Origin of the sequence: Actinoplanes sp. NPDC049668 (genome assembly GCF_044465445.1) — a bacterium.
Classification (GTDB): Bacteria; Actinomycetota; Actinomycetes; order Mycobacteriales; family Micromonosporaceae; genus Actinoplanes.
Map to the genome: position 1 here is coordinate 255,161 of NZ_JBITLR010000004.1, position 115,343 is coordinate 370,503.

The 115,343-nt window shown below is 72.2% G+C and carries 87 protein-coding genes (1 of these 87 cut by a window edge); 51 read left to right on the forward strand and 36 right to left on the reverse strand.

From position 1 onward, the window contains the following. Window positions 1–206: 206 nt before the first annotated feature. From ACIBSW_RS18540 to ACIBSW_RS18550, 3 genes are all read left to right on the forward strand, one after another. Window positions 207–1,238: a Ppx/GppA phosphatase family protein gene (locus ACIBSW_RS18540; RefSeq protein ID WP_354730049.1), complete on the forward strand. Its 1,032-nt coding sequence runs from the start codon at window positions 207–209 to the stop codon at window positions 1,236–1,238. 65 nt (window positions 1,239–1,303) lie between these two features. Continuing rightward, a complete protein-coding gene (locus ACIBSW_RS18545; RefSeq protein WP_354730047.1) occupies window positions 1,304–1,783 on the forward strand; it encodes a hypothetical protein in 480 nt (159 codons plus the stop codon). Next, window positions 1,776–4,664, forward strand: a complete 2,889-nt coding sequence (locus ACIBSW_RS18550; RefSeq protein ID WP_354730045.1) for a hypothetical protein — start codon at window positions 1,776–1,778, stop codon at window positions 4,662–4,664. Before ACIBSW_RS18545 ends, ACIBSW_RS18550 begins: the two co-directional genes overlap by 8 nt. A gap of 12 nt (window positions 4,665–4,676) precedes the next feature. On the opposite strand, the gene pflA is transcribed toward ACIBSW_RS18550, so the two are convergent. From pflA to adhE, 3 genes are all read right to left on the reverse strand, one after another. Further along, window positions 4,677–5,498 (reverse strand): pyruvate formate-lyase-activating protein, encoded by an 822-nt coding sequence (gene pflA / locus ACIBSW_RS18555; RefSeq protein WP_354730044.1) that lies wholly within the window; start codon window positions 5,496–5,498, stop codon window positions 4,677–4,679. Then, window positions 5,495–7,753, reverse strand: a complete 2,259-nt coding sequence (gene pflB, locus ACIBSW_RS18560; RefSeq protein ID WP_354730042.1) for a formate C-acetyltransferase — start codon at window positions 7,751–7,753, stop codon at window positions 5,495–5,497. Before pflB ends, pflA begins: the two co-directional genes overlap by 4 nt. 80 nt (window positions 7,754–7,833) lie before the next feature. Then, window positions 7,834–10,503 (reverse strand): bifunctional acetaldehyde-CoA/alcohol dehydrogenase, encoded by a 2,670-nt coding sequence (gene adhE / locus ACIBSW_RS18565; RefSeq protein ID WP_354730040.1) that lies wholly within the window; start codon window positions 10,501–10,503, stop codon window positions 7,834–7,836. A gap of 292 nt (window positions 10,504–10,795) precedes the next feature. Here adhE and ACIBSW_RS18570 point away from each other — a divergent pair, with 292 nt between their 5' ends. Next, window positions 10,796–12,103, forward strand: coding sequence for a choice-of-anchor B family protein (locus ACIBSW_RS18570; protein ID WP_354730038.1), 1,308 nt, complete (start codon window positions 10,796–10,798; stop codon window positions 12,101–12,103). A gap of 38 nt (window positions 12,104–12,141) precedes the next feature. Further along, window positions 12,142–12,963, forward strand: coding sequence for a hypothetical protein (locus tag ACIBSW_RS18575; protein ID WP_404799378.1), 822 nt, complete (start codon window positions 12,142–12,144; stop codon window positions 12,961–12,963). Here ACIBSW_RS18575 and ACIBSW_RS18580 read toward each other — a convergent pair. Next, window positions 12,953–13,768: an aldo/keto reductase gene (locus ACIBSW_RS18580; RefSeq protein ID WP_354726452.1), complete on the reverse strand. Its 816-nt coding sequence runs from the start codon at window positions 13,766–13,768 to the stop codon at window positions 12,953–12,955. The genes ACIBSW_RS18575 and ACIBSW_RS18580 overlap by 11 nt on opposite strands. Before the next feature lie 77 nt (window positions 13,769–13,845). Between ACIBSW_RS18580 and ACIBSW_RS18585 the strand changes: the two genes are divergently transcribed. After that, window positions 13,846–14,883: a serine hydrolase domain-containing protein gene (locus tag ACIBSW_RS18585; RefSeq protein WP_354726454.1), complete on the forward strand. Its 1,038-nt coding sequence runs from the start codon at window positions 13,846–13,848 to the stop codon at window positions 14,881–14,883. On the opposite strand, the gene ACIBSW_RS18590 is transcribed toward ACIBSW_RS18585, so the two are convergent. Both ACIBSW_RS18590 and ACIBSW_RS18595 read right to left on the reverse strand, forming a co-directional pair. After that, the gene (locus tag ACIBSW_RS18590) at window positions 14,852–15,472 is read right to left on the reverse strand and encodes a vitamin K epoxide reductase family protein (protein WP_354726456.1); all 621 of its coding nucleotides are present in this window, start codon (window positions 15,470–15,472) and stop codon (window positions 14,852–14,854) included. The genes ACIBSW_RS18585 and ACIBSW_RS18590 overlap by 32 nt on opposite strands. Further along, window positions 15,472–16,170: a thioredoxin domain-containing protein gene (locus tag ACIBSW_RS18595; protein WP_354726458.1), complete on the reverse strand. Its 699-nt coding sequence runs from the start codon at window positions 16,168–16,170 to the stop codon at window positions 15,472–15,474. Before ACIBSW_RS18595 ends, ACIBSW_RS18590 begins: the two co-directional genes overlap by 1 nt. 131 nt (window positions 16,171–16,301) lie before the next feature. Between ACIBSW_RS18595 and ACIBSW_RS18600 the strand changes: the two genes are divergently transcribed. Together ACIBSW_RS18600 and ACIBSW_RS18605 are read left to right on the forward strand one after the other, a co-directional pair. Further along, complete coding sequence (locus tag ACIBSW_RS18600; RefSeq protein WP_354726460.1) at window positions 16,302–16,751, forward strand: DUF4396 domain-containing protein; 450 nt, start codon at window positions 16,302–16,304, stop codon at window positions 16,749–16,751. An 11-nt stretch (window positions 16,752–16,762) separates the two neighbouring features. After that, entirely contained in the window at window positions 16,763–17,881 is a 1,119-nt protein-coding gene (locus ACIBSW_RS18605) for a winged helix DNA-binding domain-containing protein (protein WP_354726462.1), read from the forward strand. On the opposite strand, the gene ACIBSW_RS18610 is transcribed toward ACIBSW_RS18605, so the two are convergent. From ACIBSW_RS18610 to ACIBSW_RS18620, 3 genes are all read right to left on the reverse strand, one after another. After that, a complete protein-coding gene (locus tag ACIBSW_RS18610; RefSeq protein ID WP_354726464.1) occupies window positions 17,878–18,750 on the reverse strand; it encodes a winged helix-turn-helix domain-containing protein in 873 nt (290 codons plus the stop codon). The two genes, ACIBSW_RS18605 and ACIBSW_RS18610, sit on opposite strands and share 4 nt — an antisense overlap. 215 nt (window positions 18,751–18,965) lie before the next feature. Then, a complete protein-coding gene (locus ACIBSW_RS18615; protein WP_354726466.1) occupies window positions 18,966–20,021 on the reverse strand; it encodes a hypothetical protein in 1,056 nt (351 codons plus the stop codon). After that, window positions 20,018–22,264: an AfsR/SARP family transcriptional regulator gene (locus ACIBSW_RS18620; protein ID WP_354726468.1), complete on the reverse strand. Its 2,247-nt coding sequence runs from the start codon at window positions 22,262–22,264 to the stop codon at window positions 20,018–20,020. Before ACIBSW_RS18620 ends, ACIBSW_RS18615 begins: the two co-directional genes overlap by 4 nt. A gap of 257 nt (window positions 22,265–22,521) precedes the next feature. On the opposite strand from ACIBSW_RS18620, the gene ACIBSW_RS18625 reads away from it, so the two are divergent. From ACIBSW_RS18625 to ACIBSW_RS18640, 4 genes are all read left to right on the forward strand, one after another. Then, window positions 22,522–23,532 (forward strand): hypothetical protein, encoded by a 1,011-nt coding sequence (locus ACIBSW_RS18625; protein WP_354726470.1) that lies wholly within the window; start codon window positions 22,522–22,524, stop codon window positions 23,530–23,532. A gap of 132 nt (window positions 23,533–23,664) precedes the next feature. After that, window positions 23,665–24,444, forward strand: coding sequence for an enoyl-CoA hydratase/isomerase family protein (locus ACIBSW_RS18630; RefSeq protein WP_354726472.1), 780 nt, complete (start codon window positions 23,665–23,667; stop codon window positions 24,442–24,444). A gap of 40 nt (window positions 24,445–24,484) precedes the next feature. Next, window positions 24,485–24,928: a hypothetical protein gene (locus ACIBSW_RS18635; RefSeq protein ID WP_354726474.1), complete on the forward strand. Its 444-nt coding sequence runs from the start codon at window positions 24,485–24,487 to the stop codon at window positions 24,926–24,928. Beyond that, entirely contained in the window at window positions 24,922–25,437 is a 516-nt protein-coding gene (locus ACIBSW_RS18640) for a DUF523 domain-containing protein (RefSeq protein ID WP_354726476.1), read from the forward strand. The genes ACIBSW_RS18635 and ACIBSW_RS18640 overlap by 7 nt, the downstream gene beginning before the upstream one ends. Here the strand turns inward: ACIBSW_RS18640 and ACIBSW_RS18645 are convergent. After that, window positions 25,368–25,904 (reverse strand): hypothetical protein, encoded by a 537-nt coding sequence (locus tag ACIBSW_RS18645; protein ID WP_354726478.1) that lies wholly within the window; start codon window positions 25,902–25,904, stop codon window positions 25,368–25,370. The two genes, ACIBSW_RS18640 and ACIBSW_RS18645, sit on opposite strands and share 70 nt — an antisense overlap. A 148-nt stretch (window positions 25,905–26,052) precedes the next feature. On the opposite strand from ACIBSW_RS18645, the gene ACIBSW_RS18650 reads away from it, so the two are divergent. Continuing rightward, complete coding sequence (locus tag ACIBSW_RS18650; protein ID WP_354726480.1) at window positions 26,053–26,826, forward strand: P-loop NTPase; 774 nt, start codon at window positions 26,053–26,055, stop codon at window positions 26,824–26,826. A gap of 205 nt (window positions 26,827–27,031) precedes the next feature. Then, a complete protein-coding gene (locus ACIBSW_RS18655) occupies window positions 27,032–27,310 on the forward strand; it encodes an excalibur calcium-binding domain-containing protein (RefSeq protein ID WP_354726482.1) in 279 nt (92 codons plus the stop codon). 51 nt (window positions 27,311–27,361) lie between these two features. Here the strand turns inward: ACIBSW_RS18655 and ACIBSW_RS18660 are convergent, their stop codons facing one another. Then, window positions 27,362–28,972 carry an acyl-CoA synthetase gene (locus tag ACIBSW_RS18660; RefSeq protein ID WP_354726484.1) on the reverse strand — a complete coding sequence of 537 codons (1,611 nt, stop codon included), beginning with the start codon at window positions 28,970–28,972 and terminating at the stop codon, window positions 27,362–27,364. A 36-nt stretch (window positions 28,973–29,008) separates the two neighbouring features. Further along, window positions 29,009–31,951, reverse strand: coding sequence for a crotonase/enoyl-CoA hydratase family protein (locus ACIBSW_RS18665; RefSeq protein ID WP_354726486.1), 2,943 nt, complete (start codon window positions 31,949–31,951; stop codon window positions 29,009–29,011). A 115-nt stretch (window positions 31,952–32,066) separates the two neighbouring features. Here ACIBSW_RS18665 and ACIBSW_RS18670 point away from each other — a divergent pair, with 115 nt between their 5' ends. Genes ACIBSW_RS18670 through ACIBSW_RS18685 form a run of 4 tightly spaced genes read left to right on the forward strand, consistent with a single transcriptional unit; the run spans window position 32,067 to window position 35,803 of the window. After that, entirely contained in the window at window positions 32,067–32,723 is a 657-nt protein-coding gene (locus ACIBSW_RS18670) for a TetR/AcrR family transcriptional regulator (RefSeq protein WP_354726526.1), read from the forward strand. A 2-nt stretch (window positions 32,724–32,725) separates the two neighbouring features. Next, window positions 32,726–33,874, forward strand: a complete 1,149-nt coding sequence (locus ACIBSW_RS18675) for an acyl-CoA dehydrogenase family protein (RefSeq protein WP_354726488.1) — start codon at window positions 32,726–32,728, stop codon at window positions 33,872–33,874. 53 nt (window positions 33,875–33,927) lie between these two features. Further along, window positions 33,928–35,298 (forward strand): B12-binding domain-containing radical SAM protein, encoded by a 1,371-nt coding sequence (locus ACIBSW_RS18680; protein ID WP_354726490.1) that lies wholly within the window; start codon window positions 33,928–33,930, stop codon window positions 35,296–35,298. 40 nt (window positions 35,299–35,338) lie between these two features. Then, entirely contained in the window at window positions 35,339–35,803 is a 465-nt protein-coding gene (locus ACIBSW_RS18685) for a VOC family protein (protein ID WP_354726492.1), read from the forward strand. A 49-nt stretch (window positions 35,804–35,852) separates the two neighbouring features. On the opposite strand, the gene ACIBSW_RS18690 is transcribed toward ACIBSW_RS18685, so the two are convergent. Next, entirely contained in the window at window positions 35,853–36,146 is a 294-nt protein-coding gene (locus ACIBSW_RS18690; protein ID WP_354726494.1) for a hypothetical protein, read from the reverse strand. A gap of 163 nt (window positions 36,147–36,309) precedes the next feature. Between ACIBSW_RS18690 and ACIBSW_RS18695 the strand changes: the two genes are divergently transcribed. Beyond that, window positions 36,310–36,549: a hypothetical protein gene (locus tag ACIBSW_RS18695; protein ID WP_354726496.1), complete on the forward strand. Its 240-nt coding sequence runs from the start codon at window positions 36,310–36,312 to the stop codon at window positions 36,547–36,549. Between the two features lie 16 nt (window positions 36,550–36,565). On the opposite strand, the gene ACIBSW_RS18700 is transcribed toward ACIBSW_RS18695, so the two are convergent. After that, window positions 36,566–37,240, reverse strand: coding sequence for a nitroreductase (locus tag ACIBSW_RS18700; RefSeq protein WP_354726498.1), 675 nt, complete (start codon window positions 37,238–37,240; stop codon window positions 36,566–36,568). A 98-nt stretch (window positions 37,241–37,338) separates the two neighbouring features. Further along, window positions 37,339–38,127, reverse strand: coding sequence for a hypothetical protein (locus ACIBSW_RS18705; RefSeq protein ID WP_354726500.1), 789 nt, complete (start codon window positions 38,125–38,127; stop codon window positions 37,339–37,341). Window positions 38,128–38,571: 444 nt separating this feature from the next. Between ACIBSW_RS18705 and ACIBSW_RS18710 the strand changes: the two genes are divergently transcribed. After that, the gene (locus tag ACIBSW_RS18710) at window positions 38,572–38,805 is read left to right on the forward strand and encodes a hypothetical protein (RefSeq protein ID WP_354726502.1); all 234 of its coding nucleotides are present in this window, start codon (window positions 38,572–38,574) and stop codon (window positions 38,803–38,805) included. Between the two features lie 45 nt (window positions 38,806–38,850). Here ACIBSW_RS18710 and ACIBSW_RS18715 read toward each other — a convergent pair whose 3' ends face one another. Continuing rightward, a complete protein-coding gene (locus tag ACIBSW_RS18715; RefSeq protein ID WP_354726504.1) occupies window positions 38,851–39,432 on the reverse strand; it encodes a DUF1707 domain-containing protein in 582 nt (193 codons plus the stop codon). A 179-nt stretch (window positions 39,433–39,611) separates the two neighbouring features. On the opposite strand from ACIBSW_RS18715, the gene ACIBSW_RS18720 reads away from it, so the two are divergent. Both ACIBSW_RS18720 and ACIBSW_RS18725 read left to right on the forward strand, forming a co-directional pair. After that, window positions 39,612–40,145: a hypothetical protein gene (locus ACIBSW_RS18720; protein WP_354726506.1), complete on the forward strand. Its 534-nt coding sequence runs from the start codon at window positions 39,612–39,614 to the stop codon at window positions 40,143–40,145. Window positions 40,146–40,149: 4 nt separating this feature from the next. After that, the gene (locus ACIBSW_RS18725; RefSeq protein ID WP_354726508.1) at window positions 40,150–40,812 is read left to right on the forward strand and encodes a hypothetical protein; all 663 of its coding nucleotides are present in this window, start codon (window positions 40,150–40,152) and stop codon (window positions 40,810–40,812) included. On the opposite strand, the gene ACIBSW_RS18730 is transcribed toward ACIBSW_RS18725, so the two are convergent. Beyond that, on the reverse strand, window positions 40,787–41,254 hold the full coding sequence (locus ACIBSW_RS18730; protein ID WP_354726510.1) for a hypothetical protein: 468 nt from the start codon (window positions 41,252–41,254) through the stop codon (window positions 40,787–40,789). The genes ACIBSW_RS18725 and ACIBSW_RS18730 overlap by 26 nt on opposite strands. Before the next feature lie 297 nt (window positions 41,255–41,551). On the opposite strand from ACIBSW_RS18730, the gene ACIBSW_RS18735 reads away from it, so the two are divergent. The 4 genes from ACIBSW_RS18735 (at window position 41,552) to ACIBSW_RS18750 (ending at window position 45,910) form a co-directional block, all read left to right on the forward strand. Beyond that, window positions 41,552–42,124 carry a hypothetical protein gene (locus tag ACIBSW_RS18735; protein ID WP_354726512.1) on the forward strand — a complete coding sequence of 191 codons (573 nt, stop codon included), beginning with the start codon at window positions 41,552–41,554 and terminating at the stop codon, window positions 42,122–42,124. A gap of 138 nt (window positions 42,125–42,262) precedes the next feature. Further along, a complete protein-coding gene (locus tag ACIBSW_RS18740; RefSeq protein ID WP_354726514.1) occupies window positions 42,263–42,883 on the forward strand; it encodes a thymidine kinase in 621 nt (206 codons plus the stop codon). A 73-nt stretch (window positions 42,884–42,956) separates the two neighbouring features. Beyond that, window positions 42,957–45,002, forward strand: coding sequence for an LLM class flavin-dependent oxidoreductase (locus tag ACIBSW_RS18745; RefSeq protein WP_354726516.1), 2,046 nt, complete (start codon window positions 42,957–42,959; stop codon window positions 45,000–45,002). Beyond that, a complete protein-coding gene (locus tag ACIBSW_RS18750) occupies window positions 44,999–45,910 on the forward strand; it encodes an LLM class flavin-dependent oxidoreductase (protein ID WP_354726518.1) in 912 nt (303 codons plus the stop codon). Before ACIBSW_RS18745 ends, ACIBSW_RS18750 begins: the two co-directional genes overlap by 4 nt. Window position 45,911: 1 nt before the next feature. Here ACIBSW_RS18750 and ACIBSW_RS18755 read toward each other — a convergent pair whose 3' ends face one another. Next, window positions 45,912–46,196, reverse strand: coding sequence for a hypothetical protein (locus ACIBSW_RS18755; protein ID WP_354726520.1), 285 nt, complete (start codon window positions 46,194–46,196; stop codon window positions 45,912–45,914). A 145-nt stretch (window positions 46,197–46,341) separates the two neighbouring features. Here ACIBSW_RS18755 and ACIBSW_RS18760 point away from each other — a divergent pair, with 145 nt between their 5' ends. The 3 genes from ACIBSW_RS18760 (at window position 46,342) to ACIBSW_RS18770 (ending at window position 53,712) form a co-directional block, all read left to right on the forward strand. After that, window positions 46,342–47,733 carry an AAA family ATPase gene (locus ACIBSW_RS18760; protein WP_354726522.1) on the forward strand — a complete coding sequence of 464 codons (1,392 nt, stop codon included), beginning with the start codon at window positions 46,342–46,344 and terminating at the stop codon, window positions 47,731–47,733. 192 nt (window positions 47,734–47,925) lie between these two features. Next, window positions 47,926–52,614, forward strand: a complete 4,689-nt coding sequence (locus ACIBSW_RS18765; protein ID WP_354726524.1) for a DUF6531 domain-containing protein — start codon at window positions 47,926–47,928, stop codon at window positions 52,612–52,614. A gap of 63 nt (window positions 52,615–52,677) precedes the next feature. After that, entirely contained in the window at window positions 52,678–53,712 is a 1,035-nt protein-coding gene (locus ACIBSW_RS18770) for a hypothetical protein (protein WP_404799379.1), read from the forward strand. A 78-nt stretch (window positions 53,713–53,790) separates the two neighbouring features. Here the strand turns inward: ACIBSW_RS18770 and ACIBSW_RS18775 are convergent, their stop codons facing one another. Next, complete coding sequence (locus ACIBSW_RS18775; RefSeq protein ID WP_354729459.1) at window positions 53,791–54,513, reverse strand: MBL fold metallo-hydrolase; 723 nt, start codon at window positions 54,511–54,513, stop codon at window positions 53,791–53,793. 70 nt (window positions 54,514–54,583) lie between these two features. Between ACIBSW_RS18775 and ACIBSW_RS18780 the strand changes: the two genes are divergently transcribed. Continuing rightward, window positions 54,584–55,543, forward strand: a complete 960-nt coding sequence (locus ACIBSW_RS18780; RefSeq protein WP_354729457.1) for a helix-turn-helix domain-containing protein — start codon at window positions 54,584–54,586, stop codon at window positions 55,541–55,543. Window positions 55,544–55,556: 13 nt separating this feature from the next. Here the strand turns inward: ACIBSW_RS18780 and ACIBSW_RS18785 are convergent, their stop codons facing one another. After that, window positions 55,557–56,930, reverse strand: a complete 1,374-nt coding sequence (locus ACIBSW_RS18785; RefSeq protein WP_354729455.1) for a TrpB-like pyridoxal phosphate-dependent enzyme — start codon at window positions 56,928–56,930, stop codon at window positions 55,557–55,559. A 189-nt stretch (window positions 56,931–57,119) separates the two neighbouring features. Between ACIBSW_RS18785 and ACIBSW_RS18790 the strand changes: the two genes are divergently transcribed. Then, window positions 57,120–59,171, forward strand: a complete 2,052-nt coding sequence (locus ACIBSW_RS18790) for a DUF4173 domain-containing protein (RefSeq protein WP_354729453.1) — start codon at window positions 57,120–57,122, stop codon at window positions 59,169–59,171. 4 nt (window positions 59,172–59,175) lie between these two features. Here the strand turns inward: ACIBSW_RS18790 and ACIBSW_RS18795 are convergent, their stop codons facing one another. From ACIBSW_RS18795 to ACIBSW_RS18805, 3 genes are all read right to left on the reverse strand, one after another. Next, window positions 59,176–59,967, reverse strand: coding sequence for an alpha/beta hydrolase (locus ACIBSW_RS18795; RefSeq protein ID WP_354729451.1), 792 nt, complete (start codon window positions 59,965–59,967; stop codon window positions 59,176–59,178). Window positions 59,968–59,976: 9 nt separating this feature from the next. After that, entirely contained in the window at window positions 59,977–60,777 is an 801-nt protein-coding gene (locus ACIBSW_RS18800; protein WP_354729449.1) for an NmrA family transcriptional regulator, read from the reverse strand. A 71-nt stretch (window positions 60,778–60,848) separates the two neighbouring features. After that, complete coding sequence (locus ACIBSW_RS18805; RefSeq protein WP_354729447.1) at window positions 60,849–61,322, reverse strand: anthrone oxygenase family protein; 474 nt, start codon at window positions 61,320–61,322, stop codon at window positions 60,849–60,851. Between the two features lie 86 nt (window positions 61,323–61,408). Between ACIBSW_RS18805 and ACIBSW_RS18810 the strand changes: the two genes are divergently transcribed. The 7 genes from ACIBSW_RS18810 to ACIBSW_RS18840 all read left to right on the forward strand — a co-directional run bounded on the left by ACIBSW_RS18810 (window position 61,409) and on the right by ACIBSW_RS18840 (window position 71,397). Continuing rightward, window positions 61,409–62,350, forward strand: a complete 942-nt coding sequence (locus ACIBSW_RS18810; protein WP_354729445.1) for an AraC family transcriptional regulator — start codon at window positions 61,409–61,411, stop codon at window positions 62,348–62,350. A gap of 27 nt (window positions 62,351–62,377) precedes the next feature. After that, on the forward strand, window positions 62,378–63,226 hold the full coding sequence (locus ACIBSW_RS18815; RefSeq protein ID WP_354729444.1) for a hypothetical protein: 849 nt from the start codon (window positions 62,378–62,380) through the stop codon (window positions 63,224–63,226). Between the two features lie 77 nt (window positions 63,227–63,303). Then, the gene (locus ACIBSW_RS18820) at window positions 63,304–63,846 is read left to right on the forward strand and encodes a hypothetical protein (RefSeq protein ID WP_354729442.1); all 543 of its coding nucleotides are present in this window, start codon (window positions 63,304–63,306) and stop codon (window positions 63,844–63,846) included. Between the two features lie 70 nt (window positions 63,847–63,916). Beyond that, window positions 63,917–65,428, forward strand: a complete 1,512-nt coding sequence (locus ACIBSW_RS18825; RefSeq protein WP_354729440.1) for a cellulose binding domain-containing protein — start codon at window positions 63,917–63,919, stop codon at window positions 65,426–65,428. A gap of 143 nt (window positions 65,429–65,571) precedes the next feature. Further along, window positions 65,572–68,511: an amidase domain-containing protein gene (locus ACIBSW_RS18830; RefSeq protein WP_354729438.1), complete on the forward strand. Its 2,940-nt coding sequence runs from the start codon at window positions 65,572–65,574 to the stop codon at window positions 68,509–68,511. 46 nt (window positions 68,512–68,557) lie between these two features. Further along, window positions 68,558–69,049: a hypothetical protein gene (locus ACIBSW_RS18835; protein ID WP_354729436.1), complete on the forward strand. Its 492-nt coding sequence runs from the start codon at window positions 68,558–68,560 to the stop codon at window positions 69,047–69,049. 215 nt (window positions 69,050–69,264) lie between these two features. Continuing rightward, window positions 69,265–71,397 carry a hypothetical protein gene (locus ACIBSW_RS18840; protein ID WP_354729883.1) on the forward strand — a complete coding sequence of 711 codons (2,133 nt, stop codon included), beginning with the start codon at window positions 69,265–69,267 and terminating at the stop codon, window positions 71,395–71,397. Between the two features lie 6 nt (window positions 71,398–71,403). Here the strand turns inward: ACIBSW_RS18840 and ACIBSW_RS18845 are convergent, their stop codons facing one another. After that, complete coding sequence (locus ACIBSW_RS18845) at window positions 71,404–72,525, reverse strand: 5-methyltetrahydropteroyltriglutamate--homocysteine S-methyltransferase (protein ID WP_354729881.1); 1,122 nt, start codon at window positions 72,523–72,525, stop codon at window positions 71,404–71,406. Window positions 72,526–72,667: 142 nt separating this feature from the next. On the opposite strand from ACIBSW_RS18845, the gene ACIBSW_RS18850 reads away from it, so the two are divergent. Both ACIBSW_RS18850 and ACIBSW_RS18855 read left to right on the forward strand, forming a co-directional pair. Then, entirely contained in the window at window positions 72,668–73,282 is a 615-nt protein-coding gene (locus tag ACIBSW_RS18850) for a permease-like cell division protein FtsX (protein ID WP_354729879.1), read from the forward strand. Continuing rightward, entirely contained in the window at window positions 73,279–73,848 is a 570-nt protein-coding gene (locus ACIBSW_RS18855) for a SigE family RNA polymerase sigma factor (protein ID WP_354729877.1), read from the forward strand. Before ACIBSW_RS18850 ends, ACIBSW_RS18855 begins: the two co-directional genes overlap by 4 nt. Window positions 73,849–73,882: 34 nt before the next feature. Here the strand turns inward: ACIBSW_RS18855 and ACIBSW_RS18860 are convergent, their stop codons facing one another. The 5 genes from ACIBSW_RS18860 to ACIBSW_RS18880 all read right to left on the reverse strand — a co-directional run bounded on the left by ACIBSW_RS18860 (window position 73,883) and on the right by ACIBSW_RS18880 (window position 92,178). Beyond that, complete coding sequence (locus tag ACIBSW_RS18860) at window positions 73,883–74,305, reverse strand: hypothetical protein (RefSeq protein WP_354729875.1); 423 nt, start codon at window positions 74,303–74,305, stop codon at window positions 73,883–73,885. A gap of 43 nt (window positions 74,306–74,348) precedes the next feature. Then, window positions 74,349–82,058: a SpvB/TcaC N-terminal domain-containing protein gene (locus ACIBSW_RS18865; protein ID WP_404799380.1), complete on the reverse strand. Its 7,710-nt coding sequence runs from the start codon at window positions 82,056–82,058 to the stop codon at window positions 74,349–74,351. Between the two features lie 2 nt (window positions 82,059–82,060). Then, window positions 82,061–90,850: a neuraminidase-like domain-containing protein gene (locus ACIBSW_RS18870; RefSeq protein WP_404799381.1), complete on the reverse strand. Its 8,790-nt coding sequence runs from the start codon at window positions 90,848–90,850 to the stop codon at window positions 82,061–82,063. Then, complete coding sequence (locus ACIBSW_RS18875; RefSeq protein ID WP_354723594.1) at window positions 90,847–91,779, reverse strand: hypothetical protein; 933 nt, start codon at window positions 91,777–91,779, stop codon at window positions 90,847–90,849. Before ACIBSW_RS18875 ends, ACIBSW_RS18870 begins: the two co-directional genes overlap by 4 nt. A 144-nt stretch (window positions 91,780–91,923) precedes the next feature. Continuing rightward, the gene (locus tag ACIBSW_RS18880; RefSeq protein ID WP_354723592.1) at window positions 91,924–92,178 is read right to left on the reverse strand and encodes a hypothetical protein; all 255 of its coding nucleotides are present in this window, start codon (window positions 92,176–92,178) and stop codon (window positions 91,924–91,926) included. A 31-nt stretch (window positions 92,179–92,209) separates the two neighbouring features. Between ACIBSW_RS18880 and ACIBSW_RS18885 the strand changes: the two genes are divergently transcribed. Together ACIBSW_RS18885 and ACIBSW_RS18890 are read left to right on the forward strand one after the other, a co-directional pair. Next, window positions 92,210–95,182 (forward strand): P-loop NTPase fold protein, encoded by a 2,973-nt coding sequence (locus ACIBSW_RS18885; RefSeq protein WP_354723590.1) that lies wholly within the window; start codon window positions 92,210–92,212, stop codon window positions 95,180–95,182. A gap of 66 nt (window positions 95,183–95,248) precedes the next feature. Further along, entirely contained in the window at window positions 95,249–95,671 is a 423-nt protein-coding gene (locus tag ACIBSW_RS18890) for a GNAT family N-acetyltransferase (protein ID WP_354723588.1), read from the forward strand. Here ACIBSW_RS18890 and ACIBSW_RS18895 read toward each other — a convergent pair. Next, window positions 95,661–96,677: an endonuclease/exonuclease/phosphatase family protein gene (locus ACIBSW_RS18895; protein ID WP_354723586.1), complete on the reverse strand. Its 1,017-nt coding sequence runs from the start codon at window positions 96,675–96,677 to the stop codon at window positions 95,661–95,663. The genes ACIBSW_RS18890 and ACIBSW_RS18895 overlap by 11 nt on opposite strands. An 87-nt stretch (window positions 96,678–96,764) precedes the next feature. Between ACIBSW_RS18895 and vanR-Sc the strand changes: the two genes are divergently transcribed. From vanR-Sc to ACIBSW_RS18915, 4 genes are all read left to right on the forward strand, one after another. After that, window positions 96,765–97,433 (forward strand): VanSc-type vancomycin resistance response regulator transcription factor VanR, encoded by a 669-nt coding sequence (gene vanR-Sc, locus ACIBSW_RS18900; protein ID WP_354723584.1) that lies wholly within the window; start codon window positions 96,765–96,767, stop codon window positions 97,431–97,433. After that, window positions 97,426–98,514, forward strand: coding sequence for a HAMP domain-containing sensor histidine kinase (locus ACIBSW_RS18905; RefSeq protein WP_354723582.1), 1,089 nt, complete (start codon window positions 97,426–97,428; stop codon window positions 98,512–98,514). Before vanR-Sc ends, ACIBSW_RS18905 begins: the two co-directional genes overlap by 8 nt. Before the next feature lie 108 nt (window positions 98,515–98,622). Further along, window positions 98,623–100,029, forward strand: a complete 1,407-nt coding sequence (locus tag ACIBSW_RS18910; protein WP_354723580.1) for a glycoside hydrolase family 43 protein — start codon at window positions 98,623–98,625, stop codon at window positions 100,027–100,029. Between the two features lie 32 nt (window positions 100,030–100,061). Continuing rightward, window positions 100,062–101,405: a family 43 glycosylhydrolase gene (locus ACIBSW_RS18915; RefSeq protein WP_354723598.1), complete on the forward strand. Its 1,344-nt coding sequence runs from the start codon at window positions 100,062–100,064 to the stop codon at window positions 101,403–101,405. Between the two features lie 45 nt (window positions 101,406–101,450). Here ACIBSW_RS18915 and ACIBSW_RS18920 read toward each other — a convergent pair whose 3' ends face one another. Continuing rightward, complete coding sequence (locus ACIBSW_RS18920; RefSeq protein ID WP_354723578.1) at window positions 101,451–102,944, reverse strand: non-reducing end alpha-L-arabinofuranosidase family hydrolase; 1,494 nt, start codon at window positions 102,942–102,944, stop codon at window positions 101,451–101,453. A gap of 311 nt (window positions 102,945–103,255) precedes the next feature. On the opposite strand from ACIBSW_RS18920, the gene ACIBSW_RS18925 reads away from it, so the two are divergent. Further along, window positions 103,256–104,557, forward strand: a complete 1,302-nt coding sequence (locus ACIBSW_RS18925) for a hypothetical protein (RefSeq protein ID WP_354723576.1) — start codon at window positions 103,256–103,258, stop codon at window positions 104,555–104,557. Here ACIBSW_RS18925 and ACIBSW_RS18930 read toward each other — a convergent pair. Continuing rightward, entirely contained in the window at window positions 104,491–107,454 is a 2,964-nt protein-coding gene (locus tag ACIBSW_RS18930) for a hypothetical protein (RefSeq protein ID WP_354723574.1), read from the reverse strand. The genes ACIBSW_RS18925 and ACIBSW_RS18930 overlap by 67 nt on opposite strands. A gap of 103 nt (window positions 107,455–107,557) precedes the next feature. Between ACIBSW_RS18930 and ACIBSW_RS18935 the strand changes: the two genes are divergently transcribed. Both ACIBSW_RS18935 and ACIBSW_RS18940 read left to right on the forward strand, forming a co-directional pair. Beyond that, window positions 107,558–108,364: an SDR family NAD(P)-dependent oxidoreductase gene (locus ACIBSW_RS18935; protein WP_354723572.1), complete on the forward strand. Its 807-nt coding sequence runs from the start codon at window positions 107,558–107,560 to the stop codon at window positions 108,362–108,364. Between the two features lie 10 nt (window positions 108,365–108,374). Next, window positions 108,375–110,420, forward strand: a complete 2,046-nt coding sequence (locus ACIBSW_RS18940; RefSeq protein WP_354723570.1) for a hypothetical protein — start codon at window positions 108,375–108,377, stop codon at window positions 110,418–110,420. On the opposite strand, the gene ACIBSW_RS18945 is transcribed toward ACIBSW_RS18940, so the two are convergent. From ACIBSW_RS18945 to ACIBSW_RS18955, 3 genes are all read right to left on the reverse strand, one after another. Continuing rightward, on the reverse strand, window positions 110,394–111,407 hold the full coding sequence (locus tag ACIBSW_RS18945; protein WP_354723568.1) for an NAD(P)-dependent oxidoreductase: 1,014 nt from the start codon (window positions 111,405–111,407) through the stop codon (window positions 110,394–110,396). The genes ACIBSW_RS18940 and ACIBSW_RS18945 overlap by 27 nt on opposite strands. Window positions 111,408–111,432: 25 nt before the next feature. After that, window positions 111,433–112,374 carry a hypothetical protein gene (locus ACIBSW_RS18950; RefSeq protein WP_354723566.1) on the reverse strand — a complete coding sequence of 314 codons (942 nt, stop codon included), beginning with the start codon at window positions 112,372–112,374 and terminating at the stop codon, window positions 111,433–111,435. 102 nt (window positions 112,375–112,476) lie between these two features. Further along, a complete protein-coding gene (locus ACIBSW_RS18955; RefSeq protein WP_354723564.1) occupies window positions 112,477–113,346 on the reverse strand; it encodes a helix-turn-helix transcriptional regulator in 870 nt (289 codons plus the stop codon). A 117-nt stretch (window positions 113,347–113,463) separates the two neighbouring features. On the opposite strand from ACIBSW_RS18955, the gene ACIBSW_RS18960 reads away from it, so the two are divergent. Together ACIBSW_RS18960 and ACIBSW_RS18965 are read left to right on the forward strand one after the other, a co-directional pair. Continuing rightward, window positions 113,464–114,447: an aldo/keto reductase gene (locus tag ACIBSW_RS18960; protein ID WP_354723562.1), complete on the forward strand. Its 984-nt coding sequence runs from the start codon at window positions 113,464–113,466 to the stop codon at window positions 114,445–114,447. Window positions 114,448–114,458: 11 nt separating this feature from the next. Further along, a complete protein-coding gene (locus ACIBSW_RS18965; protein WP_354723560.1) occupies window positions 114,459–115,121 on the forward strand; it encodes a flavodoxin in 663 nt (220 codons plus the stop codon). Here the strand turns inward: ACIBSW_RS18965 and ACIBSW_RS18970 are convergent. Continuing rightward, on the reverse strand, window positions 115,075–115,343 hold the final stretch of the coding sequence (locus ACIBSW_RS18970) for a carboxylesterase family protein (RefSeq protein ID WP_354723558.1). Its footprint extends 1,336 nt past the window's final position; 269 of the gene's 1,605 nt are visible here — the last part of the coding sequence; its start codon lies off the right edge, out of view — the gene reads right to left on this strand; it ends in the stop codon at window positions 115,075–115,077. The two genes, ACIBSW_RS18965 and ACIBSW_RS18970, sit on opposite strands and share 47 nt — an antisense overlap.

Below are 115,343 nucleotides of genomic sequence, written 5' to 3' on the forward strand. Positions count from 1 at the left end.
GGGCCCCCACCCTCCCCCCCCGGGCGCCACCGCGCCCCCCCCCCCGCCGCCCCCCCCCCGCCCCCCCCCCCGCCCCCCGGGGGGGGGGGGGGGGGGGCCCCCCCCCCCCCCCCCCACGCCGGCGAATCATGTTCCGCGAGTGAACGTCCGATGAAACCTAACGCTCGTTCATTCAGCCGGGCGGACCCCGCGGATACCGTCTCTACATGCGGCTCGGTGTGCTGGACGTCGGCTCGAACACCGTGCATCTGCTCGTCGTCGACGCGCACCGCGGCGGCCACCCGACACCCATGCACTCGGAGAAGACCCAGCTGCGGCTGGCCGAGCACGTCGAGGCGGGACGGCTGACCGAGGCCGGCGCCGACGGCCTGGTGCGTGCCGTCGCGCGGGCGCGGCTGGCCGCGATGAACGCGGGCTGCGAGGAGCTGCTCGCGTTCGCGACCTCGGCGCTGCGCGACGCGAGCAACTCGGCCGCCGTCCTGTCCCGGGTCCGGGCGGAGACCGGCATCGTCCTGCAACTGCTGTCCGGCGAGGACGAGGCCCGTTACACGTTCCTCGCCGTCCGCCGCTGGTTCGGCTGGTCGGCCGGTCGGCTGCTGGTGCTCGACATCGGCGGCGGATCGCTGGAGCTCGCCGTCGGCATCGACGAGGACCCCGAGGTGGCACTGTCGCTGCCGCTCGGCGCCGGCCGGCTCACCCGGCAGCGGCTCGCCGAGAACCCGCCCGCCCGCGGCGACCTCGACCAGCTCTCGGCGGACCTGGACGCCGCGCTCGCGCCGGTCGCCCGGCAGCTGCGCCGCGGCGGGCAGTACGACCTCGCCGTCGGCACCTCGAAGACGTTCCGCTCGCTGGCCCAGCTCGCCGGGGCGGCCCCGCCCGGCGCCGGGCTGCGGGCGCCGCGCACGCTGACCGACAGCGGACTGCATCAGCTGTTCGGATTCATCAGCCGGATGGCCTCGGCCGACCTGGCGGGCCTGGACGGGGTCAGCCCGGGCCGGGCGCACCAGCTGGTCGCCGGCGCGCTGGTGGCGGGCGCCGCGATGCGCGCGCTGAAGGTCAGCGAGCTGCACATCTGCCCCTGGGCGCTGCGCGAGGGCGCGATCCTGCACCGGCTGGACACCCTCGGCGTGCCCACCCCGGCACAGCGGCCGTGGCCGCTCACCGACCGGTACCCCGGGATACGCAATCAACCTCGCGCGGCGACGGTGCTGGGCCCGTCCGCGGCGAGACGAAGTTGACCCACGGCGGTGTCGGGCGCGTCTATCCTGTACGCACTGATCTCAATGCGTCACGAGGAGTTCATGTGCCGGAACGCACCACCGACAAGACGGTGACCGTCGAGTTGGGAGAGTTGGCGCGCGCGGCGGTGCTCACCGCCGCGCCGGATCAGATCGACCTGTACGCGGCGGCCACCGCGCGGTGGGACGCCGGCGCCGGGCGCCGCGGCCGGACCGGCGGATCGGTCGGCTCGGGGATCGAGCCGATGCTGCTCGCCGAGGTGATCGGCCCGGTACTGCTGGGTGCCGCGGCGGAGGTGCTGGGTGCCGCGACGGTCGCCGCGTGGGGCCGCCGGCGCCGGTGGTTCCGGCGCCGACGCGATGCCCGACCCGGACCGGCCACGCGGGTGACGCTCGACCCGGACCAGGTGGAGGCCCTGCGGGCGGCGTGCGTACGGCACGCGACGACGCTCGGGCTCGGCCCGGCCGAGGCGACGATGCTCGCCGACGCCGTGCACGGCGCCCTGAGCCAGGCTCTGGCGGAGGCCGACCCCGTCGATGAGTAGCCCGGCCGCCGTCGCCGGTTCGCCGGCGGTCGCCGCGCCGCGCCGCCTCATCTCGGCGTACGTCCTGGTGGCGGTGGCGTTGATGCTGCTCGGTGGCGGCGCCGCTGTGGCGATGCGCGACGCGTACAGCGCGCGGCAGCCGGCGGCCGCGATCCGCTGCCTGGACCAGCAGGGCATCGGCTGGCAGGCCCCGCAGGGGGTCGATTCGCCGTGGCAGCAGAGCCCCGAGATCCGGGAGCGGATCCAGGCGTGCGTCGCGCCGTGGGCGCGCGACCAGGGCCTTTTCCTGCTGGCCGGCGCCGTCCTGCTGCCGGCGGCCGCCATGCTGCTGATGATCGGCGGTGCGCTGCTGGTGCGGTGGCGGCTGTCGCGCGACGCGGTGACCGCGCCCCACACCGCCGCGGCCGGGCTCGCGGCGGAACGCTTCGAGGCCTGGTGCGACCTGCTCGGCCTCACCGGGCGGCGGCGCCCCCGGCTGGTCCTGACCGCGCCGTACGCGTCCGGGCGGCAGGCGTTCACCACCGGCCTGCCGTTCGCGGCGCCGCGGGTCGTGCTGCCGCTGGGCCACGCCTACCTGGAGCCGGCCCGGTTCGACGTGCTGGTGCTGCACGAACTCGCACACGTGCGGTCCCGCGACGTGTCCTGGGCCGCGGCGGTGTGGTGGACCGGCTGGCTGAGCGTGCCGGCGCTGCTCGTGGCGCTGAGCCCGCTGGCGCGGTGGCCCCGCCTGCGACCGGTGATTCTCGACCAGTACCTGCCCTCGCTCGCGCTGGCGGTCGCGCTCTCGGTGATCGTGCTCGGCCTGCGGGCGGCGCTGCTGCGTCGGCGTGAGCTCGCGGCGGACCGCTACGCGCGGGAGGTCCTCGGTGACCCGTACGCGATGAGCAGCGTGCTCGATCCGGCCGCCCGGCGGCATGCGGCGTGGTTCCGGCGGGTGTGGGAGGTGCATCCGTCGCCGGCGGTGCGGGCCGGCCTCGACCCGGCCGCGGCGGACCGCTGGGAGGGCGGGTTCGCCGTCAGCGCCGTCGCCGGCATGCTGGCGATGCTGACGATGCAGTCCGTCTTCACCGCCCTGTCGGGCCTCGGCCTGGGGTGGGACGCCCGGCTGCCGCTGAACCTCGCGACCGCCGCCGGGAGTCTGCTGTGGGCGGGCGTGATCGTCCCGGCGTGGTGCCGCCGGGCACGACAGGCCGGGGGCGCGGCGACCTGGCCGGGCCCCGTCGCCGGCGCGGTGCTCGGCATGCTCGCGGGCTTCCTGGTCCAGTTTCCGGGACAGGCGACGAGGTCGTCCCTCGGGCTCTGGCAGGGACTCTTCGCCGGCCATCTCACCGTCGCCGTAGCGACGATGGCAGTGGTCGCGGCCGGCGTGGCGGTCCTGACCGCCGGGCTCGCCGTGTCGGCCGACCGGGCCGGCCGGGCCGTCGGCGCGGTCCTCGCCGCCGCGGCCGCGTGGACCGTCGCGTTCACCACCTTGATCTGGGTCCTGATCGGACACCTGCAGGCCGCGGACCCGAACCATGGCCGGACCATGCTGATGGGCGCCGGGCTGTGGGAGTGGCGGTGGGCGCCGCCGCTCGTCCTGGTCGGCTGTGCGCTCGCCGCGCTGGGCCGCCGTGCCGTGCCGGCGTCCGTCGTGGCGTGGGCGATCGGTGTCGCGGCGCTGGTCGGCGGAGTCGCCGCCGGGCTGACCTGGCACCTGCGGATCGACTCCGCCGCCTCCGACGACCAGCTGTTCGTACTGGTCAGCCAGCGTTCCATGATCTGTGCCTGCGCCGGATGGGTGGTCCTGGTCGTCCTGCTGTCCGGCCGCCGGCGCGGTGCGGCGGTGCCCGCGATCCCCGGCGCGCTGGCCGGCGGGTTCGTCGCCGCGGCCCTGGCCGGTGCGGTGACGTTCGGCGTCGCCGCCGCCGGCGGCCGCGGGCGCAGCCTGGACGTGCTGCTCGACGCGGTCCGCTGGCCGATGTGGCAGCTCTTCGTCGCGGCCGTGCTGACCCTGCCGGCGCTGATGGCCGGCGTGCTGCTCGTGGACCGGTACCGGCGGCGGCAGGCCACCGGCCGCGTTTCCGCGATCGCCGCGGGCGTGCTCGCCGGGGTCCTCGGCGCGGCGCTGGCCGTCGGAGCCGTGCCACCGGTGGCCGTCGGCCCGCACGACTGGTCGGACTACCTGGCCTCCCTCGACACGGCGCCCGGCCGCGACCCGGGTCCCCTCCTCACGGTGCCGTCCCTGCCCGCCTCGGTGGGCGGCGGCGACCCCGGTCGTCCCGTCGACGCCGCCGCGGCCGACGCGGCGCTGGCCGTCGCCGACCCGCTGCTTCCGGCCGGGCACCGGCGCGTCGAGACTGACTCCCCGGACGACGGCACGGTCCCGGACGTCCGGCCCGAGGCCTGCCGCGCGGCGCTCGTCCGGCACGGGAAGGTGGAGCGCGCGCGGCCCCGCACCGCGGACGTCACGCGGAGGTACAAGATGCCCGTCGGCCCCCACCCGGAGGTGACCGTCACCGTCGGCATCACGTCGTACGTGACGCCGGTCCGCGACTTCCGGCTCGATCGGGAGCTGACCGACCGGTGTGGGCGGCTCACGCTCCCCTCGACGGTGAGCGACAACGGCCTGTTGGACGGCGGATACGCCGGCGCGAAGGCCCCGGCCGTGCCGTACCCGGCGTACCGCAGCGACTTCACGCTCACCGGTCCGGTCCGCACGGTGCCCGTGGTGACGACGATGTCGTCGCAGCGGGTACTCGTCGGGCACAACGTGGTGTCCGTCGAGATCCTGCTCAGCGCCTACGGCGGGCCGCCGTCGGCGGAGGTGCTCGGCTACCGCGAGCGGCTCGGCGAGGCGCTCCTGATCGCGATCGTCGACGGCCTCCGGGCCGGCCGGTGAGGGTTGCAAGGATCAGGACGTGGTGACGCGCAGGCCGCGGCGGGCGAAGTGCGCGGCGGCCGCGGCGATCTGCTCCGGCGTCGCCGCGGGGGTCTCCGCCAGCGGGTACGCCTGACCGAGCTCGCGGTACTTGGCGACGCCGAGCCGGTGGTAGCCGAGGATGTCGACCTGCTCGACGATGCCGCCGTCCGCGGCCGAGCCCCAGCCGGCGGCGATGTCGGCGACGCCGGCGACGTTGTCCGGGTCGTCGGTCAGGCCGGGCACGAGCACGTACCGGATGCGGATGCGGTTGCCCCGGGCCGCGAGCCGGTCGCCGAACGCGAGGGTCGGCTCAAGGCCGACGCCGGTGACCTTCCGGTACGTCTCCGGGTCGCTGGACTTGACGTCGAGCAGGACCAGGTCGGTGTCGTCGAGGAGCCCGTCGCTCGCCCGGGCGCCGAGGAATCCGGCGGTGTCCAGGGCGGTGTGCATGCCCTCCTGCTTGCAGCGGTGCAGGTACGCCTCGATGAAGGTGCTCTGCAGCAGCGGCTCGCCGCCGGAGACGGTCACCCCGCCGCCGGACGCCTGGATGAACGCCTTGAAGCCGAGCATCTTGCCGACCAGGTCGTCGAGGGTGACGCGCTGGCCGTTGCGGCCCTCCCAGGTGTCCGGGTTCTGGCAGTACAGGCAGCGCAGGGGGCAGCCGGCGAAGAAGGTGACGAACCGGGTGCCGGGCCCGTCGGCGGCGGTCACCACGTCCCACGAGTGCACCATCGCGACGAGTTCACCGCGCGGCGTGCGCGCATCGGCCAGAGTGATGCCCAGGTCGGGACGCTGGACCGCGGTGGCGTTCACAGTGCGCCGTGGAAGGTGCGGGAGACGACGTCGCGCTGCTGCTCCGGCGTCAGGCGCACGAAGTTGACCGCGTACCCGGAGACCCGGATGGTCAGCTGCGGATAGTTCTCCGGGTGCGCCATCGCGTCCTCGAGGGTGGCCCGGTTGAGCACGTTGACGTTCATGTGGAACCCGTAGGTCGAGGTGTAGCCGTCGAGGACGCCGACGAGGTTGCGGACCTGCTCGTCGCGGGTGCTGCCGAGGCCGTTCGGGGTGACCGTGGTGGTCAGCGAGATCCCGTCCAGGGCGTGCTCGTACGGCAGCTTCGCCACCGACAGCGCCGCGGCGACCATGCCGTGCTTGTCGCGGCCGTTCATCGGGTTCGCGCCCGGCGCGAACGGCTGCCCGGCCCGGCGGCCGTCCGGGGTGTTGCCGGTGTGCTTGCCGTAGACCACGTTCGAGGTGATCGTGAGCACCGACTGGGTGTGCACCGCCTGCCGGTACGTCGGGTGCGTGCGGATCTTGGCCATGAACGTCTCGACCAGCCCGACGGCGATGGAGTCGACGCGATCGTCGTTGTTGCCGTACGCCGGGAAGTAGCCGTCGACGATGTAGTCGACGACCAGGCCGTCCTTGCGGACCGGGTGGACCTCGGCGTACTTGATCGCCGACAGCGAGTCGGCGGCGACCGACAGGCCGGCGATGCCGCACGCCAGGGTGCGCAGGATGTCGGTGTCGTGCAGGGCCATCTCGATGCGCTCGTAGGCGTACTTGTCGTGCATGTAGTGGATGATGTCGAGGGCGTTGACGTAGGTGGCGGCCAGCCACTCCATCATCGTGTCGAACCGCTCGACGACCTGGTCGTAGTCGAGCACGTCGCCCTCCAGCGGCGGCAGCGCCGGGCCGACCTGTGCGCCGCTGTTCTCGTCGCGGCCGCCGTTGATCGCGTACAGCAGGGTCTTGGCGAGGTTGACCCGGGCGCCGAAGAACTGCATCTGCTTGCCGACGGCCATCGCGGACACGCAGCAGGCGATCGCGGTGTCGTCGCCGAAGCGGGGCCGCATCAGGTCGTCGGACTCGTACTGGATCGCGCTGGTGTCGATCGACACCTGCGCGCAGAAGTCCTTGAAGCCCCGCGGCAGCGCGGGCGACCAGAGCACGGTCAGGTTCGGCTCCGGCGCCGGGCCCAGGTTGTAGAGGGTCTGCAGGTACCGGAAGCTGCTGCGGGTGACCAGCGGGCGGCCGTCGGCGCCGATCCCGCCGATCGCCTCGGTGACCCAGGTCGGGTCGCCGGAGAACAGCTCGTCGTACTCCGGCGTGCGCAGGAACCGCACGATCCGCAGCTTGATCACGAAGTCGTCGACCAGCTCCTGCGCCTGCGACTCGGTTAGCCGGTGCTCGGCGATGTCGCGCTGCAGGTAGACGTCGATGAACGTGGACGTGCGGCCCAGCGACATCGCGGCGCCGTTCTGCTCCTTCACCGCGGCCAGGTAGGCGAAGTACAGCCACTGGATGGCCTGGCGGCCGGTGCGGGCCGGGCCGGAGATGTCGTACCCGTACGTCGCGGCCATCTGCTTGAGCTCGGCCAGGGCGCGGATCTGCTCGGACAGCTCCTCGCGGCGGCGTACGGTGTCCTCGGTCATCGGCTGCGCCGCGCAGGCGTCCTTGTCGGCCTGCTTCGCGGCGATCAGCGCGTCGACGCCGTACAGGGCGACGCGGCGGTAGTCGCCGATGATCCGGCCCCGGCCGTACGCGTCGGGCAGGCCGGTGATGATGTGCGACCGGCGGGCGGCGATGATGTCCGGGGTGTACGCGTCGAAGACGCCGTCGTTGTGGGTCTTGCGGTACTTGGTGAAGATCTCCGCGACGGCCGGGTCGGGCTCGTACCCGTACGCCCGGAGCCCGCCCTCGACCATCCGCCAGCCGCCGTTCGGGATGATCGCGCGGCGCAGCGGCGCGTCGGTCTGCAGCCCGACGATCAGCTCGCTGCCGCGGTCGATGTAGCCGGGCTCGTGGCTGGTGATGGTCGACGGGGTGTGCGCGTCGACGTCGTAGATGCCGCGTTCCCGCTCGACCGGGAACATCTTCGACAGCCTGTCCCAGATCCCGCGGGTACGGTCGGTCGGGCCGGCCAGGAACGACGAGTCCCCCGTGTACGGCTCGTAGTTGGCCTGGATGAAGTCGCGCACCGCGATGCCGGTCCGCCAGTCGTCACCGGCGAACCCGCGCCACGGGTCGAGTCCGGTGGTGGTCGTGTCGATAACGGTCGCGCTCATGTCGATCCCCCCGGTGGTGTCCCGCCTACCATCGTGGTCCAGTCGCCGCGGGATGTCCGTCGAACGCCATCGGTCAGACGTCACCGAGCGGCGGCCGCCGACTCCGCGGCGAGCTTCACCTTGGTACGCGCACCGCCCCGGCGCCCCGGCAGCTTCGGCGCGGTCCCGTGGTAGGCCGCGGCCATGAGCTTCTGCATGTCGTCGAGCATCGGCGCGCGCGGGTTGGCCGGCGCGCACTGGTCCTCGTACGCGTTGAGGGCCTGCTGCGGCAGCGCGGCCATGAACGTCTCCTCGTCGACGCCGAGCTCCGCGAACGACGACTCGATGCCGACCGCGGTCCGCAGCCGCTCCACCGCCGCGGCGAGCGACTCCACCGCCTCGTCCGGGCTGTCGGCCGGCAGGCCGAGCATGCCGGCGATGTCGGCGAAGCGCCGCGGCGCGGTGTAGCTCTCGTACTTCGGCCAGCCGGACAGCTTCGACGGCGCGCTGCCGTTGTAGCGGATCACGTGCGGCAGCAGCACGGCGTTGGTACGGCCGTGCGCGATGTGGTACGTGCCGCCGAGCGTGTGCGACATGGCGTGCACGATGCCGAGGAAGGCGCTGCCGAACGCCATCCCGGCGATCGTGCCGGCGTTGTGCATCCGTTCCCGGGCGTCGGCGTCGCCGTTGACCACCGACTCCTCGAGGTTGGCGAAGATCAGCCGGATGGCGTGCAGGGCGAGGCCGTCGGTGAAGTCGTTGGCGTAGACCGACACGTACGCCTCGATCGCGTGGGTGAGCGCGTCGAACCCGCTGTCGGCGGCGATCGCCCGGGGCATGCTCGCGGTCAGCGCCGGATCGATGATCGCGACCGTCGGGGTCAGCGCGTAGTCGGCGAGCGGGTACTTCTTGCCGGTGCGGTGATCGGTGATGACCGCGAACGGCGTCACCTCCGCGCCGGTGCCCGAGGTCGTCGGCACGCAGACCAGGCGGGCCCGCTCGCCGAGGCTCGGGAACGCGAACGCGCGCTTGCGGATGTCGAAGAACTTCTCCCGCATGTCGTCGAAGTCGACCTCCGGGTGCTCGTACTTGAGCCACATCACCTTGGCCGCGTCCATCGCCGAGCCGCCGCCGAGCGCGATGATCGTGTCCGGGCGGAACGAGCGCATCAGCTCGGCGCCGCGGTCGACGCTGGTCATCCGCGGCTCCGGTTCGACGTCGTCGATGATCTGCAGCACCACCCGGTTCGGGTGCCGCTGCAGGACCCGGCTGATCCGGTCGACGAAGCCGAGCCGGGTCATCGTCGCGTCGGTGACGATGGTGACCCGGTGCACGTCGGGCATGTCGCTCAGGTAGCGGATGGCGTGCGGCTCGAAGTAGATCTTCGACGGCACCTTGAACCACTGCAGGTTGTTGGTGCGCCGCCCGATCCGCTTGATGTTGATGAGGTTGACCGCCGAGACGTTGTCCGAGACCGAGTTGCCCCCGTAGCTGCCGCAGCCCAGCGTCAGCGACGGCAGGAACGCGTTGTACATGTCGCCGATGCCGCCCTGCGACGCCGGCGAGTTCCAGATCACCCGGACCGCCCTGACCCGCTTGCCGAACTCCACGACCAGCTCCGGGTCCTCGGTGTGGATCACCGCGCTGTGGCCGAGCCCGTGGAACTCCACCATCTCGGTGGCGGCCCGCAGGCCCTCCTCCCGCGAGCCGACCCGCAGCACGGCCAGGATCGGGCACAGCTTCTCCCGGGTCAGCGGCTCGTTCTCGCCGACCTCGCCGACCTCTGCCAGCAGCACCGAGGTGTTCGGCGGGACGCTGAACCCGGCGTGCTCGGCGATCCACGCCGGTGACATGCCCACCACGTCGTGGTTGAGCCGCGCGCCGCTGCACGACTTGCCGAACGCCGCGGTGCCGAAGACGAACTCCTCGAGCTTGCGCTTCTCGTCCTCGGTGACCAGGTACGCGCCCAGCCCGCGGAACTCCGCCAGCGCGGCGTCGTAGATCGTGTCGTCGAGGATCGCCGCCTGCTCGGAGGCGCACACCATGCCGTTGTCGAACGACTTCGACAACACGATGTCGTTGACGGCCCGCGGCAGCTTCGCGCTCGCCTCGATCCAGGCCGGCACGTTGCCGGCGCCGACGCCGAGCGCCGGCTTGCCCGCCGAGTACGCCGCCTTGACCATGTTGTTGCCGCCGGTGGCCAGGATGGTGGCGATGCCGCTGTGGTGCATGAGGGCGGTGGTGGCCTCGACGGACGGCTGGTCGATCCACTGGATGCAGTTCTCCGGTGCCCCGGCCGCGATCGCGGCGTCCCGGACGACGCGCGCCGCGGCGACGCTGCACTGCTGGGCGGCCGGGTGGAACGCGAACACGATCGGGTTGCGGGTCTTGAGCGCCAGCAGGGCCTTGAAGATCGCCGTCGAGGTCGGGTTCGTGGTCGGGGTGATCCCCGCGATCACGCCGACCGGATCGGCGATCTCGGTGATGCCGGTGATGTCGTCCTCGCTGATCACGCCGACGGTGCGCAGCTTCGCCATGCTGTGCGTGACGTGCTCGCACGCGAAGATGTTCTTGACCGCCTTGTCCTCGAAGATGCCGCGCCCGGTCTCCTCGACGGCGAGCCGGGCCAGCGCGGCGTGCTGGTCGAGGGCCGCGACCGACGCCTTCTTCACGATGTGGTCGATCTGCTCCTGGTCGAGCGCGTCGTAGTCGGCGAGGGCCTTCAACCCGGCGGCCGCCAGGCCATCGATCATGATCGAGACGTCGGTCATGGTTCCGTCACCCCATCGGTATCCGGCGGCAGGCGTTCCCCGTTCGAGGATGACCCCCGCCCGTCGCCGCGGCGCACCGAATCGACCGATACCAACGTCTGACTATCCGGATGCATTCATAACGTCTGGCCTATCTGCTCTGCGATATGCCTGTACGCTCCCGCATGAATATGGCGCTCAATCATCACACTAATATTGACGTGCATCGAATGGATGCTTAGCGTTCAGGCACGCACCCGGCGCGTGCCAAACCCTGCCCGCGCCGACTCCTCCGCGCGAAAGGGCGTTGACCATGCTCCGAGGAGTACGTCGCACGACGCTTGCCGCCACCACGCTCCTGCTGTTGCTGGCCTTCGCGGGCCCGCCGGCCACGGCGCACGACCCGGACACCCCGGAAGGCAAGACCGAGCAGGCGGAGCTGCTCCGCATCTACGAGCCCACCTGGCGCAGCGGCGAGCGTCTCGCCGGCGCGCCGGTGACCTGCGTCAACGGCCTCGCCGACAGGTACCCGTGCAAGAACGTCGACCTGCTCAGCTTCCTGCCGCAGTCCGCGCTGGGCGGCGGCGGCTCGTCGAGCATGTGGTACTGGGCCGACACCACCGACAGCAACGAATACATCCTGTACTGCCGCTCCAACGGCGTGTCCTTCGTCAACGTCACCGACCCGGGCAACCCGAGATACCTCGGGAATCTGCCGTCCGCGAATGGCGTCAGCTCGTCGTGGTGCGACATCCGCACCTACCGGAACTACGCCTACATCGGCAAGGATTCGGTATCCCACGGCATCCAGATCTTCAACCTCAACAAATTGCGCGGCGTGACCACCCCGCAGACGTTCACCGCCGACGCCCGCTTCACCGGCCTGACGAACAGCCACACCCTGTGGATCAACCAGACCACCGGATTCCTGTACGTCTCCGGGGCGAGCACCTGCAGCAAGGGCCTCACCATCTACGACATCAAGACGGCGCTCACGCTCCGGCAGGTCGGGTGCTACAACCGTGAGGTCTACTCGCACGAGTCGATCGTGGTGAACTACGCCGGCCCGGACACCCGGTTCACCGGCCGCGAGATCGCGTTCAACTTCACCGGCCAGGGCAAGCGGTTCCAGATCCTCGACGTCACCGACAAGGCGAACATCAAGGTCCTGTCCAGCGTCACCCATCCGGGCGCCAGCTTCATCCACCAGGGCTTCGCGACCGCCGACTACAAGCACATGATCGTCAACGACGAGACGATCAGCACGCGCGGCGGCAGCCCCGAGTTCGTCTACAACATCGAGAAGCTCGACGCCGCCCGCTACGTCGGCAAGGACGTCGCCGTCCGTGGCGAGTTCGTCAACCACAACGGCTACACGGTCGGCAACCGGCACTTCCAGGCGTCGTACCGCGGCGGCCTGCGGATCCTCGACACCACCTCCGCCGCCTCGGCCCAGCTGCCCGAGGTCGGCTACTTCGACGTCGACCCGGCCTCCAACGCCAGCGGCTACAGCGGAAGCTGGATGGCGCTGCCGTACCTGAAGAACGGGGTGGTCGCCGTGCAGAGCATCGGCGTCGGGCTGTTCCTCGTGCGGCCCACCGGCGCGGCGGCCGTACGCTGACCGGCCGCGCCTCGCGTCACCGCCGCCTCTCGGCGGCGGTGACGCTCGCCGGCTTCGCCGGGGCCGCCTACCTGTTCGCCGACAGCCGGGCGCCGTCCGCGGCCCCCGCGCCGGCCCCGGTGCCGAGCAGGGTCGCCTACCACAGCGACGGGCTCTCCGACGCCTACGACGGCTTCCGCGCGGAGCCGCTGGCGCTGCCCACCGGCCGCGGCCCGGGCCGGGTGTCGTTGCGCATCACCGGCCCGGCCGGTACGGCCACCGACTTCCAGTACGTGCACACCAAGCCGATGCACATGTACGTGCTGCGTGACGACCTGTCCGGCTACCAGCACCTGCACCCCGAGGTCGTCGACGGCGCGTGGACGGCGCCGGTGACCATCACCGACGGCGGCGCCTACCGGGTGTACGCCGAGTTCACGCCGCACGGACGCCCCGCGGCCGCCGATCCCACCGTGCTCGGCGTGCCGTTCGTCATCGCCGGCGATACCAGCATGGTCCCGGTGCCCGCGCCACGGGCGGAGATCAGGTCGGGCCCGTACACCGTGCGCCGCCTCGACGGCGTCGCCGACCTGGCCTCCGGCACGCAGACCGCGCTGCGGTTCCAGATCCTGCGCGACGGCCGCCCGGCGGCGCTGGAGCCGTACCTCGGCGCGTACGCGCACCTGTCCAACTTCGAGGTGCGCACGCAGGGCCTCAAGCACCTGCACCCGCTGCCGGCCGACGCCACCGGCGGCGCGCCGGCCGACGGCGTGCTCGCCTTCCACGCCGCCTTCGCCGAGCGCGGCGACAAGCGGCTGTTCCTGCAGTTCCGCGCCGGCGGCGCGGTCCGTCAGGTGGCGTTCACCATCTTCACGACCTGACCTGGTGCAGGCCGTCCAGGACGGCGAGCTGGGCGGGGGAGAGGCGGAGCCCCTCGGCGGCCAGGTTCTCCTCGAGATGCTCCACCCGGGCGGTACCCGGAATCGGAAAGATCACCGGCGAGCGGTGCAGGAGCCAGGCGAGCGAGACCTGCGTCGCGGTGGCGCCGGCCTCGGCCGCCACCGCGGCGACGGCGGCCGTCGTTCCCGAGGTGCCGGCCGCGACGGGCCGCCACGGCAGGAACGCGATGTCCGCCCGCTCGCAGGCGGCGAGCACGGGCTCGTGCTCGCGGTCGAGCAGGTTGTAGCGGTTCTGCACGCTCGCCACCTCGACGATCGCGCGCGCCTGGTCCAGCTCGTCGACGCCGACCTCGGACAGCCCGATCCGCCCGATCTTGCCCTCGGCCCGCAGCTCGCGCAGCGCACCGAGCTGATCGGCGAGCGGCGTCTCCGGGTCGATCCGGTGCAGCTGGAGCAGCTCGATCCGCTCGACGCGCAGCCGGCGCAGCGCCTGGTCGACCTGGGCGCGCAGCGAGGCCGGCCGGCCGTCCATTCGCCACCCGGGGTCGGTGTCCGTGCGCGTGATGCCGACCTTGGTGGTGATGAGCAGCCCGTCCGGGTAGGGGTGCAGGGCCTCGGCGATCAGCTCCTCGTTGGCTCCCCAGCCGTACAGGTGCGCGGTGTCGATCAGGGTGACGCCCAGCTCGACGGCGCGCCGGAGGATCGCCTTCGAGGCCTCCCGGGCGGCACCCGCCTCGGTCGGCAGCCGCATGGCGCCGAATCCCAGCCGCCGCGTCGTCAGTGTCAACTCGTCTCCCCCGGTCGGAGGCCAACGCTATCGGAAATTCGGTGTGCGGCCCGCGACGGTGGGCATAGCGTCGCGGGATGGGAGAGGCAGACGTTTGGGTGCGCGGCTTCCGGGCGATCGCGGCGCCGGAGTCCGAAGAGGAGCGATTCGCCGGGGCCGTGCTGGTCTGCCGCGGCGACGAGAGGATCCTGGCCGAGGCGTACGGCATGGCCGACCGGGAGCAGAAGATCCCGAACGAGGTGTCGACCCGCTTCTACAGCGCCTCGCTCACCAAGATGTTCACCGCGGTGGCGGTCGCGCAGCTGACCCAGGCCGGCCAGGTCGACCCCGGCGCGCCGGTGGGCACCTACCTGACCGACTACCCCAACTCCGAGGTCGCCACCAAGGTCACCGTCCATCACCTGCTGACGCACACCGGCGGCACCGGGGACTTCTACTCGCCGGAGTACGAGGAGCACCGCACCGAGCTCCGCACCGTCGCCGACTTTGTGCGGCTGTTCGGCGAGCGGGCGCCCCGGTTCGAGCCGGGCGCCTGGTTCGACTACAGCAACTACGGGTTCATCCTGCTGGGCGCGGTGATCGAGCAGGTCAGCGGCCGGAGCTACCACGACTACGTGGACGAGCACGTGTTCGCGCCGGCGGGGATGGAGCGCAGCGGGACGCTGCCGTTCGCGACGGTGACCGACCTGGCCGTCGGGTACGCGGCCGAGGACGGGCAGGTCTTCCGCAACACCGACCTCCTGGCGTACCGGGCCTCGCCCGCGGGCGGCGCCTACACCACGGTCGAGGACCTGTGGCGCTTCGCCACCGCGCTGACCGGCCATCGGCTACTCGACGCGCGGCACACTGACCTGGTGACCACGGCGAAGCTGAACGCCGGCTGGAGCGGCAGGTGCGTCGCCTACGGCTTCCTCGACCGCACGGTGTACGGCGTCCGCACGCTCGGCTGCATCGGCGGATTTCCGGGCGCGAGCGCCGAACTGACGATCTTTCCCGACTCCGGCAATGTCGTGGCCGTGCTGGCCAACCTCGACCCGCCGATCGCGTCGCAGGTCTCCGAGTTCATCTGCCACCGCCTGCCCGTCACCCGAACAGGGCCGTCCCGTACTTGCTGACGACGATCAGGGCGAGGGTGAGCAGCCAGATCGTGATGACGAGGACGTCGTAGTCCGCGTCGATGAAGCGGGCCGCGGCCCGCTGCGCCCGGGCGGGCAGGTACAGGTTGTCGTCCCGGATGTTCACGTGGGTGAGCGTGCCGAAGACCAGCGTGGTGGAGACCGTGACCAGCAGGCACCACGGGCACAGCGCGCCGATGTTGACCATCGCCTGGTACAGCAGCCAGTACGCGAAGACGACGCCGATGGTGTAGACCACCTGGGCGGCGAACATGAACCCGCGGGGGAACCGGACCCCCGCCAGGCTCGCGACGGCGATGGTGATCACGACGGGCTCGGCGACCAGCCCGAGGAACGCGTTCGGGAAGCCGAACAGCTGCGCCTGCCAGCTCTCCGCGACCGTGCCGCAGCTGATCACGTCGTTGATGTCGCAGGACAGGTTGAGATGCGGGTCCGCGGCCAGGCGCACCGCGTCGACCGACAGGACGAACGAGGCCAGCAGGCTCAGGCAGGCCGAGAACAGCATCGTGCCGTAGATCCAGGCGTCGGCGTGGCGCAGCTGACGGAACCAGGTCAGCGGGTCCCGCATCACCCAGCCGCCTCGGTGATCGCCTGGGTCAGCGGGCCGACCGCGTACAGGTCGCCCTCGAACACCTTGCCGTTGATCTTCACAAACGGTGTGCCCTCGAGACCCGCGGCGAACGCCTCCTCGGTCGACGCGGCGACCCACGGCTCGAAGATCCCCTGACCGAACGCGCCGACGACCGGCTCCGGCACGCCGGCCTGGCGGGCCAGCCCGGCGATCTGCTCGTCGGACAGGCCCTCGCTGCCCTCGGCGGGCTGGTCGGCGTAGAGCGCCGAGTTGAACGCGAGCAGCTTGTCCGGCGCCCGGTCCTGCACGGTCGCGGCGGCGTTGGCGGCCCGGCTGGAGTAGCGGGTCCCCTCCGACTGCTCGTCGAGGAAGGCGAGCGGGTGCAGGTACTGGCGCACGGTGCCGGCGCCGATCAGCCGGGCGATCTCGGCGCCGTTGGCGCGCTCGAACCGGCCGCAGTACGGGCACATGTAGTCCGCGTACACCTCCAGCCGGACCGGGGCCTCGGCGCGGCCGGTGACCAGCGCGCCGCCCTCGCTGCCCTGCGGCGGCACGACCGGACCGGACGCGGCGGGCCGGGCCGTGGAATCGGTGTCGCCGGCCTTCACGACGGTGACCACGATCGCGACCACCAGCCCGATGATGACGACCGCGCCGACGATGAGCGGCCACCGCGGCCCGTGGTCGGCCTTCACGGCGACCGTCCTTGCGCCTTTGCTCGGTTGCTTGGCCACCATTTCTCCAGGCTAGGAGGGTTCGGCCGACCGCATGGCCGGATCGGCGTACGCCGTTGCGAGATATACCCCAGGGGGGTATATTGGCCCGCATGACACAGGCGACCTGGGGAACTGCGGCGGCGGCGACGCTGCACTGCCTGACCGGCTGCGCGATCGGCGAGGTGCTCGGCATGGTGATCGGCACCGCGGCCGGGCTGCACGACGCCGCCACGGTGGTGCTCTCGATCGCCCTGGCGTTCGTGTTCGGCTACGCGCTGACCATGCGGGGCGTGCTGCGCGCCGGTGTCGGCTTCCGGGGTGCGTTGAAGATCGCGCTGGCGGCCGACACCGTCTCGATCGCCGTGATGGAGCTGATCGACAACGCGGTCATCGTCGCGGTGCCCGGCGCGATGGACGCCGGGCTGACCAGCGCCCTGTTCTGGGGCGCCCTGGCGTTCTCGCTGGTGGTGGCGTTCGTGCTGACCACCCCGGTGAACCGGTGGATGATCTCGCGGGGCAGGGGTCACGCGGTGGTGCACCAACACCATCACGCACACTGAGGGGCATCGGGATGCTGACCTGGGATCGGGTGCTGTCGTGGCGGATGCGCCGGCAGCTCCTCGACCGGCCGCGGGGGACCGACGCCGAGGGCGTCGTCGAGCGGCTGTGCGGCGTGCAGGCGCAGGTCGCGTCCGCCGCCGAACAGGCCATCGCGGCGCGTCTTCCGACGCCGGCCACGGGTGGGGCGCGCCGGGCCCTCGACGACCGTCGGCTGATCAAGGTCTGGGCGATGCGGGGCACGCTGCACCTGCTGAGCGCGGGGGACGCGCCCGCCTGCCTGAGCCTGATGGCGGCCGCCCGCACCTGGGAGAAGTCGTCCTGGCAGAAGACCTTCGCCACCGCGGCCCAGATGGCCGCCATCGCCGACGCCACCCGCGCGGCCCTGCACTGCCGGACCCTCACCCGGGAGCAGCTAGCCGCGGAGATCGTGCGGCGCACCGGGGACGACTCGCTCGCCGGGCCGCTCGGCTCGGGCTGGGGCGCGGTCCTCAAGCCGCTGGCGTGGCAGGGCCTGCTGTGCAACGGGCCGAACGACGGTAACAAGATCACTTTCACCGCGCCGGAGACGTGGCTCGAGGACTGGCCGGGCCTGCCGGAGCCCGACGAGGCGGCCCGGCGCGTCATCCCGGCATATCTGGGCGCATACGGTCCGGCCACGATGGACGCCTTCGACCAGTGGCTGATCCGCGGCGGTACCAGGAAGGCCGCGCTGCGGGGCTGGTTCGCCGCGCTGACCCGGTCGGGCGAGATCACCGAGGTGTCGGTGGACGGCGTGGCGGCGTACGCCCGAACCGGGGATCTCGAGGACATCGCCGGTGCCGGGCCGATGACCGAGGTTCGCCTGCTGCCGGCGTTCGACCAGTTCGTGCTCGGGCCGGGCACCCGGGACGAGCGGATCATCGCGCCGCACCGGCGGGCGCTGGTCAGCAGGGCGGCCGGCTGGATCTCGCCCGTCGTGGTGGCCGGCGGGCGGGTCGCCGGGGTCTGGGAGCAGGGCGACACCCTCGACGTCACGCTCTTCCCGGAGGCGGGCGACGTCTCCGAGGCGGAGCTGGCCGCGGAGGCGGCCAGGATCGCCGGCGGCGACCTCGAGCTGGTGGTGAAGTGGGCCTCGGCCGACGGCCGTTAGGTCATCGAGAGCGGATCGGGCGGGAAGAGCCGGTGCCCGTCCCAGGGGTCGACCGGCGCGGGGTAGGCGGGCTCCGCCGCGACCGGCCCTGCGGGGACAGGCTCCGCCGTGATCGGTCGGGTGGGGACAGGTTCCGCCGTGATCGGTCGGGTGGGTGCAGGTTCTGCCGTGATCGGCCGAGTGGGGGCGGGTGACGTCGTCACCGGCCGGGCGGGGGTTGGTTCTGCCGTGGTCGGTCGGGTGGCGGCAGGTGCCACCACCGATCCGGCGGGGGTTGGTTCCGCTGTGACCGGCCGGGTGGGGATGGGTTCCGCCGTGATCGGTCGGGTGGGGTTAGGTGCCGCCTTGACCGGATCTGTGGGGGCGGGCACCGCGAGGAGGTCCGTTGCGGTGGCGCGTTCGTCGTTGAGCCGGGCGCGGGCGGCCTCGAAGACCGGCCCGGTGAGGCCGGCCAGCGGCTCGTCGCGCCAGCCCTCGAGCGCCCGGCGGATCTCGTCGGTCCCGTGTTCGGTGCGGGCCCGGGCCAGCGCGGCGCGGAAGACCTCGGCGTCGACGGCGTTCTCGTCGGCGCGGAGCAGGTACCCGCCGTCGGTCAGCGCGATGAGCGACGTCCGCTGCGGGTCGAGGGCCCGGCGCAGCGCACCGATGTAGCGCTGCACCACGTCGACGCCGTTCTCCGGCGGATCGCCGCTCCAGAGCGCGGCGACGATGCGGGGCAGCGGCACGGGCCGGCCGGCGTTCAGCAGCAGCATGGCGAGGACCGCCTGCTGCCGGGGCGGCCCGAGGTCCACCGGTTCGGAGCCCCGGTAGGCGCGGACCGAGCCGAGGATCTCGAACCGCAGCGGCATGGCGGACGAGCCGTCGGTCATCTCGAAATCCCCACAGAGCAGCGGTCCTCGACTGCGGCGGTGCGGCAGCCAGCAGCAGCATATCGGGCGGCGCGACGGCAGAAACCCGACGAAAGTGCCGTCCTGGCGAGCCCACATCGCCGGCCTGGCCTGGACCGAAGCAACTAGGTTCCTAGGATGCCTGACCGAGTGTGAGGACGGTAACCGCTGTGCAAGGCAGCGCGGGTGCAGCATCGCTATCGGAGGCAGAACCGGTATTTGATCTCCTTGCCCGGCTGCTGTGTCAGGTCGCTGATGATTCCGTAGCAGCCCGGGGGATCGTCGGACTTCGTGTCGATCACCGCGTGTGCCTCGCCGATCGCGTCGACGGCGACGGTGAACGACGTGCGGTAGAGGCGTGACTGGGCATCGTAAAGGTGGAAACGGGCCGGCCGGTTCGCCGGAAAACCGCCGAGATACAGGTCGAGGTCGGTGCCGAGGAGGCGGGGTTCGTTGTGCGGGGCGTCGAGCCAGAAGCGCGGCGAGCTCCCGCGTGTCAGCGTGAACCCGAGGCCGGCCTCGAGTTTCTCCTGTCTGGCCGTTACCTGGTACTTCCCGAGCGGGTCGCCCGGCAGGACCGGGAACCTTGTCGCGTAGTAGTTCCCGGTCGGCAGCAGCGTCATCGTGGTGACGGCACCGGAAGGCGCCGCAATGGTCACGTCCAGCGGCTTGAAACCGGTGCCGTCGGGCTGGTGATCGAAGCCGTGGAAACAGAGAACGATTCCCGTCGGAATCTCCGCTGTTTCCGCCACCCCAGCGATGTACGGCGACCCGGACTCCTGCCCGAAGCAGTCCGAGCCGCCGCCCATGAAGAACGACACCTGTTCGGGAACGCCTTCCGGAAGGGAGTCGCGCCGCTTGAGCAGGTCTTCCGGCTCCTCCGCGTCCGGCGACGTGGCGGTAGGCGCCGGGGTGGTGGGCGTCTGGGTGGTAGGCGCCTGGGTGGTTGCGACAGGCGCCGGGGGGCTTGAGGTCGTGCCGCCGGTGGGCGGAGTCGTTCGGGTCGGATTCAGGGCCGGTGGATGCGGTGTCCCCGGTATGGGTCCCTGGGTCGCGGTGGTGCTCCCGGTGGGCGCGACTTGGACGGGGCCGGACGGGGCGACCGCGGGAGGCTGTGGCACCCCGCGCACGGATCGGTGCTCGGAGTCGACCCTCAGCGAGACGGCGGTCGCCGTGGCCGCCACGACGAAGCCCGCGAGGGCGGCGAGGTAGCGGCTCCGGTTGACCAGGAACGAGCGCCCGATACCGGTCATCGCGAGTCCGCCATCGTCGCGAGCCGCGCGGTCGCGGCGGAGATTCGCCCGTCCACGCCGCGCAGCTCCGTCCCGGCGTCCATCGCCCGGTAGACCGAGCGGAGGTTGCGCAGGTAGACCAGCTCCCGCTCCACCATGGTCGGCCGCTCGACGTCCATGCCGCCCAGCAGGCGCAGCGCGTCCTCGTACGCCGCGGCGGCGGCCGGGTAGCCGCCGTACCGGGCGGCGCCGGGTCCGTCCGCGGTGAGGAACGCGGTGAGTGCCTGGCCGGCCCGGGCCTCCGCCGCGAGCAGCCGGGAGTGCCGGGCGTTGCCGTCCATCGGCCGGCCGGCGGGCCGCAGGCGCAGGATCTCCCGGAACTCGGCGTCGGCGTCGGCCCAGTGGTCGCCCAGGCCGGCGGCGGTCAGGCACTGGTAGGTCAGTCCGAGGCCGAGCCGGGCCTTCGTCCGCAGCAGGCCACGTACCGCCGGGTCGTCGCCGTCGGCGCTGGTGAGGGCGGCGCTGTAGTCGTCGATGGCGTGGCCGAGGGGCTCCGCGCGGGTCCGGCCCGGTTGACAGCCGGCGGCCGCCCGGGTGGCCTCGGCCAGCCCGATCCGGGCCCGGGTGTACGCGGGGTTCCGCGACAGGGCCAGCCGGTAGTAGTCGGCGGCCTGGCCGAGCCGGGTCTTGTCGTCGCGCCCGACGGCGTTGCCGAGCATGAGGTAGAGCACGTCACGCCGGACCGTCCGGTGGCCGGCGGCCTCGTCGACCCGGTCGAACTCGGCGTCGGCGGTCAGGAGTCTGTCCTCGGCGCCGGCGAAGTCGTCGAGCGCATAGTCGCCGAGGCCGCGGACGAACGCCACGACGGCCTTCAGGTAGTGCAGGGTCGCCTCGGTGAGCTCCTCGTTGATCTCGAGGTTGCGCGCGAGGACGTCGGCCGGCTCGGTGATGCTGATGTCGTGCAGGCCGACGAACTCCGGCGTCTCGCCGAACGTGCGGTCGGTGATCAGCAGCTCGATCGCGACGGTCAGCCTGCCGTTCGCGGAGTGCAGGCGCGCGGTGACCACGACGTCGGCGCCGTGCTCGCGCGCGACCCGGCCCAGCGCATCGCCGCGGCCCGGGCCCGCCTCCGGGTCGACGACCTCGATCCGGTCCGGTCCGCGCAGCTGGATCGCCGCGACCTCGTCCGACCAGGACCTCAACTCCCGGTGCAGGCCGACCTGCAGGCGGCTCGCCACCTGCTCCTGCACCGGCCCCGACCACGCGAACGGGGCGAGCACGATGTTGAACAGGCCGGTCATCCGCGGCCGGGCCGCCGGCATGCTGGCGCCGAGCAGGCCGAGGGTGAGCGCGGTGACGACGGCGGCCGTCAACGCCCGCGACAGCGGCGAGCGCCGCCCGGCGGGTACCTCCGATGGTGGTGGCGGTGCCGCACCGGCCCGCGCCGACGCCGCGGCCGTCGCGCCGGAGGGCCGCGGCGGCGGCAAGGTGATTGCGTCGAGGTCGTTCGCGCCGAGGTTCCCGAGTCTGCCGTCGTTGCGCAGGATCGCCCGCTGCAGCCCCGACATCGCGGGGCCGGGCTCGATGCCCAGCTCGTCCGCGAGCTGATCACGGGTGCGCCGGTACAGGTCCAGCGCCTCGCTCTGGCGGTCGCTGCGGTACAGCGCGAGCATCAGGTACGAGACCAGGCGCTCGTGGTACGGGTACGCGGGCAGCAGGCCGACGAGGTCGGCGACCACCTCGTGGTGGCGGCGCAGGTCGAGGCGGGCCGCGGCGCGCAGTTCGAGGGCGGTCAGCCGCTGCTCCTCGAGGAGGCGGATCTCCTCGGCCATCGCGCCGGCGCCGCCGAGGTCGGCGAACGGGGTGCCCCGCCACAGCCCCAGCGCCTCGGTGAGCGTGGCGTCGGCGGTGGCGACCTCGCCGCGCCGGTGTGCGTCGCGGGCGTCGTCGACGAGCGCGCGGAACCGGGCGGTGTCAAGCTCGCCGGGCGCGACGGTGATGGTGTAGCCGCCCGGGCCGTGACGGATGCGGTCCTCGTCGCCGAGGGTCCTGCGGAGCCGGCCGACATAGACCTGGACGGTCTTGCGCGCGGTCGCCGGCGGCCGGCCGGGCCACAACGACTCCACGATGGTGTCCACGGAGACCGGCTGCCCGGGCCGGTGCAGCAGTAGGGCCAGCAGTCCGCGCAGCATGGCCGCGTTGACGACGACCGGCGCATCGTCGCGGCGCACGGTCAGCGGACCCAACACCCCGAACTCGATCACACGGCCCCCCGACCGCCGCACCCGGCAGCGAATGCTGCCCTGCTGGCTAGCAGCGTGCACCGCGCCGGAGGACCTGTCGACCCCTTGTCAGGATCGGGACTGGCGAGCATCGATCCGCGATGTCCGCCGACCGTGACGTCGGTCGATGCGTTTACCGCCGCGCTGCCACGGCGCTACCGGTCCTCTCCACACTGGCCGGGCATGACGAGCTGCCGGACGGCGGAGCGGCCGTCGCGGCGATCCCGGGGAGGTAGTCGGTGTCAGCAGAACGGTCGAAGGCCAGGCCCGCACTCAAGCGGCTCTTGGGCATGGTGCTGAGCGGGATCATGGTGATCGGGGGGACCGTTCTCGTCACCCCGGCGCCCGCCTACGCATGGGGTGCCTGGGCCGAGGTGCCCGGCGCCATCCTCACGGTCGACACGCCGGCGGTGGTCGGAGACACCGCCGAGGTGTTCGTCCGAGGCACGGACAACAAGATCTATCGAAACCGCAGAACCGGCGCCAACTCGTGGGCGGGTTGGTGCGAGGTTCCCGGAAACGGCTACACCCTCTCGGCGCCGGCCGCGGTGCTGGTCCCCGGCGGGCTGTTCCTGTTCGTGCGTGGCACCGACAACCGGGTCTATTTCACCCAGCGCACCGGCATCGGCTGCACGCCGTCGAATTATGTGAAGTGGACTCCGTGGCAGCCGATCCTCAAGAACTTCAGCGGTGCCTACAGCGGCCTCACCTACAGCGCCCCGAGCGCGGTCTTCGAATCCGCTGGGGGGCAGAACCGTATTCATCTGTTCATCAGGGGACTCGACGATCGCGTATACCAACGTCACCATGTCGGCGGGGGCTGGCAGGGGGAGTGGGACCCCAGTCCGAGCGACGGGGCCACACCGGACGCGCCGGCAGCCGCGCTGATGGCGGACGGGCGCACGATCGCCCTGACGGTCCGCGGCACCGACAACCGGATCTACCGCAACATGAGTGATCCCGGCGGCTTCACCTGGCAGGGCTGGGGGGAACTGGACGGGGACGGCACCACCTATCAGGCTCCCGGCGTGGCGTACGACTCCATCGGGAACTTCCGGACGTTCGTCAACGGAACCGACGCCTACATCTATCGGCACTACGGCTACTACTGGTACCAGGAGCCCGCCGGCCGGCAGAGCTTCTCCGCTCCCGCGGCGGCCTTCACCCAGTTCGGGTTGTGCGTGTTCATCCACAGCCCCAAGAGCGGCGTCGTCATCCCGCGCGGCGGCGTCTTCTTCAGCTGCCAGTAACGGCCGGCACAGGGGCGAGGTGCATGGGGGACCTCGCCCCTGTGTTCGGCACAGCCGGGCGTCCGGCCACGCGGCGTTCCGGCGCTGTGGCAGGGTGAGCTGACAGTCAGTCGCTACCCGCGGAGGCACGCAGTGGGCTCGGAAACCAGCACGGACCTGTCGGTCACCGTCGACGACGGCGTGGCCCTGCTGGAGCTGCGCCGGCCGCCCGCCAACCACGTCGACGAGGCTCTGCTGACCCGGCTGGTCGACGCCGCGTCGGCCCTGGACGACGACCCCGCCTGCCGGGTGATCATCCTGGCGTCGCAGGGCAAGCACTTCTGCGCCGGCGCGGACCTCGGCGAGGGCGACTTCGTCCGCGACCGCCCGGCCGCGGCGCAGGGCCTGTACCGGTGCGCGGCCCGGCTGTTCGAGGTGCGGACCCCGATCATCGCCGCGGTGCAGGGCAGCGCCGTCGGCGGCGGGCTCGGCCTGGCGTGCGCCGCCGACTTCCGGGTCGCGGAGGCCTCGACGCGGTTCGTGGCGAACTTCGCCCGGCTCGGCTTCCACCAGGGGTTCGGCCTGAGCGTGACGCTGCCGGAACTGGTCGGCCGGCAGAACGCGGCGGACCTGCTGCTGACCGCGCGCCGGGTCGGCGGCGAGGAGGCCGTACGCATCGGCCTCGCCGACCGGCTCGCCGCGCCGGGACTGCTGCGCGAGACCGCCCGGGAGCTGGCGCTGCAGCTCGCCGGGTCCGCGCCGCTGGCGGTACGGTCCATCCGGCGCACCCTGCGCGGCGACCTGGCCGCCCGGGTCCGCCAGGCGCTCGACCATGAGCTGGCCGAGCAGATCGAGCTGTGGTCGACCCGCGACAGCGCCGAGGGCATCGAGGCGAGCCTGCAACGGCGTACCCCGGTGTTCCGCGGCGAGTAGCCCGCACCCGCGCGATCCGGCGTTGTGGTCGAATGTCGGCGTGACCGACCGGCGACCGCACTTCACCGACGACACCAAGACGCTCCCGGGCCTGCGGCTGACCGCGGTTCCGCGGCCCTGTGGCCTGGTCGTCGACGCCGACACGAGGCAGCTCCTGCGCGACGGCCTCGGCCGGTTCGACATGGAGGTCCGCTGGCTGGCTCAGCTCGACGACGCCGGCGTGTTGCGGCTGTGGCGCTCCTGGACCGGACATCAGATCTATCAGGCCGTCCTCGAGCAACAGGCGGCCGACCGGTGGGTGATCCGCGACCTCGCCGTCGAGCAGGAACCGGATCGGACCGGGGGACCGCTCTCGGCGGAGCCCCGCGAATTCGAGGGCGTGCTCGCCTCCGTCGTCAACACCCTTCGCCGTCTCCGGGCCGGTCATGGCCCGTACGGCCCGGACCCGGACGCGGAACCGCTGCCGCCGACCTGGCCATGTTGAGGGTTCTGGTCAGCGGCTGCCTGGGCGGCGCGCCGCTGCGGTTCAACGAGACCGGGGTACCGGTCGATTCGCCGATCTGGCAGCGGTGGGCCGCCGAGGGGCGCCTCGTGTCGCTGTGCCCGGAGGTGGCCGTCGGGTTCCCGGTGCCGCGCGAACCGGCCGAGATCGTCGGCGGCAGCGCGGCCGACGTCCTCGACGGCCGCGCCCGGGTCCGCGAGGCCTCGGGCCGTGACGTCACGGACCTGTTCAGGGCGGCGGCGCAACGGGCGGTCGACCGGGCGGTGCAGGCCGGCGTCGGCCTCGCCGTCCTGGTCGACGGCAGCCCGACCTGCGGCAGCACCTATGTCCACGACGGAACCTTCGCGGGCGTCACCGTCGCCGGGAGCGGCGTCGCGGCCGAGGCGCTGCGCAGGCGGGGTATCCCGGTGTTCTCCCACGATCAGCTGGACCGGGCGGCGTCCACGCTGGCGGAGCTGGAGCGTGACTCCTTGAGGCCCAGCGACCGGTAGAGGTCGCGCGGTGACGTCGCGCGGGCCTCGACGTAGGCGTTCTCGAAGAAGTCCAGGAAGGGGGCGTCCCGAATGCTCCTTTCGGCCCGGATGAACGGCTCGAGCGCCTCCCAGCTCCGCTGGATCCGGTAGTTGCCGATACTGAGGACGATCCGCCGGTCGACCAGCCCGAAAACCGTCATCATCCCCAGGTTCTCGAACATGAACCCCACGTTCCACGCGGCCGCGGCGGCCGGCTCCGGAAGGCCGCTGATCCCGAGGGCCGGATCGTGCTCCTGTGCCAGGCGCTCGAGCACGTACCGCTGATCGACCTGAAAGTCCTTGCTGCCGAAGCGGCCGACCAGAATCTCGGCCGTCAGCTTCAGATCACTGGATCCGCGAACCAGCCTCAGCTGTCGTATCGCGGCCCAGGCCGAGATGGCCAGAGCGGCGACCGAAACGATCAGAGTAGCGACGTTGAAGATCAATCTTCTGCCCTTTCGCGCGCCGGGGAGAATCAGATTCATCGTCTGCGCGGCGACGGAAGCAGGAAACCTCCGTGAGCCTCATGCCTTGATGGTTGAAGCGGCTGTCAAGAACCCCGTTGTCGCGCGCTGAGGTAAGTACCGTTGCCGCATGGGTGTATTCGGATCCTCCCGGCCATCGCTGGAGCAGTTGCCGATCATCGCCGTGGCCAGCGGCAAGGGCGGCGTCGGCAAGTCGAGCGTCGCGGTCGCGCTCGGGCGCGAACTGGCCCGCGGCGGTCTGCGGGCCGGACTGGTCGACGCCGACATCGCCGGACCCGACGTCCCGAGCATGCTCGGGCTGCGCCGCGACGTCCCGGCCAGGACGGTCACCCTTGCGGGTTGGGCGCCCGACGGGCGGGACGGCCCGGGCCTGGAAGCGATGGAGATCGACGGCCTCAAGGTCGCGTCGGCGGGCTTTCTCATGGCCGGCAGCCAGGGGCTCGCGCTCGGGTCGGACCTGAGCGATCTTCTGCTCGGTCGCCTGATCAAGGAAACGAACTGGGGCGACGTCGAGGTCCTCGTCGTGGATCTTCCCCCGGGCATCAGCTTCACCCAGCAGGGAGTCCTGTCCGGCGCCGGGAGGGTCGCCACGATTCTCGTGGTGACGCCGGCCGAGGTCTCCCACCTGGACACCGGCCGCGCGCTCAGCACGCTGCGCGAGGTTCGGACGCCGGTGCTGGGCGGGGTGGAGAACATGGCCTACTTCGAGTGCCCTTGCTGCGGCGAGCGGACCGAACTGCACAAGCCGGCACCCGCCGAGCGCACCATCTGGGCCGCCGGCGTCGAACGACTCGCGCGACTCCCGTTCCGGCCCAACGCGGCGATCACCACCGCCGACATCGCCCCGGTCCTCTCTGCGGTGGCTGCGCACATCGCGGCGTGACCGTTCCGGTGCGCGTCCTCGGCAGGGCCGGCATTGGTCCGAATCTGTTCACTTTCGCCCCGGTACCCGTGCGCGTCGGGTTCCGCGTCATGGGCGCGGTGACCAGCGGAGTGGCTGACTTCCTCGGCTGAAACGGTCGATGGTCATCTCGGTGGTCCGGTCGGTAGCGTCCGGTTTCGACCTTCCACCGAAGATACGGAGTCCCATGCTCAACAAGATCGTTCGGGGTCTGCTGGTGGGCGCGCTCGCGTTCGCCGGCACCTCGGCCGCGGTGTCCACCCCGGTCCACGCCGCGGCGAAGACCTACAAGAACTGCACCGCCTTGAACAAGGTCTACAAGCACGGCGTAGGCAAGAAGGGTGCGAAGGACAAGGTGCGCGGCAGCACGAAGAAGGTCACGAACTTCAAGGTGTCGAACGCCCTGTACAAGGCGAACAAGAAGTCGGACCGCGACAAGGACGGCATCGCCTGCGAAAAGCGCTGACCCGCCCGCAACGGGATGAGGGCAGGTGGTGCCCTCATCCCGTGCTGGGAGTCAGCTGGGCTCCGGCAGCGGGCCGGTGGGCAGCAGGCGGCGGACCACCTTGCCGGTGGGGTTGCGGGGTAGCTCGTCGAGGAACACCACGTCGCGGGGGACCTTGTAGCGGGCCAGGTTCGCGCGTACGAAATCCTTGATCTGCTGGGGGTCGCGGGGAGCGTCGTCGGTCAGGACGACGAAGGCGCGCAGGCGGGTGCCGAACTCGGCGTCGTCGACGCCGATCACGGCGGCCTCGACCACGTCCTCGCGCTGGGCGAGCAGGTTCTCGACCTCCAGGGGGTACACGTTCTCGCCGCCGGAGATGATCATGTCGTCGTCGCGGCCGTCGATGAAGAGCAGGCCCTCGGCGTCGAGGTGGCCGAGGTCGCCGGTGGCCATGTGGCCGTCGATGACCTGTTTGCGCTGGCCGTCGGTGTAGCCCTCGAAGGGTATGCCGGTGCGGACGAAGACCCGGCCGATCTCGCCGGGCCTGGTGATGCGGCGGTCCTCGGCGTCGAAGAGGGCGACGTGGACGGTGACCGGCGGGCGGCCGACGGTGCCGGGTGCGCGCCGGGACTCGTCGGGCTTGGCGACCGAGGCGACGGCGACCTCCGTCGAGCCGTACACGTTGTGCACGACGTCGCCGAAGATGTCCTGGAAGCGGGTGGTCAGCTCGGGCGCGAGGGGTGAACCGGCGACGAAGACGGTCCGCAGCGACGTGGTGTCGTACTTGCCGATCACCTCGGGTCCCAGGGACAGGATCCGGGTGAGCATGGTGGGCACGGCGACCAGCATCTCGGCGCGGTGCTCGGCGATGAGCCGCAGGATGTGTTCGGCGTCGAAGCGGCGCATCAGCACGGCGTGGTTGGCCAGCGAGAGCCCGACGGTCCAGGCGCCGAATCCGGTGCTGTGGAACAGCGGCGACGCGATCACCGCGGCGCCCTGGCGGGGGAACGGGATCCGGTCCGCGATCAGCGCGCTGGCCAGCGGCGACACCTTGGTGCGCGGCGCGCCCTTGGGAAGTCCCGTGGTGCCGCTGGTCAGGATGATGAACCCGCCGGGCTGCTCGGGCAGCGGCAGCGCCGTGGTGGGGTGCGCGGCGATCAGCTCGTCGATCGACGTACCGGGAGCGGAACCCCAGGTCACGTACCGGGTGATGGTGTCCGGCAGCCCGTCGACGACGTCGGCGAACTCCTCGTCGTAGAGCACGACCTGGACCTTCTCCCGGGCGGCCACCTCGATCAGCTGCTGCTTGGCGAGTCCGGTGTTCATCAGCGCGAGGCGCAGCCGGGCGCGGGCGGTGGCGCTGATCGCGAGTAGCAGGCCGCGGTGGTCGCGGGCCAGGACCGCGACGACCGAGCGTTCCGGCAGGCCGAGGCCGTTCAGGGCGTGTGCGAGGGCGTTGGACTGCTCGTCGAGCTGCCGGTAGGTGAGGGTGCCGCGTTCGTCGGTGACGGCCGGGGCGTCGGGGTGTTCGGCGGCGGCCTTCATGATCAGGGCGGCCTGCGGGCCGAGCCGGGCGTTGTTCACGGCGGCGCGCAGCAGCCGGTCGGGGCGCAGCAGGTTGATGATGCCGATCTGGTGCATACGGCCGACGGCGTGCAGGTGTTCGAGCGTGTTCCTGATCATGGACGACACCTTCGTTCGGTTGGGGGGTGCGAGCAGCTAGCGGCCGGTCCAGACGGGTGCGCGTTTCTCGGCGTACGCGCGGACGCCCTCGGCGGCGTCCACCGAGGCGATCACCTCGCCGGCGATCCCGGAGAGCCGGTCGAACGCCTCCGCGGTGCTCCAGTCGCCGTGCTCGTCGACGATGCGCTTGGACAGGAGCACGGCCAGCGGTGCGTTGGCGGCGATGTGGTGCGCCAGTTCGAGCGCGGTCTCCAGGGCCTTGCCGGGTGCGGTGACGCGGTTGACGAGCCCGAGTTCGTGCAGCCGGCGGGCCGGCATCGGCTCGCCGGTGAGCGCGAGTTCCAGGGCGGTGGCACGGGGCAGGCTCCGCGCGAACCGCAGCACCCCGCCGGCCGCGGCGACCAGGCCGCGCTGGACCTCGGGAATGCCGAAGGCGGCGTCCTCGCCGGCCACGATCAGGTCGGCGGCGAGCGCGAGCTCGCAGCCGCCGGCGACGGCCGCGCCCTCGACGGCGGCGATCAGCGGCTTGCGGGGCGGCCGGGCGGTGAGGCCGAGCAGGCCGCGGCCCTCGGTGACCGGATACTCGCCGCGCGCCGCGGCCTTGAGGTCCATGCCCGCGCAGAACACGGTGTCGCCGCCGGTCAGCACGGCGACCCGGGCGTCCGGGTCGGCCTCGAACGCGTCGACGGCGCGTTCCAGGGCACGGGCGGTGGCCAGGTCGACGGCGTTGCGGACGGCGGGCCGGTTCAGCCGGATCACGGTGACCGGGCCCTGCCACTCCACCTGTACGGGCGGTTCGCCGGCCGGCGGCAGCGGCGCGGGCGTGGTGTCGGCGACGGTGAAGCCGTCCCCGGTGACGTCGATGCGCCAGCCGAGCGGATCCTCGGCGAGCAGCCGTTCGATCAGCGCGCGGTCGCGGGTGCGGCGGACCACCCGCGCGCCGTCCGGGGTGAGCGCGGTGACGATGCCGGCCTCGGGCTCGCCGTCGCGGCCGTACGGGACGGTGTACGCCTCGAGGACGGCCGTGCCGGTGCCGGCCGGTCCGGTCTTGCGGGCGGCGGGCCGGGGCAGCCGCAGGTCGGCGTCGATGTCGCGGTATCCGCGCTCGGGTGGGCGGGCGGAGAAGACGCCGATCGCGTGTTTGGTGAGGTACCAGCCGACGGCGGTGGCCAGGCCGTACCCGTCCGGGTCGGCGCGCAGCAGCGGCACCAGGTTGGCGACGGCGTGGCCGGCGTAGTTGTTGCCGGGCCCGCCGGCGAACGTGAGGCCCCCGGTCACGGTGAGCGGGCGGGCCGGGTCGTCGATCGGCAGGCCGAGCTCGGCGGCGGCGATCTGTACCGCCGACGGGAAGCAGGCGTACAGGTCGACGTGGCGGACGTCGTCGATGGACAGCCCGGTGTGGCCGAGCACGGCCCGCCCGGCGGCGGCGATCGCGGGGGAGGAGGCCAGGTCGGCGCGCTCGGTGACGTACCACTCGTCGGTGGCGTGCGCGCCGGCGTGCGCGAACACCCACCGGTCCTGTGCGATGCCGGCCCGCTGCGCGGCCTCCGCGCTGCACACGATGATGCCGGTGGCCTGGTTGACCTGCAGATGCGCGGTGAGCAGCTTCGGGTACGGCGCGGCGATCGGGCGGTTGGCGCCGCCGGGTGCGCCCAGTTCGGCGGCGGTGCGGCGGCCGGGCAGCCAGGCGTACGGATTGGTCGCGGCCACGTCGCAGAACCGGGACCAGAGCTCGGTGATCCGGGCGCGGTGCTCGTCGCGGGACAGCCCGAGACGGCCGCGGATCGCTGACTCGATCAGCGCGTACAGGTGGATGGGCGCGACCAGGCCGGCCGCGGTCTCGGCGTCGTTGTTCGGCACGGTGTCGACGCCGATGGTGCGCGCCGGGGCCGTACCCTCGCGCTGTCCGGGCCAGGCCAGGTCGCGGCCCGCGCGTTCGGCGGCGGCGGCGGTCGCGGCGGCCTCGGCGCCGCCGAGCAGGGCGACCGAGACGTGCCCGGCGGCGATCGCGGCGGCCGCGTCGTTGAGCAGCCGCAGCGAGCCGTCCCCGCCGAGCAGGCCGGTCTGCACGGTCTCCGCCGGCCGGGCGTCGAGCGCCTCGGCGATCAGCGCGGCGCCGTCGGGGTACTGCCAGGAGACGCTGGCGACGTAGCCGACCGAGTCGGCGGCGGCGAGCAGTTCGTCGCCGGCGCCGGCGTCCCGCGCGGCGAGCCGCAGCGCGCGCACGGCGAGCGACACCGGGTCCGCGCCCCGCGGTTCGGTGGAGCGGTCGGACACCTGCCCGACGCCGACGATGACCGGGGTCCACGGGTCGAGGTCGCGGCCGCTGCGCTCGTGGCGGATCGGCGCGCCCCGGGTGCGGGGCGGCCGCCCCGGTGTGGCCCGCGCGGCCGGGCGCGGCACCGGCGGCGCCTGCTCGCCGACGGCGGTGGCCAGCTTCTCCAGGGACTTCTGCATGGCCTCGGCGAGGTTGCGGGCCAGCATCGAGCCGAGCGGCCCGTCGGCCGTGCCGCCCTCGACGCCGCCGTCGCAGCGCACCAGCGCGCCACCCGCGGCGGGCGCGACGGACAGGTAGAACCCGACGGTGATGCCCATCGGCCCGGTGCCGTCCAGCCAGACCGTCCGCGGCGGCGCGATGCCGGTGACCGTCCAGCGCACGTCGCTGGGCACGCCCATCAGCTTGACCCGCTGCGTCATCCGCTCGCCGGGAACGAGGCCGGCCGGCGGCTGCGCCGGCCAGCCGGCGTGCAGCACCAGCCAGTCGCCCATCCGGGCGGGGTCGGCGAGGACCGCGAAGATCCGGTCCGGGTCCGCGGCGATCTCGGCCGCGGCGACATAGGGGTACGCGAAGACGCGCGGCTGTTCCACGGCGGTCAGCACGACGGGCGGCGCCGGCCGCCGGATCAGGCGGCTCAGCGTGGTGGCGGCCATCGCCCGGCCGACGGCGAGGCCGGCGCGGAGCCGCGCGTACGGACGCATCGAAGATCCCCTAACAGTCTGGCGTGACGGTATGTCAGTGACCTGGGTCACGGCAACCCGTACGAGATCTTGGAGTGGACCGAACTAACCGTCAAGGCGTACGGTAAGTGCCGTGATGGAAACCGGCCGGCGAACCCAGGCGCAGCGCCGCGAGGCGACCCGGTCGAAGATCCTCGACGCGACGGTGCAGTCCCTGGTCGAGCGCGGTTACGCCGAGACCACGACGGCGGAGGTGCTGGCCCTGGCCGACGTGCCCCGGGGCACGCTGCTGCACCACTTCCCGACCAAGGTGGACCTGCTCGTCGCGGCCGTGCAGCACCTCGCCCGGCGGCGGCTCGAGGTGCTGTCCACCGAGGTCGCCACCGTCCGGACCACCGCGCCCGGCGGCACCGACCAGTTCGACGCGCTGATCGACATCATGTGGCGGCACTTCTCCTCGCCGCTGTTCTGGGCCGCGCTGGAACTGTGGACCGCCGCCCGCACCGACGCCGAGCTGCGCGCGGCGCTGATGCCGGTGGAGAAGGAGCTGTTCGGGGTGCTGCACGAGCGTGCCCGGCACCTGCTGCAGGGCCCCGCACCCGGCGACCCGCGGCTGGCGACCGTGGTGCAGCTCAGCTTCGAGGTGCTGACCGGCCTGGCCATGACCGGCATCGTCAGCGGCGACCTGGCCCAGCGCGAGGTGCTCATCCGGCGCTGGAAGCGCGCCGGCGCCATCCTGCTCGGCCGGCGCGATCCGGAGACCCTGGTCGAACGCGGTGCAAAGGAGACCTGATCATGGACGATCCCTTCGAGACCCCCGAGCGGACGGCGCTGCGCCAGTCGACCGCGCAGTTCGTACGCCGTGAGATCGCGCCGCACCTCGACGACTGGGAGCGGGCCGGCGAGATCCCGCGTGACCTGCACCGCCGCGCCGCCAAGGCCGGGCTGTACGCCGTCGGCTTCCCCGAGGAGCACGGTGGCGACGGCGGCGACACCGTCGACACGGTCGTCACCACCGAGGCGTTCCTGGAGGCGGGCGGATCGTCCGGCTGCCACGCCGCGCTGTTCACCCACGGCATCGCCCTGCCGCACATGATCGCGTCCGGCGACCCCGCGCTGATCGACCGGTTCGTCCGGCCCGCCCTGGCCGGCGACGTGGTGTGCTCGCTCGGCGTCACCGAGCCGGACGCCGGCTCGGACGTCGGCGCGCTGCGCACCACCGCGGTCCGCGACGGCGACGACTACATAGTCAACGGCGCCAAGATGTTCATCACCTCGGGCACCCGCGCCGACTTCGTCACCACCGCGGTCCGCACCGGCGGCCCCGGCGCGTCCGGCATCAGCCTGCTCGTCATCGAGAAGGGCACGCCCGGCTTCGCGGTGTCCCGCCGGCTCGACAAGATGGGCTGGCTCTGCTCGGACACCGCGGAGCTGTCGTTCACCGACTGCCGGGTGCCCGCCCGCAACCTGATCGGCGCCGAGAACGGCGGGTTCATGCTGATCGCCCAGGTGTTCGTGCCCGAACGCATCATCGCGGCGGTGCACGCGTACTCGGTGGCGCAGCGGTGCCTCGACCTGACGCTCGGCTACGCACGCGCCCGGGAGACGTTCGGCAAGCCGTTGATCGCCCGGCAGGTGGTGCGCCACAAGCTCGTCGGCATGCGGCAGCGCATCGAGCTCGCCCGCGCGTACACCCGGCTGGTCGCGGCCCGGCACGCGGCCGGCGACCAGGTCGCCGCCGAGGCGTGCCTGGCGAAGAACGCGGCGGTGGAGGCCTGCAAGTACGTGGTCGACGAGGCCGTGCAGCTGCACGGCGGGATGGGGTACATGCGCGAGACGGAGGTGGAGCGGCACTACCGCGACACCCGGATCCTCGGCATCGGCGCGGGCGCCAGCGAGGTGATGACCGACCTCGCCGCGAAGCTCTTCGGCTACGACCGCTAAGCCTTCACAACGGGCGCGCCGATTCTCCACATCGGCTGCCTAGCGTTTCCGGCATGCGTGTGACGATGATTCTTCCCGCGTTGACCGAGGCGACCAGCCCGCTCTTCCGGCCGGTCAAGTACTCGCTGTTCCCGCCGCTCGGGCTGGCCACCCTGGCCGGCTACCTGCGCGACGACGACGAGGTGCGGATCCTCGACGAGCACGTGGAGCGGATCGACTCGCAGGTCGCCGACGACCGGCCGGACCTGGTGGTGATCCAGGTGTACATCACCTCGGCGCGGCGCAGCTACGAGCTGGCCGACCGGTACCGCGAGCGCGGCGTCTTCGTGGCGCTCGGCGGGCTGCACGTCACGTCCCTGCCCGACGAGGCCGCCGCGCACGCCGACGCGATCTTCCTCGGCCCGGGCGAGGACACCTGGCCGCGCTTCCTGGACGACTTCCGCGCCGGCGCGCCCGCGAGCCGGTACGCCTCCACCGAGCGCACCCTGAAGGGCCTGCCGCCGATCCGCCGCGACCTGATCAAGCGGGAGCGCTACCTCGTGCCCAACTCGATCGTCGTGTCCCGCGGCTGCCCGCACCACTGCGACTTCTGCTACAAGGACGCGTTCTTCACCGGCGGCAAGTCCTTCTACACCCAGCTGGTCGACGACGCCCTCGCCGAGATCGAGCGGCTGCCCGGGCGGCACCTGTACTTCCTCGACGACCACCTGCTCGGCAACCGGCGCTTCGCCGAGGCACTCTTCAGCGGCATGGCCGGCATGGGCCGGGTATGGCAGGCCGCCAGCACCGTCGACGCGATCCTCGCGCCCGGCCTGCTGGAGAAGGCCGTCGCGGCCGGGATGCGCAGCGTGTTCGTCGGCTTCGAGACGATCAACGAGGCCAACCTGGCCGAGCAGCGCAAGCGGCAGAACGTCGGCCGCAGCTACGAGGCGGTCGCGCGGCGGGTGCACGACGCGGGCGCGATGATCAACGCCAGCTTCGTCTTCGGCATGGACGGCGACGGACCCGACGTCTTCGACCGTACGGTCGACTGGGCGGTCGCCACCGGCCTGGAGACCGCGACGTTCCACATCATGACGCCGTACCCGGGCACCGCGCTGTTCCGCCGGATGGACGCGGCAGGGCGGATGGTGCACCGCGACTGGGACCTCTACGACACCCGGCACGTCGTGCACCGGCCGCGCGGGATGAGTGCCGAGCAGCTCGAGGCGGGCTACTGGCGGGCGTACCGGGACTTCTACACCTGGCCCGCCATCTGGCGCGGCGCCGCCGGCAAGCCGGGCGGCGACCGCCTGCGCCATCTCGCGTACGCGGGCGGCTGGAAGAAGTTCGAGCCGGTCTGGGACGTGCTCATCCGCTCTGGTCAGGTGCTGCGCGCCCTGCCGCTGCTGGAGGCCGCGCTGAACAGGTTCCATCGCCGATAACGGTCCTGTTCTGACCGCAATCGGTGGCAGGGTGGGTGCCATGGACACAAAAGACATCCAGGTCACCTTCGACGCACGCGACCCGCGCGCGCTGTCCTCGTTCTGGCGCGACGTGCTGGGCTACGTGCACCCCGGGCCGCCCGGGGTCGAGCTGCCCGAGGGCGCGGACCCGCTGGCCGCGTGGGACGACTTCCTCGTACGGATCGGCGTGCCCAAGGAGCAGCACAACTCGCGATCGGCCATCGAGGACCCGACCGGCAACGGCCCCCGGCTGTTCTTCCAGCAGGTGCCCGAGGACAAGGTCGCGAAGAACCGGGTCCACCTCGACGTCCGGGCGGCTCCCGGGCTGCAGGGCGACGAGCGGATGGCGGCACTGGAGGCCGAGTGTGACCGCCTCGTCGCGCTGGGCGCGAAGCGGGTACGCCGCGACGACCCCGCGCCACCGCTGAGCGCCGGCTTCATAGTGATGACCGACCCCGAGGGCAACGAGTTCTGCCTGGACTGATCATCCACTCCCCAACGAAGCCCCGCCTCAGAGAGCCGGGGCTTCGTGGCTATCGCCGGCCGAGTCCGAGCACGTCCCGGTAGACCATCCCGCGCCGGCTCCAGGAACCCTTCGACATGCCACTGACACTCACACCGGCTCGGCGGAGCTGATGGTTGCCATAGAACGCGATCACCAGAAAGGCGAGCATGAGCAGGTTTGCGGTCCAGCGCGGCAGGAAGGACAGGTCGATGTTCGGCAGAAGCACCGCTGCGATCACCAACATCGCCCGAAACGCCCAGACTCCCGCCCGGTATTCGGACCTGTCACGAGCGGCCGCGAGGGCTTCTTCGGCAGTTGACACGCGGGCACCTTAGCTTGCCATGATCCACCGGGGCCGGCTGGGCGCATGCGCCGCAGCGGATGTCGTAAATTGCAGGCCAGAAAAGCAGGGGCACGGGCTTCGTTAGGCTGAAAGGGAACGGTCGATCTTTACCCGTCCTGGCGCAGACATGTAGGAGAACGACATGACCGCCGTGGCCTCGAAGCAGGTGCCGGACCGGCCGGAACCGGATCCGCGGCCCGGTGTGGTGAAGGCCGGATTGCTGGCCGCCGGGAGTTTCGCCACCGCAACAGGCACCCTGGTGGCTGTTGCCGGTGAGTGGGGCACGCCGGACGCCACCGTCCGGTACGCCATCACAGTGGCCGGCGTCATCACGGCGATGGCCCTCGTGATCGCAGCCGTGTATATCTGGCCCCGGAAGTAGTCGACTGCGCGGAGCGTCAGTCCAGGAATGTCACGGTCTCCGACAGCGGGGCTCGGCGGATCCGTGGATGCGCGACCGTCGGATCCGCGAAGCCGATCGACATGCCGCAGAACAACATTCGTTCAGGCGGCGGGGAGATCACCTCGGCGACGCTGCGGTGATACTCCGCCCATATCTCCTGTGCACAGCTGTGCAGTCCTTCGGCCCGCAGTAGCAGCATCACCGTCTGCAGGTAGATACCGACGTCGGCCCATCGCGGCGTCGGCATGTCCCGGTCCAGATAGCAGAACAGCGCCGTGCCGGCACCGAAGCAGTTCCAGTTCTTGGCGCGGATCCGGGCTCGGCCCGCGACATCCCCGCGCGCGATGCCATGCGTGCCGTAGAGGACTTCGCCCAGTGCCGCCATGCGTTCGACGTATGGCGAACGCGGCTCGGGCGGGTAGTTCGCAAACTCTCGATCATCACGGGAGCCGCCGGCGGCGAACCGATCGGCCACCGTCTTCTTCAGCCTGGCCAGCGGTTCACCGGTCACCACGTAGACATTCCATGGCTGCATGTTGCTGCCCGACGGGGCATCGGCGGCCGCCGCCAGTACCCGTTCGAGAACCTCGCGCTGGACGGGCTGATCGGTGAAGCTACGAATCGACTGCCTCGTTCGCACCGCATGATAGACGTCCATCGAGTCCATCATCCCAGCTCCGTGACCATCTGCGGGCCTGGGGGCGGAGTCTGGGCGAAGTGCTACGCGGCGGCCTCCACGTTGCGTACGCCGCGGAAACAGGTTGCGATCTAGGCGTCCGGACTGAGCCGATTCCGCCGGTTCGTCAGGCGCTCGCTGCCCGGATCGAGAAAGTCGATCAGGTCGACCAAGGCGTTCTGGACGTAGACGAGGCGCTCCGGGCGCTGTCCAGGTAGCGCGCCAATCGCCTTGCCGGTCCGGTCGAACCAGCGGGCGAATCCGGGCTCCTCCAGTTTGGCGACGAAGGACGCGTATCCCATACACTCGGCCCTCGTGGCCGGTCCCGTGGCGCCCGGATCCATGGCCATCAGTTCGCCGATCGCCCGCTGTTCTCCACGGTAGATGTAAAAATCGTCGTGCCATTTGGACGTGCTGGCGAAAGCGTCTCGGACACCCTCGATCCGTTTCAGCAGCTGGCGGGTGTCCTCGGCCGCGCCGAGATCGAGGAACTGCAGGTCACGCCGGATGATCTCAAGCCAGCCGAAGAACTCCGCGATGACGAACAGCGTGTTCGACCGGTAGTAGTCCGGGTGGCGGCCGCCACGGAATCCGTCTGGTCGCATCACGTTGAAGATGCGGCTCTGCAGGTCGAAGGACGAGATCAGCAGCGGATCCCGATAGCGCGCGACCAGTCGTCGCGCCTCCGCTGTCTTGTTGTCGGCCTCGCGTTTACGCAGGAGAGTGTCGGCCAACTCCGCATTGAAGCGCGACTGCTCGAGTTGGAGGTTCGCCATCTCGCGGGCGGACCGCCGCCGGGAGACCTCGACGAAGGCCGCCGAGGTCAGCGACAGCCCGGCAGCGACGAAGGCGACCAGTAACGCCGAGGTGGAAGCCGACACGGAACCTCCGGGGTCAGAAGCCTGCGAGAAATCGACAGTAGCGGCTACTCGCGGGTGGTGGTGTCCGAAGGAGACATACCGTTTCTACCTCGATTGACCAGCAACCAGTCGACTTCCAGACGAGGTCCAGTCGTCGCCGAAAACATCACCGGTAGCCACGGTCGCAGTCATCCATTAAGGAGTGTCATGGGAACTGTGACGGCTACCGTCTCTTCGTCGTCTCCTCGCCGTGCCGGCCGCCGCGTCGGCCGGCCTCGCACTCGTCGTCGCGCCGGCTGGCGCGTAGGCGGCCAGTCCGCGTGCTGTGGTCAGTGCCGCCGCCGCCAAGCCGGCGCCGATCAGCGTGAATGTCGCCGGTGCTCCGATCCGCTGCGACGTCAGCTACGGCAACGACGTCACCGTTTCCGGTGGATTCCTCAACGTGACCTGGGCGGTCGCCTGCCGGTGGAGACCGACGCCATCTTCATGACCGTCGGTATCGCCCAGCGCGGCGTCATCCTCGCCCCGGTGCTGCCCTGTCCGGTGATCGTCGGCGCAGCCGGGACCTGCAATCACCGGGTGCCCTTCGACGGAACCTCGGTGCGCGTACAGAGCCTCATGGATGCCGTCGTGACCTGGAAGGACGGCTACCCGCCGATCAGGGGAAGGTTCCTCTCGCCCGGTTCCATCATCACCTGAACCGCTCGCTGCTGAGCTGACGCGCCCTGCCGCCGGGAGGGTGCGTCACCAGCGCCAGCGCAGGAAGCGGCGCTGGTAGCGGACGATCAGCCGCCCGGCGCGCTGCTTGCCGTGCACCACGAAGTGCCGGCCGGGGCCCGACGCGTGTGCGGGGATGCCCCGGACGCCGGCGGAGCCCGCGATGAACTCCACGCCGTCGATGTCCGCCGAGGCGCCCGCCGGCAGGACCAGCGTCGTCGTTCCGGCCGAGACGTTGAGCTCGATGTCGACGACGCTGTGGCCGATGACGGCGTCGGTGAAGTCGAGCTTCACCGAGCCGGCCCGGGCCGTGACCAGCAGCCGCCGGGGAACGACCCACGTGCCCTGGCGCTTCAGGGTCGCGGCCGTGGTGCGCAGCTCCGTGAACTCCGGTGCCGGCCGGGCGATGGTGACGCCCGGGATGTCGGCGACGTGCGGCGCGACGTCGCCGAAGGTGCGCGCCGCCAGCACCGCCGACAGCCGCTCCTCGAACTCGTCCAGCGAGATCCGGCCCTCGCCGAGCGCCTGCTGCAGTCGCTCGACGACCCGGTTGCGGTCGGCGTCGGACATGCGCCATTCGGGAGGGTGCGGCACCAGCTCCTCGCTCACCTCGCCACTGTAAGGGAGGGCCGTCTTATCCGGGTACGGAGAGCAGGGCGCGCGCAGCAGCGGGAACCCGACCAGGGCGACCGTGCCGAACAGGGTGATCATCGCGGGACATGGATGGTCGCTTTGGAGGCTTCTATCCGGTATGCCGCGGCCGGGCGGGGCCGTGCGACGATCGGGTGATGACCGATGCCCGTCACGACGCGGATCCCGCCACCGGCCGCCGGGACGGGCCCGGCCCCTGGCCGCACACCCTGTCCACCGCCGTCCGAGCGCTGGTCGGCGGCGGCAGCGTCATCTTCGGCCTGTACGTGGGCGGCATGAACGCCGCCGCCTACGAGGCGGAGCGGAACGTCTCGGTGTTCGCCGCGGTGCTGATCGCCGGTGGGATCCTCCTGATCGCGCGGGCGCGGCATCGGCAACGAACAAGCCGGACCGGCTGGATCGCCGGCACGGCAGTCGGCGCCGTCGGGCTGCTGGCCGGCATCGTGATCCCGATGGGGCAGACCTGCTGCGACGCCTTCTGGACGGTCAGCCTGGGATTCCCGCTGCCGTGGAGCACTGGCGGCGGCGACACCTGGTCGCAGGCCGTCGGCGACGCCTGGCACGGAGCTTGGGACCCGGTCTCGGCGATGGCGAACACCGCATTCTGGGCATACACGGGCCTGGCCGTCGCGATCGTCACCGACCTGTTCCGCCGCGCAAGGCAGAACTGACCCCGTGGTGATCAAGATGCAGGCCGTCGTGGAGGTTCCGTCCTTCGATACCGGGTCGCCGCCGCCGTGGCCGGTCGCCCCGATGGCCGCACGGTCATGGCTGGCGCTCGCGGCGGATTGCACCGACCCGCAGGTCGGACTGTTCGTGGCCGCGTTGGCTCACCGGCTGGACGTGGCCGTTCCCGGCGGGCGTGACGAAGTCGTGGACACCCTGCTCACCGAGGAGTTCCTCATCGTGTCCGGTGGCCTGCGCCTGGTCGATACGGTCACCGGGACGGCGGTGGTGCCGGGCTGCTGCGCGGGTCTCGAGGACTGGCGGGACTGGGCGCAGGCGGTCGCCGGTGGGTCGCCGTGGCTCGGCCACGACCCGGGGCCGGAGATCGAGGTCGTCGGCGACGACCTGCGCGTCTGGCAGGAGGGCGGTCCGGACCGTGAGCGCGGCCGGTGGGCGAGGACGAAGGTCCTGTTGCCCCGGGACGCGCTGCCTGGCCTGCTCATGGACGTGCACCGGGAACTGCGCGGATTCCTCGCCGCGCTCGATGCCTGGGCGACCCGGATCGGGCTGGGCGAACGCGGCGATGCCCTGGTGGCGACCGTCGACCGGCACTTCTCGATCACGGCGCCCTGGGAACTGCCGGCCGTCAGTAATGCGCGAGGATCTGGGTGACGGGGTGGCCGAGGAGTGCGGCCACGTCGGCGAGTTCCGCGTCGTCGAGCTCGTACCCGGCCCGGGTCGGATTCATGGCGCAGACCTCGAACCGGGCGAACCCGACCGGCCAGTCGTACCGCAGTGAATCCAGGGTGACGACCGCCGCGCAGCACGGCGGCCGGACGTCCAGGCTGTCGAAGGCCTCGCCGTTCTCCTCGACCAGGCGGAAGAACCAGTCCACCTCGATGTCACCGGCGCAGCTCGGGCAGGAGATCCGGGTGGTGTTCTCGCCGGCGTCGATCAGCGTGACCCGGTCGTAGAACTCGGCCTCGACCTCCTCGACGTCGTCCCCGGGCCCGGCGAACAGTCGGGCGACATAGTCCGCCGCCGCCGCGGCGTTCTCGGGTGTCGGCTGCCATTGCTTGTCGGTGGGGATCAACCGTAGGTAGCTGTCGCTCACGGCTCTCAGCATGCAACAGCGGGCCCTGTCACCTTCCGTGATGAGGCGGACGCCGGGAGGGTTGTGACGAGGACGTCATACCCGTCGGTAGCGATGTGTCGCCGCCGGTGGCGGTGTGTCGCGAAGGGACCAGGTCATCGGGTAGATCGACGCGGTGCCCAGGTCGGTGCGCGGCCGCCGGCCCCAGGTGGACTCTGTGGACCGTCCGCCGGCGCGAGTGATCTCACTTAAAGTGATGAATCCGTTCGGTATTGCGAGCTTGACATTGATCTCTCTAATTCACTTATAGTGACCGCCGTGAGTGGGAGTGTGCGATCCGTCGGTGTGCTCGAAATCCAGCCTGAACTGGGTGGGGCCGAAATCGTTTCGGCGTGGGGCGAAGTGCCCGCTTTAACCGAGCGTGTTGAATTTGAAGGCGGCGCGGACGGTTCGCTCGGGAGCCTCGTTGCCACCCTGGGTGACGAACCGGCCCGGAATGCGTGGCACCGATGGTTCCGGTCGGAGCACGACGGAGTCGACGTGGGGCTGAGTCTGTTCCCCTTCGACGTCGAGGACGACTGGTGTCCGGAACCGGCGCGGCCGGGCCCGGCCGCGCCCAAGGCGCGCCGCACCGGGAAGCTCAGGTCCCGGCGGATGCGGATCGCGCTGGCCGGGATCGCCTCGATCGCCGTGCTCAATCTGGGTGCCTCGCTCAGTGATCGCGCCGCCCCGCCCGGTGGTACGCCGGTGCCCGGCGGTGCCGCACCGGGCGGTCCGGGCACGCCGCAGAGTCAGGCGCACATCGACGGCCTGCGCTTCTTCCCGCTGCCCGCGCAGTCGGCGTCGGTCGGGGCACGTGCCAACGGAGCCGGGCCCGTCGCGCGACGGTGACCGCGAATTGATCTTGCTGGCGGTGCATCCGTTACGATCCTTCCGCCTGCCGCGCCGCGGTCTCGTGCCGCGTGCGCAGGGGCCCGGCCAGGCGCGCGCGACGACGTAACCGGACCCGGCAGGAGGCGGCGACCCACAGTGGCCCATTTGCACTACCGGCATGCGGCGATGAACAGCGGCAAGAGCACGATGGTGCTGCAGTACCGGCACACGTACGCCGCGTGTGGCCGCCGAGGGCTGCTGATGACCCGCCTCGACCGGGCCGGTACCGGCATCGTCTCCTCCCGCATCGGCCTCACCGCCGACGCCCTCGAGATCGGTGCGGAGGCGGACCTCACCGACCTCGTCCTGCTGCGGCCCGGCCCGAGCGTCGACCACGTCATCGTCGACGAGGCCCAGTTCCTGTCGCCGGAGCAGGTCGACCAGCTCGCCGCCCTGGTGGACGACCACAACATCGACGTCTTCGCGTTCGGGCTGCTGTCGGACTTCCGCGGCCTGCAGTTCCCCGGCTCGGCCCGGCTGGTCGTGCTGGCCGACGTCGTCGAGGCGCTGCAGGTGTACCCGATGTGCTGGTGCGGCCAGCCGGCGCGGATGAACGCCCGGGTGGTGAACGGGGTGATGGTCCGCGACGGCGACATCGTCGTGGTCGGTGACACCGAGGCCGGGGTCGGCTACGTGGTGCTGTGCCGGCGCCATCACCGGGCCGGGCAGCCGTACGCCCCGGAACGGACGCCGGTCGCCGCCGGCCACGTCGAATAGCGCCAACCGGCTTGTCGTCGTCGCGACTGCGGTATGAATGAGTTGAATCGTCAACTTGTTCAGGGGGATCGCGATGGCCGACCGGTTCGGCGTGCTCGTCACGCCCGGCGCCGGAGCGCTCGCGCTCGCGCAACGCGCCGAGGAGCTTGGCCTCGACCTGGTGGCCGTCCCGGACGCGGACCAGGCGCTCGACGCGTGGACGCTGCTCGGCTGGATCGCCGGCCGCACCGAGCGGATCGGCCTGCTGGCCGCCGGCCTCGACGTGTCCGACCGGGAGCCGGCGGTGCTGGCCCGCTCGGCGGCCAGCCTCGACCTGCTTAGCGGCGGGCGGCTGGAGCTGGCCCTGGCGGGAGAGCCCGGTGCGCTGGGCGAGGCCGTCGACATCGTCCGCGGCGTGCTCGACGCCGGCGAGAACACCCCGGTGCGGCACCTCGGCCGGCACTACCAAGTGCCGCGGGCACAGCGCGGTCCGCTGCCGGCACACCGGATCCCGATCATCGTGTACGGCGACGACCCGGACCTGGCGCGCCTCGCCGACGGATTCTGGGGTCCCGGCGCACTGCCCGACGCGGCGGCTGGGCGCGAGCCCGCCGAGCTGCGCCGCGTCGCGACCGTGCCGCCGTCCGCGACCGCCGCCGAGATCGGCGCGCTGGGCGCCGACACCGTCCTGATCCGCACCGACGACCCCGATGAGCTGCGGCACTTCGCCGAGAAGACCATCCCGGGACTCCGGCGGCCGGCGCCGGAGGCCAACCGGCGGCCCGCATCGGTACGCGCCAAGCGCCGCGCCGGCATCGACTACGACAACCTGCCCGCGCCCCTGGCCGAGACGGCCGTCGAGCCGGGCGACCTCGAGTACGCCCGGGTCCGCTCGACGTACCTGCGCGGCGGCAGCCCCGGCCTGGTGCTGCGGCCCCGCACCACCGACGAGGTGGTGGCGGCGCTCGGATACGTCCGGGCCCACCCGGAGCTGCCGTTCGGCCTGCGCAGCGGCGGGCACGGCGTGAGCGGACGCTCCACCAACGACGGCGGCCTGGTGGTCAGCCTCGCGGCCCTGGACTCGATCGAGATCATCGACGAGCCGGGGCGCCTCGTCCGGGTCGGCCCGGGCGCGCGCTGGACGGACGTCGCCGACGCGCTGCTGCCGTACGGCTGGGCCTTGAGCTCGGGCGACTACGGCGGCGTCGGGGTCGGCGGGCTGGCGACCGCCGGCGGGGTCGGCTGGCTGGCCCGCAGGCACGGCCTGACCATCGACCGGCTGCGCGGGGTCGAGATGGTCCTCGCCGACGGCGCGGTGGTGCGCGCCTCGGCGACCGAGAACCCGGACCTGTTCTGGGCGGTCCGCGGCGCCGGCGCGAACTTCGGCGTGGTGACCCGGTTCGACTTCGAGGCCGACGAGGTGGGCAAGGTCGGCTTCGCCGAGCTGGTGGTGGCCGCCGACGACCCGGCCGGCCTGCTGGTCGAGTGGGGCCGGGCGATCGAGGCCGCGCCGCGCGAGGTCAGCGGCCAGCTCATCATGGGTCCGCCGCGCGCGGGCAGCCCGGCGTTCGCCCGGCTGCTGGGCGTCGTCGACGCGGAGGACCCGGAGACGATCATCGAGTCGCTCCGGCCGATCGCCGCCGTCGCGCCGCTCTACCAGCAGAACGTGACGCTGATGCCGTACGCGGCGGTGATGGCAAACGCGGCCGAGGGTTACCACCGGGGCCAGGGCGAACCGGTCGCCCGGTCCGGGCTGATCGAGCACCTCACGCCGGAGTTCGGCAAGGCGGCGGCCGGCCTGCTGGCCTCCGGCGCGATCCACTGGTTCCAGATCCGCACGGTCGGCGGCGCGGTCGCGGACGTGCCGGAGGAGGCCACCGCGTACGCACACCGCTCCGCCAACTTCTCGGTCACCGTGCTGGGCTCGTCGCACCGTAGGGTGGACGCCGCCTGGCAGGACCTCCACCGGCACTTCGACGGCCTGTACCTGAGCTTCGAGACGGACCAGAGCCCGGCCCGGCTCGCCGACGCGTACCCGCCGGCCACCCTCGCCCGGCTGCGCGAGCTCAAGCGCCGGTACGACCCCGGCAACCTGTTCCGCGACAACTTCAACATCTCCCCGGACGAGGAGCGGCGATGACCGACTACGGCCACGACCTGATGTTCGGCGCGTTCATCACGCCGGCCGCCGAGCCGCCCGCGCGGGCGGTCGAGCTCGCCGTCGTGGCGGACCGGGCGGGGCTCGACCTCGCGACGTTCCAGGACCACCCCTACGTGGCGCGCTTCCACGACACCTGGACGCTGATCTCGTACGCGGCCGCGCGTACCGAAAGAATCCGCCTCAGCGGAAACGTCCTGAGCCTGCCGCTGCGCCGGCCGGCGGTGCTGGCCCGCGCGCACGCCTCGCTGGACCGGCTCGCCGGCGGCCGGATCGAGCTGGCGATCGGGGCCGGCGCCTTCTGGGACGGCATCGAGGCGATGGGCGGCCGGCGCCTGTCCGCGGGCCAGTCGGTCGACGCCCTCGGCGAGGCGATCGAGGTGATCCGCCAGGTCTGGGACGCGGACCGGCCCGGAGCAGTGCGGGTCCGCGGCGCGTACTACGAGGTGGCCGGCGCCAAGCGTGGCCCGGCGCCGGCGCACGACATGGCCATCTGGGTCGGCGCCTACAAGCCGCGGATGCTGCGCCTGATCGGCCGGGCCGCGGACGGGGTGCTGCCATCGCTGTCCTACCTGCCGGGCGGGCCCGCCGACTACGCCGACCTCAACCGGCACATCGACGACAGCGCCGCCGAAGCCGGCCGGGACCCGCGCCGGATCCGCCGGCTGCTGAACATCAACGGAACCTTCTCCGCCCTCGGCCGGTCCTTCCTGGACGGACCGGCCGAGCAGTGGGCCGAGGACCTGGCCGGCCTGACCATCGAGTACGGCATCAGCACGTTCATCCTGGCCACCGACGACCCCGCCGAGCTCGAGGAGTTCGCCGCGGAGGTGGCCCCGGCCGTCCGGGAGCTGGTCGCCGCCGAACGCGGATCCGGCATCACGGAATAAGTCAGCCGGGACTCGGTGTGGCGGATTCGGCGCCGACCTCGGCGACGTCCCACACGACGCAGCGCACGCCCGGCCGCTCCACGGCGCCCTGCGCCAGCATGGCCTCGTGGTAGCGCCGGGCGTTCTGCTCGTCGGCGAAGACCTGCATCATGTGCCCGTCCAGTGTCCACGTGCCGTGCAGGAAGCCGGGCGTGCCCACCTTGCTCGAAGCCATCAGGGGAACCTGGGCGCGCAGCTCGTCGATGACCGACGGATCGATCTCCCACACGCCGATCACCGCCCACATGCCGAGGCCCTCCCCATGCCGATCCGTGACCCCCGTCCACTGACGATGGTCGTGCCTCGGTACCGGCCCGTCAATGCCGGTCCGGTGGACGGATCCGTGGCACGAACGGGCCTCGGCGGCCGCCGATCTTCGCTAGCTTTCCGGCATGGATCAGCGCACCGAGGACTTCATCGCGGCCTTCCAGATCTTCCTCGACGAGGTGGTGGCGAACCATCGGGAGGGCGTCCAGGTCGACAACGACCGCGCCCTCTCGGTGGTCCTGCACGAGCACCTGGGCGCCGACCCGCAGGGGATCGCGGTGGTCATCGAGGAGATGCCGGCCTACCGGTTCGTGGACCTCGACGTGGCGCTCGCCGAGCTGCAGGAACGCGACGAGCGGGCGCAGCTGCTCGGCGTCGGCGGCGGCGAGCAGCGCAACCACCACTCGCTCGGCGAGCTGCTGGAGATGGCCGGGCGCTTCCAGCGGTTCCCGGTCGGCGCGGTCGACTACGCGAGCGTCGCCACCGGACCGCAGAGCACGCGCGAGGCCGTCTCGTTCGGGCTGCGCCTCTTCTCGTACGGCGGCAGCCCGGTCGCGGTGCTGCAGCGCGCCGCCGCTCCGCGCTACGGCAGCGCCACCGCGCGAATGGAGATCCTGAGCCCGGCGCCGGGCGTCGCGGCGGCGCTGATCGCCGAGGTGCACGAGCTGATGGTGCTGCGCTCGGTGCTGCGCGGGCAGGTGCTGACCCTGGGCGGCTCCGACTACGAGCCGGGCGTCGGCGGCGTCACCTTCCACCGGCGCCCGGCTCTCGTCCCGGCGGACATCGTGCTGCCCGACGGCGTGCTCGACCGGCTGCACCGGCACGTCGCCGGCGTGGCCCGGCACCGCGAGCGGCTGCGCGCCGCCGGCCAGCACCTCAAGCGCGGCCTGCTGCTCTACGGCCCGCCCGGCACCGGCAAGACGCACACCGTGCGGTACCTGCTCGGCGCGCTGCCCGAGCTGACCGTGGTGCTGCTGTCCGGCCCGTCGATCCAGTACGTCTCCGACGCCGCCCGGATGGCCCGCGCCCTGCAGCCGGCGCTGGTGGTGCTGGAGGACTGCGACCTGGTCGCCGAGAGCCGCGACCACGGCCCGAACGCCCAGCCGCTGCTGTTCGAGGTGCTGGAGGCGCTCGACGGGCTCAGCGACGACGCCGACGTGGCGTTCCTGCTCACCACGAACCGGGTCGACGTGCTGGAACCCGCCCTGGCGCAGCGCCCCGGCCGGGTCGATCTGGCCGTCGAGGTGCCGCTGCCGGACCAGCGGGCCCGCCGCCTGCTGCTGGCCCGCTACGCCCGGCGGATCGCCTTCTCGCCCGCCGTGCTGGACGACGTCGCGACCCGGGCCGAGGGGATGACCGCGTCGTTCTTCAAGGAGCTGGTGCGCCGCGCCGTCCTGATCGCCGCCGAGACCGACCGGGACGCCGCCGACGCGGATCTCGCTCACGCCACCCGCGAGATGCTCGACGAGGCGCAGAGCATCACCCGCTCCCTGCTGGGCTCCGCCGACCCGGACTGACCGCCCAGCCGCACTCAGGACATTTCCGCACGACCGCCGTGTACCGGAATCGCGGGCCTACCCGCCATGGACGTGTCTCTATATGCTGCGCCGTGGCGGGGGCCTGAGTCATTGACATACGTCTTTCCGCCCGTGCGTCGCGAGGGCGTGCGCAACCGAAACGCGGGGGAGACGGTTGCCTTGAGATTTCGTGTGTCCATTGTGGCCATAGCGGCCATCGCGCTCGTCGCCTCCGGTGCTCCGGCGCCGGCCTGGGCGGCACCGATCGTCACCCGGCCGGTCGCCGAGCTGTTCGGCAGCCGTCCCGGTTACGGCTCCGCCGGGGCCGGTGTGAACACCGCCACCGGCAACTTCACCCGGAACTGGACCGACCTGACCGCCGGGTCGCTCACCTTCCGCCGGACCTACAACTCGCTGAACACCGCCGACAGCCCGCTCGGCGCGGGCTGGACCACCTCGTACAGCGCACGCGTGACCGAGGCGGAGGACGGCTCGGTGGCGTTGCACGACGAGGACGGGCGGGTGCTCACGTTCGCACCCGACGGTGCGGGCGGCTTCCGCACCCCGCAGGATCTCGAGGCCGAGCTCACCCGGGACGCCGCGGGCCTGTTCGTGCTGCGGACCTTCGCCGGGGACGAGCGCAGCTACTTCGACGCCGCCGGGCTGCTGACCCAGCGCACCCGGGAGGGCCAGCGGCTCACCGTGACCCGCGACCCGGACGCCCGGCCGAGCAAGGTCGAACACTCGGCCGGCTACTCGCTGGCCTTCACCTACGACGCCGACGGCCGCCTGACGAAGGTCGCCGCCGGAGACGGCCGGGCGGTCGGCTACGGGTACGCCGCCGACGACACGCTGGCCACGGTGACGGCCACGGACGGCGCGGACTCCAAGTACGCCTTCGACTCCGGCCTGCTCCGCGAGCTCGAGGACGCCGAGGGCCGGCGGCTGCTCACCAACACGTACGACGACGGGCGGGTGACCCGGCAGGACCTGACCTCCGGCGGGGTGCTCTTCGCGTACGACGCGGAGGCCGGCACCACCACCGCGACCGCCACCACCGACCGGGCCGTCACCACCTATCAGCACGACGCGGCCGGCCGCCTGATCCGGGTGACCGACCCGGCCGGCAACTCGGCGGTGCAGACGTTCGACGCCAACGGGCGGCTGACCGGGGTCACCACGCCCGGCGGCCGGCAGACCGCGGTCGGCTACGACGGGCACGGCAACGTGGTCCGGTCCGAGTTCGGCGGCGCGGTGAGCACGTTCGGCTACGACGCGCAGGACCGCCTCGTCACGCTCACCGAACCGGGCCAGGGCGTGCTGCGGATGGCGTACTCCAGCGTCAGCCGGGTGCCGTCCGAGATCACCGCGCCGGACGGCTCGGTGACCCGGGCGACCGTGGCGGACGGGCTGATCACCGAGAGCATCGACCCGGCCGGGGCGAAGACCACCTACGCGTACGACGAGGGCCGGCGGCTGTCCGCGGTCACCGACCCGCTGGACGGGGTCACCCGGTACGAGTACGACGACGCGGGCCGGCGTACCGGGACGGTGTCCCCGCTGGGCCGGGCCGAACGCGACAAGCTGGACCCGGCCGGCCGGATCACCCAGCGGGTCGAGCCGTCCGGTGCCACCACGAAGTACGGCTACTCGGCCGCCGGGCTGCTGCAGACCACCACCGACCCGATCGGCGCGGTGTACCGCAACGAGTACAACGGCGCCGGCCGGCTGACCGCCACCCTCGACCCGCTCGAGCGCCGTACCCGCTACACCCACGACGACGACGGCCGGACCGCCACCGTGACCGACGCGGCCGGCGGGGTGTCCACGTTCGGCTACGACACGCTCGGCCGGCGGAACGCGGTCACCTACCCGGACGGCACGGTCACCCGGTACACCTACGACGCGGACGGCCAGGTGACCGAGGTCGCCGAGCCGGCCGGCACCACGGTCAGCGGGCACGACGCCCGGGGCAACGTGACCAGCACGACCGACGCGCTGGGCCGGGTCACCCGGTACGAGTTCGACGTCGCGAACCGGCAGGTCGCCAAGACCGACCCGACCGGCGCGGTGTGGCGCACCACGTACGACGTGATGGGCCGGACCGCGACCGAGACCGACCCGACCGGCGCGGTCACCCGGTACGAGTACGACACCGCGGGCCGGCTCGCCGCGGTGATCGACCCGAGGGGCAACAAGACCCAGTACCGCTACGACGCCGCCGGCCGGCAGACGCAGATCATCGACCCGCTCGGCGGCGTGGTGAAGTACGCGTACGACGCCGACGGGCGGAGGATCTCCGAGACCACCCCGGCCGGCCTGGTGACCCGGTACAAGTACGACGCCGACGGGCACGTCACGCAGATCACCGACCCGCGCGGCGGCCTGCACAAGTTCCGGTTCTCCGACCGCGGCGAGGAGATCGCCCAGGTCCGGCCGGACGGCGCGGTGCACGAGCTGAAGTACGACGCGGCCGGGCAGCTGGTGACCACCGTCGACGCCAACGGCGGCCGGACGAAGTACGCCTACGACGGCGGCGGCCGGCTGGTCACGCTGACCGACGCGAAGGGCGCCAAGCGGACGTTCGGCCGCGACGCCAACGGGCGCGAGCGGTCGTTCACCGACCCGCTGGGCCGCGTCACCAAGCGCGAGTACGACACGTCCGGGCGGCTGTCCGCGGTGACCGACCCGGCCGGCGGCGTCTCCCGCTGGGAGTACAACGCGATCGGCGACGTGACCCGCAAGGTCGGCACCGACGGCACCACGGTCACCTACGCCTACGACGGCGCCCGCCGGCGGACCGCGATGACCGACCCGGCCGGCACCACCGCGTACGCGTACGACGCCGCGGGCCGGCTGCTCAGCGCCACCGGGCCGGACGGCGGCAAGCTGACCATGACCTACGACCCGGCCGGCAACCAGACGTCGCTGCAGTACCCGGGCGGCGGCCGGACCACCTTCCGGTACAACGCGAACAACCAGCTGATCTCGCTCGACTCGGCGGCCGGGCGGGCGACGTACACGCTGGACGCGGACGGCCGGCTGGTCACCGAGAAGCTGCCGGACAAGTGGGAGCGCCGGTACGGCTACACCGGCGACATGCTGACCCGCTACCAGGAGCTGCGCGACGGGCGGTACACCCGGGACACCCGGCTGACCCGGGACTCCGACGGCCTGATCACCGCACAGGTGGACGGCGACGACGTGCTGGAGTACCGGTACGACGCCGGCGACCAGCTGACCGCGGTCCGCGACGGCGACGGCGGCGACGTGCTGACCGCCGAGTACGACGAGGTGGGCAACCGGACCTCGATCACCCGGGCCGGCAAGACCACGGCGCTCGCGTACGACGCCGCCGACCAGCTGCTCTCGGCGACGACCGGCACGCACAAGGTGAGCTACACCTACGACGCGGTCGGCCGGCAGACCGGGGAGTCGGACGGCAAGAAGGCGCGCACCATCGCGTACGACGGATTCGGTCTTCCGGCGGTCTCGACCACCACCGAGGGCAAGCTGACCGAGACGGTGCTCTCCACCTACGACGGCGACTCGCTGCTCACCAAGGTCACGGCGAGCACCCGCTACGACGGTCATCTGACCGAGACCCGGCCGACGACCACCGCGTACCGGTGGAGCGTCACCGACGAACTGCCGCAGATCCTCAGCCAGCGGGTCACCGGCGGTGGCGGCGGGCACGACGCCGCCGCGACCACCTCCTGCACGCCGGACGCCGACTTCGTCTACGGGTACGGCCGGGCGCTGGCCGACTCCCGGTGCGGCGACGCGGTGTTCTCCAAGGACGTGTTCGGCTCCACGCTGCGCACCGACGACACCGAGGACTGGGCGCAGTCGTCCGGGTACGACCCGTTCGGCCGCCCCGAGGACGACCGGAACGGCACCAGGCCGACCTTCGGCTACCGGGGCGAGCTGGCACAGGGTTCCGAGGTCTATCTGCGGGCCCGGACCTACGACAGCGGCACCGGACGGTTCACCACCCGGGACCCGCTCTCCACCCGGGTCGGGCAGACCGACATCGTCACCCCTTACGGGTACGCCAACAACAGCCCGCAGGACTACGTCGACCCGACCGGCGAGTTCGCGATCGGGCTGTTCGGCGGCTTCCTGTCCCAGTTCCTGGACGCGCTGATCGCGGCGCTCACCCAGATCCGCTGGGACTGCCCGGACGCGGGCAACAGCCCCGACCAGCACACCAAGTGCTTCCAGGGCGTCCCGCTGCAGACCCGGGGCGGATACAAGGGTGTGGAGTGGGCGCTGAACGGCGCGGAGGGCCCGCTGTCGGAGCTCTGGTACGACAAGCACAAGCAGGAGTACGCGGCCCGCGCGTTCGTCGTGAACTACCTGAGCGAGGAGCGGGACAATTTCTTCGAGGAGCTCTGGGACGTCTTCGACAAGGGCCTCAACGAGAACGTCGACTGGGAGGTCGGCCCGAAGTCCGGCGGCATGACCCAGCGCCCGGACGGCACGTGGTTCTTCCCCACGGCACACTGGATCGACCTGGTCACCGACGAGAAGGAGATCTACGAGGTCAAGATCTACGACAACGGCAAGCGCGTCGGTGAGGTCAGCGACCAGCTCACCCGCTACCTCGGGTACGGGCACAACGAGTGGGGCATCAACTGGGAGCTCGGCACCGAGCTGACCGACTGGGCGGACGGCTTCGAGGTGAGCCGCAACTACGGCTTCCTCGGACTGCGCCGCGAGAGCGCGGACGTCGTGGTCTGGGGCGCCGACGCCGGCCACGTGTACTTCGATGTCGAGGACAACGTGGACGACGCGGCGCGCGCGAAAATCAAGGCGAAGAAGAAGGGCAAGTGGAAGAACGGCGGCAAGGGGCCCAAGCTTCCGCCACGCCGGCGCTGACCGGCGGGGTGCGACCGCCTCCGGCGGTCGCACCCCTGGCCCGCGGATGAAGGGGAGGGCACGTTGACGGTGTCGCCGGAGGTCGGCGCGGCGCTGCTGCCGGACGCCACGATCACCCTGCAGGTCCGCTCGCCGGCCCCGGCGCCGGCCCGCGCCGCGGTGGAAGCCTTCGCGGACGGGCTGCGCGGCCGCGACCCGGGCCTGGTGGACGCGTCGGGTGCCTGGCTCGGGCCCAAGTACGTCGGCCCGGTGGTGCCGCTGCCGGACGGGCCGGCCCTGACGATCGACGTCGGCCAGATGCCTTCCGTTTTGCGCGACGGCCTACCCGCGCGGTTGGTCGGGCTGCTGGCCGACGCCGGGGTGGAGGCGGCGGAGATCGTCATTCCGCCCAACGACCTGGCCCGGTACGTGGGACTGCGCTCACTGCGGTCCGCGGCGCGGGCGTTGGTCCGGGGACCGGCATGCCAGGGTTGGCAGCTTGCCGTGGCGCAGGAGTGGATCGGTGCGGTACCGGCGCGGGGCCTGGTGCTCTCGACGCCGGTGGAGGTCCCGGCGGGGGAGCTGACCGCGACGCTGGCCCCGATGTTGGCCGCGGAGACCACGGTCATCGTGATCGCCGGCGCGGACCCGGTCGAGTCGGCGGTGGCCGCCGAGGGGTTCGGCCGGGGCGAGCTGGCGCTCATGCACGCCGGCCCGGGCTGGGCCGCCGGAATGCGCCGCCAGCGGGACCTGGCCCGCCGCTTCGCCGGACGGGTCGACTGGACCGGCGTGACCGCCGAGGCGGACGCCGAACGCCTGCTCACCACCGGCTGGTGGGACCCGGCCCGGCCTTCCGCGGAATGGCTCGCCGACGCACTCGTCCCGGACGCGATGTGGTTCCAGGTCCTCTCACCCGGTCACGTCGACCGGCTCGGCGGCCCGCCGGAGGGCGCGGAGAACCTGGGCGAAGGCCGCCACGGCCTGACCGTCGGCGACCCGGAACAGTGGCTGCCGACCCACCCCGACAGCGCCACCGTCCGCGCCCGCGCCCGCGCCCTCCTGGCCGGCTGCCTCTCCACCCCCGCAGCCGTCGCAGAACTGAACCGAGCCCGCCGCTGATCCCGTCACCGAGCTTCGGCGGCAGCGGGACCGGCCCGGCGCCGGTCGGCGCGACGGCCCGACGATGCGTGCCGACCGTCATGAGTGGAGGCTGAGGCCCGCTTCGGTGAAGGCGGCGCGGACGTCGGCGGGGGTTTCGGTGAAGTGTGCCCAGCTGTCGATGTGGGCCGCGACCACCGTCGGCTCGCCCAGGATGCGGGTCGCCTCCACCATGCCCGCGGCGTCGAGCGTCAGGTTGACGTCGCCCACCAGCGGGGTGCGGGCCGCGCCGCCGAACAGGATCGCCAGGTCGATCGACGGGAACCGGGCCGCGATCTCCCGGACCACCCGCAGCGAGGCGTTGTCGCCGCTCACGTACACGGTCGGCAGGCCCTCGCCGTACAGGACGAAGCCGGTGACCACACCGGTCAGGTGTTCGGTGCCGTCCGGGCCGTGCTGGGCCGGCACCGCGGTGGCCGTCACGCCGCCGCCCAGGTCGACGCTCTCCCACGGCGACAGGCCGCGCACCGGCGGGCCCATCCGTACGGCCGCGCCCGGGGTGCTCAGCACCAGCGGCACGGTGGCGGCGAACTCGCGGCCGCTGTTGTCGAGGTTGTCGGGGTGCTCGTCGTGCGAGAGCAGCACCACGTCGACCTTGCCGGCCTCCGAGGGCTTGCCGGCCGGCGGCGCGGTCTTGGTCAGCTTGCGGTTCCCGATCGGGTAGTCGCCGGGCTCGTCGAAGGTGGGGTCGGTCAGGAAGGTGAGGCCGCCGAGGGTGAACGAGACGGTGGGGCCGCCGAACGAGCGGATCGCGAAGGTCATGCCCCCATCCTGCGGACCCGGCCCGGGCCGCGGCAGTGGCTGGAAAGACATGCTGCGATAGATTCAAGCCATGACCCGCAAACCCACCGTCGTCGGCGTGATCGTCGGCGACAACGCCCCGATCCTCGAGGTCGCGGTGGCGCCGCGCGTATTCGAGACGAACCACGGCGGGCCGGAGTTCGACGTGCGCGTCACCGGTGAGCACGACGGGCCGCTGCGTACGACCGCCGGGATCACGATCACCGCGCCGTGCCCGCTGGAGGCGCTCGAGGAGGCCGCGATCGTCATCGTGCCCGGCTGGCGGACGCCCGGCGGCGCGCCGACCCGGCCGGAGATCCTCGATCTGCTCCGCCGCGCGCACGGGGACGGCGCGACGGTGGTCGGGCTCTGCCTCGGCGCGTTCGTGCTCGGCGAGGCCGGCCTGCTCGACGGCCGGCGCGCCACCACACACTGGCGGTGCCTGGACGAGCTGCGCCGGCGCCACCCCGGCATCGAGGTCGTCGACGACGCGCTCTACGTCGACGAGGGCAGCATCGTCACCAGCGCCGGGAGCGCCGCCGGGCTCGACGCCTGCCTGCACCTGCTGCGGCGCGAGCACGGCCCGGCGGTGGCCAACGCGGCGGCCCGAGCGCTGGTCGTCGCGCCGCACCGCGCCGGCGGCCAGACCCAGTTCGTCGACCGGCCGGTCCCGCACCTCCCGGCCGGCGACGCGGTCGCCGACGCCATGCGGCACGCCCTGGGCCACCTCGACGACCCGGCGCTGGACATCGGCGGGCTCGCCGCCGCGGCACACGTCAGCCGGCGCACCTTCGACCGCCGCTTCCGCGAGGCGGCCGGCTGCTCGCCCCTGCAATGGCTGCTGCACCAGCGCGTGCTGCAGGCGCAGGACCTGCTGTCGTCCACCGCGCTGCCGATCGACGCGGTGGCCCGGGCCAGCGGCTTCGCCGACGGCGTGGCGATGCGCCCGCACTTCCGCCGCGTCGTCGGCGTCCCACCGCAGTCCTACCGGGCGAGCTTCCGGGCCGGGTAACCGGCGGCGGGTGTCAGGCCGGCACGGTGGGCAGGCCGGCGAGGGCGGCCTTGACGGCCTGGTCGGAGAGTTCGTGGTCCTCCATGTCGTCGGCCAGGAAGCGGCCGTACGCGGGCAGGTCCAGGTGGCCGTGCCCGCACAGCGCGGTGAGGATGACCTTCTCCTCGCCGGTCTCCTTGCAGCGCAGCGCCTCCTCGACGCAGGCGGCGAGCGCGTGCGTCGGCTCGGGTGCGGGGATGATGCCCTCGCTGCGGGCGAACCGCACGCCCGCCTCGAAGCACTCCCGCTGCGTCTTGGCCACCGCCTCGATCAGGCCGAGCTCGTACACGTGCGAGATCAGCGGCGACATGCCGTGGTAGCGCAGGCCGCCGGCGTGGATCGGGTCGGGGATGAAGTCGTGGCCGAGCGTGTGCATCTTCATCAGGGGCGTCATCCCGGCGGTGTCGCCGAAGTCGTACGCGTAGGTGCCCTTGGTCAGCGACGGGCAGGAGGCGGGCTCGACCGCGCGGATCGTCGGCGACATCCGCCCGGCGAGCTTCTCGCGCAGGAACGGGAACGCGAGGCCGGCGAAGTTCGAGCCGCCGCCGGTGCAGCCGACGATCACGTCGGGCGTGGCGCCGACCTTGGCGAGCTGGAGCAGCGCCTCCTCGCCGATGATGGTCTGGTGCAGCAGCACGTGGTTGAGCACGCTGCCCAGCGCGTAGTTGGTGTCCGGGTGCTGCGCGGCCACCTCGACGGCCTCGCTGATCGCGATGCCGAGCGAGCCGGGTGAGTCCGGGTCGGCCGCCAGGATCCCGCGCCCGGCCTCGGTGAGCTCCGACGGCGACGGATGGATGGTCGCGCCGAAGGTCTCGATCATGATTTTCCGGTACGGCTTCTGGTCGTACGACGCGCGCACCTGCCAGACCTCGCACTCCAGGCCGAACTGTGCGGCGGCGAAGGCCAGGGCGGTGCCCCACTGGCCGGCGCCGGTCTCGGTGGTGAGGCGGCGGATTCCGGCGGCCGCGTTGTAGAACGCCTGCGGCACCGCGGTGTTGGGCTTGTGCGAGCCGGCCGGCGAGACGCCCTCGTACTTGTAGTAGATCTTCGCGGGGGTGCCGAGCGCCTTCTCGAGCCGGCGCGCCCGGAACAGCGGCGACGGGCGCCAGAGGCGGTAGACGTCGAGCACCTCCTCCGGAATGTCCACATAGCGCTCCGAGGTCACCTCCTGCTCGATGAGGGCCATCGGGAACAGCGGCGCGAGGTCCTCCGGCCCGACCGGCTGCAGCGTGCCGGGGTGCAGCACCGGCGGTGGGGGCGAGGGCAGGTCCGGCACGATGTTGTACCAGCGGCGCGGCATCTCCGATTCGGACAGAAGGATCTTGGTGGCGTTTTCGGCATCGGTCATGGCCTGATCATCGGGCCGCGGACGGCCGCCACGCCAGGGGCGCCACGCCGTTCGCCCCGGGCTCGCGGCGCGCGCTCCATCTTGCACCACCCGCCCGAATCGTCACGCTCGGTCGTCGCGGCGATACGGACTCGTCCCGGCGTGCATGTAGGCCCTACAGTGTGCGGACCCAGAGTCGAGGAGCGCGTCATGACTGAGCCGCCACCCGAGCAACGAACCCCGACGGACCCGGCGAGACCCGCGGCGCCCGGCCCGAACGGCGACGCCGCCGCAGCACCCGCACCGGCACCACAACTGCTGGTCATGCCCCAGAACGACGCGATACCGTCGATGCCCTGGCCGGGGCCCGACGGCGCGCCGGCCTGGGCGATCCCCGTCCAGGTTCCATCTGGTACGCGCGGATACGCGCTGTTCATCCCCATGCTCCCGGTGCAGGCGCCCGCCGCGGACGGTGCCGCCGCGCAGGCTCCCGCACCGCAGGCCGCCGCCGAGGCCGGGACCGTGGTGACTGTCAGTCACCCAGAGCCCGCCAAGGTTGACGCCGCCCCGATCGAGCCAAGCGAATCGGACCACGCGGTGGTGAGCGAGCCGCCGCCGGCCCCGAGCGAGCCTCCGCCTGCGCGGTCGGCCCCGCCCGTGCCTCCGCCGGCGCAGATCGCGCGCGCCCTGCACACCCCGCCGCCTCTGCCGCAGCCGGTACCGCTCGTCGCGTACCAGCGGTATCAGCCGCCGCCGTCGCGGTGGCAGAAGTTCCGCGAGAAGCACTGGCCCGGCCCGGCGAAGGCCGCGGGCTGGGCCGTGCCGGCCGCCGTGCTCGCCGCGGCGCTCGGCTTCGTGCTCTTCGTCCCGCTGAACCGGACCGGCATCGGCTGGTTCCTCGGCTGGCTCGTGCTGACCGCGGGCGTCGTCGCCGCGGTCCGGCGCACCGCGAACCTGCCGCGCACCGAGGTGTGGATCCGCTCCGGCTGGGCCGCCGCCGCGCTCGCCCTGCTCCTGGTCCTCACCTTCCGCAACGCCTGGTGGCTGGTGACGTTCAGCGTCCTCGGCGCGCTCGGCTGCACGGCGCTGGCCATCGTCGGCGGCCAGCGCGTCCGGTCGATCCTGTTCAGCCTCGTCGCGGCGCCGTACGCGGCGCTGAAGGGCATCCCCTGGGTGCGCCGGCACCTGCGGGCCAGCCGCCGCAACCCGGGCATCGCCCGGCGGGTCGCCTTCTCGGTCGGCCTCACGGTCGTGGTGCTGTTCGTCTTCGGCGCCCTGCTGTCGTCGGCCGACGTCGCGTTCTCGACGCTGCTCGACAAGGCCGTGCCGCCCTTCGACATCGGCTCGATCTTCAAGTGGATCTTCCTGGCCGTGGTCGGTGGCCTGATCGCGGTGGCCGGCACCTACACGCTGTCGGCGCCGCCGGCGACCGGCAGCCTGGACACCGACGGCCGGAGCCGGTTCGGCCTGGTCGAGTGGGCGCCGGCCTGCGCGGCGCTGGTGCTGCTCTTCGCCGGGTTCGTGGCGGTGCAGTTCACCGTGCTGTTCGGCGGGGCCACGCACGTGCTGGAGACCTCCGGACTCAGCTACGCCCAGTACGCCCGCAGCGGCTTCTGGCAGCTCGTCGCCGTGACGCTGCTGTCGCTGGCCCTGCTCGCCGCCCTGGCCCGCTGGGCCCGGCGCGACGAGCCGCGCGAGCGGATGCTGCTGCGGGTCCTGCTCGGCCTGCTCTGCGGGCTGAGCGTGGTCATCGTGGTGTCGGCGCTGACGCGGATGTGGGCGTACCAGAGGGTCTACAGCTTCACCGGTGAGCGCATCTTCGTGATGTCCTTCGAGCTGCTGCTCGGCGTCGTCTTCATCATGATCGCGGCGGCCGGCATCAAGTGGCAGGGCCGGTGGATCCCGGGCGCCACCGTCGGCCTGGCCGTGCTCATGCTGCTCGGCCTCGCGGTCCTGGACCCCGAGGGGTACGCGGCCAGCCGCAACGCCGTCCGCTACGAGCACACCGGCAAGATCGACGCCTGGTACCTGCGTGCCCTGTCCGCCGACGCGACGCCGGCGCTGACCCGCCTGCCCGACCCGGTACGCCGCTGCACGCTGAGCTGGATCGCCGACGACCTCAGGGAACCCGACCCCTGGTACGCGTGGAACCTGGGCCGTGCGCGGGCCCGGGCGGCGCTGGAACGCCTCGGCCCGGGCGCGGTCGGCACCCACGCCGACTGCCGCGCCGCGGACCAGTACGACCTGCCCAAGAAGCGCTGACGGGCTACGGGCCCGGCGCCACCTCGGTGGCGCCGGGCTCGAACGTTTCCACCCGGGCGAGGAGCGGGAACACCAGCTCGGGGTCCTGCACGTGCGCGTTGTGCCCCACGCCGGCCAGCGTCACCGCCGGTACGCCCAGCGCGGCCAGCTGCTCGTCGGTGTTCATCGGATCGCCGGCGCCGCGGGCCAGCACCACCGGGGCAGGGCACCCGGCCAGCAGCGCCGGCATGTCCGGCCGGCCCACGCCGAAGGCCGCCGGGTCGAGCGCCAGGCCCCACCGGTCGTCGCGCCGCACCAGCCCCGCGGTCACCGCCGGGTCGTCGGCCGCGAGCAGGCCGTCCAGCCCGGCCACCCGCAGGTAGCGGGCCGCGGCCTCGTCCCGCGACGGGAACCAGGCCGGCGGCCGCAGGGCCAGGGCCTGCGCCCGCCGCAGCTCCTCGTCGCTCCACGCGACCTTGATGCCGAGTCCGACGACGCCGCGCACCGCCGCCGGGCGCCGCGCGGCCAGCGCCAGCCCGACCACCCCGCCCAGCGAGTGCCCGAGCACGACGGTGGGTACGTCCGGCGAGATCAGCCCGGCCACGGCCTCGGCCAGAGCATCGAAGGTGTACGCCGCCAGCGGCGCCGAGCCGCCGTGACCCGGCAGGTCCGGGGCGATCCACCGGCCCGGCCACTCCCGCCGCAGCGGAGCCGACCAGCCGCTCCACACGTCGCCGGTCGCGCCGAGCCCGTGCAGCAGCAGAAGCACCGGGCCGTCGCCGCCGCCACCCTCGAGAACCCGCAGCTCAGCCGTCATCAGGGCAGTCTAGGGATGCCGCGCCGGGAGCACATCGGTCAGGTCGCGGGGTGCGCGCCCGAGTACCCGGCGTACGCCGTCGGTGACGTGGGCGTTGCGCCCGTCGAGCACCTCGCCGAACAGCGCGGTGAGCCCGTCGGCGTCGCCGGCGGGCCAGCCGGCGTCGACGAGCGTCGCGGTGAACTCCGCGGCCGGCAGCGGCCGGTAGGAGATCGGCCGGCCGGTCAGCCGGCCGATCTCGGCGACGGCGTCGGCGAAGGTGAGCAGCCGGGGGCCGGTCAGCTCGTGGACGACGCCGCCGTGGCCGGGCCGGGTCAGGCACGCGACCACGACGTCGGCGATGTCGTCGGCGTCGACGAACGGTTCCGCGGCGCGGTGGTCGAGCATGGCGAGCGAGCCGTCCGCCATCTGGTCGGCCCAGAAACCCTCGGTGAAGTTCTGGGCGAAGAACGCCGCGCGGACGACGGTCCAGTCGGCCCCGCTCGCCGCCAGCGCCTCCTCCGAGCGTTGCGCACCCTGCTCGCCCCGGCCGGACAGCAGCACCAGCCGGGTGCAGCCGGCGGTCACGGCGGCGCGGGCGAGGGCGCCGATCGTCTCGGCGGCACCCGGGATGCCCACGTCGGGCTGGAACGCCAGGTAGGCGCGGCCGCACCCGGCGAGCGCCGGCGCCCAGGTCGTGTCGTCGGTCCAGTCGAAGCGCGGCCGGGTGCTTCGCGACGCGAGCCGGTACTCGAGCCCGAGCGTGTGCAGGCGGTCCGCGACGCGGCCGCCGGTCTTGCCGGCACCGCCGGCGATGAACGTTACGGTCATGGGTCCAGCGTCGGCGCGTGACACCCGCACCGGCCATGGCCGAGCGCCTCTCGCACATACGCGAGCGTCCATCATGCCCGGAGCGCGGCCCAGGCGAGGGCGGCCAGCGATGCCGTCGAGGTCAGGGTCCGCAGCACGTTCCAGCGCACCCAGGCGGTCTCGAAGGCGGCGCGCACGGCGGCGAGGTCCGCGTCGGACGTCGCGGCGGCCCGGCCGAGCGCGTTGTTGAGCGGCACGTTGCCCAGGACGGTGATCGCCACGGTTGCGACGGACAGCGTCAGGCCGGCGATCAGCCACGGCCGGGCGGCCGGCGTGCCCGTCGCGACCGCGGCCGCGGCCAGGACCGGCGCGCCCAGGAAGGTGAGCATGAAGACCGGGTTGACGATGGCCTGGTTCACGCTGCTCAGCGTGGTCACGAAGGTGTGGTCGTCGGCCTTGGCGAGGCCGGGCATCACGCCGCAGGCCCACACGTAGTAGGTGCCGGCCTGCAGGCCGGCGGCGACGATGGCGGTGATCAGCAGCGGGGTGCGCAGTGTCTCGGTCATGCCTCAACCCTCGCGGCCAGCGCGGGCCGGGGCCATCGCCGTGACGCGCGGCGGCATGTCCGACCGTCTCGTTTAGTCTTCGAGGCGTGGACGGACTCTCCGCGCTGCTCGAAGGCCCCCGCGCCCGCGGTGCCTTCCTGGTGCGCTGCCTGATGGCGGCGCCGTGGGCGATCCGGCTGGAGGACGAGGTCCCGGTCAGCCTCACCGCCGTGGTACGCGGCGCGGCCTGGGCGCGGCCCGACGGGCGGCCGCCGCTGGAGCTGACGGCCGGCGACGTCGTGGTCGCGATCGGCCGGGAGCCGTGGACGCTCGCGGACCGCGCCACCACGCCCGTGACGGTGACCATCCGGCCCGGCCAGCAGTGCTACGCGCCCGACGGGCGCGGCCTGAGCGAGGAGTACGCCCTCGGGGTACGCAGCTGGGGCAACAGCATCGCCGGCGAGACGGTGCTGCTCAGCGGCTCGTATCTGATCGACGGCGAGGTCAGCGGGCGACTGCTGCGCGCCCTGCCGACGCTGGTCGTCGTCACCGAGAAGGAGCTCGGCTCGCCGCTGATCCCGCTGCTGGCGGCCGAGATCGTCCGCGACGACCCCGGCCAGAACGCGGTCCTGGACCGGCTGCTCGACTTGCTGCTGATCGCCGTGCTGCGTACCTGGTTCTCGCGTCCCGACGCCGCCGCGCCGGGCTGGTACGCCGCACAGGGCGACCCGGTCGTCGGGCCGGCGCTGCGACGGCTGCAGGACGAACCGGGTCTGCCGTGGACGGTCGCGTCCCTGGCCGGCACGGCGGCCGTGTCGCGGGCGACCTTCGCCCGCCGCTTCACCGAGACGGTCGGCGAGCCGCCGATGGCGTTCCTGACCGGCTGGCGACTCGCGCTCGCCGCCGACCTGCTCACCGATCCCGCCCTGACCCTGGAGGCGATAGCCCGCCGGGTCGGCTACAGCACGGCGTTCGCCCTCAGCTCCGCCTTCAAACGCCAGTACGGCGTCAGCCCACGCGAGTACCGGCCGGCGGCGGCGGATGGCTAGGGTGCGCCGGTGGGCTACTGGGGCACGGTGGTGGTGGCGCGGCCGCGCGGGTTGCTGGTCGACCTGGAGGATGTCGCGGGATTCGGTTATCGGCACCGGGGGCTGCGTGAGCTCGGCGGCGGATGGCAGCTTCTCGAGACCACCGGGTGGAACGACCCGCCGGACCTGCGCGCACCGTGCCGGGCCCTCGCCGCTGCCACCGGAAGTCCAGTCCTCGCCGCCTACATCAGCGATGGCGACTGCGCGGTGATGTGTGCGGCGACGCCGGCCGCGGTGGGGTCGCTGACCCATCTCTGGGAGGTCGGCGGCGCGTGTGGCGGCAGGTATCAGCATCAGCCGGATGGCATGCCCGGCCCGACCGATCGCGGCCTGGACGACGTTGTCGCCGAACTGACCGCCTGGTCGGCCTCCGCGGGTCTGCGCCCGGCGCCCTCGGCGCTGGGCGCGATCCTCACCCACGATGGGGACGCGGACTGGCGGTCGGCAGACGATCTCGTGTTCGACCTGGTGAAGGCGCTCGGCGTGGAACGGATCGGCCGGAGGCTGCCGTGGGCGTTTGCGGTGGACGGCTGGCCGTTCAGCCTGATCACGGGCTTCGCGGGCCTGGCGTTACGGGCGCGGTCACGGGCGCTCTTTCGGCGGGCCGACGAGGAGGACGGGGAGGTACCGGCGGCGGCACAGCCGTGGGAGGCGGCGGCGATCGCGCTCGAGGAAGACTTGTGGGCCTCGCTGTACCGCGCAGAGGCGGACGTCCCGGCTCTGGTGCGCCGCATCGCCGAGGTGAATGCCGCATACGACGCCACCAGGGGCTCCCGCTCGGCGCCGCCTTCTGTACTCAGCGCCCGCGGCGACGGCGACGACCGGCCCGCCGGCTGAGGGCGCGTCCGGCGGTTGTGTCGACTGTCTACTCTCCTGCCTGACAAGTGATCAACATGTTGCCAGGAGGCGCCGCCATGTCTATTCGTACGGTCAGTGTGCTGGTCCTCGGCGCCGCCCTCGCACTCAGCGCCTCCGCGTGCACCGACTCCGGCGACCGGACGGCCGCCGGCAGCCCGGGCGCCACCGCGGCGCCCACCGCGGCGGCCTCCGCGGGGCCGGCGCCGACCGCGACAGGGGCGGCGCCGACCACGACGGCGGCGGGCGGATCCACCGCCACCACCACCGACCCGGCCGTCCCGGTCACCAGCCGGGCCTGCCCGGTGACCGCGGCGACGCTGCTCGCGGCGATGCGGACCGACAAGAACGGCGGCAGCCAGCTCGCGCGCGGCGCGACGCTGGGCAGGTCGGAGTGCCACGACGGCTACGTCCTGGTCGTCGAGACCGGACCCAAGGACGCGAACGGCAAGCCGATCGGGGACGACGGGACCGCGCGCTTCGAGTACGAGTCGGGGTCGTGGAAGTACCGTGGCGCCTCGTCGGCCGACTTCTGCACCGACATGCCCGCCGCCACCCGGGACTACTTCAAGAGCCACTACCCGTGGGGCTGCGGCGGCTGACGGACCACCGGGCGGGCGTGGTATACCTCAACCGGTTAAGGTATTGACGCCTGTCGATCAGGAGGCTCCGATGCGCCGGACCCGTGCTCCGTACCGGTCGACGATCACGGCCGTGGCGACCGTCATGGTCGCCGCGGGCGCCGCGCTGACCGGCGCCCTCGCCGCGCGCGCCGCCGCCGGCTGCCGGGTCACCTACACGGTGACGAGCCAGTGGCACGGCGGCTTCGGCGCGAACGTCGGCGTCACCAACCTCGGCGACCCGGTGACCGGCTGGCGGCTCACCTGGTCGTTCGCCGCCGGGCAGGCGGTGACCCAGCTCTGGAACGGCACGGTGACCCAGTCCGGCGCCCAGGTGAGCGTCGCCAACGCCGCCTGGAACGCGAACCTCGCCACCGGCGCCGGCGTCGCGGTCGGCTTCAACGGCTCGTGGACCGCCGCGAACCCGGTGCCAACCGACTTCGCGCTCAACGGCGTCGCCTGCAACGGCAACCCGACACCCAGCGCACCCGCGACCTCCGTCCTCGACCAGGTCAGCACGCCGAGCCGGGTCCGGGTGGCGGGCGCCGGCGTCCAGTACACCTGGCCCGGCACGTACTTCGAGGGGCGGTTCCGGGGCACCGGCGTCGGCCTGGTCCTCAACGACGCGAACAACGACTACGTCGTGCAGGTCGACGGCGCGACGGTCGCCACCGTCGTGACCCCGGGACAGGCCACCCACCGGGTCCGGAACCTCACGAGCGGCGAACACACCGTACGGCTGGCCAAGCGCACCGAGAGCCCGTGGGCCGCGGGCGAGTTCGCCGGCCTCGTCGCCGACGCCGGCGGCGCGATCCTGTCCAAGCCGGCTCCCCGCGCCCGGAAGATGGAGTTCATCGGCGACTCCTGGACCGCCGGCTACGGCGATATGTCCACCACCCGCGAATGCGCCGCCACCGGCGGCGTCAACCGCAACACCAACGCCGACGCCGCGTTCGGGGCGCTCACGGCCAAAGGGCTGAACGCCGACTACCAGGTCAACGCCTGGTCCGGGCTCGGCATGGTGCGCAACTACAACGGGCAGAACCCCGGCTACGACTTCCGCACCTACTACGAGACGGACCTGCAGGCGGTCCACAACAGCCAGACGTGGCCGGTGCCGGGCACCTGGCGGCCGCAGGTGGTCGTGATCGGCCTCGGCATCAACGACTTCTCCACCGCCCTCAACGCGGGCGAGAGGTGGACCACCATCGACCAACTGGCCGCGGCCTACCGCGCCGCGTACCTCGGTTTCCTCGACAAGCTGCGGACCCGGTACGGCGCCGGCGCCCACTTCGTGCTCACCTACCCGGACCTCTCCTACCAGACCACCGCCCTCGCCGACTCGATCCAACAGATCGTCAGGACCCGCAACGCCGCGGGCGACGCCCGGGTCTCCGCCCTGTACTACGACAACACCGCCCTCGGGCTCGACCTGCTCGGCTGCGACTGGCACCCCTCACAGCGCGACCACCAGCTCCTCGCCGCCGCGGTCACCCGACACCTGGGCACGCTGCCACTGACCTGGTGGAACACCGGCCCCGTACGGTCAGGATCCGGCAATTAGTAGGTATTGATCCAAGCCGTTTACCCGGTCAAAACGGTCGATCAACTGATCTTTCCGGAGCCTTACCTGGATACCTTCCCCGTTCAAGATCAGTGAGACGGGGAGCAATGAAGGGTAAAGCGGGGATGCCCAGGGCATCTCGCATGTTCAGCAGGCGCGTGATGGGCGGTCTGTCGGCCACGGTCGGCCTTGCGGTAGGCGCGACGGTGGGAGCGGTGCCGTCGTCCGCGCAGGTACCCACCGCGCTGGATGCATTCGCGACGCCGGACGTGGCGTCGGCGCTGGCATCCGCGAAGCGAACCGGTCAACGAGTACCGCTGAGTGAAGCGACAACGGAGACCTCCGAATACTTCGCGACGCCGGAGGGTGACGTCGTCGGCGTGATCGCGGCGGGTGCGGTCCGGTTCCGGCGGAACGGCTCGTGGGTGCCCATCGACCTCACACTGCGGCGGAGTACGGACGGGTCGGTCGCGCCCGCGGCACATCCCGACGCGCTGAAGCTGTCGGGCGCGCGAGCGGCGGGCGCCGGCGATCTCGCCTCGCTCGGCGACGGCACCGAACGGGTGACGATGGGTTGGCAAGGTTCCCTGCCGGAGCCTCGGCTGGAAGGCAGCAAGGCCACCTACCTGGAGGTGATGCCCGGTGTCGACCTTGTGGTGCAGGCGACGCCGACAGGTTTCGAGCAGTTCACCGTGCTGAAGTCCGCCGCGGCGGCCAAGCGGGTAACGGAGATCACACTGCCGCTGACCGGCCAGGGCGTGGTCTCGGCGAGCGAGGACAAGCACGGCCGGGTACGGGTTCGCAACATCGACGGTGGCCGTGCGGCGTACCTGCCGACACCGCTGATGTGGGACTCCGCCAAGGGGCGTCCGCCGACGCGGCAGGTTGTCGTTGACGTCGTCAACACCGTGGGTGCCGCGGCCCGGAGCACGGCCGGTACCGGTTCGCCGGTGACGCTGCGGCTCAAGCCCGATCAGAAGTGGCTGACGAGTCCCGACACGGTGTATCCGGTGGTCATCGACCCGCAGATCACCCGGCTCACCACGGCGAACACCACGACCGTCATGAAGGGTTACCCGACCGGTTGGCACGACGCGGACTCGTTGTTCCTCGGTGCCTGGGACAGTTCCCTGATCGCCCGGTCCTTCGTGACATGGGACGCGACCGCGCTTCGCGGCATGAAGATCAAGACCGCGAAGGTGAACTTCGCCAGCCCGTTCTCGAGTTCGTGCGACCCGAAGCCGTGGGAGGTCTGGACCACGGACGCGGCGTCCACCGATACCTCGTGGACCAACCAGCCCGTCTGGCGCTACAAGGAGTCCACGTCCACCAGCACCACCTGCTACGACTCGTGGGTCTACGCCGACGCGACGAGCTTCTTCCAGCGGGCCGCCACGAGCAACGTCAGCACGCCGACGATGGGCCTACGTGCCTCCAGCGAGACCGACTACAGCCAGTACAAGCAGTTCTGGTCCCGCAACTCCGGTGAACTGTCGAAGGTGCCCTACGCCGAGGTGACCTACTCGAACCCGACCACCGGGCCAGGTGTCTCTTCTGCGACCTACCGAGAGGAGAACTGGGCGGGCGCGGCCGGTACCACCGGTACTTTCACCTTCACCCCGCCGGCGAGTTTCACGGCCGCCTCGTACCTGTATGGCCTCAACGTCAACCCGCCCACGACCGTGGTCACGGCGGCGACCAACGGCTCGGCCAGCGTGGCCATCAAGCCGTCCACGGCCGGTGTACAGACGCTCTACGTTCGCGCCCGCAACGCCGCAGGCACCCTCTCCGCGGTGACCTCCTACCAGTTCGGGGCCGGCACCGGGGTAGCCGCCATCGGCGCGCGCCCGAACCGGACCATGACCACTGCGGAATCCACCGCGTTAACGCAACTGGCACCGCTCACCAGGCAGTTCCTGCAGAACCGGGCCAATGAGATCACCGGACACTACGACAACACCGCAGGCATTCCGATGTGGAGCAGCCAGGCTGCGCTGGCCACAACCTCGGCCGCGAAACTGCGGACCGAGGGAGACATCCTGCTCATGGACAATTTGGACTACGAGGTCTCAGCGGTCGCCGCGGACGAGGGGATGGTGCAGATCGTCGGAGATCAAGCCAACCTTTGGCTCCGTGAGGCAACCACCCTGTCGATGCCCGGCGACACGCCGGATACCGCGTACGGACACAAGGTCGACCGCGCCTTCGTCTACGTGCGTAGCGGCACCACCTGGGCGTTGGCCGACCAGCGGTTGGTCTCCCAGGAGGCGATGGCGCCGATGACGGAGCCGCTCAATGAGTTCACTCCCGTCATCATCGATGGGGCATCGGTCGACGAGCCGGCGCCTCCGGCCGGGTCCGAATCCGACTACAACTACGACGCCGCCGGCCCCACCGACGACGAACCGATCACCGGAGGCGAACCCGTCGAGGCCAGTACCGAGGGCACTGACCCGATTCCCGACACGGTGAAGGTCGATGGTGCCACCACGGCATCGTTCTCGACGGTAGGGCAGTCACCCGCCGGTTTCACGACGGCCGCATATTCCACGACTAGGGCCGGGGCGGGCGGAATAGTTCTCGCGGGAACCATTCCCAACGGTCTCTGCTACTCGTGCATGGTGAAATACGCGCGGAAGTACTATAAAAACTACAACTCCGGGTACCGAGTCACGAAGAACTCGCGGGGAGAAAAGAATGACTGCACCAATTTCGTCTCCCAGGCCCTGCAGGCCGGAGGTTGGGCTGAGGACACAGGCTGGTACCGGAGCAACAGTAACTGGTGGTACAACAAGGTCAACCAGACGTACAGCTGGGGTGGGGCCGAGAACTGGTCGATCTTCGCGACGAAACGGACCCAGTCGCTCTCCAGTGTCTGGAAGGCCGCTTACGGTGACGTCGTCCAAGCCGACTGGGATGCGAACGGCATCATGGACCACACGATGATCGTGACCAAGACCGACGGGTACGATGTCTACCTCGGCGGCCATTCGTCCGACTTCATAGACCGGCCGTTGAGTACCATCATTCGAAACAACAAGGCGGCTTACCCGAACGCCAAGTACTACGCCTACCGCACCTAGTACGCCGACCATGGGAGGTCAGTTCATGGCGGCTACACGCGCCAAAATGATACAGAAGTCGGTCTTTGCCGCGCTGGGCGTCGCGGCCATTGTCTCCGCGGCGTTCTGGTATGTCAGAGACTCGGGTGAGCAGTCACTCGACGCGGCGCTCGGCGCGGAATTGGCCACTCTCGTGAGGCCGGCAGTCGAGGAGAAGATGTCGATGGACTCGGCGCCTAACGGATCCGGCGCTCGGCGAATGGCCTGTGCGGTACGACCGTTCGGTACGGACCCGGTTTCCGTCGATGCCATCGCCGAGGTGGAGACCGTGTACGTCTGGGCTCTCTGTGAAACGCCGGCGACCGAACGCTCGGGGGTCTCACTGCCGATCGTCGTGCACCTGACTCCCGCCGTCGGGATCGAAGTCCCCACGGACGCCGACTACGACACGGGGCGAGCGTATGACCTGTTCCCCGAACGGCTGCACGGCTTCGTAGACGGTGGTCTGCCCGATGGTCTGGAAGCTGTGCTGGAGGAGAGGATCCGCGAGCTGTCCTGAGCTTCTGCCTGCGACAGCAAGTACATGCCAGTCAGCAGCGAACGGGCGGCGAGCGGTAGTTCGCCGCCCGTTCGCACACCTGGATCTGGAGGGTCCTTCCGGCCTGGTAGCACGGGGGCGGGGCGGGCGGGCGACGGCGTCGCACAACGCGGCCTGTCGACATCGCGACCGCCGTCGGCCTAGGTTCGCCACGGCGGTTCCGCGATTCTTGATCGGTGCCACTCGATGAAGATCGCCGGCGGCGGCCGGTCCTGTTCCTGTTCCCCCTGCTGGCCGTCACCGCCCTCGCCGCCGGCGTCTGGTTCGTCGCGCATCAGGCGGATCACCTCGACGCCGCCGACAAGATCGCCAGCGTGGCAGGCTTGTTGGTCAGCGCCATCTCGCTGGCAGTGTCGTTGCGCCTGCTTCGTCCGGCGGCCGACAGCGAGCCGCTGGACGCCGCGGCGGATGCCCTTGCCGCACGGACCCTCGCGCAATGGCTGCCAGAGGCGGCCGTGCACGATATCGATCCGGCCCATCCGATCTCGGTGACCTGGGAATGGGATCCGAAACGGTCCCGCTCGCGCAACGACCTCGGTGTCGAGCCGCCGCCGGCGCAGGGTGTCGTCGACCGGCTCTACGAACAGGTCTACGACGTGCTTCGCCGCTCGACGCTGCTGGTTCTGGTCGGCGAGAAGGGCACCGGCAAGTCGGCCGCGATGCTGCTGCTCCTGATCGAGGCCCTCCGGGACCGGCAGGCGCGGGGCGACACCCCGCAACGCCCTCCCGTTCCGGTCTGGATCACGGTGGGTGGCTGGAACCCCGAGGCGCGACCGCTGCGGGAGCTGGCGGCGGAGGCCCTCGTGTGGATGCTGCCGGCGCTGGGCCACGACCGGAACTACGGGCCACGCGCGGCGCAGCGGCTGATCGAACGGGGCGACGTCGCGCTGTTCCTCGACGGCCTCGACGAGATGCCCGGCGGTCTGCGGGCCAAGGCGATGGCGGCAGCGGCCCGGGAGGTGCGCGCGGGCCTGCGCGTGGTGGTGACGACCCGCCCGGACGGGTACGCCCGGCCGAAGAAGGCCGGCAGCCGGGTGCCGGCACCCGTGGCTTTGCGGCTGTGGCCGCTGGCCGCCGACGCCGTGGCCGATCACGTGGCCCGGTGGCACGCCGGCGACGAGGCGGAGGCCTGGGCCCAGGTGGGCGAGCAGCTGCGCGGCGATCCGGACGGCGCCCTGGCGACCGCCCTGAACACGCCGCTGTTCGTGTCGCTGGCGCTGGCCGCCTACGCGTCGCCGTTGCCGGCCGGCCACGATCCCCGCGACCTGCTGAAGGCGAGCTCCGACACGGAGATCCGCGACGAGGTCATCGAGCTCTTCCTGCACCGCGCCTACCCCGACGACTCCGGCGAGCTGGCGCGTCAGGACGCACACCAGCGCGCCACCACCGGTCGGCGCCGGTGGTGGCTTACCAGACGGCGCCGGCAGCGTGAGCGCCGGCGCGGCCTGGCTCTGCTGGAGTGGACCGCCTTCCACCTGAAGGACAACTCGGACCTGCGCTGGTGGAAGATCCCGTTCTGGGTCTCGCCGGAGGACATGGCCCGCGTGTGCACGATCGCCGCCGGTGTTCTCACCGGTGCTGTCGCGCTCATCGGCGACCTGGCCATGCGCGGCACGCCGTCGGTGATGACCTTGGGCGTGTGCCTGTTCGCGCTGGGTGCCGGCGGCGCCTTCGGCGGCCTGGCGTTCAACCGAAACGAGCAGGTGCGGACCGTGCCGGCCGGCTTGCGGATCCGGTGGCCGGACCGCGCCGAGGCCGGCCACGTACTGAGTCAGGCCTTCACCGCCGGCCTGCCGTTCGGCATCGGCATGGGCCTGGGCCGCGGCGTCGCGGCCGGCGTGATCGTCGGTGCGGGCTTCTTCATGATCGGCCTCTTCGGCGGCGACTTCGGCCCCCGCGACCGTGGCCTGCTCGCCGTCTGGTCCCGCCCGCTGGCCGACTCGCCGACGTTGACGCCGCTGCGCAGCTACCGCAGCGACCTGCTGCGTACCGCGATCGTCGTCACCGTCGCCATGTTCGCCGTGTCCGGCTTCCTCGCGCTCAGCGGCCAGCTCGACGGCGAGAGCGACTACGGAATCCGGGTCGGTCCCGGGCTCGGCCTGCTGATCGGCCTGTGGTTGTCCGCCGGCCCGGCCGTCCTGCTGCTGCTCGCCCCGCTCGCGGCCCGCGGTGCGGGCGCGGGCCGTCGGTCGGCCGCCGGCCTGCTGCACGCCGCGCACCACCTGAAGGTCGTCCGGCAGGCCGGGATGGTGTACCAGTTCCGGCACCGCGAGCTGCAGACCCACCTGGCGCGCCGCTACCGGGTCTGAGGGCGGTCAGCCCCACACCTCCTCGGCCGTCTCGGCGATCAGCCGGAGCTTCGCGACCTCCTCGTCGTAGGACAGCACGTTGCCCTCGACCGTCGAGGAGAATCCGCACTGCGGCGACAGGCACAGCTGGTCGAGGGGAACGTATCGGCTCGCCTCGTCGATCCGCCGCTTCAGCGTGTCCTTCGACTCCAGCGCGCCCCGCTTCGTGGTCACCAGGCCGAGCACGACCATCTTGCCGGGCGGTACGAAGCGCAGCGGGGCGAAGCCGCCCGAGCGGTCGTCGTCGTACTCCAGGAAGAAGCCGTCGACGGCCAGCTCGCTGAAGAGTGCCTCGGCCACGAAGTCGTAGCTGCCCTCGGCCGCCCACGAGGACCGGAAGTTGCCGCGGCACATGTGTGTGGTGATCGCCAGCCCGGCCGGGCGGTCCGCGATCGCCGCGTTGATCTGGCGGATGTAGCGCAGGTGCTGGTGCTCGGCGTCGTCGCCGCGCTCGGTGAGCAGCCGGCGCTGCTCGGGATCGTTGAGGTAGGCCAGGCTGGTGTCGTCGAGCTGGAGATAGCGGCAGCCGAGCTCGGCGACCCGCCGCACCTGCTCCGCGTACGCCGCGCTCAGGTCGGCCCAGAACTGGTCCTCGTCCGGGTAGACGGCCGGATCGATCGCCGCCCGGCCGCCGCGGTAGTGCACCATGCTCGGCGAGGGGATGGTCAGCTTGGCGGTGACCTCGGGGTCGACGGTGTCGGCGAGGAAGGCGAAGTCGTCGCCGAAGACGGTCTCCCTCAGCCGGACCGGCGCGTCGATCGCGAGCGCCGCGGACTCGAAGTCGAGCTCGCCGGCCGCGTTCCGGAAATGGACCTGGATCTTCTCGTCCGTCGGCCGGATGCCGCCGAGGCGGTAGATGAAGTCCATGTGCCACGACGTCCGGCGGAACTCGCCGTCGGTCGCCGAGCGCAGGCCGACGTCGCGCTGCATCCGTACGATGTCGCGGATGGCCTGGTCCTCGGCGGCACGCAGCTCGTCGGGGCCGATCTCGCCGGTGGCCCGCCGCTCTCGGGCCTCGAGCAGGTGGGGCGGGCGCAGCAGGCTGCCGACGTGGTCGGCCCGGAACGGCGGTGCGTCGCGGAGCGTCATCGGATTCCTTCCGTTGCGGATAGTCGCGTCTCGATATCTGCGTACACCTGTCCGGCCGCGGTCGCCAGTGGGGGTGTGACCGAATGCGGGGTCCATCCGGTTCTATCTGCAGAGGCCGGGTGCGACAGCGAGGAGAGCGGTAGTGGAAGCGGACATGCGGGAGCAGTTCGACCGGGCGGTCGGCGACGATCCCGGCATCGACCTGGGTGGGCTGGCACACGCCGCCATCGCCGAGGGTGGCCGGATCCGCCGCCGCCGCAGGCATACGGCGGTGGCGGGCGTCGCGGCCGGCGTGGTGATCGTGCTCGGCGTGGTGGCTGGCCTGAACCTGGCGTTGCGGGGGCCGGGGTCGCAGGATCCGGGGGTGGCGTTCGCCGCCGCGATGACGGTCGCGGCGCCGTCCTGCTCTCAGCCGCTGGAGCGCGACGCCACCGACGTGGGCATCTTCCTGGGCGCCGGCGCGACCGACGGGCAGCGGGAGGCGCTGGATTCGTCGCTGGCCGACGACGGGCGGGTGGCCCTCAAGTCCTTCGAGACCCGGGAAGAGGCCTTCGAGCGGTTCAAGGCGCTGTGGGCGGACGATCCCGACTTCGTCGCCTCGGTCGGCGCGGACCAGCTTCCCCCGTCGTTCCGCGTGCGCCTGGCGGACCCCAAGCAGTACGCCGCGTTCCGCGCGCAGTACGCGGCGATGGACGGCGTCGACCAGATCGTCGGCCGTGCCTGCCCGGCGAGCGCCCCGATCGGCGGGATCCTGTGACCGAGACCGTGATACCGAGCCGGCCCGCGGACGACACCCGTGCCGTCGGGGGCGCCCGGCGCCGGGGCAAGGCGGCCCGGGACGCGGAGTTCACCGCGTTCGTGGAGTCCGCCGCGACCCGGCTGCGCCGCAGCGCGTACCTGATGTGCCGGGACTGGCATCTGGCGCAGGATCTGACCCAGCACACCCTGGCCAAGATGTACGCGTCCTGGGACCGGATCCGCACCGCGGCGAACCTGGAGGCGTACAGCAGGCGGGTGCTGATGAACCTGGTCCTGGACCGGCAGCGGCGGCGCAGCGGATCCGAGATCGTGCTGGCCGAGCTGCCGGACCGGCCGGACGGCGCCGCGGCGGGCACCCCCGAGCTGCGCCTGGCGCTGGTGGACGCGCTGGCCCGCCTGACCGTCGAGGACCGGGCCGTCCTGGTGCTGCGGCACGCCGAGGACCACAGCGTCGACACCGTCGCCGCGATCCTGGGCGTCTCCGCCTCGGTGGTCAAGATGCGCACCGCCCGCGCGCTGGACCGCCTGCGCGCCCTGCTCGGCGACGACTTCGCCGACCGCTGAGGCGGGCCTGAGGCGGGCCTGAGGCGGGCCCGGGTCACGCCAGGGGTTCGACCTCGGTGTCGACCGGGCCGGTGGTGTTCAGGATGTCGAGGGCCCGCTGCGAGAGGACGAGTTCGTTGGACTTGTCGACGGCGAAGTCGTCCACGCCGGCCTGTCCGTCGATCACCAGCTCGGTGAACGGCGGGAGCTCCCGTCCGGGGTACATCTCGTCGAAGTCCTCGGAGGTGGTCACCTCCATCGCCCGGGTGTGGAACCCGGTGAGGCCGGCCTGCTGGAACCGGTCGGCGAGCGCCGTGGTGGCGGCGAACGCCGGGTGGGAGGTGATGAGCTCGTCGCCGAGCCAGCCCTCGAACTCGTACGCCAGGTGGGTGACCCGAGGCTGGTCGCCGCTGTAATCCATCACGGTGTTCTCACCGAGGCCGCCCGGCACTTCTGGACGGACGATGTAGTACTGCATCGACGGGTCCTCTCGAGATCGCGGAAGGGGGAGTCTATCGCCGTCACGGGCCGGAGGAGGCCGGCGTCGGCGGTGGGTTGGTCGAGACCGGCGGCCTGATCGGCGGGGTGAAACAGGCGCCGAACATGTCGTCGACCCGCTGGGCCTCGGCGAGCAGCTGCTCCCGGGTCGCGTTCGGGAACGCCTGGTAGAACTTGTTCCAGATCTTGCGGATCTGGCTCAGGTGGACCGAGTTGTTGATCTCGTTGGGGATGCCGCGCAGATTCTCGGGCGAGTTGATCTCGGAGGTGGTGAACCGGCCCGGGAAGAGTTTTTCGACCTGCCGCTCGATCGCGTGGTGCACCCGGATCTTGCCCTTGAGCCACGGGAAGATCTTGAAGAAGGTGTCGCGGTAGCTCTTGGTCGTCGAGCTGCCGACGGTGGCGCCGTTGAGGCCGCCCGGGTTGGTGACGCTCACCTTGGGCGGCGGCGTCGAGGCGAGCGGCCCGGACGTCGTCGCGGTGGCGTTCGGCGAGGAGCTCTGCGCCAGGCCCTCCTCGGGCGGCGGCTGCTGCGACGACGTCTTCTCGGGCGGCGGCTTCGACTCCGGCGGCGGCTCGCCGCCCCCGCCCCCGCCGCCGTTGCCGACCATCGCCATGGCGACCGGGATCGCCGCGGAGGTCAGCGCCGGCATCACCGCCTTGGTGTTGGCGACGATGCTGGGAAGGCTGAACGACGGCGCGGTGAAGTTGCGCAGCGCGGCGACGCCGCCCTCGCCGATGTCGGCGATCCCGGAGGCCGCGGCGCCGCCCCCGCCCCCACCGAGCGTGATGCCCTTGACGCCGAAGATCGTGGCGACCACGTCGACCGGGAGGGCGCCCAGCTTGCGGGACAGCTCCTCGTCGGACAGGTCGTCGCCCTTGTAGTTCTTGCCGGTGGTCAGCTCGTGCGAGGTCTTGACCACGTTGGCGGTGCCGACTGCGGCGCCGGCCACCACCAGCCCGGTGACGATGGCGCCCTCGCTGATGCCGGTGAACGCGGCCGCACCGGCGAGCAGCGGCGCGGCGGCGGCGCCGCCGGTCATCACGATGGCGGCGCCGATGGCGACGGTTCCCGCCGCGATGGCGAACCCGATGCCCACCTGTGTCCAGTTGACCTTCCAGGCGCCGTTGCGGTCGACCTGGTTGACCGGGTCGCAGCCCGCGTACGTGTAGAGGTTGGTGGAATCGCGCAGCCCGGCGGGATCGGCCGACGCCCAGCGGGCGAGCCAGGGCGCGTAGTACCGCGCGCCGACGCGGTACAGGCCGGTCTCGTCGTCGCGTTCCCGGCCGATGAACCGGTCCCGCTTGCGGGCGTCGGCCTCCGAGCGGGCCGCCCGGTACGCCGTGCTGCCGTACGGGGTGTACTCCTCGAAGCTGAGCAGCCGCCCGTCGCCGTCGGCCTCGATCGTCACCGAGCCGAGGTGGTTGGGGATCTGGTGCCGGATCTGGCGCCGCGGCGTGTCGTCGTCGACGTCGTTGCGGGCGGTCACCCGCGCGACGGTGTTCCGGCCGTCGCCGACGGAGAGCGTGTTGCGGACCAGCCCGCGGTGCGCACCGGCGTGCTTGCGAACCACCTCCAGGCCGCCGACGTAGATCCGGTCGGTCCGGACACCGCCACCGGCGCGTACGGTGACTTTCCGGGTGCGCGCGCCCGAGGAGTCGTACACGTAGTAGGTGCGCTCGGCGCGGCCGTCCGCCGACCGCCGGCGCCGCGAGGTGCGCAGCTGGTCGAGGTGGTTCCAGCCGATCTCCTCCAGGTGCGGCAGCCGCGTCAGGTTGCCGTGCCGGTCGTAGCCGTAATGCTCCGGCATGGACCCGCCGGTGGACAGCGTCGTGGTGCTCAGCCGGTTGCCGGCCGGCTCGTACGCGAACGTCCGGCTCCACCCGCGGTGTCGCGGGTCGTGGCCGCGATGCCGGAGCCGGGTCACGTTGCCGACGTCGTCGTACTCGTACTCCTCGGTGTAGCGGGCCACCGCGCGCCGGTCGTCCGGCAGCGCGACGCCGGGCAGCCGCGGGCCCGCCGGGCGCGGCCGGGCGCCGAGGCGGCTCAGCTGCTCCCGCCCGGTGGCGCGGATCAGGCGGTACAGCGCGTCGTAGGTGTACTCGGAGCTCGCGTCCACCCGCTGGTTGCGGAAGAAGACCGGCCGGTGCGCCTCGTCCGCGATCGCGGTGATGTTGCCGACCGGGTCGTACGTGTAGACCAGGCGCTGCAGGTCCCGGCCACCGCGCTCCCGGGTGGTGACGAGGCGGGTCATCCGGAACGTGAGCGGGTCGTAGTCGAACGTGGTGACCACGCCGTTGCCGCGCTCCAGCCGGCGCTGCCGGCCCTTGGCGTCGAACACGGTGTGCCGGATCAGCGGCGTCCACTCCGCCGCGCCCTCGATCCGCTGGTCGAGGCCGAGCAGCAGGTTGGAGCGGTTGTAGCGGTACCGGGTGACGCCGGCGGCGAAGCCTTCCTCGGCCGGGTTCGTCAACGTCAGCACCCGGTTCAGCGCGTCGAACCTCGAGGTCGCCCGGTACTCGCCGGGCAGCAGCGCGGGCTCGGCGGCGGCGAGCAGGCCGGCGTCGTCGGCGCCGTCGAGGGACCAGTCGATCACGGTGCGGTACTCGGCGGCGACGCGCCGGAGCGACCGTACGGGATTGCCCTTGAAGTCGTAGTCGGTGAACAGCGCCGCGCCCGACTGGTCGAGGTGCAGGTGGATCCGGGTGCGGGCGTTGTGCCGCTCGGCGTCCGGCGCGGACTCGCCGTACACGGTCCGCTCGGTCACCACCTCACGGTCGCGGTCGTCGGGGTCCGCGCCGCGGACGGCGATCCGCACCAGCCGGCGCAGCGCGTCGTAGACCGGCCGGGTGCGGTGGCCGCGGTCGTCCCACTGCCGCAGCGGCTTGTCGTCGACGTCGCACAGGGTCCACCGGGTGCCCGAGTCCATGGCGTCGCGGCGCAGCTCGCGGCCGATCAGGTCGAACACGCTGCGCGTCACCACCCGGCCGAGGGGCGACAGCGCCGTCATCGAGTCCCGCACCGCAACCGGGTTGCCCTCGATGTCGTACTCGCAGCGGGTGTCCAGCACGACCGGCGCCGGCCGGAAACCGTTGTGCGCGCGGGTCAGGAACGCCCGTTGCAGGGGATCGAGGTGGGTGGTCGCCGGGGTGCGCGCGTGCGCCTCGGCCCGCTGCGCCGCGGCCCGCTCGCGCGGGCCGAGCGCGCCGTCGATCCGCTGCGCGTACCAGGTGCGCCAGCCCGGGCCGGCGGCGGCGAAGTGCCCGGCCATCACGCCGCCGACGTCGGGGTCGGTGCGCGGATCCTGCAGGACGGTGTCGTTGCGGTCCCAGGCGGTGCGGTGCCAGGCCCCGAAAGTCACCTTCTCGTACGTGTGGTCGGGGCTCAGCGTCGCCACCACCCGCTGGACCGGGTCGTAGAACTTGATCGTGCTGACGCCGCGGATCGCGCCGTGCTCGAAGCCGTGGTCGAAGGTGAAGAACGGCTCGTACACCCGGACGGGGTTGCCCTTGTTGTTCAGCACCCGCCATCCGGTGGAGATCCAGCGCGGCCGGTCCGGATGCGCCGGGTCGGGGTCGGCCTCCACCTTGTTCTGCACGTCGTTGCCGAAGCCGTCGCAGTAGGAGAACGTGTTCTGCAGCCCGGATCGCCGGCCCGGGGCCAGGTCGGACTCGTGTGTCTCCCGGACGATCGAGCGCACCGACGGCGCCTGCGGCGTCGCGTCGTCCCGGGTGCGGTGATAGGCGAAGATGTCGTAGCAGTACCGGCGGCCGGCCTTGCGGATCAGCGCCGGCGCGGTCTGGTCCGGCGGACCGTCCGGGCCCCGGTCGTCCAGGGCGGCGGCGTCGAAGCCGGCCAGCGAGTCGCCGAGCTCCTCGCCCTCCTTGCCCATCGACGCGGTGGCGACCAGCATGCCGAGCGTGTCGACCGCCGCCTCGGCTCGGTTGCCGTTCGGGTCGGTGACGAACAGGGCGCGCATGATGCGGTAGTCCACGCCCGATCCGGCGGCGTCGCGCCGCCCCGCCGTCGTCCGGTTGCCCAGCTGGTCGACGGTCTCGACCACCACGAGGTCGTACCGGTCGTAGACCGCCTCCCGGTCCCGGCTGGTCACCCCGTCCTGGAACGGGTCGCGGGCGCGGCGCGGCAGGAAGAAGTGCCGGCGGGCGAAGGCCAGCTCGTCCTGCCCGGCGGGGGACAGGAAGGACAGGTCGCCGGGGAGCCACCACTGGCCCGGCGGGTCGCCGGCCGGGAACGCGCCGGCCGCGGCCAGCTCCGATCCGCTGCGGTACCCGCCCTCGCGCAGCACCGCGTCCAGGTCGTCGAGCAGGTCCTCGCCATCGCGCCGGAAAGTGTGCCGCAGCAGGGGTTCGTCGAAGCACAGCCGGAACGTGCAGCCGGCGACCGCGCGCGGCTCCAGCGCGCCGAGGGGCAGCAGCGCCGTCGCGTCGCCGGCCGCGGCGCCCAGGTCGTCGGGGCGGTACAGGACCCGGGAATGGTCGATCAGGCGGCGCCGGCCGGGCCCGCCGCCGGTGAACTCCTCGAAGGCGAAGCGCAGGCCGTCGCGGGGCCGCGCCCCGGTGATCTCGTACGCCCGGACGTCGGCGGGCAGCGGTATGCGGTAGTGGTCCGCCGTGTCGACGAAGGCGGTCATCGTGTTGTGCGCCGCGGTCATCAGCGTCCGGCCCTGCGCGGCGCGGTCCTCGTCGGTGGGCAGCGCCGGGTCCGGCGTCCGGCGCCCGTATGCGACGGTCACCTCGTCCAGCACATGCCCGGCGTCGTCGACGGCCAGGATCAGCGAGTGGTCGACCCGGGGATCCGCCGGGTCGCGCTCGTAGGTGTAGGTCAGCCGTTCCCGGGGATGGGCCAGAAAGACGGCGTGCCGGTTCGCGCCGCGTCGCTGCAGCGTCCGGACGGTGAAGTTCTGCTCGAGGACGGTGTACGGGTGCCGCTCGGCCGGGGTGCCGTCGAGGCCGTACACCTCCTGGCGCAGCAGCGAACCCTTGAGCGCCCGGCAGGCCTCGCGCTCCTCGTCGAAGGTGAGGCCCGGCGGCAGGACGGTGTCCGGCAGCAGCCGCCGGCGGGCCTCGTCGTCATCGTCGGCCCAGGCGGGCTCCCGGTAGTACTCGCCGCGGTCGTCCGGCCCGACCAGGCCGGCGAAGTAGTCGCTGACATGGTCGCGTCCAAGGTAGACGCCGGTGTGGAACCAGGACTTCGTGTAGACCGGCGGCACGTAGGTCGCGGCGTCGCCGTCACCGGCGAAGTCCTCGGTGTCCCACTGCTCCACCAGCCCGAAGCCGCGCGGCTCCCGCTCGACGGCGTCGAAGTACTGATGGTGGTACGCGTAGCGGGAGGTGAACCGGTGCCGGTTGACGTGGTCGATGACCTCGCTGCGGGCCACCACGTGCACCGGGAACGGCGACCGGGTGATCCACCGCCGGCCGGCCGCCTTGTCGGCGAGGTAGTAGGAGGTCGATGACCGGTAGTGCACCCGGGTCTCGGCGCCGAGGTTGTTCGCCATGCCGGTCAGCAGGTGCGGCTTGGCGCCCATCAGGTCGAGGTAGCGCAGCTGCCGGCGCGCGTCGCCGGGCAGCGCCGACGACCAGACCAGGCAGGCGGTGCCGTTGCCGAGCAGGTCGAGCAGCTCGACGCCGGCCAGGTTGTCGATCAGCGGGAAGCCGTCCAGGCGGTGCGGCGCGCTCAGCGCGTTACCGGACTGGTTGAAGTACAGCCGGGGGCCGCTGCCGTGCAGGTAGACGACGTCGTTGGTGCCGGAGCCGTCCAGGTCGCCGAGGCGCACCTTGGCCGCCGAGAACTGCCCTTCGGAGTCGAAGCGCGGCACGTTGCGCATCGTGATCCGCGCGCCGAACCGGCCGTAGCCCAGGTTCGGCCAGTAGGCGACGTCGCCGTTGCGGATCCGGACGATGTCCGAGAGGCCGTCGCCGGTCATGTCCGCGAGCTGGACGTTCTCGGTGGCGTCGGCGAACACCACCCGGGGCCCGCGGCGCTCGTCGCCGGGCACCGGTATCCGGTACGCCGGCCCGAAGCCGTCCAGGCCCAGGCCCCGGTGCCAGACGATGGAGTCGCCCTCGGTGACGAGCACGTCCGGCAGGCCGTCGCCGTCGAGGTCCACCAGGCGCAGGTTCGGATCGTCGAAATCGGTGTTGAGCCGGTGGCGGAACGCGCGGAACGGCCGCCAGCCGTCGTCCTCGTCGTGCTGGTAGACGCCGGCGCCCGGCCCGCCGAGCACGGCGAGGTCCAGCCGGCCGTCGCCGCCCAGGTCCATCAGCTGGGCGCCGGCGCCCAGGGTGTGGTTCGGCCGGTCCGGCACCGCCTCCAGCGGCCCGAAGCGCACCTCGCCCGCCGTGCCGCCGCTGAGGTTCGGCAGGAAGTACCAGCCGCCGCCCTGCTCGGTGAAGGCGCCCGGTATCCCGTCGCCGTGGAGGTCCAGCCAGCGGAAGATCCGGCCGTCCAGGCCCTGCGGCAGCGATCCGAGCTGGTCCGCGGCGACGGTCTGCACCCGGGTCTGCACGGTCGCCGCCGAGTACGTCATCTCCACCGGCGGCAGCGCGCGCCGCCGGTAGCCGGCGCCGTCGCGGCGGAACCTGGCCTGGGTGACGGCGACCAGCTCGGCGTAGACCGGCCGGTCCACAGTGGTGGGGTCGGTGCGCGGCGAGTAGGTCAGCTCGGCCGCGCCGACCAGGGTGTCCGCGCCGACCGAGGGCTCGTCCGGAAAGGAGTGGAACATCAGCACCCGGCGGCACAGCCGGGCGGTCCGGATCTCGAACCCGGCCCGGTACGCCGAGAACGGATCGTCCCGGGTGCCCCAGGGCCGGTCCGGCTCGATCCGCGGGTGCTGTTCGTCGTGGTCGCCGTAGTCGAACACCGCGGTGAAGTGCCAGTGCGTGTCCCGTACCGCCGCGTCGTCGAGGAGGCGCGGCCGGTCGCCGTCGGGGTCGAGCAGCGGCGTCGCGTTGCCGTACCGGATCCGCTTGAGGTAGCGCTGCGCGGTGCTGCGCGGGTCGTCCTCGGCGGCGTACTCGTACCGGACCACGTTGCCGCTGGTGTCGCGGGTCTCGCAGACCAGCCAGCCGAAGATGTTCCGCACGTCGGCCGGGTCGGTGATCCGGGAGCCGGGCCCGGCGCCGTAGCTGGTGAGCACGTTCTCGGGGGACAGGGTCCGCCAGTGCACGTCGGCCGGGTCGGCGATCCGGGTCCAGCGCTCGATGCGGGCGAACGTCGCCTCGATCCGCGGGCGGTACCGGCGCACCTCGTACCCGTCGATCCGGTACGGCGCGGCGGCCGGCACCAGGTCCTCGGCCGAGGAGAGCAGGAACACGTCGGACTCGTGCGCGTCGTCGTAGCGGGGCAGGCCCTTGTCGGTCTTGCGGACGATCGCCGGCAGGCCGAGGCTCCAGCCGAGGCCGAACGGCCCGTTGCCCGACCCCGAGTCGTAAGCCAGGTCCAGCCGCGGCCCGAAGCCGTCGCGTCCCGGGGTGAGCGGCAGCGGGACCGTGAACGAGGCCGTGCCGGTCACGGCGTCGACGCCGAACTTCTCGCCGATGCCGCGGATCGCGCCGCCGCCGGTCGGCAGGGCGACGCTCGGCAGCGCCGGCGCCTCCGGCAGGCCGGCGGGCGGCGGTTGCCGCGGCGGCGGGCCCGGCGGCGTGGCCTCGGCGGCCGCGCCGCCGGCGGGCTCCGGCGGCGGCCCGGCGGCGGGCGTGGCGGGCTGCATCCTCAGGCCCGCCGCGCGCCGGTACGCTCCGTCAGCTCGTAATGCACCAGCAGGAACACCCGCGTGGCGTCCCGCACCGGCCGGTCGAACTCGAAGCTGCCGACCAGCCGCGGCTCGGCGGAGCCGACCGGACCGACGTCGACGTCCACCATGCCGTGGTAGAAGCCGCACTTCTCGCTGCCGGCGACGAGCTGGAACCGGTACTCGACCTCGGGCTCGCAGCGGGCCCAGCCCGCCACCGCGAACTCGAGGTCCACGTGCGTGCTCGGCGCCGCGTGCGCGGACTCCAGGAAGATCTCGACCCGGCGCACCCGGGCGCCGCGCCCGCTGGTCACGCCGGCGAAGTAGTCCCGGGACAGCCGCAGGTCGAGCCGGCGGTAGCCGCCCTCGCCGGTGAACCGGGCCCACTCCTGCGGCATCTCGCGCGCCAGGTCGATGAGCCGCTCGCCGGCGTCGGGCAGGCGCTCCCGGGCGTACGCGGCCGCCGCCCGGCGCAGCACCGGGCCGCCCTCGCGCGCCGTGTAGTTCACGTGCAGCACCGCGTCGCCGAGCTGGTCCAGGTCGAAGTCGTTGTTCTCCGGCGGGATCTCCAGGCGCCAGGTGCTGACCGCGCCGGCGTACTCGAACGGCAGGTAGCGCTCGTCGCGGAAGATCAGCTCGAACAGCCCGGCGTCGTTCTGGCCGCTGGAGGTGGCGATGGCCTGGCGGTTGCCGAAGTCGCGTACCGCGCGGCGGTCGCCGCACTCCAGCGGGTAGCCCGCCGAGGTGCCGCACCGCTCGCCGCATCCGTCGCCGCAGCCGGCGCAGTCACCGCCGCCGCAGGCGCAGCCGCACGGCCCGGCCGCCGGCTCGTCGCAGCAGCACGCGGCCGGCCCGAGCAGGTGCGGCTCGACCCGGACGGTGCTGGACAGCAGCGTCAGCCGGGCGTGCACCCCGGTGTACCGGCCGACCACCGCCGGCACGGTCAGCGACACGCTCTTGAGCCGGCGCAGGTAGTGGCCGGGATAGTCCAGGTCGAACAGCCACTCGGGCAGCTCGACCGTGCACGCGCCGGTCACCTTGAGGTCCAGGAACGCCGAGCCGAAGAACCGGCACAGCGAGACGTGCTTGGTCAGCTCGTAGTCGCGGACGTTCTCGCTGGTGTACGCGGCCTCCATGCGGCGCACGGCGAGCGTGAGGTGCTCGCCGGCGGTGAGCCCGTGGTGCAGGTCGGACCAGGCGGAGCGGGGCACGAACCGGCGGTCGGTGAAGCCCCGCTCGACGTTGAACGCGCGCTCGGCCTGCCGGGCGGCGCACTCGGCGATCTCGTACATCTGGCGGTAGAGCCCGGCCACCTCCTTGCTGAGCCAGAGGAACCGCGCGTGCGAGGTGGCCTTGTCCCGCAGCAGCTCGACGACCTCCCGGGCGTTCTCCACCTGGCGCTGGACGCTGTTGACCTCCGCCAGCGCGGCGGCGCGGCGCCGCTCGGCGGCCAGGATGTTCCGCTCGGCCTGTGCGATCTCGAGGGTGGCCAGCTCGCGCTGGTACAGCCAGTCGGTGAGTCGCCGGTCCCAGCCGGCCTCGGTGTTGCGCAGCCCGGCGGTGCCGGACAAAATCGTCGCCACCTGCCCGGAGATCCGGGAGATTCCGGAGAACACATTCGACAGCTTGGTGCCGAGCGGCAGCTGGGTGAACGCGGTCGTGCCGACGAAGACGTCCGGGATGGCGCCCATTACCACGCCGATCGCCTCGGTCACGCTGGACGCGCCGGTGGCGCCGAAGGAGCCGTTGCTCAGCTCCCGGTAGTCGATCTCCCCGGCGATGTCGCCGCGGATGATCAGCGCGTTGTAGTAGTCGTACCGGGTCTGCGCGGCCTGCTTGGCCAGCCGCAGGCCCTGAACCTGCCAGTCGGAGTCGCGCCACTGTTCCCGGCGGATCGCGCCGCTGAGCTGCAGGACCTGCTGCTCGTGCCGGGTACGCACGGCGGTGAGCAGCTCGGCGTCGCCCCTCTCCAGCGCGCCCTGCAACTCCGAGCCGAAGCTGGTGACCTGCGCGGCGAAGTCGGCGGCGCGGCTCAGCACGTAACCGAACCGGTACGGGCTGGCCGGGCAGCAGCAGTCCGTCCCGCCGTACCCCGCGTCGCCGTCGCAGCATCCTTGGTCGGAGTCGCCGGGCTCGGCCCGCAGCACCGCGCGCCGGTCGGCGACCCGCGCGTAGAGCGACATCAGCCACGGGTTCAGCGGGGCGTCGCACGGCCGGAAGTCCGTGACCCTGCCGGGATCCCGCCGTTCGCCGCAGCCCGGCGTGGTCACCGGAGTCGGGCCGAGCAGCTTGGCCGCGCCGTCCAGGATGAGCCGGGCCCGGGTGCGCCCGGCGGCGGTGTGCTCCTGCTCCGCGCAGCGCGCCCACTCCAGCAGCGTCTCGAGGTACTCGAGGGTGAGATGGCGCCGCCGGGCGGTGTCGTCGTCGGCCTCGGTGCCGTCGCAGCAGCCGCCGCCGCGGCGCGCGAACGCCTCGCCGATGCGGGCCGCCTCGCCCCGCCGCCGGCGCCGGGGCAGCTGGTCCCGGTCGTCCACGGGCCGGCACCACCGGTTGTCGCCCCGCATCGGGTCGTACGCGGTCGCGTACCAGGCGGTGGCCGCCTCCGGGCGGCAGCGGGCCCGCAGTGCGCACGCCACCGTGATCGCCTCGGCGAACGGGTCGGCCGGGAACAGTGGCGCGCCGGGATCGAAGTACAGGAAGTACGGGTAAGCGGTGATCCTGCCGAGCCCCGGGTTGTCCTTCGGCAGGATCACCACATCCGGGGTGACCTGCGGGACGACGGTCGCCTGGTCGGAGGCGAGCTCGTAGCGGAAGCCCGGATCCGGCGGCGGGGCCGCGCCGGGGGTCAGTAGTCCGCCGCCGACCCGCAGCAGCAGGGTGTCGCGCTCGCGTCCCACCAGGGTCAGCGTCGTGGTGGCCGCGCTCGCGTCCACGGGGATCCGCACCCCGTGGACGGACCGGCGCGGCTGGCGGATCTCGCCGTCGCGGACGTGCGCCCAGACCAGGTGCACCGATCCCTTGGCCGGCCACTCCAGCATCGGTGCGGCCGTGGTGGCGTCGTGCCAGCCGGGCCAGTCGGCGACCTGCTGGATCTCCTCGAACGTCGCCGTGTCGACCAGCCAGAAGTAGTACTCGTCCGGCACGGCGCCGCCGCCCTCGCGGGGCCGGAACGGCTGCCCGGCCGGCGGCACGGCCGCGGCCGGCACCCGCAGGAAGCGGGCGCCCAGCCGGATCGCCGCCTCGATCCACAGCGGCAGGGCCCCGTCGATGGTCCGGGGTAGCACCACGTCGGCCCTCAGACCGATCTCGCCGTCGTTGTCGCCGTCGTTGTCGTTGTCGTCGTCTCGGACGTCCTCCGGGGTCGGCGGCGGCGCCAGCCAGGAGCGGGCGCCGGCGCTCTCCGGGGTACCGAGCAGCCCGAGGCCCTGCCGGGCCGGGGTCAGCCGGGTGAGCGCGGAGGCGTCGCGCTCCTGCAGGAGCAGCAGGCCGGGATGGCGCGGCGGGCCGGCGTTGGCGGGCCAGGACTCGAGCCCGCCCGGCACCGGCATGGACACCGTCGCGCGGTGCAGTTCCCGCTCCAGCAGCCGGAAGCTCTCGGTGCGCCGGGCCGCGGTCAGCTCGCGCGCGCCGGCACCGTTCTCGCGGTACAGCTGCCCGCGCCGCCAGGCGCCCCACGCCTCGCAGGTGGCGTACCGGTCGTCCCAGCGGCGGACGAACGCCGGGTCCGGGCGCCAGAGCTCCAGGCCGAGCCGGGTCCGGGCGATCAGCGACTGCGCGGCGGCGATGCCCGCGTCGATCCGGGTGATGGTGGCCTCGGTGCCGGTCAGCACGTCGGTCAGCAGCAGGTCACCCAGCTGCCCGGCCGAGGTCACCGACCCGCCGCCCTTGCCGGGCAGCGGCACCCGGCCCATCCGGATCAGGTACGCGACCAGCGCGTCGCGCGCGTGCACACGCAGGCAGTCGTCGAGGCGCCGCAGGTCGCGGTAGCGCGCCGGCGGGCCGTTGCCCACGAAGCCGGCGCGCACCAGCGTCACCAGGTTGAGGTTGCCGCCGGAGCCGAGCAGGTCGTCGTCGGCCCACAGGTCCGGCCGGGCCGGCGCCAGGTCGGCGATCGCGAAGCGGTGCGTGATCCGCCGGACGATCCGGTCGGCGTGCCACACCCGGGTCGGCCAGCGCTCGTCGGTGAGCGCGTCCGCGGCGATGGTCGTCGCCGGCTGATAGGTGAGCACCTGCGGCGCGTGCGAAAGGTTGACGCCCAGGTGGCGCAGCAGCTGAGCCGGATTGTCCGGCTGGTTGCCGGCGGCCTCGTCGTACAGCAGCCAGACCGGGTCCTCACTGGCCGGCTCGGCGCGCCGGTTCAGCTCGACGTGGTCGAACAGCCGCTCCCAGACGTCGAACCAGGCCTGCCGGCGCGGCGTCGACGGCGCGGCCCGGTCGTCCGCCGCGGGCGGGAGGTAGGTGTCCAGCAGCGGCAGCAGGTTGGGGTCGAAGTCGACGGCGTGCGGCTGCCAGCCGGCGCCGCCGGCGTCGGAGAACGCCAGCCCGGCCAGCCGGTCGCCGTGCTCCAGCAGGTAGCCCAGCTCCGACTGGCCGTAGTCGGAGAAGACCCGCGCCGACAGCCCGAACCGGTACGCCAGCAGCAGCGCCTTGAACGCACGCTGGTAGGTGCGGCGCACGTCGCGCAGCGTGCTGACGTACTGGGCGCGGAGCAGCTCGGCGGGCACCCCGTAGACCAGCTTGCCGTTGACGCCCGCGTCCAGCGGCGCGTCCTTGGCGGCCTGGTACAGCCGCTCGGCCGGGATGGCGACGCGGTCGCCGCCGGTGTCCGGACCCCGGTACTCCACCAGGAGCCCGCAGCGCAGCGCCTCGGCGTCGGCCAGCTCGTCGTCGCCGGGCGCGTCCCGGACCAGCTCGATGCTCAGCTCGTAGACGCCGCGGCGCAGCGCGAGGTCCGAGGTGCGGTGGCAGTCGGGCTCGTCGTTCCAGCGGTGGTTGAGCAGCGTCCAGCGTTTCTGGCCGCGGTTCAGCCGTACCCGCCAGTGCTGGCCGCCGTGCTCGGCGTCGCCGCCCCAGAACGAGTAGGCGCCGTCCTGCTCGACCAGCAGCAGGCCGGACCAGACGGTGCGGAACGCCGACACCCCGCCGAGGACCTGGGCGCCGCGCGCACCGATGCCGATGCCGTTACGCACGCCCGCCCAGCGCTGCTGCGCCGCGGGCAGGGCGGCGTCCAGGGCCGGGATGAGGGTCGGCACCGGCGCGTTCCACGAGTTCCGGGTCGCGGTGTACAGCGCGGTGCCGCCCTGCAGCTCGCGCCACAGTGGAGCGCCGGCCGTCGGCACCGTGTGCTCGGCGAGCAGCCCGGTACCCACCAGCGCGGTCAGCGTCGCGTACGCGCTGCCGGCGGGTCCGTCCCAGGTGACGCCGGGCCGGGTGCCGTCGTCGCGCTCCCAGGGCGGCGGGGCGGCGAAGTTCTCGTCGGCGAGCAGGGACCGCAGCACCCGGGCGGCGAGCAGCGTGGTCTCCTCGCCCTGCCCGGTGCCGCCGTCGGGCGCGTCGTCCGGGTCGCCGCCGTCGAGGTGCAGCACGTGCTCGGCCAGGTGCCGGGCGATGATCCGGCAGCGGGCGTGGAACAGCGCGAACCGGTGCCGGAACCACCGCCAGCGCTCGGCCTCGTCGGGCTCGGCGACCAGGTGCGTCCAGGCGGTCTCCAGGTCGGGGAAGAGGAAGCCGAACCGGGCCAGCTCCAGCCGGGGCGCGGCGAGCAGGTCGCGGACCGCCTGCGGCTCCTGGCCCTGCAGCGGCCGGATGCGGCTCAGCTTGGTCAGCACGGCGGCCTCGGTGAGCGGCGCGGCGGCCGACAGCTCCGCCGCGGTGCCGTCGTAGCGCAGCGGGGAGCCGGGGGTGTTCCACATGGCGGCGACGCCGCCCGCGAGCGGCACCGCCCAGCGCCGCTGCGCGGCGGTCACCGCGACGCCCGCGTCGTGCAGCACGCCCGGGAACAGGCGCGCGCCGAGCTCGGTGAGCCGGTCGCCGGTCGCCGTGCCGCCGACCTCCTCGCGCAGCACGTCGCCGACGCGCTGCCAGGAGTACGCGCCGGCGGTGTCGTCGTCCACCGCGGCGTCGAGCAGCTTGCGGCGCAGCGTCCACAGCGAGAACCGGGCCTCGTCCTCGGGATCCCGCAGCGGGTCGACCTCGGCCTCGATGCCGGAGGCGAGCGGATAGGGGTCGTCGCCGCCGAGGTGCGGTTCGGCGGTGCACAGGTAGCTGAGCTCGCCGATGCCGAACCGGGACGCGAGGATCTTCGAGAGCTGTTCGGCGAAGCGCAGCGTGTGGGTGGGGCGGGCATGCCAGGTGCGGGCCGGCGCGGCCGGGTCGAAGCCGCCGAGCCGCGACAGCGGGTCCAGGTTGGCGCGCAGCAGGCGGTGGAACGTGGCGGCCCGCCCGGGCGAGCGATGCTCGCGCGGTGCGTGCCGGGCGAGCCGCGTGATGAACTCGTCGACGACCGCGTCCGGCGGCGGCGCGCCGCGCCAGAGGTCCAGCAGCGTGCCGAGCGCCACGGCGGACAGCCCGAAGCGCCGGCGCAGCAGCTGCAGCGCGACGAGCTGCGGCGGGAAGTCCGGGTTCACCCGCCCGGCGTCGTCGAAGAGCCGCAGCACCGTGCAGATCTCGGCGAGCTCCGCGAACGACGGCGCGAACGTGCTGCGCAGCTTGCGCCACAGCCGGGCGAGCAGGGCGAGCCGCACCCACGGGCCGTCGGTCTCGGCGTCGTCGAAGTCCAGGACGTAGTCGGCCGGGCAGCACGGTGCGCAGTCGGGGAACGGGACCGGCTCGGGCTCGCCCTCGCGCGACCGGGTGTACAGCCGTCCGGGCACGTAGCCGGTGGCCATCAGATCGGCCAGCTCGCAGTACTCCAGCCCCAGCCGGGTGAGCAGCTCCGGCAGCGCCCTCGCGACGACCTTCCAGCGGTCGCCCTCGTCGCGGAACCCGTACAGGACGGCGAGGGTCTCGCCGGTCGGCGTCTCGGCGAACAGCGTCGCGTACTCGGCCGGGGAGACGCAGAGGTACTCCAGGGCCAGGTCGAGGCGGACCGGGTAGCGCCACACGTGCCGGGGGAAGGCCGCCGGCTCGCCCGCCGGGTCCAGGACGAACTCGGTGATGTCGCGGCGGAACCCGCGCAGCACGTCGAACCGGGTGGTGCCGATCGCCTCCAGGTGCCGGCGGTTGACGTCCAGCCGCTGGTCGTAGGGCAGGTCCGGCGCCGAGAAGTCGCCGGCCAGGATCTCGTACGCGGCCGGCTGCGCGACCGGCACGGCGGGCGACGAGTACGCCGGCACCGCCTCGAACCACGCCTGCGCGGGGCCCACCGGCACGGCCGCCGGGTCGGTGTCGTAGACCACGCCCTCGCTGGTGCCGTTCGCGACCATGGCCTCGAGCGACTCGTTGACCAGGTCGATGACCGGAACGGCGAGCTCGGCGTTCGCGGCCGTCGCGGCCAGGTCGCCGGCCGGCCCGGAGCGGCGGGCCAGGGCGTCGCCGAGCGGCCGCCCGGCCACCTCCACGTTCAGCAGGGCCTGCAGGTACGCGATGCCGCCGGTGGGCGACGTCGCGCAGTCGGGCTCGCAGTTGACCACGTCACCGGGGTTGATCGGCCAGAACTCCCCGCCGGCGCCGCCGCCGGGCACGGCGTCCGGGTCGCCGCCGGCCGCGATGTAGATCTTGCGCACGTACTGGCCCTGGTACGCCGGGGTGCCGATCAGCGCGTCGGCGAACTCCCGCCCGCTCAGCGCGGTGATCGACTCGCGGCTGGTGAAGCCGCGGGCGTACAGCGACTCGGCGAGGGAGAAGTGCAGCTTGTCGTCGACGCCGGCCGCCGCGGTGACGGCGTAGACGGCGTCCAGCACGTCGACGGCCCGCGCGAGCCAGGCCGCGGCGTCCGGGTCCAGGCCGAGCGTGTCGATCGTGGCGTCCCGGTCGGCGGACGCCAGCCCGTCGCCCCACTCCCAGGCCGCGTCGAAGGCCCCCCGGTACGCGTCGAAGAACAGCTGGATCAGGTCGGTCGCCGGGCGCGGCAACGCCTCGGGCTGGCCCGGGGTGGCGGCCCCGGGCCCGAGGGCGCCGGTGGAGACCTGGAAGAAGGCGTGCAGCATGCGGACGAACGCCGCGACGCGCTCCTCGAGGGTCCCCGGCCCGACGCTGGCCGGCAGCCGGTCCGGGTGCGCGGTGAACACCGTCACCCAGTTCGCGTACGTGATCTCGGGTGGCTTCGGCGCCGGCCACGGATCGGTGTCGAGGTTCTTGACGCTGCTCAGGGCGAGTCCCTCGGCGAGGACGTCCACGATCAACGGCCGGGTGTCGCCCTCCTGCAGGGCCGCGCACAGCACCAGCTCGAGGTGGGCCCGGGCGAGCGCGGGGTCGCCCATGACGGAGTTCCAGAACGGCGCGATGTCGCGGTCCGGCTCGGGATCGGGGTCCGGCATGCTGCGGTAGGCCGCGTACCCGGCGGTCAGGGCCAGGCCGACGCCGGGCGCGCAGACCGGGGTGACGCCCTGCACGCCGCCGAGCGCGCGCAGCCGGCGCGCCGCCATCTCCAGGGAGACCACGGCATCCTCGACGATGATGCCCTCCTCGACCGCCTTGCGCAGCAGGTCGAGGATCGTCACCTCGTCCGCCAGCGTGGCCAGCCGGTAGCGCACGTCGGCGGACACGTCCGGCGGCAGGCTGGCGGCGAGCGCGTAGAAGTACTGCGGCGGGATGTCGAACTGCGGGATCACTGCGACACCACCACCGTCACGGTCGGCACGCCGCCGGACGGCAGCGCCAGGCCGGGGAAGACCGGAACGGTGAGCGCCACCTGGGTGGCGGCCTTGGCCTTCTGCTCGCAGGCCAGCGCCGCGGACACCCCGTACACGTACTTGGCGAGCACCTCGGCCCGGGTGCTGTGCACCGCGTAGTAGGTGACCAGGTCCGCCTCGAACTGGCGGCGGGCGGTCTCGTCGGCGCCGGCGTCGCGGTACAGGTACTCGAGGGGTTTCGACGGCTCCGGCAGCGGCTCGAGGATGCGGTTGTAGACGATCTCCCGGGCCAGGTGCCGGGACTGCGCGGGCGTCAGCGCCGCGAGGTCCGGCGGGTTGCCCGGCCCGGGATCCTGGGCGACGACGGTCTGCATGGCCTTCAGCACGGCGTCGAACGGCGGCGGCGTGCCGTCGGCCGGAACGTCCAGGAAGGTGGTCCCGGGCGGCAGCCCGACCAGGGGAGCGGGGAGCGCGACGTAGGCGGCGACCGGGTCGAGCGCGGCGTACGAGCTGGCCGTCGGCGGGTTCGGCAGCGACCCCGGCGCCAGCTCGACGTTGAAGTTGAAGTTCTTCGCCGACACCGGGGTGGTCTCCCCGTTCACCGTCCGGGTGACGACCAGCCGCAGGTCGCGGCTGAGATACTCGCCGGCCCCGGGCGCCGGCACCTGCACGGCGGCGGTGGCGACCGGCCCGGGCCCGGGCGGCCCGGGGTCGTTGTGCTGGTAGATGGTGGAGTTCGGATCCGCGGGGTCGTAGAACGCCGTGCCGAGCAGCGCGCCGGGCTTCTTGGCGTCCGGGTCGGCGAACGAGCGGTCCCGGACCTCGACCGTCAGGCCCTCGAGGTAGTCGGTGAACTTGATGCCGCTCGTGGGCTTCTCCGGGTGCAGCCGGACGACGATGACGGACATGGGCCCTCCCCGAGCACGACGCATCGACAAGCGCTCCGTAGCGGCGAGCCCACGGACGGTGTGTCCACTCTGGTCCTTGTGAACGGCCCGGGACAATGCGTCGTTCGGCTACCTGACACTCCCGGTCACCCAACGGAGTGACGATCAATGGAAGCTGAACTCGATTCGCGCGTACGCGAGCGTCTCGTCTACGGAGAGCCCGCGCCGAAGCCCGGGCCAGATGATCGCCCGCTTCGGCGGCCAGATCCGCGTCGCGCCGACGGCCATGGTCGTCCCGGCCAGTCCGCAACCACCGGATCGGACCACACTTCCGCCCACCCGGGCGACCCAGTAGGTGGGAGCGGCGGTGCCCGGGGGTGGGTCACCGATTCCGTTGAGGAGCGCGGGCCAAGCAGCCATGGGCGTATGCGGATTCGCTAGCCTGCGTCGCATGGCGGACGACGTTCGGGCGTGGTGGGCGGATGATCCGATATCGACGACCGGGCAGGAGAGGCTCGGTCGTGGAGCATTCGTTGACCGGCTGGTCACGATGCTGGGGGAGATCGGCGCGCATCCGAGCAGCACGGTGCTGGCGCTCGTCGGGCCGTGGGGCAGTGGCAAGACCAGCACGATGAACCTGGTGCTCGAGAAGCTGGATCAGGAGCGGTGGGGGATCGCGCGGCTGAATCCGTGGGCGTTGGGGTCGGCGGAGGCAATAGTCAACGAGTTGTTGGGTGCGATCCGGACGGCGCTGCCGGAGAGAGCCAAGTCCGCGCGGGAGAAGCTCAAGACCTACGCGGTCTACGCGACACCCGCGATCGGGTTGATTCCCGGTGCTGGTGGCGCAGCGACCAAGGCGTTCGAGATGGCCTCTCGGAATTGGCTGGACGAGGGCACGCTGCAGACGCACTTTGATGACCTCGCCAAGGAGCTTGTCGGGCTCGAGCGGCCGGTGCTGGTCTTCGTGGACGACGTGGATCGGCTGCAGCCGGATGAGCTGCTGGCGCTGCTGCGCGCGATCAGAGTCGTGGGGCGGCTGCCGAACGTGCACTACGCCATCGCCTATGACCAGCTCACCCTGGTCGACCTGGTGAAGTCGACGTCGATCGCCAGCGGCCGGGAGGATCGGGCGCTGGCCTTCCTGGAGAAGATCGTCACGCTCCGGGCCGATCAGCCGGCGATCCGGCCGGGGCAGTCGGCGGCGCTGTTCAACGACGGACTCGCCAGGCTGCTCGCCGACCTCGGCGCCAACATCGGGGAGGAGGAGCGACGGCGGCTCTCGGACGAGTGGGAGATGCTGCTGTCGGCGGATCTGGTGGAGCCGCGCAGCATCAACCGGTACCTCGCCCAGCTGCGTGTCCACCTGCCGGTGGTCGGCGCGTACGAGATCGATCTGGTCGACTTTCTGGTGGTGACGCACCTGCGGGCTGCCTATCCGCTGGTGTATCGACGCGTACTGGCGGACCGATCGTGGCTGGCCGCGCCGATGGCCTTTGAGGACGATGAGCGGCTGCGCGCGTGGCAGGACGGCACGCGGCTGGCTGATCTCGTGACGTCGAGGGACCTGTCGGAGGAGCAGTGCGGACGCCTGCTGGCGGCGGCCCGGCGGTTGTTTCCGTCGCTCGAGACGGCGGTAAAGGCCACGGCCCGGCATCTTGGGATCGGCAACCCGGATTACGTCGACCGATATTTCGTTTTCGCCCGACATGACCTTGACCTGTCCGACGCGGACCTGGCGAGGGCATTGCACGCGTGGGCGGACCGCGGTGGGCGAACTTTTCCCGGCCCAGCGCTGCATCGCCTGCTGACTCCCGAACCTACCGATCCGGAGGCATGCGCGAACAGTGCTGCCGCACTTCGGCGGCTCGGATCCCTGACCGACCAGCTTTCGCCGACCGACGCCGCGACGATTCTGGTCGGGGTGACGCAATACCTGCCGCTGCCACACGGCGTGGGCGTCGTGGGCGGACCGGATGCCGCGATGATTCAGTGTCTGATCCGTTTGCTGTGCACGGTCGAGCGCCTCGATGTTCCCGATCTGATGCATACCCTGAAGGGGCGAGGACTCCAGGCCCTGGTCGACTTCTTACGTGCCCTGTCGGCCGCGCGGGGCGCCATCACTGCCGACTGGTTGTCCGAACTCGCCGACAGCAGTGCAAACCTGGGCTGGACCATGTTTGCCGATCATGTACGCGAAGGCGATGCGGCGCCGAATCTGCCGACCTCCACGCTGTTCAGCCTGGTCGAGAACCTGATCGGCGCAACAGCGGTAAACCAGTTGGTCCGTGCCGAGGTTGACGGAGGTTTGTCGATCATCGCGATTGCGTCGCGGCTGATCGAGGTCAGCGCGGTGGGCAGTCCGGGACGGCCAGTAGTCGTCGACTTCGATGCGAGGGAGATGATCCGCCGGGCCGGGCTGGTGACGGTGCGGGCCGCCCTCGACGGATCGCAGCTGCTGGCCGAGCCCGACGAGGACGACGTCTCCTGGGCAGGGCGCCGCCAACACGCCGCAGCCGCGCTGCTCGCTGCCGTCGACTCGGACACGGATGAGCGACGGCTGCCCGTGCTGCCGCCGGGGGCCGCGCAACCGTTTGTCAACCGTTCGAGCGTGCTGCGGTCGCCCGCCGGCGAGGTGCCAGACCTGCGGATCCTGGTCACCGTCCTGATGCCGGCGAACGCTTCGCCAGAGTCCACCGAGCCGGCGCCGGGACCGGTCGGTGAGAAGCGCGAACACGCCATCTTGGCGACCTTGGAGTCGAGCCCGATGACCCGCTGGATGGGCTCGACCTCGAAGTCCTGGCCGCTGGTTGCCAAGGATTGGGAGATCGCCGATCCGGGTGACGGCCGCAGATTCACACATTCCACTGCAGGGCTCACCTCACCTGCGCCGGGTGAAATCTCCTGGTGGTTGCGGACGCCGATCCTGGCAGGTGCCGTCGTGCGTACCGGTGGTCTGCCGCAGCCCTTTCTCGTAGCCGATTTTGAGATCGGGATCTGGCTGGCCGAGCTGGGAGATCAGCGCCTGCCTGCAGAGCGTCGGCCCGACAGCCGGCCGCTGCCTGCCGCCCTTTCGCTGGATGAGATGGACGGACTGCTTACCGCAATGATCGCTACCGGCATTGAGTCGACCGCGGCGTTGTGCGATCGCTTGGTGACGTCGCTCGAAGCGGACCTGCCGATGAATCTGCGGGTCGAGATCGAGTCGCCTGCCGGCATCGACGCCGTGTTGAAACTCGAAGACCTGCAGCGAGTCGGCACCGCAGGCCCGCGGAACCTGTCGTTTGTGCATGATGTCGAGTTCGGTCCGGAGCGGGACGGCGCGGTTCAGCGCGCGGATGGCTATGCCTTGGCGCTGTTGGGCGAAGCGTTGCTGCAATCGGGCTATCGGAACCACGAGGGGGTGCTGTTGGCGTTGCGTGGTTGACGACGTGGTCAAGCCGCAAGGATGCGGGAGAGCTCGGCTGTCACCGACTCGCCTAGACTTCGCCGGGTGATCGTGCGGAGGGCCGGCGTGGCGGATGTGGCGATGCTCGCGGAGCTGCGCGACATCGACGGGGAGGCGCTGGGGCCGTTCGCCGAGTGGGTGGTCGCGCATGCGGGTTCGCATCTGCCGTTCGTCGCCGAGATCGACGGGTACGTGGTCGGCAACGCCTGGCTGCACGTCGCGGAGCGGGTGCCCGGCAACGGGGCGATGGACCGCTGGTACGGCGACGTCCAGTCGGTGATGGTCCGCGAGGAGTATCGCAACCGCGGCATCGGCGGCGCGCTGATGGAGGCCATCCTGGCCGAGGCGCGGACCCGGGGGCTACTGCACGTCAGCGTCCACTCCGGGCGCCGCGCGGTCGACTTCTACCTGCGCAACGGCTTCGGCCAGCACCGTCAGATGTTGTTCTGGGAGCCGGTCACCAGCTGATCCGGGTGGACACCGGGCGGTGGTCGCTGCCGGTGGCGGGCAGGACCCGGGTGGCCTGCGGCCGTACCCCGCGGACCAGGATGTGGTCGATCCGCACCACCGGGAAGCTCGCCGGCCAGGTGAAGCCGAAGCCGGAGCCGGCCAGGTCGTGTGCCGGGCGCAGCCGCGCGGTGAGGCCGGCGAACACCCGGTCGTCCATGGTGCCGTTCAGATCGCCGAGCAGCACCACCCGCTCGCCGCTCTCGGCGGCGACGGCCTCGGCGAGCGCCCGCGCGTTCCGGTCCCGCGAGTCGGTGAAATAACCCCCTCTGGGATTCACCCGTACGGAGCCGAGGTGTGCCACGTACACCGCGAGGGGACCGTGGTTCGTGGCCACCGTGGCGCGCAGTGCCCGGTTCTCGGCCAGCTTGGCCTCGGCCGGGATGGTGGCCGCCAGCGGGCCGGCGTTCATCTCGGTGTCCACCGGCCGGGTGTCCGACAGCGGCAGCCGGCTCCACAGCCCGACCGTGCCCAGCACCGCGTGGAACGGGTACGCCTGCGCCAGCTCCCGCTCGTAGGTGGCCCGGGCCTGCGGGGTCAGCTCCTCCAGCGCCAGCACGTCCGCGCCGGCGGCGGCCAGGGCGCGGGCGGTGCCGGCCGGGTCGGTGTTCTCGGCGCCGACGTTGTGGCTGACCAGGACGAGGTCGCCGCCCGGGCGGGAGCGGTCGCCGAGCAGCCCGCCGAACTGGCTCAGCCACACCACCGCAGGCAGCAGCAGCGCGACCGCCGCGGCGGGGGAGCGGCGCACCACCGCCGCGACCAGCAGCGCCGGCACGAACAGGCCGAACCAGGGCAGGAACGTCTCCACCAGGCTGCCGAGCCCACCGCGGTCGGTGATCCGCGCGTGCAGCGGTATCAGCAGGCCGACCAGCAGCGACAGCGCCACCAGTACGGGGCCGCGCCGCCAGGCCCCGAGCCGGAACGCCCGGCGGGTGGGATCGGGCGCGGACAGTTCGGTGGGAGTCATGCCGCCAGTCAAGGGTGTGCGGTGTTGCGGGCGCGTATGCGGTTTTCGATACGGTGGCGATATTCACCGACTTGTACCATTACCCGCATGCGGGTGTTGATCGTCGAGGACGAACCCTATCTGGCGGAGGCCATCCGCGACGGTCTGCGCCTGGAGGCGATCGCGGCGGACATCGCGGGTGACGGCGACACCGCCCTGGAGCTGCTGGGCGTCAACGCCTACGACATCGCCGTCCTCGACCGCGACGTGCCCGGTCCCTCCGGCGACGAGATCGCCGCGCGCATCGTCGCCTCCGGCAGCGGCATGCCGATCCTGATGCTCACCGCGGCCGACCGCCTCGAGGACAAGGCCTCCGGGTTCGGGCTCGGCGCCGACGACTATCTCACCAAGCCGTTCGCGCTCCAGGAGCTCGCGCTCAGGCTCCGCGCGCTGGACCGACGGCGTGCGCACAGCCGTCCGCCCGTACGGGAAATCGGGGGTCTCCGGCTTGATCCGTTCCGCAGAGAGGTCCACCGCGATGGCCGCTACGTCGCGCTGACCCGCAAGCAATTCGCGGTGCTCGAGGTGCTCGTCGCCGCCGAGGGCGGCGTCGTGAGCGCCGAGACCCTGCTGGAGCGCGCGTGGGACGAGAACGCCGACCCGTTCACCAACGCCGTGCGCATCACCGTGTCGGCGCTGCGCAAGCGCCTCGGCGAACCGTGGATCATCGCCACCGTCCCGGGCGTCGGCTACCGCATCGACGCCGGTCATGAGTAGGGCGCCCGGGCTCAGCGTCCGCCTCAAGCTCACCCTCAGCTACGCCGGATTCCTCATGCTCGCGGGCGCGCTGCTGCTCGCCGTCGTGTGGTTGTTCCTGCTGCGTTACGTTCCCGACCGCGCGCTCGTCGTCTCCGCCGACCTGGACACCGGGGTCTTCCCCGTCCGGACCAACCTGCTGCGGATGTTCGCGCCGCGGGCGGCGGCGGCCCTGGTGTTCCTGCTGGTGTTCGGCCTCGTCGGCGGGTGGATCCTCGCCGGCCGGATGCTCGCGCCGCTGACCCGGATCACCGGCGCCGCCCGGCTGGCCGCGACCGGGTCGCTCGCGCACCGGATCCGGCTGCCGGGGCGCCGGGACGAGTTCCGGGAGCTCGCCGACGCGTTCGACACCATGCTCGACCGGCTCGAGGCGCACGTCGGCGAGCAGCGCAGGTTCGCGGCCAACGCCTCGCACGAGCTGCGCACCCCGCTGGCGACCGCCAAGGCGCTGCTCGAGGTGGCCCGCGCCGATCCGGACCGCGACGTCGGCGAGCTCATCGACCGCCTGCGGGCCGTCAACGACCGGGCGATCGGCCTCACCGAGGCGCTGCTGCTGGTCAGCCGCGCCGAGCAGCGGTCGTTCGCCCGGGAACGCGTCGACCTGTCCCTGCTGGCGGAGGAGGCGACCGAGACGCTCCTGCCGCTGGCGGAGAAGCACGGCGTCACCGTCGAGACCGGCGGCGACGTCGCCACCACGGTCGGGTCGCCGGCGCTGCTGCTGCAGCTGACCATGAACCTCGTGCAGAACGCGATCGTCCACAACCTGCCGCGGCAGGGCGCGGTGTGGGTGAGCACCGCCGTCCACCCCGGCACGGTCGTGCTCACCGTCGAGAACACCGGCGAGACGCTCACCCCGCAGCTGGTGTCGACGCTCACCGAGCCGTTCCGGCGCGGCGCCGAGCGGACGCACACCGACCATGCCGGCGTCGGACTCGGCCTGGCGATCGTCAGCACCATCGCCGAGGCGCACGACGGGACGCTGACCCTGGTCCCGCGCCCGTCCGGCGGGATCCGCATCACCGTGGAACTGCCGGGAACGTGAGGCTTGCCCGCGCGAGTTGTGAACGTTAACATCGATGTCCCTCGGTCTTGTCTCCCGAAAGGCACGCCCGTGACACGCTCTCGGAGTCTCTCCACCGCCATCACCCTCGTGACCACACTCCTGCTCGCACTCGGCTTCGCGACCACCGCGCGCAAGGCGGTCGCGGCCGAGGCCGCCACGGCGTACCTCATGGTGCATTTCATCGGCGAGCAGGCCAACGGCGAGCAGATCTACTTCACCCACAGCACCGACGGCCTGCACTGGACCGACCTCAACAACGGCGCGCCCGTGCTGCTGTCCACGGTCGGCACCCGCGGCGTGCGCGACCCCGCGATCGTCCGCTCGCCGGCCGGCGACAAGTACTGGATCATCGCGACCGACCTGCGCATCGGCGCGCCGACGTCCTGGTCGACGGCGATCAACAACGGCAGCCGGTCGCTGGTGGTCTGGGAGTCGGCGGACCTGGTGAACTGGTCCGCGCCGCGGCTGGTCAACGTCGCCGGCGCCATCGGCGACGGGCGCAACGCCTGGGCGCCGGAGGCGATCTGGAATCCGGCGACCAACGACTACGTCCTGTACTGGGCCACCAACGTGCCGAGCGGCGGCGCGACCAAGCACCGCATCTACTACGCGCGCACCACGGACTTCCGCACCATCACCACGGCGCAGCCGTACATCACCCGGCCGGGCACCCAGGAGATCATCGACACGCAGATCGTCGAGGTGCCGACCGGGGTCGGCAACTACCGCTACGTGCGCGCTTCCGGCGACGGGCAGATCACGCTCGAGGGCAGCAACTCGATCCTGGGCAGCTGGACCGCGCTGGGCAACCTCTCCGGCATCGGGCTGACCGGCGCGCAGGTCGAGGGTCCGATGTGGATGAAGTTCAACACGGCCAACCAGTGGGCGCTCTACCTCGACCAGTACGCCGCGGGCGCCGGCTATCTGCCGGTTCTCACCACGAACCCGTCGAGCCCCGGCACCTTCGCACGGGCGGCCTCCGGCAGCTACCACCTAGGCGCCGTCAAGAAGCGGCACGGGTCGATCCTGAACCTGACCGCGGCCGAGAGCAGCCGGGTGCTGGGCAGGTGGGGCGCCTCGACGCCGGTCAACCGCCTGCAGTCGTACAACTTCGCCGACCGGTACGTACGGCACAGCAACTTCGACGTCCGCATCGACCCGAGCGTGAGCCCGCTGGCCGACTCGCAGTGGCGGCTCGTGCCGGGCCTGGCGAACTCGTCCGGCTACGTGTTGATCCAGTCGGTGAACTACCCCGGGTACTTCCTGCGGCACTCCAACTACGACTTCGTGCTGGCCGCCAACGACGGCAGCGCCACGTTCGCGGCCGACGCGACGTTCCGGCGGGTCGCCGGGCTCGCGGACTCCTCGGCGGCGTCGTTCCAGTCCTACAACCACACCGACCGCTACATCCGGCACTACAACTACCTGCTGCGGCTCGACCAGATCGGTACGGCGACCGCGCAGGGCGACGCGACCTTCCGGGTCACGTCGTGAGGAGGGCCCTCGGCCGAGGGCTGGCGGTGACCATGGGGGCGGGCCTGCTCGTCGTGGTCGCCGGCCAGCCGGCCGGCGCGGCGGAGATCCCGTCCGGGTCGCGCTCGCTGCTCTCGGTCAACGTGGCCGGCCAGTACGTGCGGCACAGCGACTACCTGGGCGGCCTCGCCGCGGTGACCTCGGGCAGCTCGGCGCAGGCCAAGGCCGACGCGACGTTCACCGTCACGCCGGGCCTGGCGGGCGGCGCCGGCTGCGTGTCGTTCCAGGCGGCCAACGGGATGTGGCTGCGCCACCGCGACTACCGAGTCCGGCTGGAGACCAACGCCGGCACGGCGACGTTCCTGGCCGACGCCACGTTCTGCGTGCGCGACGGCTCGGCCGCCGGGTCGGTGCGGCTGGAGTCGCTGAACTACCCCGGCCGGTTCATCCGGCACCGCGACTACGCGCTGTGGCTCGACCCGTCCACCACCAACCCGTCCACGTTCGTCGCGGACAGCTCGTTCCAGGTGACGGCGCCGTGGGTGGCCGGGCGGCGCAGCCCGGTGATCAAAGGCCTCTACGCCGACCCCAACATCGCGTACCTGAACGGGCGGTACTACCTCTATCCGACCACCGATGGGTACAACGGGTGGAGCGGCACCCGGTTCAAGGCGTTCTCGTCGACCGACCTGACCAGCTGGACCGACCACGGCACGATCCTCGACGTCGGCCCGAGCGTGTCCTGGGCGTCCTCGCGGGCCTGGGCGCCGACGATCGCCGCGCGCAACGGCCGGTACTACTTCTACTTCTGCGCCGACACGAACATCGGCGTGGCCACCGCCACCAGCCCGGCGGGGCCGTTCACCGACGCGCTCGGCCGGCCGCTGGTCGCCGCGGGCTTCCGCTCCGGCCAGATGATCGACCCGCATGTGTTCACCGACGACTCGGGACAGTCCTATCTGTACTGGGGCAACGGCTACGCGTACGCGGTGCCGCTGAACGCGGACATGACCTCGTTCGACGCCACGCAGGTGCGCCAGTTCAGCCTGCCGAACTTCCGCGAGGGCCTGTTCATGATCAAGCGGAACGGCGTCTACTACCTGTCCTACTCGGTCGACGACACCGGCTCGGAGAACTACCACGTCGAGTACGCCACCGGCACGTCGCCGCTCGGACCGTGGACGCACCGGGGCACCATCCTGTCGAAGAACCTGAGCCTGGGCATCAAGGGCCCCGGCCACCACTCGATCGTGCAGGCGCCCGGCTCCGACACCTGGCACATCGCCTACCACCGCTTCGCGATCCCGGCGGGCAACGGCACCAACCGCGAGGTGACGATCGATCCGCTGCGGTTCAACGCGGACGGCACCATAGCGCCGGTCACCCCGACCCTGTAAGCGGGCGGAGCACCCGGACACCGCGTCCGGGTGCTCCGCGCACGCTCAGCGCTGCAAGGTCAGCAGACCCGGACGGTACGGCAGCAGGCCGTAGTCGCCCCCGGAGCTGGGCGAGCGGCCCTGGTACAGCAGCCGCAGGTTGCAGGGGTCGATGGTCATGGTCTGGTCGGCGCTGGTACGCACCAGCTCGCCGTGGCTGATGTCGTTGGTCCAGGTGGCGCCGCTGTTGGCCTTGCCGGCGAAGGGGTTGCCCTCGCTCGCGGCCTGCGGCGTCCAGGTGCCGCCGAGGCTGCTGGCGGTGAACGACCGGAAGTAGCGCCCGTTCGCGCCGATCGCCTCGACGATCATGAGGTACTGGTTCTGGCCCTGGACCTTGTAGACCTGCGGCGCCTCGAAGAGGTTGTTCGTCGAGTCGCTCATGATCGTCGTGTAGGAGGAGCCGAAGTTGCCGGGGAAGTTGCCGATCGGCATGCTGGCCCGGTAGATCTTCCCGTTGTCGCCGGCGAAGAACAGGTACATGTTCGTGCCGTCACCGATGAGGGCCTGGTCGATGGGGCCGGTGCCGGAGCCGGAGATGCTGCCGGTGAACAGCGGCTGCGCCGCCGACCAGCCGTTCGCGTTCGTCGGGTCGCTCGACGTGCGGTAGGAGAAGGCGGTCGGGCCCCACTGGTAGGCGAGGACCCAGATGCTCCTCGGTGCGAAATAGAACAGGCTCGGCGCGACCGTGCCGGACGACATCGCGTTCTGCGTGGCCGAGGCCATGTCGGACCAGTTCGTGAAGAGGCTGAAGTTCATCGAGCCCCAGCTGGTCCCGGTGTCGTGCGTTGTCGCGTAGACCAGGTTCCGGCCGTTGTAGGGCACCGTGGTGAAGTCCTTGAGCGACACCCAGCCCGACCTCGGCGTCGCCAGCACCCCGGTCGACGACCAGCGGTAGCTCGACGGCAGGTTGCACCCACCGCCCGGCGGCGGCGTCGTCGGCGTGGTCGGCGTCGTCGTGCCGACCCGGACGAGCTGCCATTGCTGGTTGGCGCCGTTCCAGTCGGCGTACTGCACGATGTTGCCGCCGTCGGCGGTGGAGGCGCCCTGCACCTCGATGGCCTTTCCGCTGTTTCGGTTGATCAGCTGAATGTAGCCGTCGATGTCCTGGACGCTGAACTGCTGATTGGCGGCATTGTTGTCGGCCCACTGCACGATCGATCCGCCGTCGGCGGTCGACCAGTTGTACACGTCGAGGACCTTGCCCGAATGCTTCGAACGGAGCCGGTAGTAGCCGCCCCCGGAGTCGACGAACTGCCACTGCTGCTGCGCCTGGTCGTTGCGGGCCCACTGGGTGATGCGGGCGCCGTCGGCGGTGGAGAGGTTGTAGACGTCGAGCGCCTTGCCGCTGTTGCGGTTGACCAGCACGTACGAGGCGCTGGTGTCGATGGTGGCCGCGCCGGCGGCGGAGGCGGTGAGCACGACGATGCCCCCGCCGGCCACGAGCGTCACCGCCGCGGCGGCGACACGCCACCAGCGGCGCAGGGTCGATCCAGTAGTCATTAGCTACTCCTTGGGGGATTTCGGGCCGGGGGATCGGCGAAACTTCCGGACATTGATCGGCGCCATTTGATATGCCTAGGCGCACGTTACGGCCATCGAGCCGTCGGCGGCAACCGTGGAAAGGTCCGGGAATAGTTCGAGACTTTCAAACAGCAAATCGCGCGAAATCGCGCGCGCGATTTCGAGATGAATTGTTGTTACGCGGCGCCGATTGATCAGTATTGATTGATTGGCGCGCCAACCGCGTGCCGGACGGGGCTCCGGGCGGTACATCTGTGCCTGTCGATAGATGTACCCCCGAGGAGCGCTCCATGACCAGACCCAGACGGTGGTCCGCCGCGTTCGCCGCGGCGCTGACCGCGACCTCCCTCGCCGCGGTGGCGCGTCCCACCGCGGCCGCGGCGGCGGACGACCTGATACACGGCCGCTCCGCCGCCGCGTTCACGCTCACGCCCGACTGGGGCCTGGAGTCCTATGCGGAGGCGCTGCGGGCCGAGCTGGGCACCCGCCGGTCGGTGACCGCCGTCCTGGACGCGGCGAACCGGGAGACGGCGCCGTGCAACGCCGCACAGCGCGGCGCGCTGCCTGAGCACTACGCGCGGACCGACTATCCGCTCTCCGCCGACCAGATCCTGACCAGCAGCGAGTCGTTCTGCTGGGACCCCGGCGACAGCAAGGTCGCGTACTGGGTGCCGCAGGGGATCACCGGGTCGTCCGACGCGGACGACGACGGGCTCTGGGGCGAGAAGCGGCTCATCGCGGTGAGCTGGCACTACGACAAGGCCGTCGCCGGCACGTCGGCGGACAAGGGCGTACGGATCTCCCTTGTGGATCGCGACACCGGCCGGTACCGGCACGTGCTGCTCGTCGAGCCGACCCGGACGGCGACGCCGAACTACACCGCCGTGCCGATCCACGCGGGCGGTCTCGCCTGGCTGGGGCACTACCTGTACGTGGCCGACACCCGCTACGGGCTACGGGTGTTCGACATGGAACGCATCCTCGAGGTCGACACGGGCGAGGACGTCGTCGGCCGGCAGGGCGGCGCCTACTACGCGTACACCTACCAGTACGTGGTGCCGCAGGTGGCCTCGTACCGGCAGGCCGCGCCGCCGCCCTCGGGTACCTGCGTGCCGCAGCCGGACGGGCTGTGCTTCTCGTCGCTCACCCTAGACCGCAGCACCACCCCGGACACCCTGGTCGTCGGCGAGTACCTCGACGGCCGCAGCGCGGACGCGTCGATCGACGGTGGCCGCGTCGTGCGCTACTCGGTGGTGGCCGACACCCGCAGGCTCGTGCTCGCCTCCGGCAAGGCGGCGCCCCTCGACGCGGTGACCCTGCCGAAGAGCAACGTGCAGGGCGCGCAGACCTGGAAGGGCCGCTACCTCGCCGGACGCAGCTCGCTGTTCAAGCACAGCTTCATGTACTCCGGGTCGCCCGGCGCGGCGGTCGTGACGAACAGCTGGGCCATCGGCGGCGAGGACCTCTACCACGAGCACGGCGCCGGGATCACCGCCGGCAAGCTCTGGAGCGTGACCGAGCACGCCTACGGCGGGGGCGAGCTCATCGACCGGCGCGCCGTGTTCGCGGTTCCGCTGTCCGACGTCGGCTGACCCGGTGGATCGCCGGCCCGCCGCCCGAGGCCGGCACAGGCCAGCCCGACGACCGACAACACCGCGCCGGTGACGGCGATCCAGACGGGCAGCGCGGGCGGGATGCCCAGGAACGTCACCATGCCCAGAATCCGGTGCAGGCCCCAGGGCAGCAGCGCCAGCTGGTCGTTCCAGGCGCTCAGCGAGCGCTCCAGGCCGAGCGACCAGATCAGCACGCCGAGCGCCAGCACGGGCATGCCGGCGGCGAGCAGCACGCCGCCGGCCGCCCGGCGCGGCGACCACCCGTACCGCGACCGCAGCACCGAGCGGGTCGCGACGAAGAGCCAGGCGAAGGACGCGAAGGCGATGATCACGTACGCCGTCCGCCCGGCCGGGTTCGTCCAGAACTGGAACCAGTAGTAGCCGGGCCCGCGGACCGCCAGCACCGCGAGCAGCAGCACCGTCCGGAGCAGTGCGACGCCACCGATCACCGTCCAGAGCGCGTACGGGTCGCGCCCGCGCACGAGCAGGCGGGCCATCAGCGCGTAGACGGCCCAGCAGCCGAGCGTCGCGAGCAGGTGCGCCGGCGCGGCGAACCAGGTGTGGATCTCGCGGCTGAGCAGCAGGACCGCGGCGGGAAGCAGGATCGCGACCCAGCGCGCCGCCCGGGTCGGGTGCTCCGGCGCCCGCCACGGCATGACCGCCGCGCGCCACAGGTTCCGCACCGGCCGCCACGGGACGAGGATCGAGGCGAGCAGCAGGCCGAGCAGGATCCGCGCCAGGACCGCCATCGCCGGATCGCGGTCGAACCGCTCGCTGCCCAGATCCGCCGCCGTGAAGTTGTAGGCGGGCAGATCGACGTCACCGCTGTGTGCACGTACGTGAAGGTCGCGTGCCTCCCGGTAGGCGAGCTCGGCGGCCCGCCACTGCTCGCGCGCCTGTGCCGAGCCGGTGTCGAGCCACTGCGTCCGCCGCAGGAACATCGCGCGGTAGGCGCCCAGCGTGGCGTACAGGTCCCGCTGGTACTCGAGCGAGTCGAGCAGCCTGGCCCGCAGGGCGGGATCGTGCCAGGTCGCCGGGTCGGTGGCGGCGACGTCCGCGCGCTGCCGCTCGGCGACGGCGACGGCCCGGTCGCCCTCGGCGATCATCTCGTCGACGTGGCCGCGGCTGATCGCGTAGATGCTGTCGAGCACCGCGGAGTCGCCCGTGACGATGTCCCACTCGAAGATCCACATCATCGGCGGCGGCTCGAGGCCGAGCGCCTCGGCGGAGTTGTCCGCGTACGGCGTCAGGTAGAGCCCCTTCGTCACCGCCTCGCGCGAGCTCGCGAACATCCGGCAGATCGCCGCCACCGTCGCGGGATCGGCGGAGAACGTCCGGCGCACCCAGTCCGCGGTGATCCGGCCCGGGTCGGCGTCCGGCTCGCGGGCGAGCCGGCCCATCGCGTACGCGTTCAGGTCGTAGAGCTGCCAGAATCCCGTACGCAGGTAGAGGGTCCGCGGGCCGGCGCGCAGCGGGCCGCCCTCCTGGGTCCACAGCCAGACGCCCTCGATGTGCCCGTTGCCGGCCAGTAGCTTTCGCAGGGCCGCCGCGTGCAGGGCCGTCAGGTCGTTGGGCAGCGAGCCGAAGCCCTCGAACTCGCGCCGCCCCTGGAACTCGACGATCCGCCGGTGCTCGCCGACGGCGAGGGTGGTGTTGAGCGGCAGGTGGCTGTAGAAGTCGCCGAGCGTGAACTTCGTCGAGACGACCAGGTGCGGGTCGTGCAGATCCCCGAGCACCTCCTCGTACGATTCGGGGTTGGTGTGCAGGTCGCCGACCGCGCCGACGCCGACCGTCCAGGTGCGGAAGATGATGTCCCGGTCGCCCTCGCTCGCGACGGACAGGAACGCCTTCAGCATCGCCCGCACCTGCTCCGGCGTGGTCACGGCGATGCGCGAGAAGTAGTCCCAGCCGGGCGCGCGGTAGGCCGAGCCGCCCTCGCCGACGCGGACCATCAGCCCGGACGCGAACGGCATGCTGGCGAACAGCTCGCGCAGGCCGGACTGGTACACCGCCCACGGATCCCGCTGCGTCTTGAGGTACTCGTCGAGCGGCCCGGACAGCGCCAGCATGTCGGTCATGAAGTAGACGCGCATGCCCATGTCGGCCGCGTAGCGGAAGACGGGCGCGAACTCCCGGACCATCGCCTGCGCGCGGGCGACGTGCGGGTCGCCGGCGGGGTAGACCGCGTGCCCGTCGCCGACCCGCGCGAACGTCACGTACTCGAGGAACCCCGGCACGACGACGCCGTTGTAGCCCTGCGCCGCCGAGTGGTCGATGAACTGACGGAACTCGGCGGCCACCCGGTCGGCCGCGGCCCGGTCGACCCACGGCGCCCGAGGCAGCAGCGCGCCGGTGACGATGTCGGAGTTGAGCGAGTAGTCCGTTCCCTTGCTCCAGCCGGCCGCCGCGGGGTCGCGGCCGACCGAGCCGGCGTCGGTCAGGCGCAGGCCCAGCCTCGGCGCCGCGCTCCCGAGGGTGACCGGCTCCCCGGACCGGATCGTGTCGGCCAGCGCGTAGAGGCCGGCCGCGGCGCCCGCCTCGCCGGCCGCGGTCAGCGTGAGACCGTCGGCGGTGCGGTCGAGCCGGTAGCTCTCGTCGCCGGCGTCCTCGCCGACGGTCACCTTGAGCACGCCCCGGGCGCCCTGCCCCGCGGCGGCGTCGGTGACCGCCAGAGCGGCGACGTCCAGCCGGTGCGTGCGCCGGTTCACCGTGACGGTCCCGATCGGGGACGGGACGGCGGTGTGTTGCGGGACCGCGCCGGCCGGCTCGGGCATCACGTCGGCCGGGGTCCACGACAGCCGCAGGGCGCCGCTCAGCCCGAATGCCATGCCGGCACCGAGCGAGAGCAGCACAAAAATGATCATGATGCGGCGCATGCGTACGTTCTAGCGGTCCGCCGCCGCCCGCGCTACGGATCGTCCGTCCGATTGACGGGACCGCAGGTAGCCTACCTAGCCTATAGGCAATATAGTCTTATGGATGGATCTTCAACTCACTGGCAAGCGGGCACTGGTGACCGGGGGCAGCCGCGGGATCGGGCTACGGATCGCGCGGGCGCTGCTCGCCGAGGGTGCACACGTGGCCATCGCCGCGCGGGACACCGAACGGCTGGCCAAGGCCGCCGCCGAGCTCCGAACATCGGGACATCCCGGGCAGATAGTCACCGTGCGTGCCGATACCGGCGACGACGAGTCCGTCCGCGCCGCCGTGCAGGACGCGCGCGACCGGCTCGGCGGCATCGACATCCTGGTCAACAACGCGGCCGTCCCCGGCGGCCTCCAGGGCGGCCCGGCCGGCCCGTCGCAGACCACCGACCAGCAGTTCACCGACGCGGTCAACGTCAAGGTCCTTGGCTATCTGCGCACCGTCCGCGCCGTGGTGCCCGACATGATCACCCAAGGCTGGGGGCGGATCATCAACATCTCCGGCCTGGCCGCCCGCAACAGCGGCAACTTCGTCGCGACCGCCCGCAACATCGGCGTGGTCGCGCTGACCAAAAACCTCGCCGACGAACTCGGCCGGCACGGCATCAACGTCACGGTCGTGCACCCGGGCATCACCGTCACCGAGCGGACACCACAGCTGAACGCGGCCGCCGCGCAGGCCTGGGGCGTCACCGTCGAGGAGGCCGAACGCCGCCAGGCCGCGAACACCGCCATCGGCCGCGCGGTGACCGCCGAGGAGGTCGCCGACGTGGTGACGTTCCTCGCCTCACCCCGCAGCGTCGCCATCACCGGCGACGCGGTACCGGTCGGCGGCGGGGCGATCGGCCCCATCCACTACTAAGCTCCGCGGCGTGCTTGATGGTCTCGACGCGATCGCCTGGGCTGACCTGTCACATGCGTACGGCAGCGCGCTGAATACGCCGGCGCTGCTTCGGCAGGCCGGCGCCGAGGACGGCGAAGCGGCGTCGCAGGCTCGGTCCGACCTGCACGGCAGCATCTTTCACCAGGGAACGGTCTACCCCGCGACAGCGGCGGCGGTACCGTTTCTCGCCGAACTCGCCTCGGTGGCCGCGAACCGCCGAGACGAGTTCGTCTGGACGCTGGGAATGCTGGCCGACGATCGGCATGCCTACGGTGACGCCTTCCCGCAGGTGCGGGCGGCGGTCGTCGACCAGGTGGAGTCCCTGCGGGCCCTGCTCGATGACCGCGATCCCCGGGTCCGCGAGGCCGCGGCGTATGCCACGGCGCAGGCGGGTATCGCCGCCGAGCCGTTGTGGCGGCGGTGGGCGGTGGAGGACGACAATGCGGCGCGGGCGGCGCTGACGCTCGCGCTGGGCGAGGTGGACCCCGCCGGCGCGCAAACGGTGCTGGGTGACGCCGCCCTGCGCGGCGACCCGCTGGTCAGGGTCGCCGCCGCGGTGGCGTTGCTCCGGGCGGGCCTGGACTGGCCGGCGGGCACGATCCCCGCCCTGGTGGCCGCGATCGACGACGGCGCGGCCCTCGCCTGGGCCTGGGCGCACGGAGGGGCGTGGTCTGAGGAGATCGTGGTCGAGCCGGTCACCCCGGTGGCGGTCGAGGTCGTCCAGGAGATGCTGCGCTCCCGCAACCCGAAGACCCGCGGGTCCGGGCTCTGGGCGCTGAGCGCGCGCTGCGACGCCCGGCGATCGGCGCCCGCCGTGTTCGTGCCGCTGGTGGCGTCGGTGCTCGACGACGCCGATCCCGGCGTCCGCAAATCGGCGATGGACGTGCTGCGGCAGGCGGGTGCGGTGGCGGGGCGCTTCGCCGACGTGGTGGCCGAGGTCGCCGGCCGTTTCCCGGACACGGCCGGAGAACGGGGATTCACCGTCGAGTACCGGGCGGTGGAGACGCTGCAGTGGCTGGGTGATCCGCGCTGGGTCGAGCCGGTCTGTGCCGCGGGCGCCGGCGGTCACCGGTTCAGGGCCGGCGCGGTCCGCTTCACCCCGGAGGTCTCGGCGGCGATCCGGGCCCGGCTGGCCGCTCACCCCGCAGACGCCGGGGTGCTGGCCCGCATGGTCAGCCAGTGGGGTGCTAACGCCGACGACCTTGTCCCGGACCTGGTCGCCGCGATGCCTCACGCCGGTCCCGAGATCGCCGAGACGCTGCTGATGCTGGGCCGCGACGATGACGCCGCCGTCCCGCACTGGCGAACTCGGGCGATGGAGAAGGGAGACCTGGGGGCGGCCCTGGCGGTGCGGCGGCTGACCGGCGACACCACCGTGGTGCTCGACGCCCTGCGCGCCATCCTGGCGGGAGGCTCGCCGGCATCGCGGATGTCCATGCCGGACATCGGGGAGCTCGGCGAGGCCTTGGCGCCCCTGCTTCCGATCGCGGCCGTACACCTGACCGGTGCGGCCGAGTGGGTCCATCCGCTGCGGGACAAGCAGGTCCTGGCGGCTCGGGTAGTGGCGGCCGTGACCGGACCGGAGGGTGTGCTGCCGACGGTCGAAGCGGTGCTCGTCGCCGGAGACTCACCCGCGCGCCATGCCGCGGATTTCATCGCCGACCTCGCGCTCACGGTTCCGGCCGCGGTCGCCCACCTCGCGCCGCGCCTCCGCGACCGCCTGGACGACCGTTCGAGCAGGCTGTCCGCCGCCCGGGCCCTCGCCCGGCTCGGCACGCCGACGGCGGAGCTGGCCGCGGTGCTGAGCCGCGGAATCACCGACTACGGCGGTCAATTCGCCCTCGCGATCATCCTGGAACTGCAGGCAGCCGAGACGATCCCCGCCCTGGAAGAGAGCCTCCGCGGCGATGACCGTTCCGGTGTGGGCGGTAGCGCGTACGACATCGTCTGGGTCGACGAAATGTGGCAGGAACTTATCGAAGACGCGATCGCGCGCCTGTCAGCTCATTCAGGGCACCAGGCGCCGCGCTCGTAGCCATTGTTCGGTGCGGGCCATGCCGTCGGCGAGGTCGACGGCGGGGTCGTAGCCGAGCAGGCGGCGCGCCTTGTCGATGGAGTAGGTGCCAGTGCGGGTGAAGTACCGCATCGAGGTGGTGTTGAACTCGGTCGCCCGGCCGGCGAGCGCGGCGGCCGCCGCCGTCGCCGAGGCCGCGGCCATGGCGATCCCGGTGGGCGCGCGCAGCGGGCCGCGCTTGCCGAGCATGCGGTAGTAATGGCCGAAGAACTCACCGCAGGGCACGCCGACGCCCCCGCTGAGCGTGAACACCTGACCGGCGGCGCGGGGGTTCCCGGCCGCCCGCAGCAGGCCGTCGACGAGGTCGTCGACGTAGACGGGGCTGAAGATCCCGTTACCCATCGCGGGCAGCAGGAACAGGTTCCTCCTGATCAGCTGCACCGGCAGCACCGTCCACGGCCGCGACCCGGGACCGTATACGTCGCCGGGCCGCACGACGGTGGCGGCGATCCGCCCGGCGGCGTGCGCCTGCAGCACGACCTGCTCACCGGCGATCTTGGTGTCGACGTACGGGTTGCCGTCCGGGCGCACCGCGTGCTCCTCGGTCACGCCGTCCGGGAAGTGGACGTCGGAGAAGGCCCGCACCGAGGACAGGTGCACGAACCGGGTGGCACCGCCGCGGGCGGCGGCCTCGACCACCCTGCGGGTGCCGTCGACGTTGATCCGCCACTGCCCGCGCAGGCCGACGGCGTTGGAGACCACCGCCGCGGCGTGCACGACCAGGTCGGATCCGGCGACCCGGTCCTGCCAGTCGCCGTCCTCGCCGATGTCGCCGGCGACCACGCCGGCCGCCGCGTCGGCGTGCAGGTCCACCCCGCCCACCTCGTGGCCCTCTTCGCGCAGCCGCTGGGACAGGGCGCGCCCGATGAACCCGCCGGCGCCGGTGATGGTGACGCGCATGTCGCTCCACTCCGCCTCGCGCAAAGTCGCGCCCGTCGATGTTGCCACGGCGCCGCCGTGCCAGGCGTCAGGCTTAGGTGGCCGAGACGGCGGCGGGCGTGACCGCGGACAGCGCCGCGGGTGACCCCGCCGGGTAGAGCGCCCAGCGGCGCGCCGAGCGCGTTCTCGCCAGGAACGCGGGAATCCGGTTCGGGCGCACCGACTGGTACCACAGGGCGCCGGACTCGGGGTCCTCGAGAAAGCCGTGGTACTCGTCGGCCGTTCCGGGCTCGAAGGACTCGGCGCCGGTGGCCGCGGGCGGCTCGGTGAACACCGTGACCAGCGCGCCGGGAGGCAGGGTGGCTCGGAGCGGCGCGAGGTCGCCGTCGGTGGGGATCAGCGCCCAGCGGCGGGCCAGGGCGTCGGTGGTCTCCAGCATCGCGAGGTCCGTGCCGGCGTCGGCGGCCGTTCGGCGTACCCGGTCCCAGAACTGGTCGTCGGCGCTCGGCAGGCCCGCCGTGGACACGGGGGTGGCCGCCGGCGGCAGCGGCGTTGCCGCCCGGGCGGGCACGAGGGTCGGGAGGTCGGTCATCCGGAACGCGACGCCGGACTCGCGGATCGTGCGACGGACCTGCTCGCGGATGCTCCCGACGCCGAACAGCAGCACGCAGATGCCCAGCACCCGGATCGCCGTGCGGAGGGCGTCCACGCCCAGCCCCGCGGCGTTGTTCAGGACCACCGATGCGACGAGGGCCGCGGTCCAGAGCGGGATCGCCCAGTGCCGGGTCGCGTCTCCGGCGGTGTCGCCGACCCTGCGCAGCAGCTCGCGGGTCCTGTGGCGCCACACGAAGAAGGCGACGACGTAGGCGAACCCTGACAACAGGTACATCACGCCGAACAGCGACGAGTTCCGCACCACTGTGCTGACCAGTGGGGAAACCGCCGAGGTGCCCTCCGCGTTCAGGTAGGCGCGAACGCCCAGCTGGGTGGCGAACAGAATCATGCCGAGCAGGATCGTCACGCCGATCGTGATCATGACTGCGACGGTCTGTCGCTCCCAGGAACGTGGCGGCCGGGCCGTGAACGACGCATCGGTCATCGCGAGTTCCCATGATCGTTTCGGAGGGTCGCGGGCAACCTACGAGCGTGCGGGAGGCCTGTCAACCGCCGGCGCGGCCCAGCTGGACAGTAGCTCCAGGCCGTCCCCGGAGGGTGTGCCCGGCTCGGCCGAGTAGGTCAGCACCGTCAGGGCGTCGTCGCCGGCCAGTTCGAGGGCCTCGAAGTCCAGTTCCAGCTCGCCGATGGCGGGATGGCGGAACCGCTTCGTGCCGTGCCGGTGCACGTAGACGTCCTGAGCGGCCCACCAGCCGCGGAAGGGCTCGCTGCGCATGGACAGCTCGCCGATGAGGTTCATCAGCTGCCGGTCGTGGGGGTTCTGGGCGGCCGCGACGCGCAGTGCGGCGACGGCGGAGCGGGCGACCTGCGCCCACTGCGGGTAGAACGCCTCGGCGTGCGGGTTCAGGAAGGTGAACCGCATCGAGTTCACCGGTAGACCCGTGGCGAACATGGGCGCGTAGAGCGCCCTGCCCAGCGGGTTCGCGGCGAGGACGTCGAAGCGGTGGTTGCGCAGCAGCGCGGGCACGCCGGTCATCGAGTCCAGCATCCGGCGGATCGCCGGCCGTATCTCCGGTGCCCGGTCACGTCCGGCGCGGGCGCGGACCGGCGTGGGGCCGGCGGCCCGGGCCAGGTGGTAGAGGTGCGCCGTCTCGACGTCGTCGAGCCGCAGCGCGCGGGCGACGGCGTCCAGCACGCTGTCGGAGGCGCCGGCGAGGTTGCCGCGCTCCAGGCGGGTGTAGTACTCGACGCTGACCCCGGCCAGCGCGGCGACCTCGCCGCGGCGCAGCCCGGCGACGCGCCTGCGGCCGTACGCGGGGAGGCCTGCCTGCTCCGGGCTGACCTTCGCCCGGCGCGAGGTGAGGAAGGCCCGGACCTCGCCGCGGTTGTCCATATCCCCAGCCTAGGCATCCCGCCCGCGGTGAGGGGGTCCCTGCCGGTACCCCTTTGACCGGTGTCTCCCTCTCGGCCGCGGCCGGGCGTTTCATGGGTACGGCGAGAGGAGAACACCATGCGCACCGCCAAGCTCGGCGAGCTCGAGGTTGCCCGGATCGGCCTGGGCGCCATGGGCATGTCACACGGATACACCGGCGCCGGCAGCGACGACGCCGAGTCGATCCGCACCATCCACCGCGCCCTCGAACTCGGTGTCACGCTGGTCGACACCGCGGAGATCTACGGCCCGTACGCCAACGAGGAACTCGTCGGCCGGGCGTTGAAGGGACGGCGGGACCAGGTGGTGCTGGCCACCAAGTTCGGCCTCGTCGCGCACGACGGCCGCGGCCCGTGGACGCTGGACAGCGGCCCGGCCAACATCCGCGCCGCGGTCGAGGGCTCGCTGCGACGGCTCGGCTCCGACCACATCGACCTCTACTACCAGCACCGGGTCGACCCGAACACCCCGATCGAGGACACCATGGGCGCGCTCGCGACGCTCGTGAAGGACGGCAAGATCCGCTACGTCGGTCTGTCCGAGGCCTGGATCGACACGGTACGCCGAGCGCACGCGGTACATCCGGTCACCGCCTTGCAGTCGGAGTACTCGCTGTGGACCCGCGACCAGGAGCAGCTGATTCCGGTGCTGCGTGAGCTGGGCATCGGCCTGGTGGCGTACTCGCCGCTCGGGCACGGCTTCCTCACCGGCGCCCTGCGCTCAGCGGCCGACGTCGAGCGCCTGGACGACGACGACTTCCGTAAGAACAACCCGCGTTTCACCGGCGAGAACTTCCGGCGCAACCTGCGCCTCGCCGACGAGGTGCGGCAGGTCGCCGACCAGGCGGGCGCCACCCCGGCCCAGGTCGCCCTGGCCTGGCTGCTCACCAGGGGCGACGACATCGTCCCGATCCCCGGCACCAAGCGGGTGAGCCGGGTGGAGGAGAACACCGCAGCGGACGCCATCAAGCTCACGCCCGCACAGGTCACCAGGCTGGATGCGTTGCCCCCGGCCGCGGGCGGCCACCACACCGACGCCCAGATGCAGATGATCGAACGCTGAGGACGGACGCGATGACCAGGGCCGGCTGTCCGCGCCGTGAGGTGCTGCGCGGCGTCCTGCTCGGGGCGGCCGGGACGGCACTCGGCGCCTGCACCGACTCCCCGGCGGCAGGCGGCCGGGTGCTGCTGGCCTACTTCTCGCGCGCCGGGGAGAACTACTTCTACGGCGGCCGCCGTCGCCTCACCGTGGGCAACACCGAGGTCCTGGCGGGGACGATCCGCCGGCTGATCGGCTGCGACGTGCACCGCATCGAGGCCGCCGACCCCTATCCCGAGGACTACGAGCCGACCGTCGCGCGCAACGTGCGTGAGCAGAACGAGAACGCCCGGCCGGGCATCGCGAACCCGCTGACCTCGATCGACGGCTACGACACGGTCCTGCTCGGCAGCCCGATCTGGAACATCCGGGCACCGATGATCATGACAACCCTGATCGAGGGCCTCGACTTCACCGGCAAGACCATTCACCCGCTCACCACGTACGCGATGAGCGGCCTGGGTAGCACCGAGCGCGACTACGCCGCGTCCTGCCCGGGCGCGAAGCTGGGGGAGGGCCTGGCCGTACGCGGCGAGGAGGTCGCCGACGCCGAGCCGGCGGTTGCGGCCTGGCTGCGCCGAATCGGCCTGCTCAACGGCGCTTCCAGAACAGCCTTTCCGCCCGGTCGGGATCGTTGACGATTTCGCACTCGGCGTCGATCCACATCGTGGCGCGGTCCTTCATCGTGTAGGCGGGCCATCTCGGCACCCCCGTCGCGGCGGGACGGCCGTTGCGGGCGAAGCCCGCCCACAGCTCGCTCATGTGCCGCGCGGTCGCCAGCCGTCCCGGGGGTCGATCGGCGTTGGCGAATTTGAGGCTGATGTCTGCCGCGTGCGGTGTGCCGACCGGGAAGTCGGTGC

What these genes read in the sequence shown, in the direction of transcription:
- ACIBSW_RS18540 (WP_354730049.1), top strand. Translation starts at nt 207, where the DNA reads ATGCGGCTCGGTGTGCTGGACGTCGGCTCGAACACCGTGCATCTGCTC.
- ACIBSW_RS18550 (WP_354730045.1), top strand. Translation starts at nt 1,776, where the DNA reads ATGAGTAGCCCGGCCGCCGTCGCCGGTTCGCCGGCGGTCGCCGCGCCG.
- pflB (WP_354730042.1), bottom strand. Translation starts at nt 7,753, where the DNA reads ATGAGCGCGACCGTTATCGACACGACCACCACCGGACTCGACCCGTGG.
- adhE (WP_354730040.1), bottom strand. Translation starts at nt 10,503, where the DNA reads ATGACCGACGTCTCGATCATGATCGATGGCCTGGCGGCCGCCGGGTTG.
- ACIBSW_RS18570 (WP_354730038.1), top strand. Translation starts at nt 10,796, where the DNA reads ATGCTCCGAGGAGTACGTCGCACGACGCTTGCCGCCACCACGCTCCTG.
- ACIBSW_RS18585 (WP_354726454.1), top strand. Translation starts at nt 13,846, where the DNA reads ATGGGAGAGGCAGACGTTTGGGTGCGCGGCTTCCGGGCGATCGCGGCG.
- ACIBSW_RS18590 (WP_354726456.1), bottom strand. Translation starts at nt 15,472, where the DNA reads ATGCGGGACCCGCTGACCTGGTTCCGTCAGCTGCGCCACGCCGACGCC.
- ACIBSW_RS18600 (WP_354726460.1), top strand. Translation starts at nt 16,302, where the DNA reads ATGACACAGGCGACCTGGGGAACTGCGGCGGCGGCGACGCTGCACTGC.
- ACIBSW_RS18605 (WP_354726462.1), top strand. Translation starts at nt 16,763, where the DNA reads ATGCTGACCTGGGATCGGGTGCTGTCGTGGCGGATGCGCCGGCAGCTC.
- ACIBSW_RS18610 (WP_354726464.1), bottom strand. Translation starts at nt 18,750, where the DNA reads ATGACCGACGGCTCGTCCGCCATGCCGCTGCGGTTCGAGATCCTCGGC.
- ACIBSW_RS18615 (WP_354726466.1), bottom strand. Translation starts at nt 20,021, where the DNA reads ATGACCGGTATCGGGCGCTCGTTCCTGGTCAACCGGAGCCGCTACCTC.
- ACIBSW_RS18640 (WP_354726476.1), top strand. Translation starts at nt 24,922, where the DNA reads ATGTTGAGGGTTCTGGTCAGCGGCTGCCTGGGCGGCGCGCCGCTGCGG.
- ACIBSW_RS18650 (WP_354726480.1), top strand. Translation starts at nt 26,053, where the DNA reads ATGGGTGTATTCGGATCCTCCCGGCCATCGCTGGAGCAGTTGCCGATC.
- ACIBSW_RS18655 (WP_354726482.1), top strand. Translation starts at nt 27,032, where the DNA reads ATGCTCAACAAGATCGTTCGGGGTCTGCTGGTGGGCGCGCTCGCGTTC.
- ACIBSW_RS18660 (WP_354726484.1), bottom strand. Translation starts at nt 28,972, where the DNA reads ATGATCAGGAACACGCTCGAACACCTGCACGCCGTCGGCCGTATGCAC.
- ACIBSW_RS18665 (WP_354726486.1), bottom strand. Translation starts at nt 31,951, where the DNA reads ATGCGTCCGTACGCGCGGCTCCGCGCCGGCCTCGCCGTCGGCCGGGCG.
- ACIBSW_RS18670 (WP_354726526.1), top strand. Translation starts at nt 32,067, where the DNA reads ATGGAAACCGGCCGGCGAACCCAGGCGCAGCGCCGCGAGGCGACCCGG.
- ACIBSW_RS18675 (WP_354726488.1), top strand. Translation starts at nt 32,726, where the DNA reads ATGGACGATCCCTTCGAGACCCCCGAGCGGACGGCGCTGCGCCAGTCG.
- ACIBSW_RS18680 (WP_354726490.1), top strand. Translation starts at nt 33,928, where the DNA reads ATGCGTGTGACGATGATTCTTCCCGCGTTGACCGAGGCGACCAGCCCG.
- ACIBSW_RS18685 (WP_354726492.1), top strand. Translation starts at nt 35,339, where the DNA reads ATGGACACAAAAGACATCCAGGTCACCTTCGACGCACGCGACCCGCGC.
- ACIBSW_RS18695 (WP_354726496.1), top strand. Translation starts at nt 36,310, where the DNA reads ATGACCGCCGTGGCCTCGAAGCAGGTGCCGGACCGGCCGGAACCGGAT.
- ACIBSW_RS18700 (WP_354726498.1), bottom strand. Translation starts at nt 37,240, where the DNA reads ATGATGGACTCGATGGACGTCTATCATGCGGTGCGAACGAGGCAGTCG.
- ACIBSW_RS18720 (WP_354726506.1), top strand. Translation starts at nt 39,612, where the DNA reads ATGACCGATGCCCGTCACGACGCGGATCCCGCCACCGGCCGCCGGGAC.
- ACIBSW_RS18745 (WP_354726516.1), top strand. Translation starts at nt 42,957, where the DNA reads ATGGCCGACCGGTTCGGCGTGCTCGTCACGCCCGGCGCCGGAGCGCTC.
- ACIBSW_RS18750 (WP_354726518.1), top strand. Translation starts at nt 44,999, where the DNA reads ATGACCGACTACGGCCACGACCTGATGTTCGGCGCGTTCATCACGCCG.
- ACIBSW_RS18755 (WP_354726520.1), bottom strand. Translation starts at nt 46,196, where the DNA reads ATGTGGGCGGTGATCGGCGTGTGGGAGATCGATCCGTCGGTCATCGAC.
- ACIBSW_RS18760 (WP_354726522.1), top strand. Translation starts at nt 46,342, where the DNA reads ATGGATCAGCGCACCGAGGACTTCATCGCGGCCTTCCAGATCTTCCTC.
- ACIBSW_RS18775 (WP_354729459.1), bottom strand. Translation starts at nt 54,513, where the DNA reads ATGACCTTCGCGATCCGCTCGTTCGGCGGCCCCACCGTCTCGTTCACC.
- ACIBSW_RS18780 (WP_354729457.1), top strand. Translation starts at nt 54,584, where the DNA reads ATGACCCGCAAACCCACCGTCGTCGGCGTGATCGTCGGCGACAACGCC.
- ACIBSW_RS18785 (WP_354729455.1), bottom strand. Translation starts at nt 56,930, where the DNA reads ATGACCGATGCCGAAAACGCCACCAAGATCCTTCTGTCCGAATCGGAG.
- ACIBSW_RS18790 (WP_354729453.1), top strand. Translation starts at nt 57,120, where the DNA reads ATGACTGAGCCGCCACCCGAGCAACGAACCCCGACGGACCCGGCGAGA.
- ACIBSW_RS18795 (WP_354729451.1), bottom strand. Translation starts at nt 59,967, where the DNA reads ATGACGGCTGAGCTGCGGGTTCTCGAGGGTGGCGGCGGCGACGGCCCG.
- ACIBSW_RS18800 (WP_354729449.1), bottom strand. Translation starts at nt 60,777, where the DNA reads ATGACCGTAACGTTCATCGCCGGCGGTGCCGGCAAGACCGGCGGCCGC.
- ACIBSW_RS18805 (WP_354729447.1), bottom strand. Translation starts at nt 61,322, where the DNA reads ATGACCGAGACACTGCGCACCCCGCTGCTGATCACCGCCATCGTCGCC.
- ACIBSW_RS18820 (WP_354729442.1), top strand. Translation starts at nt 63,304, where the DNA reads ATGTCTATTCGTACGGTCAGTGTGCTGGTCCTCGGCGCCGCCCTCGCA.
- ACIBSW_RS18825 (WP_354729440.1), top strand. Translation starts at nt 63,917, where the DNA reads ATGCGCCGGACCCGTGCTCCGTACCGGTCGACGATCACGGCCGTGGCG.
- ACIBSW_RS18830 (WP_354729438.1), top strand. Translation starts at nt 65,572, where the DNA reads ATGTTCAGCAGGCGCGTGATGGGCGGTCTGTCGGCCACGGTCGGCCTT.
- ACIBSW_RS18835 (WP_354729436.1), top strand. Translation starts at nt 68,558, where the DNA reads ATGATACAGAAGTCGGTCTTTGCCGCGCTGGGCGTCGCGGCCATTGTC.
- ACIBSW_RS18845 (WP_354729881.1), bottom strand. Translation starts at nt 72,525, where the DNA reads ATGACGCTCCGCGACGCACCGCCGTTCCGGGCCGACCACGTCGGCAGC.
- ACIBSW_RS18860 (WP_354729875.1), bottom strand. Translation starts at nt 74,305, where the DNA reads ATGCAGTACTACATCGTCCGTCCAGAAGTGCCGGGCGGCCTCGGTGAG.
- ACIBSW_RS18865 (WP_404799380.1), bottom strand. Translation starts at nt 82,058, where the DNA reads ATGCAGCCCGCCACGCCCGCCGCCGGGCCGCCGCCGGAGCCCGCCGGC.
- ACIBSW_RS18875 (WP_354723594.1), bottom strand. Translation starts at nt 91,779, where the DNA reads ATGTCCGTCATCGTCGTCCGGCTGCACCCGGAGAAGCCCACGAGCGGC.
- ACIBSW_RS18880 (WP_354723592.1), bottom strand. Translation starts at nt 92,178, where the DNA reads ATGGCTGCTTGGCCCGCGCTCCTCAACGGAATCGGTGACCCACCCCCG.
- ACIBSW_RS18885 (WP_354723590.1), top strand. Translation starts at nt 92,210, where the DNA reads ATGGCGGACGACGTTCGGGCGTGGTGGGCGGATGATCCGATATCGACG.
- ACIBSW_RS18895 (WP_354723586.1), bottom strand. Translation starts at nt 96,677, where the DNA reads ATGACTCCCACCGAACTGTCCGCGCCCGATCCCACCCGCCGGGCGTTC.
- vanR-Sc (WP_354723584.1), top strand. Translation starts at nt 96,765, where the DNA reads ATGCGGGTGTTGATCGTCGAGGACGAACCCTATCTGGCGGAGGCCATC.
- ACIBSW_RS18905 (WP_354723582.1), top strand. Translation starts at nt 97,426, where the DNA reads ATGAGTAGGGCGCCCGGGCTCAGCGTCCGCCTCAAGCTCACCCTCAGC.
- ACIBSW_RS18915 (WP_354723598.1), top strand. Translation starts at nt 100,062, where the DNA reads ATGGGGGCGGGCCTGCTCGTCGTGGTCGCCGGCCAGCCGGCCGGCGCG.
- ACIBSW_RS18920 (WP_354723578.1), bottom strand. Translation starts at nt 102,944, where the DNA reads ATGACTACTGGATCGACCCTGCGCCGCTGGTGGCGTGTCGCCGCCGCG.
- ACIBSW_RS18925 (WP_354723576.1), top strand. Translation starts at nt 103,256, where the DNA reads ATGACCAGACCCAGACGGTGGTCCGCCGCGTTCGCCGCGGCGCTGACC.
- ACIBSW_RS18930 (WP_354723574.1), bottom strand. Translation starts at nt 107,454, where the DNA reads ATGCGCCGCATCATGATCATTTTTGTGCTGCTCTCGCTCGGTGCCGGC.
- ACIBSW_RS18935 (WP_354723572.1), top strand. Translation starts at nt 107,558, where the DNA reads ATGGATCTTCAACTCACTGGCAAGCGGGCACTGGTGACCGGGGGCAGC.
- ACIBSW_RS18950 (WP_354723566.1), bottom strand. Translation starts at nt 112,374, where the DNA reads ATGATCACGATCGGCGTGACGATCCTGCTCGGCATGATTCTGTTCGCC.
- ACIBSW_RS18955 (WP_354723564.1), bottom strand. Translation starts at nt 113,346, where the DNA reads ATGGACAACCGCGGCGAGGTCCGGGCCTTCCTCACCTCGCGCCGGGCG.
- ACIBSW_RS18960 (WP_354723562.1), top strand. Translation starts at nt 113,464, where the DNA reads ATGCGCACCGCCAAGCTCGGCGAGCTCGAGGTTGCCCGGATCGGCCTG.
- ACIBSW_RS18965 (WP_354723560.1), top strand. Translation starts at nt 114,459, where the DNA reads ATGACCAGGGCCGGCTGTCCGCGCCGTGAGGTGCTGCGCGGCGTCCTG.